Source organism: Rhodanobacter sp. LX-99 (genome assembly GCF_018599185.1).
In the GTDB taxonomy this organism is placed as follows: Bacteria; Pseudomonadota; Gammaproteobacteria; order Xanthomonadales; family Rhodanobacteraceae; genus Rhodanobacter.
Genome location: NZ_JAHFVL010000001.1, coordinates 386,321 through 496,076, shown reverse-complemented (window position 1 = coordinate 496,076; position 109,756 = coordinate 386,321). Strand labels below are relative to the sequence as shown.

Here is a 109,756-nt window from a genome sequence, read left to right as displayed (position 1 = left end):
TCCGTTTCGTAGAAGACGCGACGATGCCCGCGGGGCCATTCATCGCTGTATACCGCGACCCAGGGCCCGCCCCTGAGTGGTGCTGCGAGCACGGGGGGCTTGATCGACAGGACTGGCTCGCGAGGGCCCACGATGACAGACTGCGCGTCGCCCTGTTTCACGGTAACCCGGTGCTGGATGGCCGTCGGTGCTATGGCACCGAAATCGACGGTCAGATACACCACGGCGTGCGCACGTCCCGCCAGGACGCTTTTCCCTCCCATATCGGTGTGCTTGCTCAGCGCCTCATGGTCCAAATGCAGGAAGGACTTCCCGCCGGCGTCCACGGTATCGAGTGCGGTGAGCGTCACAGGCGCATCGGACATGTTGGTGACATGGAGTTCGTACACCAGGCGCTGCTGCCCCGTCACCTTGGCCAGACGAAGCGGGTTTCCGACATGCATCTCCACGGCGGGCACCCGCGCCGATGTTCGCCAGCCGACCAGGGAAAATCCCAGGATCAGGATGACGGCTGCGGCAGTATTTCGAAGGTTCATGCTGAAAGCGCCCGAGAGTCGCGTGACCGGCAAGGAAAGATACGCCGGGTTCTGTCATGTCGTTCCGGCAAGGACACGCAGGATGATCGCACGCATCTGCCGGCCTTCGGGCGTCGGCACCGCTCGGTATTGGGAATAGTGCCAAAGTGTGTGCTGTTTTGAATGCCCAAGTCTGTGTGACAGGACCGGGTCATGCACGCACTCTGCTTGTCGCCATAGCACAGAGTATGTGCGCCCGCCGCCGAATCAGTGGCTTATTCGGAGCGTGTTGATCATGCTGAAGACCCAGGCGCCTGCCCAAATCGATAAGTACGAGGCGGAGATGCCGGTTCGCGAAGCCATGGATTGGTTCATTGAAAACAGACGCTTTGCCTGACATAAGCGAGCGGTACGGCATTGGCGAAGATTGTTTTCGTACGACATATCGTTGCGTCAGATACCTAAATAGGAAAACTATTTATCGATTCTTGGCACTCCGAACCACCGTGCTAATCGATCCATCAATCTCACCTCGTCCTTAGTTTCGCATTCCCAGATTGTCAGCACACGCCATCCTAGTGACTTGAGTTCCTTCGCTTGTCCCCGATCACGTACACGATTGCGCTCTAACTTCGGAAGCCAGAACTGCACACGAGTTTGGGGTGGTTGGCCTCCAAAACAGGGTGCTACTCAAAGGTGGGGGGCGTCGGGGGACGTCGTGAGCCAGACTCATCGCGAGGGCCATGTGCAGTCTCCGGGCAGAAGAGTGCTAAGCGTAGGCTTTCGGCCAAATTTAGGTACTCAGCCCCACCTTCCATGACACTGGACATAGCCGGCAGGCAGATTGGAAGAAGTTCCCGGTTGCGGCAAATATTCACTGTGAGTGAATTTTATTGACAACGGCTTTTCTCGCGACTATCTTGGTTCCAGGCCGAGTGTTACCGCTCGGTTGAGCTGTATTTGGTAATTGGTTCCACTTCTTTTTCGATAGCAAAGAGCTAGCTAGTCGGCCCCAGTTGAACGGGGCGCTTCACGATCCATTGGTGAAGCTATGTCGCAGCACGTGTGTCGGGCTCCCTCGTACATCAGGCCCTCGGCACACCGTGCGAAGGATCACGTATGCAGCAGGCATGGGCTTGTTGTGACGGCGTGGTCCGGAGCGTCGGAATGGTGATTGGCTTGTGGTGTCGGGTTGGCTCCTTCCGGCTCATTGCTACTGACGGCGGGTAATGTTGCCCGGCGAAGGAGTTATCCATATGGATAGCCATACCAAAGAAAGCAGCATCCGTTTGCTCAAGCAGCTGCGCGATGCTTATCAAGGCCAACTCGACACTAGCGTTATTGAAGAAATCGAAGCAGTAGTTGCAGCACTAGAGCAGGACGGAACCCGCTCGAAACCTCTTTCCGCATTGTATTGGGGTGATCGTGTGCTGGAACTGATCGGTAAAGTGATACGGCTGGTGACGAACATCACTGATCTGATGAACTGATGGAGATGACGACGACAGACGCAGCAAGCCTTTCATGTTTTGGAGACACTTATGAACATTGGCGGCGCCATTCAAATGTGCCGTACAAGGCGTCAACTTAGTCAAGCCGATCTGGCTAAGCTGGCGGGTTGTTCGGTTTCCTACCTGTCAATGCTTGAAAACTCGAAGCGAGATCCCACGCTCTCTACCGTGCGAAAAATTGCCGCCGGTTTAAGGGTGCCGCTGGAGATCTTGTTCTTTTTAGGAGCGGACAGAGGAGAGCTTTCGGGTATCGACAAGGATCTTGCCGGTAGGTTGGCTATGACTGCGTTGAATTTGCTCAATGAGCCCCAAGGCAACCCAGCCTAAATACACTTTCAGCCCGGTCCGATCTCTGGCGAGTCTAAGCCGATCGCTTGGAGTGTCAGTTGTCGAGCTGCAGCGAATTACTGATGCAGCTAACGGCCTGTATCGGGACGCCAAGCCGATCATCAAGGCTGATGGCAGCATTCGGCGGACGTTCGATGCGCTTCCTTTGCTCAAAAGTGTACACCGACGGATACAGACGCAGTTCTTCCAGAGAGTCGTGTTTCCCGATTACCTTACGGGTAGCCTAAAGGGGCGTGATGCGCGAAGAAATGCGGCTTTGCATGCAGGCGCTGCTGTCGTTGTAACCGAGGACATCAAAAACTTCTTCCCGAGTACGGACGCGAAGGTTGTTTACTCAATATGGGTGAGCTTTTTCCGGTTTGCGCCAGAAGTGGCACAGCTGCTGACAATGTTGACCATAAAAGATGGTGCCCTGCCTCAGGGTGCAATCACTAGTTCGTATCTAGCAAATCTCGCGTTTTGGGATCGAGAGTGGCGGTTGTACGAGAGCCTACGAGATAGAGGGATCACGTATTCCCGCTATGTTGATGACGTGACATTTTCATGCAAAGAGCAGCTCAATAACGAGAAGATCGGCTGTTGCATTGCTGAAGTCTATGGGCTTATGGCTTCGAAGGGCTTCCAGGCCAAAAGATCAAAGCACGAGATCCGACGTGGAAACGGTCCCATGTTGACCACTAAGCTCATGATCAACGCGCGCCCTGCGCTGATGACAAGAGAGCGGCAGAACATACGCGCCGCCGTGCATCAGCTCGAAGTGCTCAGTAGGAATTCGACTGATCCAGTGAGCTTGAAATCTGAGATCAATCGAGTCTCAGGGCGCGTAGGGCGCTTGTCCCAGTTGCACCCGGTGGAGGGAGCAGCTCTCAGGGCTAGGCTTACGATGCTTCGAGTGGGCTTGGACCTCAACCAATAGTCTGGTTGGCAATTGTCTCAAGTTAGATCTGTTGAACGACTGAAACGGTCGACTGCGGTCGTTCCAGCTGAACTGGCCGCCCGCAAGGCCAGCTGATCGTCGATGGCAATTGCTCCGCAGAGGCCTGCATAGTTATCCCGGCGACGCTAAATCTCATTGTCAGCTTGGCCAGCGGAAACCAATGTCTGTACACACCTCCTGAAACCAATGTTTGTACAACGTGTACACACATTGGTTTCATGCCCAGTATGCCAGGACGGCCGAAGCATGACTTCAGGCCCATGCACTAGTGTCAAGTTCGCACTATGGTTTACTCAAGTCTAAGCGGCAGTGCGGGTGAGCGACGTGGACGACAGCGTCAGCCAGTTGAAGAAGTTCCAGAAGGAGCTGTCCAGCGGCACCGTGTCGCTGGTGCTGCTGGCCGTGCTGGGACAATCGCGCCAGCCGATGTACGGCTACCAGATCGCCAAGCGGCTGGAAGAAGTGGGCGAGGGCGTGCTGGCCGGCAAGCAGAGCGCGCTGTATCCGGTGCTGCGCAGCCTGGAGGCGGCCGGCCTGCTCGCCAGTGAGGTCGAGCCTTCCGTCAGCGGGCCGCCGCGCCGCTATTACCGCATCACCAAACCGGGGCGCGAGGCATTGCGCGCATGGGTCGCCGCATGGAACGCCACCCGCGATTCCGTCGATAACGTCTTGCAAGGAGGGGTGTAATGAACGCGCCACGCACCATCGTCGAATACCTTGAGCAACTGCGTGCCGCGTTGCGCGGCGCCGACCCGGCCCTGATCCAGGACGCGCTGTACGACGCCGAGGAACACCTGCGCGCCGAACTGGCCGAGCAGCCCGGCCGCGGCGAGGCAGAGATGCTGGAACACGTCGTCGGCAGCTATGGCGCGCCGGACGAAGTGGCCGAGATCTATCGCGACCAGGAGATCAAGATCCAGCGCGCGCTGCGTCCGCCGCCGCCGCCGAAACGTCGTTCGCTGGCCGGGCGCTTCTTCGGCGTTGCCGCCGATCCGCGCACCTATGGCGCGCTGTTCTACATGCTGCTGTCGCTGGCCACCGGCATCTTCTACTTCACCTGGGCGGTGACCGGGTTGTCGCTGTCGGTGGGGTTGTCGGTGCTGATCATCGGCCTGCCGTTCATCGTGCTGTTCTTCGGCAGCGTGCGCGTGCTGTCGCTGGTGGAAGGACGGATCGTGGAGGCGATGCTCGGCATGCGCATGCCGCGCCGGCCGGTGTATCCGACCCAGGGCATGGGCCTGATGAAGCGCATCGGCAGCATGTTCACCGACGTGCATACCTGGACGACGCTTTGCTACATGTGGCTGATGCTGCCGCTGGGCATCGTGTACTTCACGCTGGCCGTGACCTTGCTCAGCGTGTCGGTGGCCTTCATCGGCGCGCCGCTGGCGATGCTGTTCCAGAGCGACTGGCTGCCCGGGCTGTACGCGAACCACCGGGTCGTCGTGGACTGGGGCTTCGGTGCGCATGCACCGGGTTGGGGCGACGCGATCGCGATGTGCGTGATCGGCATCGTGCTGCTGTTCGCCACCCTGCACCTGGCGCGCGGGCTGGGCCGCCTGCACGGGCACGTCGCCAAGCACATGCTGGTGCCGCGTGCGGCGGACTGAGGGTCGCCCGGTTACCATGCAGCCTTTGCCGGACCGACCGCCGATGCCCAAGACCTACGACCGCGCCTATTTCGACAAGTGGTACCGCGATCCGCGGCATGCGGTGGGCTCGCCGGCGGAGCTCAAGCGCAAGGTGGCGATGGTGGTGGCGCAGGCGGAGTACTACCTCGGCCGGCCGGTGCGCAACGTGCTCGACGTGGGCTGCGGCGAGGCGACCTGGCGCGCGCCGCTGCGCGCGTTGCGGCCGGACATCGCGTATCGCGGGCTGGATGCCAGCGAGTACGCGGTGGCGCGCTACGGGCGCAGCCGCAACATCGGCCTGGCGCGTTTCGGCCAGCTGGAACAGCTGCGCTTCGACGCGCGCTTCGACCTGATCGTGTGCACCGACGTGCTGCATTACCTGAAGCCGGCGGAAATCCGCGCCGGGCTGCAGGGCATCGGCGAGATGCTCGAAGGGGTGGCGTTCCTGGAGGTGTTCACCAGCCGTGACGACGTGGCCGGCGACCACCACGGTTTCGTCTCTCGCGCGCCGGCCTGGTACCTGCGCGAATTCGGCAAGGTGGGCTTGCTGCCATGCGGCTCGCATTGCTACCTGGGGCCGCGGCTGGAGCGTCACATCGCTGCGCTGGAGCGCGCCCAGCTGCCGGCCTGAGGCAGCGGGACCAATCAGCGCAATCTCTCGGCGCCGCAGTCGCCCGAAACCGTTCGGGTTGAGCCCTTCGACGAACTCATGATCGGCGTGGCGCTGAAGGCGCGCAGTCGAGGCCCCACGCCAGGCCCCCTTCGACTTCGCCGCTGCGCGGCTACGCTCAGGGCGAACGGTGAGTGGAGGGAGTTGGGACAGCCATCGTCGGGTTTGCCTCCGACCCGTTCAGTCGGAGGGTGTCTTGTGCTTGTAGCGGCACAGGTCGCGGATTACGCAGTGCGGACAATCCGGCTTGCGCGCCTTGCACACGTAGCGGCCGTGCAGGATCAGCCAGTGGTGGGCGTCGTGCTTGAACTCGGCCGGGATCGTCTTCTCCAGCTTGTCCTCGACCGCGCGCACGTCCTTGCCCGGCGCGAGTCCGGTGCGGTTGGCGACGCGGAAGATGTGTGTGTCGACTGCGATGGTCGGTTCGCCGAACGCGGTGTTGAGCATCACGTTGGCGGTCTTGCGGCCCACGCCGGGCAGCGCTTCCAGCGCCTCGCGCGTGCGCGGCACTTCGCCGTCGTGTTTCTCGATCAGCAGCCGGCACAGCGCGATCACGTTCTTCGCCTTCGCGTTGAACAGGCCGATCGTGCTGATGTAGCGCTTCAGGCCGTCCTCGCCGAGGTCGAGGATCGCCTGCGGCGTGTTCGCCACCGGATAGAGTTTTTTCGTGGCCTTGTTGACGCCCACGTCGGTGGCCTGCGCCGACAGCACCACCGCGACCAGCAGCTCGAACGGCGTGCTGTAGACGAGTTCGGTGGTGGGGTGCGGGTCGAGCTCGCGCAGGCGCGAGAACAGTTCGATCACGTCGGCACGCTTCACGGTTTCGGTTCCTGCTGTTTCGCCCTGGCGCGGGCCAGCGCGGCCAGTACGGGATTGACCGGTCCGGCGGCGGTATCCACCGCGGCCTTGCGCGCGGCCAGCTCGGCCTCGCGTTCGTCGCGTTGATGTTGCAGGCGCGCTTCGCGACGCTGGAAATGCGCGCGTGCTGCATCGGCGTGCACCGCGTCGATCTGCGCGGGCGGCATCGGTTCGAGCACGATGCAGTCGACCGGGCAGGCCGGCACGCACAGCTCGCAGCCGGTGCAGTCGTCGGCGAGCACGGTGTGCATCAGCTTGGACGCGCCTACGATCGCGTCGACCGGGCAGGCCTGGATGCATTTGGTGCAGCCGATGCAGTCGGCCTCGACGATGCGCGCCAGCGTGCGCGGCTTCTCGACGCCGTGTGCGGGGTCCAGCGGCAGCACCGGCCGCTGCAGCAGCGCGGCGAGCTTTTCGATGCCGGCCGCGCCGCCGGGCGGACACTGGTTGATTTCCGCCTCGCCGCGCGCGATCGCCTCCGCATACGGCCGGCAGCCGTGGTAGCCGCATTGCTCGCATTGCGTCTGCGGCAGCACGGCGTCGATGCGGTCGGCCAGAACGGTGATGGGATCACTCATGCGCGGATGCCGGGCGGGCGATAATCAGCGCTCATTGTCCCGCAATTGATCATCGCCTGTTGGAGTGTTGCCATGAAATCGTCGTTTCTCGCCCCGCTGTTGCTGGCTGCCGTGCTTGGTGCCGGCGGCTCGATCCTGGTGGCTCACGCGGGCCCGGCGCAGGCCGAGACGGCCAGCGTCTCCGGCGATACGGTAACGGTGTTCGTCGACGCCACGCTCGGCTTCCGCAAGAAGCACATGGCGAACCAGCTCACCAAATCGCACGCCGAGTACGCGGCACGCGGCTATCGCTACGTGGACATGGCGCCGTACAACGAGAACGGCGACCTGGTCGGTTTCTTCGTGACCTATACACGGAACTGAGTGGTCCCGCCTCGCAGGGCGAGCAGTACCTGCCCTGCGAGGCTACGTCGACAAAAATGAAAACGCATGCCTCTGTCGACGGGCTGGGTGGATACTGTTCGATATGTAGGCCGGACCGGCAGCGGCCGCAAACCGGAGAGGTATCTATGCCGAAATGTTGCGTGATCACGTGCATGCTGTTCCTCGGGCTGTCTCTGACCTGGACAGCAGCCGTTGCTTCGCCGGCGAACCATCCAGCGGAGTTACCCTCACCCTGTCCGGTAAACGGCTTCGACAAAGCGACCTCATTGATACGGGCTGCCCGGGCGATTGCCTGTGATGTGGACCGACGGCAGTTGCTGATTGTCGGCGACTATCATGGCAGCAACGAAATTCCGGGTTTCGTGGCGCAGCTGATGGCCGATGCTGCTGCGAGTCGCCCGGTGAGGCTGGGCCTGGAAATGGAGTCGTTTGAGCAGAAGCCGATTCAGGGTTACATGGCATCAAAGGGCACGGCGGCCGATCGCGCCGCACTCTTGCATGACGATTTCTGGACTGTGGGGGACGGGCGCACGAGTCAAGCCATCGTACGGCTCATCGAGCGAGCAAGGGAACTCCGCGAAGAAGGGCGTGATGTGGAGGTTTTTACGACGGTCCCTGAATATCCCGGCGATGCGGCCATCAAGGAGGCAGGCGGTGTGAATGCCTATCGGAGCAAGGGGATGGCGCAGGCCATCCACAGCGAAGTTCAGCACGGAGCGGCGCATTCGCTGGTGATTGCATTCATGGGCAGCACACATAGTGCTTACGTAAATCTCGCCCGCGGCAGTGAGTCCACGGTGACGGAGCGCCTGCTGCTGGATTCCCCCTACGTCGTGAATCTGGATTTGCGTGGAGGTTCGGTATGGGGCTGTGCGTCCGATGGCTGCGGTCCGCGCGCGCTGGTGGATGAGGCCATGCCGACAGCAAAGGGCAGCGTACTTCGCAAAGCGCATGACAAATCCGGTCAGCCAACTCAGGTGTGGGTGCGGTTTCCTCCATTGACGTCGTCGCCGCCCGCAAAAGAGAAGAAATCAAATTCTCGGGCCGGGTAACAAGGGCGGCTTCTAACCTTGCAGCCTTGTAGGGTGGGCATGGCCCGCCGGCTTTGAGGTTCAGCGAGATCGGCGGGCAGTGCCCGCCCTGCGAAGTTCTTGAATCAGCGCACGGTGGCGCCGGGCTGCGCGCCCTGGTCGGCGTCGAGCAGGAACAGGTCGCTGCCGCCGTCGCCGGCCGAGAGGATCATGCCCTCGGACAGGCCGAAGCGCATCTTGCGCGGGGCCAGGTTGGCGATGAACACCACGTTGCGGCCCACCAGTTTCTCCGGCTCGGCGTAGGCGGCGCGGATGCCGGAGAAGATCTGCCGCGTGCCCAGCGCGCCGGCGTCAAGTTCGAAGCGCAGCAGCTTGTCGGAACCGTCCACGAACTCGCAGGCGGTGACCTTGCCGATGCGCAGGTCGAGCCGGGCGAAGTCGTCGATGCCGATGGTGGTGGGTGTGGTCGGGGTCGGGTCGGCGATCGCGGCGGCGGGTTTGGCGCTGTCGTTCATGGCTTTCTTCTTTTTCGGGGCGGAGGGAGCTTCGGCCGGGCCGCCGAGCGAATCCTTCGAGGCCTCGACCATGGCCTCGATGCGCTTGGGGTCGATGCGGCCGAGCAGCGGTTCGAATGCGTTGATGGCGTGGTTGCGCAGGCCGGCGCGGGCATCGTCGAAGTCGGCGATCGGCGCAGCCAGGAACTGCTCGGCAGCAGCCACGGTAATCGGCAGGATCGGCTTGAGCATGCCGGCCAGCAGGCGGAACGCGGTCAGCGCGAACGAGCACACCTGGTGCAGCTCATCGCGCCGGCTTTCGTCCTTGGCCATGCTCCATGGCGCCTTGGCGGCGATGTGGCCGTTGACCAGGTCGGCCATCAGCACGAAGCGGCGGGTGACTTCGGCGAAATCGCCGCTCTCGTACAGCGCGGCAATGTCGTCGTAGTGCTCCAGCAGGGTGTTCCACAGCGTGATCTCTTCCGCGCAGAACTGCGGCGCCAGGCGGCCGCCGAAATATTTGTGCACGAAGCCGGCGGTGCGGCTGGCGATGTTCACCCACTTGCCGACCAGGTGCGAGTTGACGCGCTCCTCGAACGCCTTGAGGTCGAGGTCGACGTCGACCGGCGCGTCGCTGAGCATGCTGGCGAAGTAGTAGCGCAGGAATCCCGGGTGCAGGCCGGCGTCCAGGTAGGTGCGCGCCTGGATGAAGGTGCCGCGCGACTTGGACATCTTCGCGCCGTTCACCGTGAGGTAGCCGTTGACGTGCAGCGCGGTCGGCGTGCGGAAGCCGGCGCCGTGCAGCATCGCCGGCCAGAACAGGCCGTGGAAGTTGATGATGTCCTTGCCGATGAAGTGGTGCATCTCCGCGCTGCTGTCGGGAGCAAGGAAATCGTCGAACTTCAGGCGGGTGCGGTCGCACAGCGCCTTGAAGCTGGCCAGGTAGCCGACCGGCGCATCCAGCCACACGTAGAAGAACTTGCCCGGCGCGTCGGGGATCGGGAAGCCGAAGTAGGGCGCATCGCGCGAGATGTCCCAGTCCTTCAGGCCACCGTCCAGCCACTCGCGCAGCTTCGCCGCCACGCCGCTGTTCGCCACTGGCTTGCCGCGAGTGAGCTTGCCGGCGAACCAGTCGCGCAGCAGCCCCTCGAACTTGCCCAGTTCGAAGAAATAGTGCTCCGAGTCGCGCAGCACCGGGGTGGCCCCGGACATCACCGAGTACGGGTTGATCAGGTCGGTCGGTGCATAGGTGGCGCCGCAGTGCTCGCAGTTGTCGCCGTACTGGTCCGGCGTGCCGCAGTTCGGGCATACGCCCTTGATGTAGCGGTCCGGCAGGAACATTTCTTTTTCGGGATCGAACAGCTGCTGGATGCTGCGCCTGGCGATGTAGCCGGCATCGCGCAGGCGCGTGTAGATCAGCGTCGCGAGCTCGCGGTTCTCTTCCGAATGGGTGGTGTGGTACTGGTCGAACGCCACGCCGAATGCGGCAAAGTCCGCCTCGTGGCCCTCGCGAATGCCGGCTATGAAGGCCTCGGGCGTGACGCCGGCCTTTTCCGCAGCCAGCATGATCGGCGTGCCGTGCGCGTCGTCGGCGCAGACGTAGACCACCTTGTTGCCGTTCATCCGCTGCGCGCGCACCCAGATGTCGGCCTGGATGTAGCCCAGCAGATGGCCCATGTGCAGCGGGCCATTGGCATAGGGCAGGGCGTTGGTGACGAGCAGGCGGCGACTCATGGGGCGTATTCCGGTAAGGACTGCGCATTATGCCATGCCCGTTTGCCGGGCCCGCCCGCGAACGGGGCCGCGGGCCTGCTTCGTGGTGTGCGGCGGCGCTGTCGCCGATCGCATGTTCAGGCCGGTTGGTATACGTTTTCACCCACTTAATTCTGTGGAATCGACGTGCCGACGAGCAGCTCCGCTCTGCTGGCGGGTGAGCGGAACGGACTTTCAGCGGCCGTCCGCGCCACTCGCCTGATCTTTCTGGTTTCCGGCATCGGCATGGCCGCCTGGGCGCCGATGGTGCCGTATGCGAAAGCGCGGCTTGGCCTCGACGAGGCTTCGCTTGGCTTGCTGCTGCTGGCCTTTGGCGGCGGCTCGATGGTGTCGATGCCGCTGGTCGGCTTTCTCATCCATCGCTTCGGCAGCCGCCGGGTGATCGGCGTCGGCGGGCTGATGCTGTGCCTGGCGCTCCCGCTGCTGGCGATTGCGCCCGGCGTGACGACACTGGCACTCGGTTTGCTCTACTTCGGCGTGGCGCTGGGTGCGGTGGACGTGGCGATGAACGCGCATGCGGTGGAGGTCGAGCGCCGGGACGGCCGCCCGTTGATGTCCGGGTTCCACGGCCTGTTCAGCGTCGGCGGATTGGGCGGGGCGGCGGGCATGAGCCTGCTGCTGGCGCTGGGCATGTCGCTGACCGCCGCGGCCGTCGCCATCTCCGTGCTGCTGGCCGCCGTGGTGGTGACGCAGTGGCCCCGCCTGATCGACGAGGTCGACGATGCCGGCGAGCGCGCGGCGGCCTTCGGCATGCCGCGCGGGATCGTGCTGGTGCTGGGCCTGCTGTGTTTCATCAGCTTCCTGGCCGAGGGCTCGATGCTGGACTGGAGCGCGGTGTTCCTGCGCGATTTCCGCGGCTTTTCGGCGGCCTCCGCCGGTATCGGCTATGCCGGCTTTTCGGTGGCGATGGCCCTGGGCCGGCTCACCGGCGACCGCGCCATTGCGCGCTTGGGTCCGGTGCTGACCGTGCGCATCGGCGCCTGTACCGCGGCGGCGGGTTTCCTGTTCGCGTCGCTGCTGGCGTGGCCGCCGGCGGCCTTGATCGGCTTCGTGCTGGTGGGACTGGGCGCGGCCAACATCGTGCCGGTGATGTATGGCGCGGCCGGTCGCCTGCCCGGCACCTCGCCCGGCATGTCGATCGCCACAGTGACCACCTTGGGTTACGCCGGCCTGCTCAGCGGCCCCGCGCTGATCGGTTTCCTGGCCCAGGCCAGCAGCCTGCCGGTGGCGCTGGCCGCGGTGGCCGGCCTGTTGCTGCTGACGGCCGCTTCGGCCGGGCTGGCAAAGGCATGAGTGTGCCGATGTGTCGTCTCGCATTTTCGCGGCGGGTGGGTGCCGCGCCAGGCGTGAAAACGCCCCGGACCGGCGGGCGGTGCGGGGCGTTCGGTCAAAGGCAGTGAGGGTGAGTCAGTTCTGCCGTTCCCAGATCTGCGAGCGGCCGAGCAGGGCGAAGCCGATGTAGCCGTGTACGTCGAGCTTCTGGCCGCCGTCCTTGAGGGAGAGTTTCACCTTGTAGACCTTGCCGTTCTTCGGGTCGAGGATCTTGCCGCCGCCCCACACGTCGTCGTCCTTGCTGACGCCCCACATGATGGTCATGCCCACGATCGGCTGGTTCTTGCGTTCGCCGTCGCACTTGGCGCAGACCGGGTGCTCGCCGTCGCGGGCCACGTCTTCCGGCGTGCGGTTCAGCAGCTCCACGATCTTCGCCTGGTACTCGCCGTTGTGCTCGGTGATCTCGACGATCGACTTCGGCTTGTGAGTCGCGTCGTCGATGGTCTTCCAGGTGCCGGCCGGCGTGTCGTTGGCGGCCAGCGCGGTGCCGGCGGCGAGCAGCAGGCCGGCGGCGAAGGTGAGGCGGAAAGCATGCTTCATGGGTGGTCCTCCCGTACGATTGCGTATGGATGTGAGACTGGCGAGGTTCCGCGGGGGCGTCAAGCTGCATTGCGCCATCGTGCCGGCAGCGCGATCGGGCCCCTGATCCAGGTCAGCGGGCGGGCCGCGGCGGGCTGGCATAATGGGCACTCCCGCACATACCCGAGCCGACATGACACAGGCGAATGAAGCCCTGGTCCGCCAGATCCTTGGCGGCCTCATCGACACCCATACCGGCGCGCCGCTGGGCGAGGCCGTGCGCGCAGTCGGCGTGGACGGGGCGAAGGTGTCGGTGGACCTGCAACTGGGCTACCCGGCCGCCGGCGCGATCGACGATCTCGCTGCACGCGTGCGCCAGGCGCTGGAAGCCGATCCGGCGATCGAGTCGGCCGCCGTGTCGGTCACCAGCCGCATCCACGTGCACAAGGTGCAGGGCACGCTGGGGCCGCTGCCGAATGTGAAGAACATCATTGTGGTGGCGTCCGGCAAGGGCGGCGTGGGCAAGTCCACGGTGTCGGCGAACCTGGCGCTGGCGCTCAAGGCCGAAGGCGCGAAGGTCGGCGTGATGGATGCGGACATCTACGGCCCCAGCCAGCCGACCATGCTGGGCGTGCACGGCAAGCCGGCCTCGCCGGACGGCAAGAGCATCATCCCGATGCAGGCGCACGGCATGCCGGTGATGTCGATCGGCTTCCTGGTGGAAGAAGACACGCCGATGATCTGGCGCGGCCCGATGGTCACCCAGGCGATGATGCAGCTGCTCACCGACACGCGCTGGGAACAGCTGGACTACCTGATCGTCGATCTGCCGCCGGGCACCGGCGACATCCAGCTCACGCTGTCGCAGAAGGTGCCGGTGGCCGGCGCGGTGATCGTCACCACGCCGCAGGACATCGCCCTGCTCGACGCGCGCAAGGCGCTGAAGATGTTCGAGAAGGTCGAGGTGCCGGTGCTGGGCGTGGTGGAGAACATGGCCACCCACGTCTGCTCGAACTGCGGCCACGAGGAACACATCTTCGGCGAGGGCGGCGGCGAGCGGATGTCGACGCAGTACGGCGTGCCGTACCTGGGTTCGCTGCCACTGGACATCCGCATCCGCGAGCAGGCCGATAGCGGCAATCCCACGGTGGCGGCAATGCCCGATTCCGACCTTGCCGCGCGCTATCGCGAGATCGCCCGCAACGCGGCCGGCCGGCTGTCGCGGCAGCCGCGCAACAAGTCGCTGGGGCTGGGCAAGATCGTGGTGCAGGGCGTGCCCGCGGCATGACGGCGCCGGCGCAGCGCGTGCTGTGCCTGTCCGGCAGCCTGCGCCGGGTATCGTCGAACACGGCGGCGCTGCAGGCGGCGAGGCAACTTGCGCCGCCGACGATCGGCCTCGAATTGTACGAAGGGCTCGGTGCCTTGCCGCTGTTCAATCCCGACGACGAGACGGTGGGCGTGCCCGCGTCGGTATTGGCCTTGCGCGAAGCCGTCGGTCGCGCGGATGCCTTGCTGATCGCCTGTCCCGAGTATGCGCATGGCGTGCCCGGAGCGTTCAAGAACCTGCTCGACTGGCTGGTCGGCAGCCTGGAATTCCCGGGCAAGCCGGTGCTGCTGCTGAACACGGCCGCGCGCGGTTCGTACCATGCGCAGGAAGCGCTGGCCGAGATCCTGGTCACCATGTCCGCGCAGTTGCTGGCGGCGCAGCCGGTGCTGGTGGCGTTGCCGGGGGCCGGCTGCAGCGCCGCGCAGGTGCTGGCCAGCGCGGAACGTTGTGCGGAATTGCGGGCTGCGCTGGATGTCCTGGCCGAGGCTTTGCCGGTGGCGTGAAGCCGCCCGGCTGGCGCGGCAGCGTCCCGACCATGTATTTTTGCCGCTTTGCGCCTGGCCGGACCGGGCGACATCGCTACCGACCGGAGTTCACGTGAGCATCAAACCCGACAAGTGGATTCGTCGCATGGCCGAGAGCCACGGCATGATTGAGCCGTTCGAGCCGGGCCAGGTGAAGTTGCGCGACGACACCAAGCTGATTTCCTACGGCACCTCCAGCTACGGCTACGACGTGCGCTGCGCGCGCGAGTTCAAGATCTTCACCAACATCAACTCGACCATCGTCGATCCGAAATCGTTCGACCCGACCAGCTTCGTCGACGTGGAGGCGGACGTGTGCATCATCCCGCCGAACTCGTTCGCGCTGGCGCGCACGGTCGAGTACTTCCGCATCCCGCGCAAGGTGCTCACCATCTGCCTCGGCAAGAGCACCTATGCGCGCTGCGGCATCATCGTCAACGTGACCCCGCTGGAGCCGGAGTGGGAAGGCCATGTGACGCTGGAGTTCTCCAACACCACGCCGCTGCCCGCAAAAATCTACGCCAACGAGGGCGTGGCGCAGATGCTGTTCCTCGAATCCGACGAGGAATGCGAAACCAGCTACAAGGACCGCGGCGGCAAGTACCAGGGCCAGCAGGGCGTGACGTTGCCGCGCACCTGATCGCGCCCCTGAACGGGTGGCGTCCAGTGCTGCTCATGATCACGGCCGGGCGCTACACTCCGCCTGGTGCACCGACATGTTTTCCAGGAGACACAGATGATCCGTTTTTCGCCCCTGCTTACCCGTGCGGCCGCGGCAGCCATGCTGGGCAGCCTGCTGGTGCTGGCCGGCTGCCATCGCGGCAGCACCAAGGATGAGATCAGCGCCGCCCAGGCCCAAGGCCAGTTCGACACGGTCATCAAGGCCTACAAGAGTGGCCAGTTCCTGGTGGATGGTGCCGTGCTGTCCGCGCTGGATACCGGCAGCCATTTCGCCTATCTGAAGGATCAGGGCAAGCTGCCGAAGACCGTGTTGCTGGAGCGCAGCGATGACTCGAAGGTGCGCAAGCAGCATCTGCAGTACATGGCGCGCATGCAGCTCGACTATGGCTTCACCGTGTACTACGACGATGATGGCACGCTGAAGAAGATCAATCCGGTAGCCACCAAGGCCCGCAGGCTGGAGGACTATCGCGCACCGGTGCAGATGAACGACGAGCAGAGAGGCAAGTCGGCGGCCGACAGCACTTACGGCGATCCGACACAGCAGCACTGATGGCGGGACGGTATGCATCGAAGGGCTCGCGAAGAAATTCGCGGGCCCTTTACGTATCGGACGCGCTCGGGGCGGCCAGTTGCCGTTGCAGCGCTGCGATCAGCTGCCTCGCCTGGCCGTCGCCATAGGCCGCGGCCTGGCCATGGCCCCATACCGGCCCCGGCCATGCCGCATCGCCCTCGACCCGTGCGACCACATGCACGTGCAGCTGGCGCACGATATTGCCCAGGGCGCCGAGGTTGAGTTTGTCGCAGGGAGCGACCGCGCGCAGGGCGGCGGCGGCGTGACCCACCTCTTGCCACAGCACGGCCTGTTCGTCGTCGTGCAGGTCGGCGATCTCGACCAGGCCGGCGCGGCGCGGCACCAGGATCAGCCACGGGTAGCGCGCGTCGTTCATCAGCAACACGTCGCACAGCGGCAGCGACGCGACCGGGCGGGTATCCGCCGCGAGTCGGGGATCGAGCGCGAAGCCGGCCGCGTTCATGCGCCGGCCAGGTGGCGGTCGAAGAAGGCCAGCGTGCGCTGCAGCGCCAGCTTTGCGCTGGCCTCGTGGTAGGGGGCGCTGCCGTCGCGGTTGAAGGCGTGGTCGGCCGGATAGGTGAACACATCCATCTGCGGTAGCGCCTCGCGATGCTTCGCCACCATCTCCGGCGTGATGCTGTGGTCCTTCTCGCCGAAGTGGAACATCACCGGTGCCTGCGGCGTCTCGTGCAGAAACGGCAGGTTGCGCGCGCCGTAATAACTCACCGAGGGCAGGCCCAGGCGCAGCGCCGCCAGCAGGGCCACCGTGCCGCCCCAGCAGTAGCCGACGGTGCCGATCTTTCCGGCCGAAGCGATCGACTCGGCGGCACTGGCGACGTCCTCCAGCGCCCGCTCCAGCCCCAGCTCGTTCACCAGCTGCTTGCCCTTGTTGGCGCCGACCTGGTCGTAACCCAGTTCCACGCCGCTTTCCAGGTGATCGAAGAACGCCGGCGCGATCGCGGTATAGCCGTGCTCGGCGAAGCGGTCGGCCACATGGCGGATGTGCGCGGTGACGCCGAAGATTTCCTGGATCACCACGATGCCACCTTTCGGCTTGCCCTGCGGCTGGGCAAGGTAGCCGCCGATGCACTGGGTGCGGGTAGTGGGAATGTTGATGTGCTGGCCCATGGCTGGCTCCGGCTTGGGGATGGCGTGAAGTCTAGCCGCGCCGGTGGCTGGGCCGCACTGCCGTATAATCGGCGGTTACTCCGCATGTTCCCGGCAGCGCCCTCCATGTCCCAGACCGCACACAAGATCGGCTTCGTCAGCCTCGGTTGCCCCAAGGCGCTGGTCGACTCCGAGCGCATCCTGACCCAGCTCAAGGTCGAGGGCTACGAGATCGTGCCCAGCTACGGCGCCGCCGATGCCGTGGTGGTGAATACCTGCGGCTTCATCGACGCGGCGGTGCAGGAGTCGCTGGACTCGATCGGCACCGCCCTGCACGAGAACGGCAAGGTTATCGTCACCGGCTGCCTGGGCAAGCGCGAGGCACTGATCCGCGAGGCCTATCCGGACGTGTTGTCGATCAGCGGCCCGCAGGACTACGCCAGCGTGATGGGCGCCGTGCACGCCGCGCTGCCGCCGCAGCGCAACCGCTTCCTGGACATCGTGCCGGACACGGGCGTCAAGCTGACCCCGAAGCACTACGCCTACCTGAAGATTTCCGAGGGCTGCAACCACCGCTGCAGCTTCTGCATCATCCCGTCGATGCGCGGCAACCTGGTGTCGCGCCCGGTCGACGAAGTGCTGCTGGAGGCCGAGCGGCTGGTCAAGGGCGGCGTGAAGGAGCTGCTGGTGATCTCGCAGGACACCAGCGCCTATGGCGTGGACCTGAAATATGCCGAGCGCGAGTGGCGCGGCAAGGCGTACCGCACGCGCATGACCGAGTTGTGCGAAGGCCTGTCCGAACTCGGCGTATGGACGCGGCTGCACTACGTCTACCCCTACCCGCACGTGGACGAGGTGATGCCATTGATGGCGGAAGGGAAAATTCTGCCGTACCTCGACATCCCGTTCCAGCACGCCAGCCCGCGCATCCTGAAGCTGATGAAGCGGCCGGGCAACATCGACAAGACCCTGGAGCGCATCCGGAACTGGCGCGCTCAAGTGCCGGACCTGACCATCCGCAGCACCTTCATCGTCGGCTTCCCCGGCGAGACGGATGCGGAGTTCGAGGAACTGCTGGATTTCCTGCGCGAGGCCGAGCTCGATCGCGTCGGCGCATTCGCCTATTCGCCGGTGGACGGCGCGAAGGCGAACGAGCTGCCCGACCCGGTCTCCGAGGAATTGAAGGAAGACCGCCTGGAGCAGTTCATGGCGGTGCAGGCGGAAATCTCCGCCGCGAAGCTGCGGCGCAAGATCGGTCGCGCGATCAAGGTGCTGGTGGACGAGGCCGGTGCCGACGGCGCGGTGGCGCGCTCGGCCGCCGATGCGCCGGAGATCGACGGCAGCGTGCTGATCGCCGACGGCCAGTCGCTGAAGCCGGGCCAGTTCGTCGAGGTGGTGGTCGAATCCGCCAGCGAGCATGACCTTACCGCGCGCCTGGCACATCCCGGGCTGAAGATCATTTGAGAGTGCGGCCGTGGATGGACGCTTCCGGCGTCGATGCGAAGCGCGGAGTGCATGCCATGATGATCTGCGGGTCGCCGCACTCAAGGACGAGCGCATGAAATACATTGCGCCGGCCCGAGGTACGGTCGACCCGGCGGTATTCGGCCGGCCGCCGCTGGCGGCGTGGCGCGAGTACGCCGACCTGCTCGAAGGCACGGCATGGCCGTCGATCGACGAGCTCAACCGCCGCCTGCCCGCAGGCATGATCCAGCGCTTCGTGGCGCAGACGCCGGTCCTGCTGGCCGATGGCCGGCACTATGAGCAGCGCATTGCCGAATGCGGCCAGATCGCCACTCGCGCAGGCAACTGGCACGACCTGCTGAATGCGCTGGCGTGGCTGCGCCATCCGGCGTTGAAGCAGGCACTGAACCGGCGCCAGATGGCCGAGATCGCCCGCATGGGGCCGAAGCTGCGCTCGCGCGCGCAGTACGCACTGACCCACTTCGACGAGGCCGGCGTGATCGTTGCCGTGCGCGACCCCGCGCTGCTGGCGCTGTGGGATGCGCACGACTGGCATGGACTGTTCTGGCGCCGGCGGCAGGCGTGGCTGGACGGCTCGATCCGGCTGGAACTGTTCGGCCATGCCCTGCTGGAGCTGGCGCTGAACCCGGGCAAGCTGCTGGTGGGCAAGGCGCTGGTGTTCCGGACAGGCGGCGACGCCGACCTGGCGGCGTGCTGTGCCGCCGCGATCGACGCAGGCCGCGTGCTGCTCGACCCGCTGGAACTGCGGCCGCTGCCGTTGTCGGGCATTCCGGGCTGGCATCCCGACAATGCCGACGAGGCCTTCCATCGCAGTGCCGTCTGCTACCAGCCACGCCGCGCCGGACGTGAATACCCGCCGCCATCCCCGGTTTCCTGAGCGGACAGGCCGGACCTTGCTCCGATCGGCGATCACGACTATATACGTGACATCGGCGCGAGTCAGGGAGCACAGACATTTGGGCATCGCAGGATCTCGGTGGCGCCATGGACATCGCAGTCGCTGCCTGGCGGTGATCGCCGTTGCGGCGTTGCTGTGCGCCGGCAGCGCGGCGGCGGGAAACAAGGGGGACGGCCAGGCGGCGCCAATCCGCTTCGGCATCCTGCCGATCGGCAGTGCGGCCGAATCGCTGGAGCAGTGGCGCCCGCTGCTGGACGACCTGCAGAAGCGACTGGGGCATCCGGTGACCACCGTATCGGTGGGCAGCTACGCCGGCCTTTCCAATGCGATCGGCGCGCAGCGGGTGGACATCGCTTTCCTCTCCGGCAAGCTGGCGGTCGAGGCGGTGACGCACCAGCACATGCAGGTGTTCGCCCAGTTCGTGCGCAACGACGGCGCCAAGGGCAACGTGGCCATGCTGGTAGTGCGCTCCGACAGCCCCATCCGCCATCTCGACGACCTGCTGGCCACGCCCGGTAGCGGTTGGCGTTACGCCCGCAGCGAACACCTGTCGGTCACCGGTTACACCGCGCCGGAGGCCTATGTGTTCGCGCCGCACGGCCTCAATTCCGACACGTTCTTCAACAGCGTGCGGGTGGGTGACCATCAGAGCAACCTGCTGGCGGTGGTCAACCGCGAGGCGGACGTGGCCAGCAGCAACAATCCGGACATGGACCTGTTCCGTCGCAACTTCCCGCGCGAGGCGGAGCAGCTTCGGGTGATCTGGCGTTCGCCGCTGATTCCTTCCGGGGTGCTGGTGATCCGCGACGGTATGCCCCGGTCGCTGCGCCAGAAGTTGACCGCGTTCCTGCTCGGCTACGGCAAGGCTCACGGTGAGGACGGCGTGCACGAGCGGGCGAAGCTGGCCCGCATCCCCGATCTCGGCGGATTCGCGCCGGAAGACAATCGCGTACTGGAGCCCTTCGTGGACATGCAGTACACGCTGCTGCGGCAGCAGGCGGAGCACGGCCAGTGGGTCACGCCGCAGGCGCGGCAGGCCCGGCTGGCACAAATCGAGCAGGACCGCCGGCGCGCCCTGCAGCTGCTGTCACCGCGTTAGCCGGGTGCTGAAAAAGGGCAGGACGGTCCTTTCAACGGCTTGTCAGTCCGCCTCGTAGTCCACCGCAAGCACGGCAAATTCCGCCGGCCCGCCCGGCAGTTCGGCAGTGAACTCGTCATCGATGCGCCGTTTCAGCACCGCCCGCGCCAGTGGCGAGTCGATGCTGATCCAGCCGCGTTTCGCGTCGGTCTCGTCCGGGCCGACGATGCGGTAGCGGCGGATCTCGCCGGTGTCCACGTTCTCCAGTTCTATGTGGGCGCCGAAGAACACCATGCTGCGGTCGCCCGGTGCGCCTTCGGCCACCTTCAGCGATGGAATCCGCTTGCTGAGATAACGCGCGCGCCGGTCGATTTCGCCGAGCTGCTTCTTGCGGTAGGTGTACTCGGCGTTTTCCGAGCGGTCGCCTTCGGCCGCCGCCGCGGCAAGCGCCTTCACCACCTCCGGACGCAGCACGTGCCAGAGGTGGTCGAGCTCGGCCTTCAGCCGCTCGAAACCCTCGCGGGTGATGATCGCGGTGGAACCGGGCGAGGGTGGACGCCAGCGACTCACGCGGGGTTGGCCGGCTGTCGCCGCTGCGCGTCGATCTCGGCGCGCAGCGGGTGGTCGGGCCAGGCCGCCGCGAGCCGATCCAGCAATGCCGTCGCCTCGGCGTGCTGGTCGGCGTGTGCGGCGAGCTGGCGTGCGGCCAGCAGGCCATAGTGCGGCGCCTGCGGATCGCGCGGCCAGTGCGCGAGATAGCCGTGGCACAGCTGGATCGCGAGCCGGTTCATGCCCAGCCGTGCGGCCAGATCGGCCAGCTCGCCGCAGGTGCGTGGGTCGTCCGGCACGAAGCCGCCGTCGAGGCCGCTGCATTCCTGCAGCACGCCGAGCGCGCGGCGCGGTTCCTTCTGCGCGATCAGCGCGGCGATCCAGATCTGGCCGTGCACCAGCAGGTCGTCGCGCAAGCCTTGCCGGTGCAGCAGTTCGCGATAAAGCTGGTGTACGGGTGCCGGTGCGGTGCGATCCCGTAGGCGAGCGGCCAGTTGCCGAAGTGCCGCCAGCGGGTCGTCGACGGCAAGCCGGCGCGCCTCGTCGAGCAGGCGGCTGTCGGCATCCTGGTTGGAGGCTGCGACGAGTTTCTCGGCCTCCAGTTCGATGCCGAAACGCTCGTGGCGCTGGTGGATCAGCGCGCCCATCAGGTGGAAGGCAAGCACGATCAGGTAGGTATACGCGAAGGCAAACAGCGGCAACGCGAGCAGCCGCGGCAGCAGCGCGGTGCTGATCGAGGCAAGCACGATCAGCACGCCCAGCAGCAGGTTGATCGCCACGGGAACCAGATAGGCCGCACCGAAGCTGCCGATCACGCGCTTCCAATTGAACGGGTTGAGTGCCAGCGTAAGGTTGCCGTCGAACGCCAGTGACATGTCGATCGCCGGCAGCGCCAGTGCAGACAGGATCAGCACCGGCCACAGCAGATGCGGAAAGAACACGATGGCGATCACGCAGAGCGCGACGAGCAGCAGATGGATCGCGGTCAGTCCCCAACCGCTGGCAGCGTTGCCGTCGCTGCCGACATCGGGCGGATCGGCGTAGCCATGGGCCGTATGCAGCAGGCAGTCGGCGGCGTAGCGCCAGGTGGCGGCCCACACCAGCGCACTGGCCAGGGCACCGAGGTACGAGGGCAACAAGCCGACGTAGTGCAGCAAGGCGATGACCACGCAGGTGGGCAGCGCCGCGCCGCGCAGCGGATAACCGAGGCCTGTTCTCAGGCGTTCCCCGAACGGCGTGTCGGCAGCGACGGTTTCAACGCGAGGCATGCCGTCGCGCGCTCAGCGCTTGCCGCCGAAGATGCCGCCCAGCACGCCGCGCAGGATCTGCCGGCCGAGCTGGCTGCCCGCCGTGCGCACCATCTGCTTGCCCATCGTCTCGATCATGCCCTGGCGCCGCTTGGTGCCGAACAGCGCGTCGTGCACGGCGCCGCTCCAGCCCGCCTCGGCGTCCTTGGCGGGGGCGTCGGCGGCCACGGTGGCCGCATCGGCGGCCTTGTCGCTGGCGCGCTTGGCCAGCATCTCGGCGGCCGATTCGCGGTTGACGGCGGTGTCGTACTTGCCGCCGATCGGCGAGCGCTGGCGGATGGTGGTGCGCTCGGCGTCGGTGATCGCGCCGATGCGGCAGCACGGCGCGGTCACCAGGACCTGTTCCACCGGCGTCGGCACGCCGCCGTTGGCAAGGGTGGAAGCCAGCGCCTCGCCCACGGCAAGCTTGGTGATCGCCTCGGTGACGTCGAGCTTCGGGTTGGTCACGAAGGTTTCCGCCGCCGCCTTCACCGCCTTCTGGTCGCGCGGGGTGAACGCGCGCAGCGCGTGCTGGATGCGGTTGCCGAGCTGGCCCAGGATCACGCCGGGCACGTCGTCCGGATTCTGCGAACAGAAATACACGCCGACGCCCTTGGAGCGGATCAGCCGCACCACCTGTTCGACCCGCTGCTGCAGTGCCGGCGAGGCGTCGTCGAACAGCAGGTGCGCCTCGTCGAAGAAGAACACCATCTTCGGCTGGTCGAGGTCGCCCACTTCGGGCAGTTGCTCGAACAGCTCGGACAGCAACCACAGCAGAAAAGTGGAGTACAGCCGCGGCTTCATGATCAACTGGTCCGCGGCGAGCACGTTGATGATGCCGCGCCCGCTCATGTCCTGGCGCATCAGGTCGGCCAGTTCCAGCGCCGGCTCGCCGAAGAACTGGTCGGCGCCGTCGCCTTCGAGTTTCAGGATCGCGCGCTGGATCGCCGCGATGCTGGTGGTACTGATCAGTCCGTACTGGGCCGAGATGGCCTTGGCGTTGTCGGCGGCGTAGGCGAGCAGCGCGCGCAGGTCGGCCAGGTCGAGCAGCAGCCAGCCCTGGTCGTCGGCGGCCTTGAACACCACCTCCAGCACGCCTTCCTGGGTGTCGTTCAATTCCAGCACGCGGCCGAGCAGGGTGGGGCCCATCTCGCTGATGGTGGCGCGCACCGGATGGCCGAGCTTGCCGTAGATGTCCCAGAACACCACCGGGTTGGCCTGTGCTTTCCAGTCGGCGAGCTTGAGCTTGGCCAGGCGCGCCTTGAGCTTGTCGCCCGGTTCGCCGGCGGCCATCGCGAGGCCCGCCAGGTCGCCCTTGGCGTCGGCCAGGAAGCACGGCACGCCCAGCCGCGAGAAGCCTTCGGCCAGCACCATCAGCGAAACCGATTTGCCGGTGCCGGTGGCGCCGGCGATCATGCCGTGGCGGTTGCCGTAATGCGGGTCGAGGTTGACGCTGGTGCTGTCGTTGCGGCCGATCAGGATCTCAGTCATGGCGTTCCGTCCGTTGCTGGTCGAGCGATTGTAGCCAAGACGGCGAGGCCGTCGTGGCGTGATGTGGCGCGTTGAGTCGAAACCCCGCGCCCGCTATGGTGGACGTTTTCCGCGGGTGAAGTTCGTGATGTCGTTGTGTCCGGTGGTTCGCTCCATGCGCCTGGTGCCGTTTGCCGTGGCGGTCAGCCTGCTCGGTGCCTGCGCCAGTACCGGCGGCAGCAAAACCCCGACCCCGGTGGATGCGCTGTACAGCCAGCTCGACCTGGCCAGCAAGGGTTACGAGACCGCCCTGCAGCAGTCGCGCGAAGGCGACCAGCAGGCTTCGCGGCTCACCCTGACCCAGTCGCTGGATCGCCTGAAGGAAGCCTCGGCGCGCTGTGGCACGACGCCCGGCTGCGATCCGCAGCGGTTCTTCTCGGTGTTCGATCGCCTGCTGCGCCTGAAGGACGGCGATTTCGGCGGCGGGCAGGACCTGGACAGCGATGTCGACCTGTCGCAGGCGGCGCTTGCCGCCGGCAACACCGGCGCGGCCAGCCTGCCGCAGGCGCAGCGCAGCGTGACCCTGCTGCATGGGCAGAAGCTGTCGCAGCTGATCGCGATGAACGGGCCGGTGAAGGCGGCGCTGGAGATGTGGCTGACCCAGTGGCGCCCGCAGTTGATGGACGCCTGGGTCAATTACCAGTACCTGCGCTACCAGATGTGGCCGCAGTACGAGAAAGCGGACCTGCCCGAGGCGCTGCTGTTCGGCATCCTGGCGAAGGAGTCCGGCGGCAAGGTGCACGCCGTCTCGCGCTCGGGCGCGTCGGGGCCGCTGCAGTTCATGTACGCCACCGGCATGCGCTTCGGCCTGGGCAGCGACAACGGTTTCGACCTGCGCTTCGATCCCGCGGCGTCGGCGCGGGCGAACGCCGAGTACATCAACGAGCAGCTGCGGATCTTCAACGACAACCTCGAACTCACGCTCGGCGCCTACAACGGCGGCGAAGGGCGCATGCGCCGCACGGTCGGCGACGATACCTCGGTGAGCTTCTACGATCCGCGCATCTACGACCAGTTGTCGCAGGAAACCCGTGATTACGTGCCGGCGGTACTTGCAGCGGCGTGGCTGTTCCAGCATCCGGACAGTTACAACCTGCGTTTCCCGAAGATCGACGGTGCGCCCGGCACGGTCACCCTGAAGCGGCCGGCCTCGCTGTCGGAGCTGACCGTGTGCCTGGGTTCGGCCGGCGGCATGAGGGATGGCTGGTTCCGCACCCTGCGCAACCTCAACCCGCGGCTGGACCCGCAGGTGACCCAGCCGGCAGGCGCGCAGCTGCAGTTGCCGAAGCTGCTGGAGCAGGCCTACGCAGCGCGCTGCGTCGATGGTCCGTGGCCGATTCTCGCCGGCGACCTGCATCGCGCCGTGGTGCCGGTGGTGCAGGCACCGGCGGCGCCTCCGCCCGCGGTGAGGGGAACCAGCCGCTACAAGGTACGCCGTGGCGATACGCTGATCAGCATCGTGCGCAAGCTGCACTGCTCCAGCGTGCAGGAAATTGCCGAGATGAACGGGCTGAAGCACCACCACATCAGCATCGGGCAGACGTTGAAACTGCCGGTCTGCCGCTGAGCGGCCATGGCGGTCGCCGGGCTTCAGGCGACCGCGCTTTCCCGCACCCAGCTGTTGGCGGTACTGCCTCCGCCGTGCACTTCCTTCAGTTCGCGCAGCAGCTGCATCAGCTGGCGGTGCTGCGGTTGCAGGCTGGCGTGCGGGGAGTTCTTGGTTTCGTGGTAGGCCACGGCCAGCCATAGCGCGATGCCGCGCAGCGCCACTTCGGCGTTGTTCGAGCAGGCGCGCTCGTAACCCGCCTCGGTGCCCTGGCCCCAGGGCAGGTAGCGCGCTTCCGGCGCGGTGCCGTACAAGTGCGGGAAGTCGCTGCGCGAGGCTTGTCCGATCTCGCGCAGGGTCAGCGTGCTCAGGCGTTCGCGGTTGCGCCTGGGCAAGGCCCGCACGCTGCGTTCGATGTCGCGGAATTGGCGGCCAAGCTGGCGCGCGCGCATCATCACAAGGAGTGGCGTCAGTATTTGCATGAGATCCCCTCGGCGCTGGAATTCGACGGCGCGCAAGACGCGCGGCGAAGCCACGAGCGTAGCGAAGCCATCAGTCGAATAGCGCCTAGGGCGTCACAAAATGACCCGCCGCGTCAGTTTCCCGGGTACGTGGGGTGCCCGCTCAGCCGCGCCCAAGCCGCTGGCCCACCTGCACGGCCTGCTGCGGCTGCAGGTCGTCCAGCTCGGCCGCGCCTTCGGGCAGCAGCAGGATCACGGTGGAGCCCATGTTGAAGCGCGCCATCTCGGCGAAGCGTTCCAGCATGATGTTCTGGCCGGCGAACGACTTGCGCCGGATCGACGACGCGTACGGCGGGATCACCAGGCCGTCCCACACCGTGGCCACCGACGAGACCAGGATCGCGCCCACCATCACCACCACGAACGGGCCGTGCTCGCCCTCGAAGTGGCAGACCAGCCGCTCGTTGCGCGCGAACAGCCGCGGGATCGCCTCGACCGCGAACGGCGCCACGCTGAAGATGCGCCCGGGCACGTGCACGGTTTCCTTCAGCGTGCCTTTCAGCGGCATGTGCACGCGGTGGTAGTCGCGCGGCGACAGGTAGACGGTGACGAAGCGGCCGTTGCGGTAGGGCGCGGCGGCAGCTTCATCGCCGCCGAGCAGTTCGGCGGCGGTGTATTCCTGTCCCTTCGCCTGGAAGATGCGCCCGTCGACGATCGTGCCGGCCTGGCTGATGCGGCCGTCGGCCGGCGAGAGCAGGGCGGTCGGGTCGGCATCGGCCTGGCGAGCACCGGGCTTCAGCTTGCGCGTAAAGAACGCATTGAAGTGCTGGTAGGCCAGCGGATCGGGCTGCGCCGCCTCGGCCATATTGACGTCGTAGTTGCGCACGATGGTGGCGATCAGCCAGTTCTTCCACGGCGCGAAGGTCCAGCGCGTGGCCCAGTAGACCACCCGCGACAAGGCGCGATGCGGCAGGATGTACTGCAGGAATACGTTGAAAGTCATCCGCCCAGTATACGGGGTGGGCGCCGCTGCAGGCCTTATAATGGCCGGCCAATCCGCCGCACCCCTGGATCGCCGTGACCGCCGAGCTTGCCACCATCATCGACTTCATCCGCTACGGTGCCAGCCGCTTCTCGGCGGCCGGGCTGACCTTCGGGCACAGCCACGACAACCCGATCGACGAAGCCACCCATCTGGTGCTGGCCAGCCTGCACCTGCCGCCGGACATCCCGCCGGCGTACGGCGCCGGCCGGCTCACCGCGGCCGAACGCGCGAACGTGCTGACGCTGATCGAGCGCCGGGTCAGCGAACGCCTGCCGGTGGCCTACCTGGTCGGCGAAACCTGGTTCGCCGGACTGAAGTTCAAGAGCGACCGCCGCGCGCTGGTGCCGCGCTCGCCGATCGCCGAGCTGATCGAGTCGGGTTTCGCGCCGTGGCTGGACGAGCGCCACATCGAGCGCGCGCTGGACCTGTGCACCGGTTCGGGCTGCATCGGCATCGCGATGGCCGAGTACAACCCCGAGTGGCAGGTCGACATCGTCGACATCAGCGGCGAGGCGCTGTCGCTGGCGCGCGAGAACATCGCGTTCCAGCACGTCGAGGGCCGCGTCGAGGCGATCCAGTCCGACCTGTTCGCCGGCGTGGCCGGACGCAAGTACGACCTGATCGTCTCCAACCCGCCGTACGTCACCGAGGACGAATACGCCGCGCTGCCGGGCGAGTACGCGCACGAGCCGAAGCTCGGCCTGACCTCCGGCGCCGACGGCCTGGACCTGTGCCTGCGCATGCTGGACGAGGCGGCCGCCCATCTCACCGACGACGGCCTGCTGATCGTCGAGGTGGGCGAGAGCGAGCACGCGCTGGCCGCGCTGCTGCCCGAAGTGCCGTTCGTGTGGATCGAGTTCAAGGTCGGCCCGATGGGCGTGTTCGCGCTGGAGCGGCGCGACCTGGTCGAGCACGCCGCAGCGATCCGCGCGGCGGCCGCTGCGCGTCGTCCGGGCTGAGCGATGGAGCTGGTCACGGCGCGGTTGCGGATCGACGCATTGCGACCTGACGATGCCGCGGCGCTGTTTGCCTGTCGCGCCGATCCCGCGGTGGCCCGCTACCAGGGCTGGCGTCCAGCCGACGTTGCCGCGGCGCGCGAGTTCATCGCCGCGCAGCCGCTGCAGCCCGCGCACGGCTGGTTCCAGCGTGCGATCCGCCTGCGTGAGGACGGCCGGCTGATCGGCGACCTCGGCGTGAACCTGCCGGAGGATGCCAGGGACTCGGTCGAGTTCGGCATCAGCATCGCGCCGGCCGGGCAGGGCCGTGGTTATGCCGGCGAGGCGGTGCGCGCCGTGTTCGAGCAAGTGTTCGGCCCGTGCGGCCGGCATCGCGTCCACGCCTCGGTCGACCCGCGCAACCTGGCCTGCATGGCGCTGCTGCGCGGACTCGGCATGCGCCAGGAGGCGCATCACCGCGAGAGCCTGTGGCTGCGAGGCGAGTGGGTCGACGACGTGATCTTCGCCCTGCTGGCGCGCGAATGGCAGGCAACCGAACGCCATCGCGGGTAAGCTGCCCCGATCATCTAATGGACGTCCAAATCCCGTGTCCAGCAATTCCTTCGGCAAACTGTTCACCGTCACCACCTTCGGCGAAAGCCACGGGCCGGCGATCGGCTGCGTGATCGACGGCTGCCCGCCGGGACTGGCGATCAGCGTGGAGGAATTCCGCAGCGATCTCGATCGCCGCGCCACCGGTCGCAGCCGCTACACCTCGCAGCGGCACGAGGCGGACGAGGTGGAAATTCTTTCCGGCGTGTACGAAGGCAAGACCACCGGCACGCCGATCGCGCTGCTGATCCGCAACACCGACCAGCGCAGCAAGGACTACGGCGACATCGCGTCGAGCTTCCGTCCCGGCCACGCCGACTACACCTACTGGCAGAAGTACGGCATCCGCGATCCGCGCGGCGGCGGGCGTTCCTCGGCGCGCGAGACCACCATGCGCGTGGCCGCGGCGGTGGTCGCCAAGAAGTGGCTGGACGAGCATTACGGCGTGCGCGTGCGCGGTTACCTGGCGCAGATCGGCGACGTCGTGCCGAATGCGTTCGACTGGGACGCGGTGGAGCAGAACCCGTTCTTCTGGCCCGACGCGGCGCAGGTGCCGGCGCTGGAGAACTACATCAACGCGCTGCGCAAGTCCGGCGACTCGGTCGGCGCGCGCGTCAACGTGGTCGCCGACGGCGTGCCGCCAGGCTGGGGCGAGCCGATCTACGGCAAGCTCGACGGCGATCTGGCCAGTGCGCTGATGTCGATCAACGCGGTCAAGGGCGTGGAGATCGGCGATGGCTTCGCCGCGGTCGCCCAGCGCGGCAGCGAGCATCGCGACGAAATGAGCATGGACGGCTTCGCGTCCAATCATGCCGGCGGCATCCTCGGCGGCATCAGCAGCGGCCAGCCGGTGATCGCCTCGATCGCGTTGAAGCCGACTTCCAGCATCCTGATCCCCGGCCGCAGCGTGAATCTGGCCGGAGAACCTGTGGAGGTGGTGACCAAGGGCCGCCACGATCCCTGCGTCGGCATCCGCGCCACCCCGATCGCCGAGGCGATGGTGGCGCTGGTGCTGATCGACCACGCGCTGCGCCATCGCGCCCAGTGCGGCGACGTGGGGGCGGTGGCGCCGCGCATTCCGTGATGAATCGACTATCGCAACCGGAACCGTGCCGATGACTGACAAGCCCCGCGTCTGGGTCTCGCGTCCCACCTTCCCGGGCATCGTCGCCCGGCTCGAACCGCACTTCGAGGTGACGGTCGAGCCGGAGGAACGCAAGTTCAGTCCGTCCGAGCTGGCGGCCAGGCTGGCGACGCAGGACGCCGCGATCGTGGGCCTGAAGGACCGCATCGGCGCGGCGGAAATCGCCGGTGCGCATCGGCTGCGCATCGTCGCCAATCTCGGCGTCGGCCACGACAACCTCGACCTGGACGCGCTCAGTGCCGCCGGCATCGCCGCCTCCAATACCGCCGACGTGCTCAACGAAAGCGTGGCCGACTACGCCTGGGCGCTGCTGCTCGGCTCCGCGCGGCGCATGAATGCGGCCGAGCGCTGGCTGCGTGCCGGGCACTGGAAGGCCACCGAGTTCAAGGCGTGGCTGGGCACCGACGTGCGCGGCCGCACGCTGGGCATCCTCGGCATGGGCCGGATCGGCCAGGCGATCGCGCACCGTGCGGTCGGCTTCGGCATGCCGGTGCTGTACCACAACCGCTCGCCGCTGCCCGAGGCGACCGAGCGGGCCTGCAACGCGCGCTTCGTCGACAAGCAGCAACTGCTGCGCGAATCCGATTTCCTGGTGCTGGTACTGCCGTTGACGCCGCAGACCCGGCACGCCATCGGCGCGCCCGAACTGGCGCTGATGAAACCGACCGCAGTGCTGGTGAACGTGGCCCGCGGCGGCATCGTGGATGACAAGGCGTTGACCGCGGCCCTGCGCGAGCGGCGACTGGCTGCGGCCGGGCTGGACGTGTTCGAAGGCGAGCCGGCGCTGTATCCGGGCCTGCTCGAACTGGACAACGTCGTGCTCAGCCCGCATATCGCCAGCGCCAGCACCGAAACGCGCCGTGCAATGACCGCCCTGGCCGTGGACAATGTGCTGGCGCTGTTCGGCCATGGCCCGCATGCCGGGCGGCCGCCCACGATCCTCAATCCCAACGTGCTGGCCTGACGGCCCGCGCGACATCCCACCCTGAGCGAAGAACACCACCCATGAGTCAGAAGAGCAGTTACAAGGTCGCCATGGTCGGCGCCACCGGCGCGGTCGGCGAGACCGTGCTGGCGATCCTCGCCGAGCGCGAGTTCCCGGTCAGCGAGCTGGTGCCGCTGGCGAGCGAGCGTTCGGCCGGCGGCAAGGTCAGCTTCGGCGGCAAGGACATCACCGTGCAGCTGCTGGATACCTACGATTTCGCCGGCGTCGACATCGCCTTCTTCTCGGCTGGCGGTTCGGTCAGTCGCGAGCACGCGCCGCGCGCGGCGGCGGCTGGCGCGGTGGTGATCGACAACACCTCGGAGTTCCGCTACCAGGACGACATCCCGCTGGTGATCAGCGAGGTCAATCCGCACGCGATCGCCCAGTACACCAGCCGCGGCATCATCGCCAACCCGAATTGCTCGACCATGCAGATGCTGGTGGCGCTGGCGCCGATCCACCGCGCGGTGCAGATCGAGCGGATCAACGTGGCCACCTACCAGTCGGTATCCGGTGCCGGCCGCAGCGGGATGGAGGAGCTGGGGCGGGAGACCGCGGCCTTGCTGAACTTCCAAAGCGTGGAGCCGGGCAAGAAATTCCCGGCCCAGATCGCGTTCAATGTGATTCCGCAGATCGACGATTTCCAGCCGAACGGCTACACCAAGGAGGAAATGAAGCTGGTGTGGGAGACCCGCAAGATCCTGGAAGACGAGTCGATCCAGGTGAACCCGACCGCGGTACGCGTGCCGGTGTTCTATGGCCATTCCGAGGCAGTGCATATCGAGACCAGCGACAAGATCACCGCCGAACAGGCCCGCGAACTGCTGCGGCAGGCGCCGGGCGTGGTGCTGGTGGACGAGCGCAAGCCGGGCGGCTATCCGACCCCGGTGGGCGAGGCGGCCGGCAACGACGCGGTGTTCGTGGGGCGCATCCGCGAGGACATTTCGCACGAGCGCGGGCTGGACCTGTGGATCGTCTCGGACAATATCCGCAAAGGCGCGGCGCTGAATGCGGTGCAGATCGCCGAATTGCTGATCGAGGATTATCTCTAAGATGCGTTTGACGCAACTCTTTGTCATCGTTGGATTTATGACCGTTTCAACGGCTTGGGCCGGTGGCCAGGCGAAGTCGTCGCCGGCCGCGCCGGCAGCGGTGAAGTCGCCATCGACAGCCCAGCAGCAGCTGGTCAGACGCCAGGCCGAGGTGAAGCGGCTGGAGCAGGACCTCGACCGGCAGGAATCGGACAGCAGGCAGGCCAGCGAGCGTCTGCAGCAGCAGGACCAGGCCATCGCCGAGCTGCAAAAGCAGCTGCATGAGCTGCAGGCCAGGCCGGCCTCGGACTCGCGTTAGAAAGCGTGGCTACGGTGAGAACACACCGTAGCAATGTCCTGCAAGTATTCGCCGCAGCTATTGTTGATTGGCCTGCATATAACTAAAGTGGCACCTCGTTTGGGGCCGTGGCCGCCATTGCGGCAACGCCATAAGTGAATTTAAGAGTTGCGCCAGGATCGTTCGGGGGAACACGCAATGAATTGTTCGTTGAAATTGTCGATGTTGATCGCGCTGGCACTGGGCGGCAGCCAGGCCATGGCCATGGATCTTGGCCAGATCCAGGTCAAGTCGGCGCTGGGACAGCCGCTGCTGGCCGAGATTCCCCTGCATCCCGACAGTCCGGCGGAGTTGCAGGGACTCACCGTCCAGCTGGCCTCCAGCGAGGAATTTGCCCGCGCGGGCATCGTCGGCGGGCGCACCACGATCCCGCTGCATTTCAGCGTGGCGAATGCCGGTGCCGGCCATCCGGTCATCCGCATCACCAGCAGCGCACCGGTGGACGATCCCTTCCTCGACCTGCTGATCGAAGTGAACGGCAAGGCCGGCAAGAGCGTGCGTGAGTACGCCATCCTGCTCGACCCGCCGAATGCGCAGGCGACAACGGCCGTCGCGGCCACGCCAGCGCCGAGCCAGCCCGTGCAGCGCCCGAAGGCTCCGGTCGCGGCGCCGGTGGCGGCCCGGCCCAAGCCGGTGGCACCGGCGCCAGCTCCGAAACCGGCGGCGCCGGTGGCCAGCAACGGCCAGTACGGTCCGGTCGAGCGCGGCCAGACGCTGTCGGGCATTGCGCGCAGCGTGGCACCCGCCGGCGTCGATGTGCAGCAGGTGATGCTGGCGCTGAAGCAGGCCAACCCGGACGCGTTCTACCGCGACAACATCAACGCGCTGAAGAGTGGTGCGGTGCTGCGCGTGCCGACGTCGGCCGAGGCGCAGGCCATGACGATCGCTGCCGCCGTCGCCGAAGTGCGCCGGCAGAACAGCGACTGGCGTGCCGGCGTGCCGGGCAAGCCCGCGGTCGTGGCGGATGCCGCGACCCGTGCCTCCCATTCCAGTGCGCCGGTCAGTGCACCGGATACCGGGGACCGGCTTGCGCTGGTGCCGGCGAAGGAAGGCAGCAGCACGGGAAACCGCGGCAGCGGGGCGGGCGACAAGGCCAGCGCCAGCCTTCGCCAGGACCTCCTGCGCACCCAGGAAAGCCTGGCCAGCCTGCAGCAGCAGAGCACCGACCTGAAGACCCGCCTGAAGGACCTGGCGGACATCAACAGCAAGAACGAGCGCCTGCTGTCGCTGAAGGACAACGAGATCGCCGAACTGCAGGCCAAGCTGGCCGCTGCGCGCAAGGCCGCCGGCATGCCGCCGGCGGCGGCCAGCACGGCGAAGGCCATCGCGGCGACGACGCCAGCGGAAGCCGACCTGGAAACCGCCACCGCCAGCACCGCCGCCAACGCAGCCGCGGCTCCGGTCGCCGCGGGTTCGACCGCGGCGGCGGTAACCACGCCGGCCGGCGCATCCAGCGTGGCCAGCACGCCGGCCAGCGGTGCGTCCGTGGTCACCACGCCGATCGCGACGCCGGCGCCGGTCAAGCCGGTGGAGAAGCCGGCCAGTCAACCGGCTGCCGCAGAGCAGCCGTGGTACATGCAGACCTGGGCCTGGGCGGCCGGGGCCGGCGCGATCGTGCTGCTGATCCTGCTGGCGATGCTGGGCCGTCGGCGCAAGCCGGGTGCCGCCGCCTCGAAGTCCGCGCCGTCGCTGGCGGACCGTTTCGGTTCGACGTCCGCCGCCGACCAGGACCTCCTCGGCGACGACGTCGACCAGGACGAGTTGCTCGACCAGCTGGCCGAACACCCGGACGACATCGGGCTGCACCTGGAGCTGGTCACCCTGTACTACTCGCGCCGCGACGTCGAGCATTTCGAGGCGGCGGCCGAGGCGATGCACGCCCATATCACCGACCCGCAGCAGGACGAGTGGCAGGACGTGCTGCACATGGGCGAGGACCTGGTGCCCGGTCATCCGCTGTTCGACCATCACGTCGAGCCGGTGGCGCATGACGACGCGGAGGCGCGCGGCGAGTTCGACATCGACGACTATGCGGACGAGAGCGATGCGCCCACGGTCGTCTCCTCGATGCCGCCGTTGCCGTCGAACGGGCCGAAACGGGTCAGCGAGTACAATTTCAATTTCGATCTGACCCAGGCCGCCGCCGAATCGGCGTCCCGTCCGGCGCCGGCATCGGACGATGCCACCGTGGTCGCGCCGCTGGCAGCGGATCGGCCGGCCCCTGCCGAGCCGGCCGCAAGCTGGCATTTCGACGATGCGGACAGCACGCACCAGGCGGCCGACGAAGGCCACGACCTGGGTGAGTTCAACGACGATCCGGTGGACACCAAGCTCGACCTGGCCCGCGCCTATATCGACATGGGTGACGCCGAAGGCGCCCGCGCCATGCTCGGCGAGGTGGTCAAGGAAGGCAGCCAGATGCAGAGGGACGTCGCCAAGCGCCTGCTCGACAGCCTGCACTGAGTCGCCAGGTACGACCTGCGGGATGAATCGGGCCGGCTTCTGCCGGCCCGATGCCGTTGCGGCCTGCTAATCTTTCTTCTTCTCTCGGCGGATTCCTGCACGACCCCATGCGCATCGCTCTCGGCATCGAATACGACGGCACCGATTTCAACGGCTGGCAGCGCCTGAAGACGGACGTCAGCGTGCAGGGAGTGCTGGAGCAGGCCTTGTCGAAAGTCGCCGATCACCCGGTCGAGGTCAGCTGCGCAGGACGCACCGACGCCGGCGTGCATGGTCGCTGCCAGGTCGTGCACTTCGATACCGGGGCACGCCGCGACATGCGCGGCTGGGTGCTGGGTGCCTGCTCCAATCTGCCGGCCAGCGTGGCGGTGCTGTGGGCGCAGCCGGTGCTGGACAGTTTCCACGCGCGTTACGCGGCGCGCAGCCGGCGTTACCGCTACCACATCCTCAACCGGCCGGTGCGTGCGGCGCTGGACGCGCGCTACGTCACCTGGGAACGCCTGCCGCTGGATGCGCAGCGCATGCACGCCGCCGCCCAGGCCTTGCTCGGCGAGCACGATTTCAGCGCGTTCCGCGCCTTGTCCTGCCAGGCCGCGCATCCGCGCCGCCGCGTGCTGGCGGTGAGCGTGCGGCGCGAGGGCGAGCAGTTGTTCGTCGACATCGAGGCGAACGCGTTCCTGCATCACATGGTGCGCAACATCGTCGGCTCGCTGCTGCTGATCGGCCGCGGCGAGCAACCGGTGGAATGGCTGGCCGAACTGCTGGCCGGCCGCGACCGCCAGGTGGCCGGCCCGACGGCGCTGGCTTCGGGGCTGACCTTCGTCGGCCCGCGTTACGAGGCGCACTGGGGCCTGCCGCCGGAAGTCTGCCTGATGGGAGCCGGCCAGTGACCCGCATCAAGTGCTGCGGCATGACCCGGGTCGGGGATGCGCTGCTCGCCGCACGCCTCGGCGCCGACGCGATCGGACTGGTGTTCAGTGCGCGCAGCAAGCGGCAGGTGACGCTGGCGCAGGCGCGCGAGATCGTCGCGGCGTTGCCGCCGTTCGTCGCCACCGTCGCGCTGTTCATGGACGACGAAGCGAGCCTGGTACGGCAGGTGCTCGATGAAGTGCGGCCCACGTTGCTGCAGTTCCACGGCGACGAGAGCGATGGCTGGTGCGCACAGTTCGGCCATCCGTTCCTGAAGGCCATCGCGATGGGCGAGGGCGCGGCGGCATTGCCGCGCCTGCACGACTATCCGCATGCCACCGGACTGTTGCTGGACGGCCACGCCGCCGGCGAAGCCGGCGGCAGCGGCAAGGCCTTCGACTGGTCGTTGCTGCCGGGCGAGCTGGCACAGCCGCTGATCCTGGCCGGTGGCCTGCATGCAGGCAACGTGGGCGATGCCGTGCGCACGGCGCGCCCGTGGGCAGTGGACGTGGCCAGCGGGGTGGAATCGGCGCCGGGGATCAAGGATCCGTTGCGGCTGGAAGCCTTCATCCGTGCGGTGCGCACGGCCGACGCGGAGTGAATGGCGTGCCCGCGGCGATCGAGGAACATCACGATACCGGCCGGCCGATCGCACTCGCCGACCTGGTCGGCCGCGCGCGCCCGCTGGTCATCCGCGGCCTGTGCCGCGACTGGCCGATGGTGGCCTGGGCGCGGCAGTCGGACACGGCGTTTGCCCAGGGCCTGGCCGCGCTGGACAACGGCAGCGAGGTCGATGCGCTGCTGCTGCCGCCGGGCGAGGGAGTGATCGGCTACAACGCGGCGTTCGACGGCTTCAACTACGCGCATCACCGCGTCTCGGTCACCCAGGGCCTGCAGCGGCTGGCGCAGTACAGCCGACAGCCGGACGCGCCGGGCCTGGCGATGCAGAGCGCGCTGATCTCCGCCTGCCTGCCGGGGTTGCTGGACGATCACGCGATTCCGTTTCTCGAACGCAGCATCCAGCCGCGCATCTGGATCGGCAACCGGGTCACCACGCCCGCGCATTTCGACGAGTACCACAACGTCGCCTGCGTCGTTTGCGGCGCCCGGCGCTTCACCCTGTTCGCGCCGGAACAGGCGCGCAACCTGTATGTCGGACCGCTGGATTTCGCGCCCACCGGCGCGGCGATCGGCATCGCCCGGCTCGATCGCCCGGACGATCCGCGCTACCCCCGCCTGAAGCTGGCCCTGGCCGAGGCGCAGGTGGCGGATCTTCACCCCGGCGACGCGATCTACATCCCGCCGATGTGGTGGCATCACGTCGAGTCGCTGGAGCGGATCAATGCACTGGTGAATTACTGGTGGAAACCCGTGCCTGCCAGCGGCTATGCACCGAACACCGCACTGGGCTGCCTGATGCATTGCATCCTCACCTTCCGCTCGCTGCCGCCCGCGGAGCGGGCCGCGTGGAAGACGTTGCTGGACCATTACGTGTTCGACGACGAGGATTCCGCCGCGCATATCCCTGCCGGCCGGCGCGGAATACTCGGTCCGCTGACACCCGAACAACTGGCCGAGTTGCGCGAAACCATCCGGCGCTATCTGTGAACCCTTCGGCCGGGCTTGCCGCTAAGATGACCGCTTGCCGCAGTGCGGCATGCCAACGAGTGAGGACATGAGCAAGATCGTGGATTACAACGCCTACCCCGACGCGCACGGCCGCTTCGGCAACTACGGCGGCAGTTACGTCGCCGAGACCCTGATGGCGCCGCTGGCCGAACTGACCGAAGCCTACCTGCGCCTGCGCGACGATCCGGCGTTCATCGCCGAACTCGACCGCGACCTCAAGCACTACGTCGGCCGGCCCAGCCCGATCTACCACGCCGAACGGCTGTCGCAGCACGTCGGTGGTGCGCGCATCCTGTTCAAGCGCGAGGATCTGAACCACACCGGCGCGCACAAGATCAACAACACGGTCGGCCAGGCGCTGGTCGCGCGCAACATGGGCAAGACCCGCATCATCGCCGAGACCGGCGCCGGCCAGCACGGCGTGGCCAGCGCCACGGTGGCGGCGCGGCTGGGCCTGAAGTGCGTGGTCTACATGGGCGCGGTGGACATCGAGCGGCAGAAGATCAACGTCTACCGCATGAAGCTGCTCGGCGCCGAGGTGGTGCCGGTGACGTCCGGCTCGAAGACGCTGAAGGATGCGCTGAACGAGGCGATGCGCGACTGGGTCACCAACGTGGCCGACACCTTCTACATCATCGGCACGGTGGCCGGGCCGCATCCGTACCCGCTGATGGTGCGCGATTTCAACGCGATCGTCGGTCGCGAGGCGCGCGCGCAGGTGCTGGAGCAATACGGCTGCCTGCCGGACGTGCTGACTGCCTGCGTCGGTGGCGGTTCCAACGCGATCGGCCTGTTCCATGCGTTCCTCAACGATGCCGGCGTGCGCATCGTCGGCGCCGAGGCGGCCGGCGAGGGCATCGCCACCGGGCATCACGCGGCCTCGCTGGCGGCCGGCCGGCCCGGCGTGCTGCACGGCAACCGCACCTACGTGCTGTGCGACGACAACGGCCAGATCACCGAAACGCATTCGATCTCGGCTGGCCTCGACTATCCCGGCGTCGGTCCCGAGCATGCGTTCCTGAAGGACGCCGGCCGCGCCGAGTACGTCGGCGTGACCGACGACGAGGCGATGGAGGCATTCCATCTGCTTGCGCGCACCGAGGGCATCCTGGCCGCGCTGGAATCCAGCCACGCGGTGGCGCAGGCAATCAAGCTGGCGCGTGAATTGCCGAAGGACGGCATCGTGCTGTGCAACCTGTCCGGCCGCGGCGACAAGGACGTGCACACGATCGCGGCGCGCGAAGGAGTCGAGGTATGAGTCGCATCGACCGTCGCTTCGCCGCCCTGAAATCGGCCGGCCGCACCGGCCTGGTTCCGTTCGTCACCGCCGGCGATCCGTCGCCGCAGCACATGGTGGCGCTGATGCACGCACTGGTCGACGCCGGCGCCGACCTGATCGAGCTGGGCGTGCCGTTCTCCGACCCGATGGCCGACGGCCCGGTTATCCAGCACGCCAGCGAGCGGGCGATCGCGAAAGGCGTGGGCCTGGCCGAGGTGCTGGGCTGGGTCGCTGCGTTCCGACAGCGCGATGCGGACACGCCGATCGTGCTGATGGGCTACCTCAACCCGGTCGAGATCCACGGCTACGCGCGCTTCGCGCAGGAGGCCGTGCAGGCCGGCGTCGATGGCGTGCTGCTGGTCGATTGCCCGCTGGAGGAATCCGCCGTGCTGCAGCCGTTGCGCGACGCCGGGCTGCAGCAGATCCTGCTCGCCGCACCGACCACCGCACCCTCGCGTATGGCGCAGTTGTGCGGTTCGGCCGAGGGTTTCCTGTACTATGTCTCGTTTGCCGGCACCACTGGTGCGGCACACTTGAGCACCGGCGACATCGCGGCGCGCGTGGCGGATATCCGGGCCCATGCGAAGGCGCCGGTGGCGGTGGGCTTCGGCATCCGCGATGCGGCGAGCGCGCAGGCGATCGCCGGTTTCGCCGATGCGGTGGTGATCGGCAGTGCGCTGGTCGAGCGGCTGGCCGGGGCGACGGATGCCGCGGAAATCGCCACGCGCGCGCAAGCGTTCCTGGCGCCGATCCGCACCGCGCTCGATACGCATTGAGGACGCGCACCGCCTGATCGCGGCGCGCTCACGAACAGTCAGGGTGATGCAATGAATTGGCTGCAGAAAATCATGAACCCGCGCACCCGCCCGCAGAGTCCGAATGGCGGCAAGGGTTCGGTGCCCGAGGGCGTGTGGGAAAAGTGCGGCGGTTGCGGCACCGTGCTGTACCGGCCGGAGCTCGAGCGCAACCTGATGGTCTGCCCGAAGTGCGGCCATCATCACTACATCAGTGCGCGCGTGCGACTGGGCGCGCTGCTCGACGAGGGCTCGGCGCAGGAACTGTGGTCTGGCCTGGAGCCGACCGATCCGCTGAAGTTCCGCGACTCCAAGAAGTATCGCGACCGCATTGCCGCCACCCAGAAGAAGGTCGGCGAGAAGGATGCGATGGTCGCGATGAGCGGCAGGCTCAAGGGCCGTCCACTGATGGCGACGGCATTCGAGTTCGCCTACATGGGTGGCTCGATGGGTTCGGTGGTCGGCGAGAAGTTCGCGCGCGCCGCCGAACGCGCGCTGGCCGACAGGAGCGCGCTGGTGTGCTTCTCCGCTACCGGCGGCGCGCGCATGCAGGAAGCGCTGTTCTCGCTGATGCAGATGGCGAAGACCTCGGCCGCGCTGGCGCGCCTGCGCGACGCCGGCGTGCCGTACATCAGCGTGCTGACCAACCCGACCACCGGCGGCGTTTCGGCCAGCCTGGCGATGCTTGGCGACATCAATATCGGCGAGCCGAAGGCGCTGATCGGTTTCGCCGGTCCGCGCGTGATCGAGCAGACCGTGCGCGAGACCTTGCCGGAGGGCTTCCAGCGTTCGGAGTTCCTGCTCGACCATGGCGCGATCGACCTGATCGTCGATCGCCGCGAGATGCGCGACAAGCTGGCCGACCTGCTCGGCATCCTGATGAAGGCGCCGCGCGCGGCTTGATCCGGGATTGGCACAACGATGCGATGCCGCCTTCGGGCGGCATCGTCGTTTGCGCGATCGGGTTTTCCACAGCCGCTGTGGAGGTGTCGCGGTAAAGCCTGTGGACAAGCGATATTCGCCACTTGTCCATCAAGCACTTGCTACGCGTTGCCGAGATGTTGCGCAGTCGGGCGAAGTTCTCCACAGCGATTGTGGAGCGTGCGCGGTAAAGCCTGTGGACAAGTGCGCTATCTGTCTGAGCGCAAAGGCACTGCCGACGGCGTGCGCATATTCTGTGCAGCGCAACGCTCAGCCGAGTGACGACAGCAGCCACAGCGACACGCCGCCAAGACCGCTGCCGATGACGATCGCGGCCAGCACGTCGCTGGGATAGTGCAGCCCGAGGATCACCCGCGAGACGGCGACCAGTACAGTGAAGCCCAGCAGCAGCGGCGCCAGCGACGGATACCAGGCCAGCGCCACGACGCTGAAGCCCACCGCCTGCAAGGTATGCCCGGACGGGAAGCTGAACTCGTCCAGCGGCGGCACGTGCGCGATCACGCCGGGGCAGGCGCGGTAGGGACGCGGGCGGCGCGTCCAGCGCTTCAGCAGGCGATACAGCAGCAACGCGGCGAGTCCGGTCGCCGCCATGTGCGTGGCGGCGGCGATGCCGCGCTGGCCGCCGAGCACGGCCAGCGCGGCCATCAGTGCATACCAGAACACCCCGTCGCCGAGCCGGCTGACCATGCCGAAGAACAGGCCCACCAGGCGCCGGGCGCCCCAGTGGTTGGCGATCACGCAGACGCGTCGGTCCAGCGCGAAACGCGGCCCGGGCAGAAGCTCAGACGTGGGCGGCGATGGAGGCGTGTTCATGCAGGTTCTCCTCGGCCATCTCGCGCAGCAGGGTTTCGAAATCGCGGATCACCGCGTCCGGCGAAAGCCCGGCCATGCCGGCGTGGCCGGCGCGGCCCATGTGCCGGATCAGCGCCGGGTTGCCGGCAAGTTTCGCCGCCGCCCCGATGAAGGCCGCTGCGTTGCCCGATGCGATGCAGTAGCCGTTGACGCCGTCGACGAGATGCTCGCGCGCGGCGCCTTCGGCGTAGGCCACCACCGGCAGGCCGGCGGCCAGCGCCTCGATGATCACGTTGCCGAAGGTCTCGCTGAGGCTGGGGAAGGGGAACAGGTCCGCGCTGGCGTAGTGCCGTGCCAGCGCCTCGCCGCGCTGCACGCCGGCGAAGATGAAATCCGGATGCGCGGCCTGCAGCGCGTCGCGGGCCGGGCCGTCGCCGACCCATACGTAACGCGCCTGCGGCACCTGCTGGCGGATCGCGCGAAAGGCCTGTACCGCCAGGTCGAGATTCTTCTCCGGCGCGATGCGTCCGACGTACAGCACCACCGGCGTGGCGGCGTCCACGCCCCAGCTGGCGCGCAAGGCTTCATCGCGCCGGTTCGGGTGGAACAGCTGCGTGTCCACCGCGCGGCGCAGCAGGCGTGCGTTGGCGATACCCATGGCATGCAGCTCCCGTGCGAGTGCGTCGGTCGGCACCAGCGTGGCGGCGGCACGCTGGTGGAAGCGGCGCAGGTAGCCGCGCACCAGCGGCGTGAGCAGGCCCAGGCCGTAGTGGCTGGCGTAGCTGTCGAAGCGGGTATGGAAGCCGCTGCTGAGCGGGATGCCCAGTCGTCTGGCGGCACGCATGGCCGACCAGCCGAGCGGTCCCTCGGTAGCTACGTACACCGCGTCGGGACGCTGCTTCGACCAGTGCTGGCGCAGCGTGCGTCCGGCTGGCAGGCCGAAGCGCAGGCCGGGGTAACGGGGCAGGGCGCCGCCGCGCAGTTCGAGCGCGTCGATGCCGGCTTCATCGCCATGTGGCTGCGGCTGGCGCGGGCGGATCAGGTCGATGTCGTGGCCCCGCGCGGCAAGTCCGGCGGCGAGGCTGTGCACGGTCAGCGCGACGCCGTTGATTTCCGGTGGATAGGTTTCGCTGACGATGCCGATGCGCATGACGCTACCCGTGCTGGCTGGGCACAGCTTCGCCGGCCGGCGTTGCGGCGACGTGGCGGGTACATGACGCCGCGGTGACGTGCGGGTGCCTTGAGGACACCACAGCGCTTACACTGGGCCATCCTTCACCGCTGGAGACCGACGATGAAACGCATCCTGCTCGCACTTGCCCTGACCGGACTGGCCAGTGCCGCACTGGCCGCCGACGCTGGCCTGCCGATCACCCCGGCACCCGGCGGCGCCGAGGTCTACATCATTTCGCCCAGCAATGGCGCCACCGTGGGCCAGGACGTCACCGTGCGCTTCGGCCTCAAGGGCATGGGCGTGGCGCCGGCCGGGGTGACCAAGGAGCACACCGGCCACCATCACCTGCTGGTCGACGTGAAGGAACTGCCTGCTGCCGGCCAGCCGATCCCGAACGACGCCAACCACATCCACTTCGGTGGCGGCCAGACCGAGACCACGCTGAAGCTGAAGCCCGGCACGCACACCCTGCAACTGGAACTGGGCGACCAGAACCATGTGCCGTTCGATCCGGCGGTGGTGTCGAAGAAGATCACCATCCACGTGAAGTAATCCTGTGTGAAGCGGGCGATTCGCGGGCTGCCGTTGGCAGATCGGCTAAAATCGGCAGCTTCGCTCTCACGCTGCCGATATTCCGATGACCGTCCGCACCCGCTTCGCCCCCAGCCCCACCGGTTTCCTGCATATCGGCGGCGCGCGCACCGCGCTGTATTGCTGGCTGGAGTCGCGCCGTCGCGGCGGCGAATTCATCCTGCGCATCGAGGACACCGACCGCGAGCGCTCCACCGACGCGGCGGTGCAGGCGATACTCGACGCGATGCACTGGCTCGGCCTCGACGCCGACGAAGGCCCGTTCTACCAGACCCAGCGGCTTGCGCGGTACAAGCAGGTCGCCGACGAGCTGGTCGCCGCCGGCAAGGCGTACTACGCCTACGAGAGCAAGGAAGAGATCGAGGCGATGCGCGAGGCCGCGATGGCGAAGGGCGAGAAGCCGCGCTACAACGGCCATTACCGCGACCGCAACGAACCCGGCTTTCATGAAGCCCGTCGTGACGATCCCAATCGCGTGATCCGTTTCCGCAATCCGACTGAAGGCTCGGTGGTGTTCGACGACAAGGTGAAGGGTCGCATCGAGTGGGCCAACAGCGAGCTGGACGACCTGGTGATCTTCCGCTCCGACGGCTGGCCCACCTACAACTTCGCCGTGGTGGTCGACGACATCGACATGGGCATCACCGAGGTGATCCGCGGCGACGACCACGTCAACAACACGCCGCGGCAGATCAACATCTACCACGCGCTGGGCGCGAAGGTGCCGGAGTTCGCGCACCTGCCGATGATCCTCGACAAGGAAGGCAAGAAGCTGTCCAAGCGCACCAACTCGGTCAGCGTGATGGAGTACCGCGCCGACGGCTTCCTGCCGCACGCGATCCTGAACTACCTGGTGCGGCTGGGCTGGTCGCACGGCGACCAGGAGATCTTCTCGCGCGAGGAGATGATCGCGCTGTTCGACATCGCCGACGTCAACAAGGCCGCTTCGCGCTTCGACACCGAGAAGCTGGCCTGGCTCAACCAGCACTACCTGAAGACGGATGCCCCGCAGTCGCTGGCCGCCGAATTTGAGTGGCACCTGCAGCGCGCCGGGATCGACACGTCGCACGGCCCGGCACCGGTCGACGTGATCGTGGCGTTGCGCGACCGCGTGCACACGCTGAAGGAAATGGCCGAGCGCGCGAAGATCTGGTACGCGCCGATCGCCGAATGGGACGACAAGGCGGTCGCCAAGCATCTGAAGAACGACAGCGCGGTTGCCGTGCTCGACGCGGCCAAGTCGCTGCTGGCCGGGTGCGAATGGCAGCCGGAACCGATCCACCAGGTGATCGAGCAGGTTGCCGCGAAGCTGGAACTGGGCATGGGCAAGATCGCGCAGCCGCTGCGGGTGGCGATGACCGGTACCCAGGTCTCGCCGTCGATCGAGCACACGATCTACCTGGCCGGCTGCGACGAAGCGCTCAAGCGCATCGACGCCGCGATCGCCATCGCGCGGGGATGAGCTTCCCGCCATGTCGATGACGCGCTGAACCCGCCGTGGACGAACTGCTGGCCAGGGCCACCCAGGGCGTCGACCCCGACGCACCGGGTGCGTTCTGGCACATCTTCTTCAACCTGTTGAATATGCTGCCGTGGGCAGCCATGTTCTGGTGGAGCCTGCTGTTCGTCGCGGTGGGCGCGCTGCTCGGCTGGTGGCGCGGCCGCCTGTTCGAGGGCATCGTATGGGCGTGGGTGCTGGGGCCGATCGGCTGGATCGTGATCCTGTCCAGGCCCCGCCCCGCGCCGCACCCGCAGCCGCCGCCACTGCGGCGCTGAGCCTTGTCTGGAGTGATGCGGTTGCCAGTGTATGATCCGTCTTGAGGTGAAACGCGTGAGCCATGAAGTCGCCCACAACCCGCACGCGCACCATCCGCATCATCATCATGAGGATGCGAAGGGGTTCGTGCGTGCGGTGGAGCATGCCAGCGAGGAGCGCGGCTTGCGCCTGACCCCGCTGCGCAAGGAAGTGCTCGAACTGGTCGCGACCGCGCACAAGCCGGTCAAGGCCTACGACCTGCTTGACCAGCTGCGCGAGAAGCACGGCAACGCCGCGCCGCCGACGGTCTACCGCGCGCTCGACTTCCTGCTCGAGAACGGCTTCATCCACAAGCTGGAATCGATCAATGCGTTCGTCTCCTGCCACCACCCGGCCGAAGCGCACCAGGTACCGTTCCTGATCTGCGACATCTGCTCCAGTGCCCAGGAAGTCTGCGACGAGCGGGTTGCCGAGCTGATCGAGGCACAGGCCAAGGCACTCGGCTTCCGTCCGCAGGCGCAAACCCTGGAAGTGCACGGCACCTGCAGGAACTGCCGCAAGGCCTGAGCCCGGGTTCCCCGGGTATGGCGGTCGATAGTGTTATAAAGTAACATATCGTCGGCCGGATATAGAGTCGCCACGTCTGGCGACGCCGGGGCAGGTCGATGGATTCCGAGCAGGCGAACAAATCCCGTTGGTGGCATGCCGCCGATCGCGTTGGCGCGATGGCTTCTTTCCTGTGCGCGATCCACTGCGCGCTGTTGCCCTTCGTGCTCGCGCTGCTGCCGCTGCTGGGCCTGGAATTCCTGGCCGACCACCGCTTCGAGCGTGTTTTCGTGCTGTGTGCCTGCGTGCTGGCCTCGTTCGTGCTGGTCCGCGGTTATCGCCGGCACCGGCAGTCGCTGCCATTGCGGCTGGCCGCGCCGGCGCTGGCCCTGCTGCTGCTCGGCGTCATCTACATCGATGGCTCCTTGCTGATCCTGCACAGCGTGCTGGTGACCTGCGGCGGCCTGCTGCTGGCCGCCGCGCATTTCGTCAACCTGCGACTGGACAGCCGCAACGGCGACGCCCACGTGCATGGCCCGCAGTGCGCGCACTGAACGTGGTGATTGTGTAACGGCGGCGGCCGTTCCTAGCATGCACGCATGAGCACGCCCCACGCCCACTTGCACGACCACGCACACGACCATGCGCATGGCCACGCCCTTGCATCCGGCGGGCGCAGTCGCAAGCTGCTGTTTGCTTTCGTCTTGACCGCCGTGATGATGATGGTCGAGGTGGTTGGCGGCGCGTGGTCCGGCTCGCTGGCCTTGCTGGCCGATGCCGGCCACATGATGGTCGATGCGCTGGCCCTGCTGCTGGCGGTGGTCGGCGCGTGGGTGGCAACCAGGCCGGCCGATGCGCGGCGCAGTTACGGCTATGGCCGGATGGAAGTGCTGGCGGGTTTCGTCAATGCAATGGGCCAGTTCGTGCTGGTCGGCTGGATCGTCTACGAGGCCGTCGTGCGGCTGCTGCACCCCGGGGAGATCCTGTCCGGGATGATGCTGGCCGTGGCGGTCGCGGGGTTGCTGGTGAATGCGCTGGTGCTGCGCACCCTGCACGGGCATGCGCACGACGACGTCAACCTGGCCGGCGCCAGCCTGCATGTGCTGGGCGACCTGCTCGGTTCGCTGGCGGCGGTGCTGGCGGCGCTGGCGATCCGCTGGCTCGGCTGGCTGTGGGCCGATCCGGTGCTGTCGCTGCTGGTCTCGCTGCTGATCCTGGGCAGCGCATGGCGCTTGTTGCGGATGTCCGCGCACATCCTGCTGGAAGGCGTGCCCGACGGCATGGACAGCGCACTGGTGGAGGCGTCGCTGCGCACGGCCGATCCCGCCATCCGCGACATTCACCACCTGCACGTGTGGCAACTGGCGTCGGGTTCGCGCATGGCCACCGTGCATGCCGAACTGGATGAGCATGCCGACGGCGCGCGGGCCTTGCAGGCGATCAAGCGAATGTTGCTGGAGCGCTTCGGGATCCAGCATGTGACCGTGCAGATCGACCCCGGCAAGTGTCTCGATGCCGGCGGGGACTGCGCCGGGCACGGCCAGCCCTGACTATCCCGCACGGCTCCGACACTGCTATGATGGCAGGCCGTTCATCCAATAAATCAAGGAGTTCCCCATGGGTAAGGGCGATCGCAAGACCCGTCGCGGCAAGACCTATCGCGGCAGCTACGGCAATACCCGTGCGCACGGCGTGCTGCCGGCCGTGGTGGGCGCCAAGCCGACCGTGACCAAGCCGGCTGCCGCCAAGAAGGCCGCGCCGAAGAAGAAGTCGGCCTGAGCCGACTCCGGCCTGCACCAGGTTCGCACGACCCCCGCTTCGGCGGGGGTCTTTGTTTTTGGAGAGGGGAGGCTGTCGAAGCTGTGCTAGGCGCTTCGGACAACCGCCGCTGAACCCGGATTGATACCGGCGAAAAACGGGTTTGCCGCGGTGCCGCATGCCGTGTATGATGCGCACCACTGTGTTAATGCGTTAGTACATTATGAAACGTCGATCGCTCGATCCGGAAACCCCCGCCGAATCCGCCGAGCAGAGCCTTTACGAGGCGCTGCTGTCGTTGAAGAACAGCGGGGAGATGGGCGCCTTCCTGAGCGACCTGTGCACGCCGGCCGAGCTTGAGGTGCTGGTGGATCGCTGGCGGGTGGTTCCGTACCTGCTGGAAGGCGTGTCGTACCGCGAGATCCACGAGCGCACCGCAGTCAGCATCACCACGATCGGACGGGTGGCGCGCTACCTCAACCAGGGCAGCGGCGGCTATCTGGCGGCCGCGGCCCGCGCTGCGCGGCGACAGTCGCAGGCAGCGAAAAAGGCGAAGGCATGAAAACGCGCGACCGCTTGCGCATCGCGATGCAGAAGTCCGGCCGGCTGACCGAGCCGGCGCTGGAGCTGCTGACCCGTTGCGGGCTCACCTTCCGGCAAAGCCGCGACAAGCTGTTCTGCTTCGGCGAGGGCGAACCGGTCGACCTGCTGCTGGTGCGCGACGACGATATTCCCGGCCTGATCGCGCAGGGCGTGTGCGACCTCGGCATCGTCGGGCGCAACGTGCTGAGCGAGTTCCAGCTCACCACGGGGCGCGATGCCGAACCGCTCAGCGAACTGCGCCCGCTCGGCTTTGGACGCTGCCGGTTGTCGATCGCGGTACCGCAGGAACTGGACTACCAGGGGCCGCAACAACTGCAGGGCCGGCGCATCGCCACTTCGTATCCGGGCCTGCTCGGCGAATGGCTGCGCACGCAGGGGATCGACGCCGGCGTGGTGACCCTGGCCGGTTCGGTCGAGATTGCGCCGAAGCTGGGCACCGCCGATGCGATCTGCGACCTGGTGCAGAGCGGCGGCACCCTGGTGGCGAACCAGTTGCGCGAGACCGACGTGCTGTTGCAGAGCGAGGCCGTACTGGCCGGGCCGCTGGCCTTGCCGGCAGACGAGCGCGGCGACCTGCTGGAGTTGCTGCTGAAGCGACTGGACGGGGTGATCCAGGTGCGTGAATCGCGCCTGTTGCTGTTGCAGACCTCGCGCCACACGCTGGAAGCGGTCACCCGGTTGTTGCCGGGCGGCCCGCAGCCGACCCTGCTGCCGGTCGCCGGCCAGCCAGACCAGCTGATGCTGCAAGCGTTGTGCGCCGGCGAAGTGAGCTGGCGGCAACTGGAAGAAATCAAGAGGGCCGGCGCGCGCGAGATGTTCGTGCTGCCGGTGGAGAAAATGCTCGCATGAAGAACTGGCTCGCATGAAACGTCTGGACTGGAACGCACTGGATGAAGCGGCACGCCGCGATGCGCTGGCGCGGCCCGCGCAGTCGCGCGCGGATGAACTGCGCCGCGGTGTCGAGCGGATCATCGCTGCCGTGCGCGAGCACGGCGACACGGCATTGCGTGAGCTCAGCGCAAAATACGACCGCTGCACACTGGACACGATCGCGGTGGATGAGGCCGAGTTCGCCGCGGCCGAGGCCTTTCTCGATCCGGCCCTGAAGGCGGCGATCCGAGAAGCGGCCGCGCGCATCGAGTTGTTCCATCGCGCGGCGGCGCCGCAGCCGGTGGCGGTGGATACCGCGCCCGGCGTGCGGGTGGAGCGCATGCTGCGTCCGGTCAGCCGGGTCGGCCTGTACGTGCCGGCCGGCAGTGCGCCGCTGCCGTCGACCGCCTTGATGCTGGGCGTGCCGGCGCATGTCGCCGGTTGCCGCGAGGTGGTGTTGTGCTCGCCGGCGCGCGCGGATGGCCGTTGCGACGAGGCGGTGTTGTATGCCGCGCGCCTCACCGGCGTGCACAAAGTGTTCAAGCTGGGCGGCGCGCAGGCGATCGCCGCGATGGCTTACGGCAGCGCCAGCGTGCCGAAGTGCGACAAGCTGTTCGGCCCCGGCAACGCCTGGGTCACCGAAGCGAAGCTGCAGGTGTCGTCCGACCCGGACGGCGCCGCGATCGACATGCCGGCCGGCCCGTCGGAAGTGCTGGTGATCGCCGATGCCGGCGCGAACCCGGTGTTCGTCGCCGCCGACCTGCTGTCTCAGGCCGAGCACGGGCCGGATTCGCAGGTGATCCTGCTGAGCCCGTCCGCCGACCTGCTGGACAAGGCAGCCGCCGAGGTCGAGCGCCAATGCGCCGAATTGCCGCGCGGCGCGATCGCCCGCCAGGCGCTGGCGCAGAGCCGGTTGATCGGCGTCGACTCGCTGGCGCAGGCGGTCGAGGTGAGCAACCGCTACGCGCCCGAGCACCTGATCCTGCAGGTGGCCGCGCCGCGCGCCTTGCTCGACGGCATCGACAGCGCCGGCTCGATCTTCCTCGGCCAGTGGACGCCCGAATCGGTGGGCGACTATTGCAGCGGCAGCAACCATGTGCTGCCGACCTACGGCTACGCGCGCAGCTACAGCGGCGTGTCGGTGGCCAGCTACCAGAAGCAGATCAGCGTGCAGGAAGTCAGCGAAGAAGGCTTGCGCAGCATCGGCCCGTGCACGGCGACGCTGGCGGCGGCCGAACAACTGGAGGCGCACCGCCGCGCGGTGACCTTGCGCCTGGAGGCATTGGCATGAGCGTACTCGACCTGGCGCGGCCGGAGATCCGCGCGATGCAGCCGTACTCATCGGCGCGGATGGAAGCCAGCGGCGGCGAAGTCCTGCTCAACGCGAACGAATCGGCGTGGGCGCCGATGGGCGACCACAACCTTGGCTGCAACCGCTATCCCGAGCCGCAGCCTGCCGCCCTGGTCGATGCGCTGGCGGCGCTCTATGGCGTGCGGCGCGAACAGCTGCTGGTTGGCCGCGGCAGCGACGAGGCGATCGACCTGCTGGTGCGCGCGTTCTGCCGCGCCGGCCGCGACGCGATCCTGATCCAGCCGCCGACGTTCGGCATGTACGCGGTATGCGCCCGGGTGCAGGATGCGGGCATCGTCGAGGTGCCGCTGGAGGCGGGTTTCAGCCTGGACGCGGATGCCGTACTGGCCGCCGTGAGCCCGGCAGTGAAGCTGGTCTTCATCTGCACGCCGAACAATCCCACCGGGCAGCCGGTGCCGCGCGCCGTGGTCGAGCGGCTGGCGCAGGCGCTGAGCGGTCGCGCCTTGCTGGTGGTGGACGAGGCCTACGCGGAGTTCGGCGACGCGGGCAGCGTGGCGGACCTGATCGGCCGCTATGACAACCTAGCCGTGTTGCGCACCTTGTCCAAGGCCTGGGCGCTGGCCGGCGCACGCGTCGGCAGTTTGCTGGCGAATGCCGAGGTGATCGCGCTGTTGCGCCGGATCATGGCGCCGTATCCGTTGCCGTTGCCGTGTGTGGACGCCGCGTTGTTGGCGTTGTCCGGCTGGGGCCAGGCGAATGCACGAGGGCATGTCGCCATCGTGCGCGAACAGCGCGCGCGGATGCAGGCCGAGCTGCGCCGGTTGCCCGGCGTGCGCGAGGTGTTGCCGTCGCAGGCGAACTTTCTCGCCGTGCGCTTCGATGACGCCGGCGCCGCTTACCAGCGTCTGCTCGCGGCCGGCATCGTGGTGCGCGACGTGCGTCGCTATCCGAACCTCGGCGATGCGCTGCGCATCACCATCGGCACTCCCGCGGAGAATGATCGGGTGCTGGCTGTGCTGGCTTCCGGTCAAGGCGTCGCCGATGGAGCGGCTCTTCTGAAGAGTCCGGCCATGGATGGCCGGGATCTTGCCGAGGGACCGGCATGAACAGTCGCAAGCTGCTTTTCGTCGACCGCGACGGCTGCCTGATCGAGGAGCCGGCCGACGAGCAGATCGACAGCTACGAAAAGCTGGCCCTGCTGCCGGGCGTGATCGCCGCGTTGCAGCGTTTCGTCGCGGCCGGCTACGAACTGGTGATGGTGACCAACCAGGATGGCCTGGGCACCGACAGTTTCCCCGAACCGGATTTCACCGGGCCGCACGAACTGCTGCTGCGCATCCTCGACTCGCAGGGCATTCGCTTCCGCGAGGTGTTGATCGATCGCAGCTTCCCGCACGAGGGCAAGGACACGCGCAAGCCCGGCATCGGCATGCTGCGGCACTACCTCGCCGACGACGGCTGGAGCCGCGCAGCATCGGCCATGGTGGGCGATCGCGAGACCGACCTGCAGTTTGCCGCGAATCTTGGTGTGCGCGGCTTCCGCGTGGGGCCGCGCGGGCTCGACTGGGAGGCGCTGGCGCACCAGCTATTGGACGCGCCGCGTACGGCCACGGTGGCACGCAACACCAGGGAAACCCGCATCACGGTCAGCGTCGATCTGGACCGGGTAGCCGAGCCGAAGGCGCGCACCGGGCTGGGTTTCTTCGACCACATGCTGGAGCAGATCGGCAAGCACGGCGGCTTCGCGCTGGAGCTGCAATGCGACGGCGACATCCGCATCGACGAGCACCACACCATCGAGGACTGCGCGCTGGCATTGGGCGGGGCCTTGAAGCAGGCGCTCGGCGACAAGCGCGGCATCGGCCGCTACGGCTTCACCCTGCCGATGGACGAAGCGCAGGCCAGCGCGGCGCTGGACCTGTCCGGCCGGCCGTACTTCGTGTTCGAGGGCAGCTTCCCGCGCGAGCGCGTGGGCGAGGTGCCGACCGAACTGGTGCCGCACTTCTTCCGCTCGCTGTGCGAGAGCCTGGGCGCGAACCTGCACCTGTCCGTGCGCGGCGACAACGCGCATCACATGGTCGAGGCCTGCTTCAAGGTCGTCGCGCGCACGCTGCGCCAGGCGATCCGCCGCGAGGGCAGCGAACTGCCCAGCACCAAGGGCGCGCTGTGATGAGCGTGGTCCTGGTCGATGCCGGCGGTACCAATATCGGCTCGGTGCGTTACGCGCTGCAGCGGCTGGGCGTGGATGCCGCGCTGACCGCGGACGCGGCGACGATCCGCGCCGCCGACAAGGTGATCCTGCCCGGCGTGGGCGCTGCCGGCCCCGGCATGGCACGGCTGCGCGAGCTGGGCCTGGTCGAGCTGCTGCGCTCGCTGAAGCAGCCCGTGCTGGGTGTCTGCCTGGGCATGCAGCTGTTGTGCGCGCATTCGGAGGAGGGCGATACCGAATGCCTCGGGCTGATCCCGGTACCGGTGCGCCGCTTCGCCGAAGCTCCCGGTCTGCGCGTGCCGCACATGGGCTGGAACTGCTTGAGCGCGAAGCAGGCGCATCCCCTGCTGGCCGGGCTGGGCGACGATGAGCAGGCGTACTTCGTGCACAGCTATGCGGTGCCGGTGAGCGACTGGACCCTCGCCAGCAGCGACTATGGCGAGGCATTTTCCGCCGTGATCGCACGCGACAACTACTACGGCATGCAATTCCATCCCGAGCGCTCCGCTGCCGTCGGCGCGAGGCTCCTCAGGAATTTCCTCGGACTATGAACTTCGACGCGATCCCCGCGATCGACCTGCGCGGCGGCCAGGTGGTGCGCCTGAAGCAGGGAGACTACGCGCAGCAGACCACGTATGCGGCCGATCCGCGCGAACTGGCGCGGCGCTACGCCGACGCCGGCGCACGCCGGTTGCACCTGGTCGATCTGGATGGCGCGCGCTCGGGTCGGCTCGACAATCTCGCGGTGATCCGCTCGATCGCGGCAGATGGCATGCAGGTCCAGGCCGGCGGTGGAGTGCGGGACGAAATGGACCTGCAACGTTTGTTCGACGCCGGCGTGCAGCGTGTGGTGCTGGGCAGCGTGGCGATCCGCGATCCCGAACTCGTCGCCGGCTGGCTGGACAAATACGGTGCCGAACGTTTGATCCTTGCGCTCGACACCCGCTGCGTCAATGGCCGCTGGGCCTTGCCCAGCGCCGGCTGGACCGAAACCGAGGCGCGCACGCTGGACGAACTGGCGCCGTGGTACGCCGCGCGCGGCGCGCGCCACCTGCTGTGCACCGACATCGACCGCGACGGCATGCTGGCCGGCTTCAACCTCGATCTCTATCGCCACCTCGCCGCCGCGGTGCCGTCACTGGCCGTGCAGGCGTCCGGTGGCGTGCGCTCGCTGGACGACATCCGCGCCGCGCGCGAGGCGGGTGCGCAGGGCGTGATCCTCGGCCGTGCGCTGCTGGAAGGGCGCTTCACCGTCGAGGAGGCATTGGCATGCTGAGCCGCCGCATCATTCCCTGCCTGGACGTGCGCGACGGCAAGGTGGTCAAGGGCGTGCGCTTCCGCGATCACGTGGTGATGGGCGAGATCGTCGATCTCGCACTGCGTTATCGCGACGAAGGCGCCGACGAGCTGGTGTTCTACGACATCACCGCCAGCCCGGAGGGGCGCAGCGTGGATCGCGGCTGGGTCGAGAAGGTTGCCTGCGTGATCGACATTCCGTTCTGCGTGGCTGGCGGCATCCGCTCGGTCGACGAGGCGCGCGCGGTGCTGCATGCCGGCGCGGACAAGATCTCGGTGAACTCGCCGGCGCTGGAGCGGCCCGGGTTGATCGACGAGCTGGCCGCCGCGTTCGGCGTGCAATGCGTGGTGGTCGGCATCGACTCGCTGCGCGATGCCGATGGCGAGTGGCGCGTGCGCCAGTACACCGGCGATCCCGCGAAGACGCAGGCTCTGCCGCGCCGCACGCTGGACTGGATGGTCGAGGCGCAGCAGCGTGGTGCCGGTGAGATCGTGTTGAACTGCATGGGCAGCGACGGCGTACGCCGCGGCTACGACCTGGAGCAATTGTCGGTGGCGCGCGCAGTGTGCCATGTGCCGTTGGTTGCTTCCGGCGGCGCCGGCACGCTGCAGCATTTCCGCGATGCCTTCGTCGAGGTTGACGTAGACGGCGCGCTGGCGGCCAGCGTGTTCCACTCCGGAGCGATCGCGATTCCCGAACTCAAGCAGTATCTGCACGGGCAAGGTGTAGCGGTGCGCCTGTGAACGGTCGGGAAAACAGCGGCCTGTCTGCCGCCGAAGTCTGGTTGGCCGGAAACCCACCGTTCCCCCAGGGCGTGGGCCGCAGGGCCGAAGTCGAGGGGCTGCCGCCGCGCCGGCACTTCGACTTCACTCGCTGACGCGAGTTACGCTCGGTGCGAACGGAAGTTGGCTCAATTGGCACTGCCAATCAGGAACAACGATGAACAAAGATTCCAATACCGATGTCAGCCGCCTCGACTGGGCCAAGGGCAACGGCCTGCTGCCGGCGATCGTGCAGCACTGGCTGAGCGGCGAGGTGCTGATGCTCGGCTACATGAATGCCGACGCGCTGGCGCAGACGCAGGCCCGCGGCCTGGTGACGTTCTATAGCCGCAGCAGGCAGCGGTTGTGGACCAAGGGCGAGAGCTCCGGCCACGTGCTGGCGTTGAAGTCGATCCGCGCCGACTGCGACGCCGACACTTTGCTGATCCAGGCCGAGCCGCATGGCCCGACCTGTCACCTCGGCACGTCCAGCTGCTTCGGCAAAACCGTGCGGCCGCCGCTGGGTTTCCTTGCCGAACTCGACGCGCTGGTCGCGCAGCGCCATGCCGAGCGGCCGGCAGGCAGCTATACCACCAGGCTGTTCGAGGGCGGCATGCGCCGGATCGCACAGAAAGTGGGCGAGGAAGGTGTCGAGACGGCGTTGGCTGCCGTAGCGCAGGGCGATGCCGAACTGCTCGGCGAGGCGGCGGACCTGGTTTTCCATCTCACCGTGGCGCTGCGCGCGCGCGGGCTCGACTTGGCTGATGTCGCCCGCGTGCTGGCCGACCGGCACGCGGGACGCGGCTGAGTCGATTTACCGTGAAGTGGCGACGGAGGCGCTGCCGGCCGGTGTCGCGGGTTTGAATGGCAGCATCGGTCCCGGGGTGACCCCTTTGCGCCACAAGGCGAGCTGCTCCGCAATGCCGCCGCCGATGTCGATCTGCGGTTCCGACGGCGTCAGCTTGTCCTTCTGCTCCCACTGGCTGATCTCGCCGCTGGCCCGCTTGAAGGCTTCGATGAAATCCGGGGTGTGGTTCAGCGCGTCGACCAGCCAGGCCTTGCCGAAATAGGTGATGTCCGAATCGCTGCCGCAGCCGAACGAGCTGCGGTCGGCGCGGGCGGCGGTGAGCACCAGGGTGCCGGGGCCGCGCAGCGGCGGCACGAAGCCGCCGGAATAGCAGGCGTTGACCACGACCACCTTCCACTTGAACGGATGCATGGACAGGATGCCGGCCAGGTCGCTGGCGCCGAGCTGGTCCAGCGGCAGCGGGTCCATGTCGACCAGCAGGCTGTGATCCTCGCTGCCGTGGCTGGTGAGGTACAGCAGCAGGATGTCCTGGTCCGGCTGCATCACCTTGCCCAGGCCTTCGAGCGCAGTTTCCAGGTTGCTCCAGCTGGCCAGCGGACGGGTGGTCAGGCTGGCCGGGTTGTTCTCCAGCACCAGGCTGTGGGTGGTGGCGCCGAAGCGCTGCGCGAACAGCCGCGCGGCGTATTCGGCTTCATTGCGGAATACGTCCTCGCTGCCGTCGCCGGCGAAGACGAGCAGGTACAAGTTGGGTTTGCCGGGTATGCGAGGGCCGAGTTCCGCCAGCGCGTCGCGCATCATTCGCGGCTGCGCATACAGCACCTGTTCCGGCGTCGGAGCCTGGCCGGGCCAGTTGTCGACATCGGTGTCGCCGTCCAGTGCGGTGTCCGGCTCGACGTCGACGGACGCAGCTGGCGCAGGATGGCCGATGGTCGAGTGCATCGCCGTTTGGCCAGGCCACCACGTCGCCAGCAGCACCCCGGCGGCGAACGCAAGCAGGACGGTCAGGGCGCTACGCATGGCGGGCTCGCGCGGCAGGTTCAGGGCGTGATCGCTTTGAAATCGCGATAAACCGGGTGGCGCGGCGATTCGGGCAGGGCCTGTGGCTCGCGGATCAGCCAGCCGGTATGGAAGCCGGCGGCTCGCGCGGCGTCGAGTTCCTCCACGATATCGGACAGGAACAGCAGGTGCCGGGGCTGCTCCCCGATCGCCTCGGCGATGCGCCGGTAGGATTCGGTTTCGCGCTTCGGGCCGGTTTCTGTATCGAAGTAGCCGGCAAACAGCGCGCTCAGGTCGCCCGCCTCGCTGTGCTGGAAGAACAACCGCTGCGCCGGCACCGAGCCGGAGGAGTAGATGTACAGCCGCAGTCCGTCGGCGCGCCAGTCGCGCAATCGTGCGGCGACTTCCGGATAGATGTGGGCGCGGTAGTCGCCGGCCTCGTAGCCATCCTTCCAGATCATCCCCTGCAGCGCCTTCAGCGCAGTGGACTTGCGGTCCTGGTCGATCCACTGCAGCAGCAGTTCGATGATGTCCTGGCGCCGGGCTTCCACCAATCCGGCTTCCATGGCCGCCTCGTGCAGCCAGTGCTGCACCTCGGGCTTGGTGCCGTGGGTTTCGACGAAGGCCGGCAGCCGCTTGCGCGCGTACGGAAACAGCACGTCGCGGACGAAGTCGATCGAGCTGGTGGTGCCTTCGATGTCGGTGACGATGGCGCGGATTTCGATCATGGCGGCGGTGGCTTGGGTGGGTAGGCCAGCATAAACGAATGGCGCGCAGGCGGCCGTTATCAGCCCGGCGTAGCCTGGTGCGGCTGCATCCGCGGGAACCGCTGCGCGATGTCGTCGCCGGTGAAGTTGGCTACCCAGCCTTCCTTGTTGGTGAACAGCCGGATCGCCACGAAGCAGGGCGATTCGCTCATGTCGAACCAGTGGCGGGTGCCGTCCGGCACGCCGATCAGGTCGCCCTGTTCGCACAGCACGTCGTAGACCTTGCCGCCGATGTGCAGGGTGAACTGGCCGGCGCCGGCGACGAAGAAGCGCACTTCGTCCTCGCTGTGGGTGTGCTCGCTGAGGAACTTCTGGCGCAGCACGGCGCGGTCGGGATGATCGGGGGCGAGACTGATCACGTCGACGGACTGGTAACCCTTCTCGCCCATCAGGCGGTCGATGTCGCCGCGATAGGCCGCGATCACCTCGTCCTGGCTGGCGCCCGGCGCGATCGGCTGGCTGGCGTCCCACCGTTCGAAGCGGACGCCGACCTTGCCCAGCTCGGCGGCAATCGCGGCGTGCTCGTCGATCGTTGCCTGCGGCGATTGCGGTCGGGTTTCGTCGAAGATGCGCAGTCGGCTCATGATGCCCTCAGCTTTTTCAGGTCAAGTTCGCAGCCGAGCAGGAACTCCAGCGCCTCCAGATGGCGCTGGGTCTCGGCCATGTCGCGGCCCCAGGTGTAGATGCCGTGGCCGTCGATCAGGTAGGCGTGCAGCGGCTTGCCCGCGTCCAGCCAGGCGTCGACCCGGGCCACCAGTTCGGGCATGTGCTGGGTGTTCGGGAACACCGGGATCTCCAGCACGCTCTCATGGGTGTGGTAGCCGGTGATCGCCTTCTGCAGCTCCCAGCCCTGCAGGCGCACGGCGCCCTCGGCGGCGAACAGCCGCGACGCCACGCTTTGCGTGCGCGAGTGGGTATGCAGCACGGCGTTCATCTCCGGCCAGCGCCGGTAGATCTGGGTATGCAGCGCCGTCTCGGCGCTGGGGCGGGCATCGGTGCCGACGGCATTCCCGTCCAGGTCGATCAGCATGATGTCGTCGCGGCCGAGCCTGCCCTTGTGCCGGCCGGAGATGGTGATCGCCGCGTGGTCTGCATCGACCCGCATCGAGAAGTTGCTGCTGGTCGCCGGCGTCCAGCCGAGCATGGACAGCTCGCGCGCGGCGTCGGCAATGGTGGCGGCGCACTGCTCGAACGCTCTGGCGGGGATCGTGGCTGGAAGGATCTGGCTCATGCGGTTTGGACGTCCAAATGAGCGTCGACTATACCATGCGCCCGGCCGCCGCCCGGTTGGAATGAGAGCCATTCTCGCAAGTCAGGAAAAATTGGGGCGGTGGGCGTAACATCGGCGCGAATCCGGCGCAGGGTGTGCCGGACAGATCCCGACGGAGGCTTGCCCATGTCGAAAGAACAAGATCTCGAATCGCGTCGTCGATTCCTCAAGGTGGCTGCCGGCACGACGGCGGCAGCGGTGGTGTTCGGTGGCTTGCCGCGCTTTGCGCGTGCGGCGGACCTGCCGCCGGTGAGCGAGTCGGACCCGACCGCGAAGGCATTGGGCTACGTGGAGGACGCCAGCAAGACCACCAACGCCAAGTACAAGGCAGGCGACGATTGCGCGAACTGCCAGTTCTACACCGGTGGCGCCACCGGTCGCGGGCCGTGTCAGCTGTTCCCCGGCAAATCGGTGAACGCGAAAGGCTGGTGCGTGTCGCACACGCCGAAGAAGGCCTGATCGCCTGCCGATCACATCGGGAATTCCGCCATGCAAAAGGCCGGCTGATCGCCGGCCTTTTTGTTTTCGCTGACGGAGAAGGGGACGAAAAGGCCATCGTGCGGGCAAAAGTGCGGCCCGGACACATCAGGCTGAGGAGCTTACCCACCTGACGCGCCGAGCCGCGATCCGGGGCCCACTGCCAAGTGATCAACCCGCGGACTGAGGATGATACTCCCGAGTTCGGCGAAAGGGCGACCGGTCCCTCGATTTCTCTTGAAAAGTTCTCGTTAAACCTTGCAAAAACAATAACTTGCCATCGAGTCCATAAGATTTATAAAGAACTTTACCATTCTGCGACAATGGGCGAATATCGCTTTCATTTAGTGAAAATAAGCGATTTTTGGCGACGTTCACCGAGATTGACGAATCAAGGCTTCGGAGCTTCGGCCGTGGAGCGGCGCAGGTGGCTGTGCCGGTTGCCGTAACCGAAATAGATCACCAGCCCGAGGATGGTCCAGACAACCATCAGCGACCAGTTGTACCAGGCCATCGTGGACAGCAGGGCGAGGCAGCTGAGGATGCCGAGCGTGCAGATCACCGGTGCGAACGGCACGCGGAAGGTGCGCGGCAGTTCCGGCCGGGTATGCCGCAGGATCCACACGCCGGCGCAAACCGCCATGAACGCGATCAGCGTGCCCATCGACACCAGGTCGCCCAGCACGTCCAGCGGAAAGATCGCCGCGAGCAGGGCGATGCCGGCGCCGGTGATCAGCGTATTCAGGTGCGGGGTGCGATAGCGCGGGTGGATTCGCGTGAACACCTTCGGCAGCATGCCGTCGCGGCCCATGATCATGAAGATGCGCGGCTGCGCGATGACCATCACCAGCACCACCGACGACAGGCCCAGCAGCGCGCCGACCTCCACCAGCCAGCGCAGCCATTCCAGTTGCGGGTGCCCGTGCAGGGCGGTCACCACCGGCTCGTCGGTGCCGAGCAGGGTGTAAGAACTGAGGCCGGTCATCACCGCGGCCATCGCGATGTACAGCACGGTGCAGATCGCCAGCGAAGCGAGGATGCCGATCGGCAGGTCGCGCTGCGGATTGCGTGATTCCTGCGCCGCCACCGAGGTTGCCTCGAAGCCGATGTAGGCGAAGAACACCATCGCCGCGCCGCGCAGCACGCCGCCCCAGCCGTATTTGTAGTGGCCCTGCGATTCCGGCACGAACGGGGTCCAGTTGGACGGGTCGACATAGCGCCAGCCGACCACGATCACCAGGGTGATCAGGCCGACCTTGAGCGCCACCATCGCGGCGTTCGCCAGGCTCGACTCGCGGATGCCCACGTAGCAGATCCAGGTCAGCAGCAGGATGAGCACCACCGCCGGCAGGTTGAACAGTGCGCCGGTGGCGACCAGGTGATGGTCGGCCGTGAATGCCAGCGGCGCACTGGTCAGCGCCGCAGGGATGCTCAGATCCATCTGGAAGACCGTGCCGATGTGCTCCAGCAGGCTGAGGAAATAACCGGTCCAGCTCACCGCCACCGCCGAGGCGGATACGCCGTATTCCAGCACCAGGTTCCAGCCGATGAACCATGCCATCAGTTCGCCGAGCGTCGCATAGGCGTAGGAATAGGCGCTGCCGGAGACCGGGATAAGCGTGGCGAACTCGGCGTAGCACAGCGCGGTGAACGTGCTGCAGATCGCCGCCAGGATGAAGGACAGGATCACCGCCGGGCCGGCATGGTCGGCCGCGGCCTGTCCGGTGATCACGAAGATGCCGCCGCCGATCACCGCCCCGATGCCCAATGCGGTCAGCCCCCACGGTCCGAGGGTGCGGCGCAGGGTGGGGCCGTGGGTGTCGTCGGGTTCGTTGAAATCGGTCTTGCGTGCGAGCAACTGCTTGAGCATGGGAAGTCGTCTTCGAAAGCGGGGCGTCCGGTTCTATCCGGTGGGCATCACAAGCGCGGCAGCCGGCGCTATGGGCGCCGGCTGCCGGTGGCTTGTCAGTGGGCGTTCTGGCGCAACTTGCTGTTGCGATAGCCGTAGAAGACGTAGATCAGGAAGCCGATCGCGATCCAGCCAAGCATCAGCGGCCAGCGCTCCTTGAAAGCCTGCCAGAACAGGAACAGGCAGGCAGCAGCACCCAGCGGGCAGACGATCCACGGCAGCGGCACGCGGAACGCGCGCGGCAGATCCGGTCGCGTGCGACGCAGCACCAGCACGCCGATGCAGACGGTGGCGAAGGCCAGCAAGGTGCCCATCGAGACCAGGTCGCCGAGCACGTCCACCGGGAACAGGCCGGCAAGGATGCAGGCGATCACGCCCACCAGGATGGTGCCGATATAGGGCGTGCGGTGTTTCGGATGCACGCGCCCCAGTGCCGGCGGCAGCAGGCCGTCGCGCGACATCGAATAGAAGATGCGCGGCTGGCCCATCAGCATCACCAGCACCACCGAACTCAAACCCGCGAGGGCGGCGAACACCACCAGGATCTTCAGCGCGCCCAGGAGATAGCTGGATGCGCTGCCGGCAGCGACGGTGCCGAGCACATAGTTGATCGCGGTAGCGACCGGCTCAGGCGTATTGAGCATGCGGAACGGCGTCGTGCCGGTCATGACCGCGGCCATCGCCACATACAGCACGGTGCAGATCAGCAGCGAGCCGAGAATGCCGATCGGCATGTCGCGCTGCGGGTTCCTGGCCTCACCGGCTGCGGTGGAGACCGCGTCGAATCCGATGTAGGCAAAGAACACCAGGGTGGCGCCGCGGTAGATGCCGCTCCAGCCGAACTTCGAGCCGCCTTCGTTGGCCGGAATGAACGGGTGCCACAGGTCGGCGTTGATGTAGTTGAACATCACCACCAGGAACAGCAGGATCACACTCACCTTGATGGCCACGATGATCGCGTTGACCGCCGCCGACTGCGTGATGCCGAGATAGCAAAGCCAGCTGATCGCACCGACGATCAGGACGGCTGGCAGGTTGACCAGGGCGCCGGTGAACACCAGCTTGTGGCCTCCTGTGGCGAAGGTAAGCGGGGCCGAGGAGAGTGCCGCCGGCAAGTTGAAATTCAGCCCCGTCATCGAACTGAGCATGCGCAGCATTTCGCCGAAGTAGCCCGACCAGGCCACCGCCACGGTCGAGGCGGCGAACAGGTATTCGAGTACCAGCGCCCAGCCGACGAACCAGGCGACCACTTCGCCCAGGGTGGCGTAGGAATAAGAGTAGGCGCTGCCGGACACCGGCAGCATCGCGGCGAATTCCGCGTAACACATGCCGGCCAGGCCACAAGCGACGGCGGCAATCAGGAAGCTGAGAATCAAGGCGGGGCCAGCGAATTGTGCGGCCGCCGTGCCGGTGATGGCGAAGATGCCGGCGCCGATCACCGCACCGATGCCAAGCATCACCAGGTGGCGTGCGGTCAGTGCCCGCTTCAGCGTGACCTCGCCGGCAGAGCTGCCTTCGACGGGTTCGCCGGCGTCCACATGAGGCATCGCCTCAATGGCGTGAGTGGCAAATAGACCTTTTATCATCAAGCTCCCCTCAAGTGATTTTTGCCCGCTTCCGCTCTGCGGCGGATCGGCGTTACGGGCAGGCAATGGCGGGCCAACATAGCCCAGCGATAGATGATGTACAAGCTTCGTTCATGTTGCGGCGAAACATGCCGCGACGAGTTTCAACCCACGCCAACGGATGCCCATGCAACAGCCAGCCATCATCATGATCGACGCAATCCGGCGCTACCGTGACCAATGGCAGGGGGAGGCGGCGATAGCCGCGCAGTTCGAGACATTCCTGCATACGCACGCGAATGCATTCGAGCGCAGCAACGCGACTGGCCATTTCACCGGTTCGAGCTGGCTGGTGAGTGCGGACGGCGCACGCGTGTTGTTGATGCATCACCGCAAGCTGGATCGTTGGCTGCAACCGGGCGGCCATGCCGATGGCGATGCCGACCTGGCGCGCGTGGCGTTGCGCGAGGCGCAGGAGGAAACCGGCGTCGCCGGCCTGCGCGTCGAAGGCGGCATCTTCGATATCGACAGGCATCGCATTCCGGCGCGCGCCGATGAGCCGGAGCACTGGCATTACGACGTGCGTTACGTGGTGCGTGCGGGGGCTGAAGATCGCTTCGCGGTGAATCCCGAATCGCGCGCGCTGGCGTGGCGAGCGGTGGCGGATGTGGCCGCTGATGCCAGCCTCGATGCTTCGCTGCGGCGGATGGCGCACAAGTGGCTGGGCCGTTCATCGGCTCCGTAGGCTGACGATGCCGGCCATTGTTTCCTAGGCGTATTTCGCAGGCGCCGGGTTGAGGTGGCCGCAGGCGTCGCAGGTGCGCGCTTCGGGCGAGCCGTAGAAGCGCTCGAACACCGGCGGGAAGTCGCGCTCGATGCTGTCGAGCACGAAGTATTCCTCGTACAGCTTGTGGTTGCACCGTTCGCAGAACCACATCAGGCCGTCCTTTTCGCCCGCGACGCGGCGGCGCTCGATCACCAGCCCGATGGAGCCGGCGGCGCGGTTCGGCGAGTGCGGCACGCGTGGCGGCAGGTAGAAGATCTCCCCGGCGCGCAGCGGGATGTCGCGTGCCGCGCCGTCGACCTGCACTTTCAGCGTGATTTCGCCCTCGAGCTGGTAGAAAAACTCGGGGCCTTCGTCGTAGTGATAGTCGGTGCGCGCGTTCGGCCCGCCCACGACCATGATGATGAAGTCGCCGTCGACGATGCACTTGTTGCCCACCGGCGGCTTCAGCAGGTGACGGTGTTCGTCGATCCAGCGCTCGAGGTTGATGGGCGGCAGCAAGGCCATGGCGGTGGTTCCTGGAGAAGTAACGGACACCTTAGCGCCGCCGTGGCGGCAAAAAAAGCCGCGGCGGCTCAGACCTCCAGCGTCGCCAGGTCGCCCTTTTCCTCCAGCCAGGACTTGCGGTCGCCGGCGCGTTTCTTGGCCAGCAGCATGTCCATCAGCTTGGCGGTGCCGTCGCCGTCGCCGACGGTGAGCTGCACCAGGCGACGCGTGTCCGGGTGGATCGTCGACTCGCGCAACTGCGGCGGGTTCATCTCGCCCAGGCCCTTGAAGCGGGTGGTGCTGACCGCGCCCTTCATCTTCTCGCGCGCGATCCGCTGCAGCATCGCTTCCTTCTCGCTCTCGTCCAGGCAATAAAACACCTGCTTGCCCACGTCGACGCGGAACAGTGGCGGCATCGCCACGAACACGTGGCCCTCGCTGACCAGCCGCGGGAAATGCCGCAGGAACAGCGCCGACAGCAGGGTGGCGATGTGCAGGCCGTCGGAGTCGGCGTCGGCGAGGATGATCACCTTGCCGTAGCGCAGGCTGGACAGGTCGTCCTTGCCCGGATCGCAACCGATCGCCACCGCCAGGTTGTGCACTTCCTCCGACGCCAGCACCGAAGTGGATTCGACTTCCCAGGTGTTGAGGATCTTGCCGCGCAGCGGCAGGATCGCCTGGAACTCCTTGTCGCGCGCCTGCTTGGCGCTGCCGCCGGCGGAGTCGCCCTCGACCAGGAACAGTTCCGTGCGGGTGAGATCGGTGGCGGTGCAGTCGGCCAGCTTGCCGGGCAGTTGCGGGCCCTGGGTGATCTTCTTGCGCACGATCTGCTTGGCCGCCTTCAGGCGCGCGCTGGCGCGCTCGATCGCCAGCTGGGCGATGCGCTCGCCCATCTCCACGTTCTGGTTGAGCCACAGGCTGAAGGCATCGTGGATGACGTTCTCGACCATGCCGGCGGTCTGCCGCGAGGACAGCCGCTCCTTGGTCTGGCCGGCGAACTGCGGGTCCTGCAACCGCGCGGACAGCACGAACGCGAGGCGCTCCCACACGTCTTCCGGCGCCAGTTTCACGCCGCGCGGCAGCAGGTTGCGGATGTCGCAGAACTCGCGGACCGCGGTGGTGAGGCCCGAGCGCAGGCCGTTGACGTGGGTGCCGCCCTGAGCGGTGGGGATCAGGTTGACGTAGCTCTCCTGCACCAGTTCGCCTTCCGGCAACCAGGCCAGCGCCACCTCCAGGCCCTCCACGTCGCGCGCCATGCGGTGCACGAACAGCTCGTTCGGCAACGCCTCGATGCCGTCGAGTTCGCCGCGCAGGTAATCGCGCAGGCCATCCTCGTAATGCCATTCGACGACTTCGCCGCTGGCGACATCGGTGAGCTTGACGTTGAGGCCGGCGCACAGCACCGCCTTGGCGCGCAGCAGGTGCTTGAGCTTGCCCAGCGAAATTTTCGGCGAGTCGAAATACTTCGCCTCCGGCCAGAAGCGCAACGTGGTGCCGCTGCGCTTCTTCGGCACCGTGCCGATCACTTCCAGCGGGCTGACCTTGTCGCCGTGGGCGAATACCATCTGGTATTCGGAGCCGTCGCGGCGGATGGTCACCTCGACCCGATCGGACAGCGCGTTGACCACCGACACGCCGACGCCGTGCAGGCCGCCGGAGAAGTTGTAGTTCTTGCCGCTGAACTTGCCGCCGGCGTGCAGCCGGGTCATGATCAGCTCGACGCCGGACACGCCTTCCTCCGGGTGAATATCCACCGGCATGCCGCGGCCGTCGTCGCTCACTTCCACCGAACCGTCGTCGTGCAGCACCACTTCGATGGTCTTCGCGTGGCCGGCCAGCGCCTCGTCCACCGAGTTGTCCACCACCTCCTGCACCAGATGGTTCGGGCGGGTGGTGTCGGTATACATGCCGGGGCGGCGTTTGACCGGATCCAGGCCGGAGAGGACTTCGATGTCGGCGGCGTTGTAGCGACTGCTCATGCGTGTGTTTCGATCCGGTAAAGACGACAAAGCATGGGGCGCGCGGGCGGGCAGGGTCAAGCCGGCCAGGGCGGATCAGCGATAGCCTTGCGCCTGCAGCGAGAACAGGTGGGCATAGTGGCCGCCCAGCGCCATCAGCTGTTCGTGGCTGCCGTGTTCCACGGTGCGGCCGTCCTGGATCACGATGATCTGGTCGGCCATGCGCACGGTGGAGAAGCGGTGCGAGATCAGGATGGCGATACGGTTGCCGGCCAGTTCGCGGAAGTGCTCGAAGATGGTCGCCTCGGCGGCGGCGTCCATCGCCGCGGTGGGTTCGTCCAGCACCAGGATGTCGGCACGCGAACGCATGAAGGCGCGCGCCAGCGCGATCTTCTGCCATTGCCCGCCGGACAGCTCGCGGCCGTCGCGGAACCACTTGCCGAGCTGGGTCTCGAAGCCAGCCGGCAGGCTGTCGATGAAGTCGCTGGCCATGCCCTTGTCGCTGGCCTCGCGCCAGCGCGCTTCGTCCTCGAAGTGGCTGACGTCGCCGGCGCCCACGTTCTCGCCCACGCGCATCTGGTAGCGCGCGAAGTCCTGGAAGATCACGCCGATGCGTTGCAACAGGGTGCTTTCGTCCCAGTCGCGCAGGTCGGTGCCGTCGAGCAGGATGCGGCCGCTGTCAGGCGCATACAGTCGCGTCAGCAGCTTGATCAGGGTGGTCTTGCCCGAACCGTTCTGTCCGACCAGGGCCAGCGATTCGCCGGGGCGGATGTGCAGGTTGATGTCGTGCAGCGTCGGTTCGCCGGCGCCGGGGTAGGTGAAGCCGACGTGCTCGAAGCGGATGCCGTCGTCGGGCTTCGCGCCGCGTTGCGCGACGCCCAACGAAGGCGGCACCGGGGTTTCCAGGTATTCGTACAGGGTGGACAGGTACAGGTTGTCCTCGTACATGCCGCCGATCGCCGACAACATCGCCGACACCGCCGACTGGCCCTGGCGGAACAGCATCAGGTACATCGTCATCTGGCCCAGCGTAATGCGCGCGACCACGGTGCTGGCGGCGATCCACGCGTACGCGCCGTACAGCGTGAGCGTGCCGAGCAGGCCCAGCCCGAAGCCCCAGCTCTCGCGGCGCACGGTGAGGTCGCGGTCGTCGCTGTAGAGCTTGTCGAAGATGTCGCGGTAGCGGCCCAGCAGCAGCGGGCCGAGGCCGAACAACTTCACTTCCTTGGCGTGGTCCTCGCGCGCCAGCACGGTTTCCAGGTACAGCTGCATGCGCGTTTCCGGCGAGCGCCAGCGGAACAGCCGGAACGCGTCGCCGGAGAACTTCGTCTCGGCAAAGAACGACGGCAGCCCGGCCAGCAGCAGCAGCAGCACCGCCCACGGCGAGAACTGGAACAGCAGGCTGCCGTAGCTGAGCAGCGAGATCGCGTTCTGGCCCAGCCCGAACGTGCGCGTCACCAGTGACAGCGGCCGGCTCGACGCCTCGCGGCGGGCGCGGGTAAGCTTGTCGTAGAACTCCGAATCCTCGAAGTGCGCCAGCTGCAGGGTCAGCGCCTTCTCCAGGATCATCACGTTGACGCGCTGCCCCAGTTGCGCGCGCAGCAGCGACTGGCACATCGACAGTCCGCGCTGCGCGCCGGCCAGCGCCGCCACCAGCACGCCTTCCAGCGCCACCCATTCGAATACCGGCCGCAGCGAGGCATGGCCGCTGGCGGTCCATGACCGGCTGGCGTTGACCACCGCGTCGACGATGTGCGCACCGACGTAGGCCACGCCGGCCGGCAGCAGGCCGGCGACCAGGGTCAGCAGCGCCAATGCGATGGTCAGCGGCCGACTGGTGCTCCACACCAGCTCCAGCGCGCGCCCGCTGTAGCGGAACACGCCCAGGAAACTGCGCGTGAGTTCGGTCGATTCGGCGGGTTCGGTGGAATGGTGGGGCGGCACGTGGGGAAGTCGTCAGGCCGTGGGCGCCGTTTGCGCGGAACTCCCGAGATGGGGGCCGTGCCGCTTCACGCAAGATGGGAGGCGTGCCGCCTCGCGCCAGTCAGTGCAGCTGAACTTCCACGACCTGCCGGTCCGGCTGGTACAGCGCCGGGAACAGCCGCTTCAGCCGCGCCACCTTCGGCGCGTCGTTGTAGACGATGTACGGGTTGTTCGGGTGCAGGCGGAAATAGTTCTGGTGGTACGCCTCGGCCGGGTAGAACGCCTTCAGCGGCACCACCTGGGTCACGATCGGTGCCGGGAAGGATTTGGCCGCGGTCAGTTGCGCGATGTAGCTGCTGGCGATCCGCTTCTGCTCGGCGTTGCCGTAGAAGATCGCCGAGCGGTACTGGCTGCCGACATCCGGGCCCTGCCGGTTCAGCTCGGTCGGATCGAGCGCAACCGAGAAGAACACCTGCAGCAAGGTGCCGTAGCTGACCTCGGCCGGGTCGTAGTGCACCTGCACCGATTCGGCGTGGCCGGTGTCGCCCTCGCTGACCTCGTCGTAGTGGGCAGTGGCGGCGTCGCCGCCGGAGTAGCCGGCGATCACCTGGTGCACGCCCTTGACGTGCTCGAACACCGCCTCGATGCCCCAGAAGCAGCCGCCGGCCAGCACCGCGACCTGTTCGCCGCGGGCGGTGGTTTTCGGCGCATCGACGGTCGGCGCCGGGAGCGCGCCGCTGGCGGCGGACACCGGCTGGCACGCGCTCACGGCCAGCATCAGCAGGGCGGCCAGCGGGATGACATGGAGTGGGCTGCGACGGATCATGTTGCGCCTCGCCGGAATGGCCATAAGGTGGCCCGTACCTGTTCTTCGTCGAGCATGGGCCATCGGTTACCTTTACCGCGTCGGCCGGCCGGGTACCATCACCGGCGGTCGGTCTTCATGGGGTACGGGATGCACGGTTCCATCGATCTGGACGCCTATCTGCGGCGCATCGGCTGGCACGGCGGCGTTGCCGCCGACGAGGCCACCTTGCGCGGCCTGGCGGTGGCGCATGTGGCCGCGATCCCGTTCGAGAACCTCAACCCGCTGCTCGGCCTGCCGGTCGAACTGGATACGCCGGCACTGGAGCGAAAACTCGTGCACGACGGCCGCGGCGGCTACTGCTTCGAGCAGAACCTGCTGTTCGCCGCGGTGTTGCGGGCGATCGGATTCGAGGTGTCGGGGCTGATCGCGCGCGTGCTGTGGCAGCACCCGGAAGATGCCGTCACCGCGCAGACGCACATGCTGCTGCGCGTCGAACTGGACGGCGGCAGTTGGTTGACGGATGTCGGTTTCGGCGGCCAGGTGCTGACCGGGGCGTTGCGGCTGCAGGCCGACGTCGAACAACCGACCGGCCACGAGCCGTTCCGGCTGGTCGTGCGCGACGGCGACTGGCGCATGCAGTCGCTGGTGCGCGGGCAATGGCTGTCGCTGTACCGCTTCGACCTGCGGCCCAGCCAGTTGGTCGATTACGTGGTGGCCAACCACTACGTATCCACGCATCCGGCGTCGCGCTTCCCGAGCAACCTGATCGCAGCGCGCACCACCGCCGACCGGCGCATGAGCCTGCTCAACCATGAGTACACCGTGCGTCGGCTCGGTCGCGAACCCGAGCGGCACAGCTTGCGCGACAGCGCTGCGATACGGCGCGTGCTGGAGGATGAATTCCTGTTGCGCCTGCCCGTGCACGCCGACCTCGATCGGCGGCTGGACAGCCTGCCGGGTTAGGAATGCGGATCGGCCAGCACGCGGATCTCCACGTCGTCGATGCCGACCACCTGGCCCGCGTGGATCTTGCAGGTCTTGCGCAGCTCCATCGCGCCGTCGACACGCACCGCGCCGCTGGCCACGATCGCCTTGCCGGCGCCGCCGCTGTCGCACAGGCCGACCAGCTTCAGCAGCAGGTTGAGCTCGACGTAGTCGCCTTCCAGTTCAAAGTCGATGGTTTGCATGGTTTTCCACGGTGAAGGGAGCGGCCCGCTTTCAGGCGGACGGATGATGGTCGTCGAACGCGCTGTCGGGCAGCGCCAGGAACGCGAACCACGGCATGTCGTGGTCGCTGCCGAAGGTGGCCGCGTCATCGAGGATGCCGAGCAGGATGTCGTAGTCCGCTGCGGCGGACTGGCGCAGTTCGTCGGCGTGCTCGAACAGCAGCACGTAGCCCCAGGCCGGCATCCAGCCGAGATCGCGCAGGCAGTCGGCCAGGGCGTCCCAGTTGTGGCCGAACGTGGCCGGCAGCTGCAGCGACACGGCGAGCCGGCGCAGCAGTTCGCCCTTGTCGTGGCAGCCGGCGAGGTCGGTGCGGCAGACGCACAGCTCGTCGCGGGCGGCGGCGCGCGCGAGCCGGTCGAGATCGTTGACGCCGACGAAGTACACCCCGCTCTGGGTGGGCTTGGTCAGGTCCAGGTCGAAACCGTGCGGACTCATCGGTCCACCTCGAAACGGCGGAAGCTGCGGTAATGATCGTCGGTGTAGTACCAGGCTACCGGCGGCGTGCCGCCGGTGATGATGCGCCGCGCGCCGCGGTTGCGCGCGCCGGGCGTTTCCACCGTGTATTCGTGGTAGTAGCCGCGCGGCTGCTGCGGCAGCAGGCCCTCGTAGTTGCCGAACACGCTACCGTCCTGGCTGTGTTCGAACGGGCCGCCGCGAGCGATCCGATCCAGCGTGGCGTGTGCCTCCGCCGGCAGGAATGCGGGTACGTCGGTGCCGGCGGGGCGGTCCGGCGCGCGGGGCGATGCGCTGCTGTCCGCGCTGGCAGCCGGGCCGGTGGCGATCTGCGGCGTGCCGGCATGGCGGTTCCACAGCGTCACCGCAAGGACGATGAATGCCAGCAGGATCAGAGGCTTGAGTTGGCGCATGCGGATGGGCTGGCGGTGGATGCGCCGCGAGCTTAACAGGGCGGGGCGACGGGCTACGTGAGAGACGTTGCCCGCAGGGTTTCGTGATCGCAGGAAATTGCGCACACTCCGGCGGACCCGTGGATACGGCGCTGCGCGCCGCCCACCCGATCCTTAGGAGTATGGATGAGCACCACCCCCGACCACGCCGGCGGGCGCCTGCCGCGGCAGATTGCCTACATCATCGGCAACGAAGGCTGCGAGCGCTTCTCGTTCTACGGGATGCGCAACATCCTCACCCCGTTCCTGATCACCACCTTGCTGCTGTACATGCCCGAGGGGCAACGCACGCTGGCGGCGAAGGACGTGTTCCACACCTTCGTGATCGGCGTGTACTTCTTCCCGCTGCTCGGCGGCTGGCTGGCCGACCGTTTCTTCGGCAAGTACAACACCGTGCTGTGGATGAGCCTGGTGTACTGCCTCGGCCACGCCTGCCTGGCGTTCTTCGAGAACAACCGCCTTGGCTTCTTCACCGGCCTGGGCCTGATCGCGCTGGGCGCGGGCGGCATCAAGCCGCTGGTGGCGTCGTTCATGGGCGACCAGTTCGACCGGTCGAACAAGCACCTGGCGAAAGTGGTGTTCGACGCGTTCTACTGGATCATCAACTTCGGCTCGTTCTTCGCCTCGCTGCTGATGCCGCTGTTCCTGCATCACTTCGGCGCGGCGGTGGCGTTCGGCATTCCCGGCGGCCTGATGTTCATCGCCACCGTGGTGTTCTGGCTGGGCCGCCGGCAGTACGTGATGCTGCCGCCGACGCCGCCCGATCCCAACGCGTTCTCGCGAGTATTGCGCACGGCACTGCTGGCGCACCGGCCCGGGCAGGCGCGGCCCGGTTTGTGGATCGCGGCCGCCGGCGTGCTGGTGGCACTGGGCGGCTTCGGCCTGATCGGCTCGCTCGGCTTCGTGATCGTCGCCTGCTTCGCGCTGGTGGCGCTGATCGGCGGCGTCGGCGGCGGCGCGTGGCTGCAGATGGAGCGCGCCCGCGGCCTGCATCCGGATGCGGCGGTGGACGGCGCGCGCAACGTGCTGCGCGTGCTGGTGATCTTCGCGCTGACCACGCCGTTCTTCTCGCTGTTCGACCAGAAGGCCTCGACCTGGGTGGTGCAGGGCCACGAGATGACCATGCCGTCGTGGTTCCATGCCGCGCAGATGCAGGCGCTGAACCCGATGCTGGTGATGCTGCTGATCCCGTTCAACAACCTGGTGCTGTATCCGCTGCTGCGCCGCCTCGGCTACGAGCCCACCGCGCTGCGCCGGATGACCGCCGGCATCGGGTTCAGCGGCCTGGCGTGGATCGTGGTGGGCGGACTGCAGGTGGTGATCGACGGCGGCGATCCGCTGTCGATCGTGTGGCAGGTGCTGCCGTACGCGCTGCTGACCTTCGGCGAGGTGCTGGTCTCGGCGACCGGACTGGAGTTCGCCTACAGCCAGGCGCCGGCATCGATGAAAGGCGTGGTGATGAGCTTCTGGAACCTCACCACGACCATCGGCAACCTGTGGGTGCTGCTGGCCAACGCGGCGGTGCGCAACGAAACCGTCACGGGTTCCATTGCCGGCACGGGGCTCAGCGTCACCGCGTTCCAGATGTTCTTCTTCGCCGCGTTCGCGCTGCTCGCCGCGCTGGCGTTCGGCCTGTATGCGCGACGCTATCGCGAAGTGGACAACTATCGTTCCGGTTGATCAGGCCAACGCATCGACGCGCGCCTGCAGCGCCATCGCCGCGGCCGGGTTGCGGTGCTTGGCGGCGCTGATGAAGAACACGAACACGTCGCGCGGCGGGCCTGGCGGTTGCAGCGCGGCGGCGTGCGGCAGGTCGGCGATGTCGTTGCCCGCGGCCCAGGTGTGCGCGTATCCGGCCCAGCGGTCCAGTTCGGCGGGCGTGTAGCCGGTGGGGTTGCCGTCTTCGCTGCGCATCAATCGTGCGTAGCTGAAGTCACCGGTGAGGTCGGCCAGCGAAGGGTAGTCGGGCGAGTCGGTGAATACGGTGGGCACGCGCTGCGCGCGCGCCAGTTCCACGTAGCGTGCGTCGAGGAAACTGGGGTGGCGTACCTCCAGCACGTGGCGCAGCGGCTGGCCGTCCAGTTCGCGCGGCAGCTTGTCGAGGAAGGCGGAGAGGTCGCTGGCATCGAACGGCCGTGACGGCGGCAGCTGCCACAGGATCGGCCCCAGCCGGTCGCCCATCTCGGCCAGGCCGCCGTGCACGAAGCCGCGGATGCCGTTGCCGGTGTCGGCCAGTCGTTTGCCTTCGGCGATGTAGCGCGGCGCCTTCAGCGAGAACACGAAACCGGCCGGCGTCTCCGCGGCCCACTTGGCGTAGGTCGCCGGCTTCTGCGCGCCGTAGAACGTGCCGTTGATCTCGATCGCACGCAGCTGGCGGCTGGCGTATTCCAGCTCGCGCCGTTGCACCAGCTTGGCCGGATAGAAGTTGTCGCGCCACGGCGCGTAGTTCCAGCCGCCGATGCCGACGCGGATGCGCGGGCCGACCGGGCTGGCGGGGGCGAACAGGTCGTTCATGGCTGCACTCCTGCGGCAGGCTTGCCCAGGTGCTCGGCGGCGCCGATGCACAGCACCAGCCACGCCGCGCCCGCGGCGTAGCCGGCCATCACGTCGCTGAAATAGTGCACCTGCAGCAGCACGCGGCTGATCCCGACCACGCCGACCAGCAGCACCGCGGCGGCGATCACCGCGCGATGGAATCGTTGCGGCAGCAGGCGCAGCAGCACGTAGGCGAGCATGCCGTAGAACACGATGGAGCCGAAGGCATGGCCGCTGGGGAAACTCCAGCCGCGCTCGACGATGAAGCCGTGGTCGTGCAGCGGCCGCACCCGCTGGAACAGCGCCTTGAGGCTGCCGTTGATCGGCAGGATGCCGAACAGTGCCACCACCCAGACGCCCGCCAGCTGTCGGTGCCGGCGCAGCAGCAGGAGCACTGCCACCACGGCGGCCGCCGGCGCCACCCACAGCAGGTCGCCGAGATGGGTGACCATCGCGATGCCTTGCAATATCGGCAATGGCAATTGCGTACGCAGATTCGCGGCCAGGCCGGTGTCGAAGCGCGCCAGCTCGCCTGCCTGCTGGCCGGCTACCGCGGAGGCGATGGCGAGGAACAGCAGGGCAAGCGCCAGCAGCAGGATCAGCCCGATCTGCCAGCGCAGCGCGGTCGGCGTATCGCCGCGCGCGAGCGCATGGCGCCGCCGGCGCGCGTTGTGCCGCCAGGCGAGGTCCCCGGCCAGCAGGGCCAGCAACAGCAGCAGTGCCCACAGCCGCAGGGCATGGGCGGCGATCCATTCCACGGGGTCCATCGCGTTCCTCGGTTCGACGTGGCCGCACTGCGCGGCACGATGGCGCCATGATCGGCGTTGCCGCGTGCTGCGTCGAGGCCGTGACTTCCAGCGCTGGCCTTGCCTGCGGTTTGCCGCGATAGTGGCGACCTTGCCACCCGCGGAGCCCCCGATGTCCCAGCGACCCCTTTCCCTGCGCCTGGCGCTGTGCTGCGCGCTGCTCGTTTCCGCCACCGCCTCGTGGGCGCAGGCCCCGGCCGCGAAGTCGCCGCCGCCGGTTTCGACCGGCGACCTCGTGCGGCCGATGCTGCCGGCGCAGCTGCAGGACTTCTCTGCCTACGTCGACAGTGCGCGCAAGACCTTCGACGTGCCGGGCATCGCCGTGGCGATCGTCAAGGACGGCAAGGTGGTGCTGGAGCAGGGCTTCGGCCTGCGCGAGATCGGCAAGCCGGACCCGGTGGACGCGAACACGCTGTTCGCGATCGCCTCCAACACCAAGGCATTCACCGCCGCCGCGCTGCAGCAGCTGGCCGGGCAAGGCAAGCTGAAGATGGACGACCGCGTGATCGACCACCTGCCGTGGTTCCGCATGTCCGACCCGTACGTCACCCACGAGATGCGCATCCGCGACCTGCTCGCGCATCGCAGCGGCCTCAGCCTCGGCGCGGGCGACCTCCTGTACTGGCCGCCGACTTCGTACAGCACGAAGGAGGTGGTCGAGCGGCTGGCCCACGTGCCGATCAAGAACGGCTTCCGCAGCGGCTACGCCTACGACAACATCCTGTTCGCGGTGGCCACCCTGGTGATCGAACAGGCCTCCGGCCAGAGCTACGCCGACTACGTGCGCCAGCATCTGTTCAAGCCGGTCGGCATGGACGATTCGCTGGTGGACATGACGTATCTGAAGCCCGGCATGGACGTGGCCACCGGCCACGCCAAGGCCGACTTCAAGGACCTCAAGCCGGTGCCGCCGATGGCTTGGCTCAACGACCCCGGCGCCGGCGGCATCTATTCCAGCGTGCACGACCTGGCCAAGTGGATGAACGTGCAGCTGGCCGGCGGCGTGCTGCCGACGACGGGCGCCGACGGCAAGCCGGCGCGGCTGTTCTCCGAGGACAGCCAGCGCGAGATGTGGAGCGTGCTGACCCCGATCAAGGTCGGCAAGCCGCCGGTTCCCGAACTGGCGCCGCTGGTGCCGAATTTTTCCGGCTACGGCGAAAGCTGGTTCCTGTCCGACTACCTCGGCAGGAAGCTGGTCTGGCACACCGGCGGCTGGCCCGGCATGGTCTCGCGGGTGACCCTGGTGCCGGAGCTGAAGCTCGGCGTGGTGGTGCTGACCAATGCCGAGTCCGGCGCTGCGTTCAACGCGGTGACCTACCGCGTGCTCGATGCGTACCTGAACCCGGAGCACAAGACCGACTGGGTCGCCGCGTACGACAAGGCCGTAAAGAAATCCGAGGCGAAGGCCGACGACAGCCTGGCCAAGCATGAAGCGGCGCGCGACAAGCGCAGCAAGCCCTCGCTGGCGCTGGCGAAATACGCCGGCACGTATCGCGACCCCTGGTATGGCGACGTCATCGTCAGCCAGGAGGACGGCAAGTTGCGCCTGCGTTTCTCGAAGACCGCGCAGCTGGTCGGCACGATGACGCCGTGGCAGCACGACACCTTCACCGTGCGCTGGGACGACCGCACGCTCAACGCCGACGCCTTCGTCACCTTCAGCCTGGACGTGGACGGCCATGTCAGCGAAGTGCGCATGCAGCCGATCTCGCCGCTGACCGACTTCAGCTTCGACTTCCAGGATCTGCGCATGGTGCCGGTCGCGGACAAGCCGGATACCGACAAGCATTGAACAGGCGCCGGGGTCGATCGCGGCCCCGGCTTTTCCACCGCCGTGATACCGGGGAATCGACATGCGTGACTTGCATCGTGCAGTAGCGATCGTGCTGGGCTGCGGCCTGTTCGCCGGCGTGGCGCTGGCGCGCACCGACGCGCCGGTGGCGCACAGCCAGTTCCATGTCCAACTGGGCAGTACGCTGACCCAGCCGGCGTCGGGCCGGCTGCTGCTGTTCGCCGCCGATGCCAGGGCGGCCATCGCCGCGGCGAAGGACGGCAAGGTCGACGAGGTGGACGCCAATCCGTTCGGCGCCACCCAGGCCTCGGTGGCCGGGCGCGAAGTGAGTCGGCTGGCGCCGGGACAGGGCGTGGACATCGACGCCGATGCGCTGGCGTACCCGGCCGGCTGGTCGCAACTGCCGCCCGGCGACTACTTCGTGCAGGCGGTGCTCGACGTCAACCACGACTACAACTACGGCGGGCGCGGTGCGGGCGATCTGGTCAGCGAGGTGCTGAAGGTGCACCTGCCGGCCAAGGCGATACCCAGCCTTAGCCTGGACCGCGTGCTGCCCGCGCGCGAGCCGTGGGACCTGCCCATGCGCTACTTCAGCGAGACCACCCGCAAGCACCTCGACGAGGCGCGCCGCGCCGCGCAGCCGCTCGACTTCGTCAGCCCGGCGCTGAGCGCGTTCTGGGGGCGCCCCATCCACATGCGCGGCTGGGTGCTGTTGCCGCCGGGCTATGAGCCAGGCGCGAAGCAGACCTGGCCGGTGGTGTATTCCACCCACGGCTACGGCGGCGGCGCGGCATCGCTCGCCGGCAGCGCCGCGATGGTCTATGGCGCGATGGCCGAGCGCCAGATGCCGCCGATGATCTGGGTATTCCTGGACCAGTCCAGCGCCACCGGCACGCACGAATTCGCCGACTCGGTGAACAACGGCCCGTGGGGCCAGGCGCTGACCACCGAGCTGATCCCGCAGCTGGAATCGCGTTACCGCATGGATGCGCGGCCGTCCGGCCGCTTCCTCACCGGCCATTCCTCCGGCGGCTGGGCCACGCTGTGGCTGCAGACGCGCTACCCGAAAATCTTCGGCGGCACCTGGTCGACCTCGCCCGACCCCAGCGACTTCCACGATTTCACCGGCGTGGACCTGTACGCGCCGAACGCGAACGTCTATCGCCGGGCGGACGGTTCCGCCTACCCGCTGGTGCGCGACAAGGGCAAGGTGCAGGCCAGCTACGAGGCATTCGCGAAGCTCGAGCGCGTGCTGGGCGAGTACGGCGGCCAGATGGCCTCGTTCGAGTGGGTGTTCTCGCCGCGCGGTGCGGACGGCCGGCCGATGCCGATGTTCGACCGCGACACCGGCGCGGTCGATCCGGCGGTGGTGGCGTACTGGCGCGAGCACTACGACATCGCCCACCTCGTGCAGGCGAACTGGCCGCGGCTGAGGGCCGACCTGGACGGCAGGATCCACGTGGTCGTGGGCACCGCCGACACGTTCTATCTCGACGGCGCCGCGCACAAGTTCAAGGCGGTGCTGGATGGCCTGGGGGCGAAGTCGGACTTCCGCTTCCTGCCGGGCAAGACCCACTTCGACCTGTACGCGCAGGGCGACGACCGTCAGGGGCTGCTCAAGCAGATGGCGTGGGAGATGTATGCGGTGGCGCGGCCGGACTCGGAGCGGAAGCGGGCCGCGGCGGCGCCGTAATCCGGCAACTGCGCAAGATCCGGACCGCCGGGCGCGGAGCGTTCACGCAGACTGCTTCCAGCCCCCACGGAGACTTGCCATGAAAAGCCGCACCCGCAACGACTACCTGCGCCGCATCGATCGCGCGATCGCCCTGCTGCAGCAGGCGGTGGCGAACGATGCCGAACTGCCGGACCTGGCCGAACTGGGCCAGGCCGCGCAGCTTTCGCCGTTCCATTTCCATCGCGTGTACCGCGCGCTGACCGGCGAGACGATCGGCCGCACGGTGGCGCGGCTGCGCCTGCTGCGCGCCCTGCAGTTGCTGTCCGATCCCGCGCAGGCGGTGACCGACGCCGCGCTGGCGGTCGGCTACGAAACGCCGCAGGCCTTCGCACGGGCGTTTCGCCAGGCCTTCGGCGCCAGCCCGAGCGAACTGCGCGCGCAGCCGGCACGCGTGGCGGGCGAACTCGCGCGTCTCAGCCGGGCGCCCGTGGACGAGGCCGTGCCGATGTCGCTGCTGCAGGTCGAAGTGGTCTCGCTGGAGCCGTTCGCGCTGGTGGCCACGCGCAACGCGGGCGACTTCGCCGACCTCGCCGTGGCCTACGAGGCGCTGTTCGGCTGGGCTGCGCAGCATGGCCTGATCGAGTGCATTGCCGGCATCTACGGCGTGCCGCAGCAGGATCGTCGCGACACGCCGCCGGCCGAATGCGAGTTCGATTGCGCGCTGGCGTTCAGCGCTGAAGCCACGGCCGGCGACGGCACCGTGCCGCTCACCCTGGGCGGCGGCCAGTGGGCTCGCCTGCGCCACGTGGGGCCCTATGCCGGGCTGGAGCCGGCGACCGACGCACTGCTGGCCGAGTGGCTGCCGCACAGCGGCTACGCATTGCGCGACGAACCGCTGTTCCACCATTACCTCGATGACCCGGAGCAGACCCCGGAAGCGGTGTTGCGTACGGACGTCTACCTGCCGGTGTCGGCATTGCCATAGGCGGCCGGCATCATCCGGGCTGCCACGGGTCGTAGCTGCCGAAGTACCACAGGTGGCCTTCCGGGTCGTGGCAGCTGTAGCCGGCGCCGCCGTAGTCCTTCTCGGCGTAGTCGTCGACGATCACCGCGCCGGCGGCTTTCGCCTGCTGGTAGTGCGACTTGCAGTTGCTGACGATCACGCAGGCGCATTGCGTTTCGCGGCCGCCGATTTCGTCGGGCTGGGCGATGTGCCGGCCGAACTCGTTGTCGCGCACTTCGCCGAGCATGACCATGCCGTTGCCGAAGGTGAGCTGGGCGTGCTCCACGCCGCCGTCCTCGTTCTCGTAGACGGCCTGCTTCTCGAAACCGAACGCCTTGCACAGCCACTCGATCGCGGCGTGCGCGTCGCGGTAGCGCAGGCAGGGGATGATGGTGCTGCCGTGGGGATGGGGTGTCGGCATGACGGGACTCCGTTGGCGGAAACCGCACACAGGCTAGCGCGCCCGCCGTTTCCTGTCTCGCCGGCTTCGATCGTGCGCGGCGGACCGTTGCCGCCTCAGCCGGTGTGCTCGTCTTCCTCGGGCAGCGGCGGCAACGTGCGCACCAGCATGCTTTGCGGGCTGGTCATCGGCAGCCGCTCGCTGCGCAGGCGTTCGAGGATCTCGAACAGCAGCTCGCTCTTCACGCCGCCGACCTCGCGCGGGCTGCCGACGTAGGCGACGCAGTTGAAGGTCATCACGCCGGTGGCGACGCTTTCCAGTTGCACGTACGGCGCCGGCGTGGACAGCGTGCCGTGATGCGCGCGCAGGACCCCCAGCACCAGCTCGCGCACCTTGCCGGCGTCGGTATCCAGCGGCATCGGCAGCTTGATCTGCACGCGGCCCTGCGCGTTGGCCAGGGTGACGTTGCGCACGTTCTGGGTGATCAGCTGCGAGTTCGGCACGATCACGGTGGAGCGGTCCCACATCTGGATCTCGGTGGCGCGCACGTTGATGCGGCGGATGTCGCCCTCGACGTCGCTGCTCAGGCTGACCCAGTCGCCCACCTTCACCGGCCGCTCGACCAGCAGGATCAGGCCGGAGATGAAGTTCTGCACGATCGCCTGCAGGCCGAAGCCGATGCCCACCGACAGCGCGCTGACGATCCAGGCGATGCTCTTCAGGTCCACGTGCAGCGCGGCCAGCGTCAGCACGAACACCAGCATGCCGCCGAGGTAGCCGAGCAGGGTGGCGATGGAGTCCTGCATGCCCGGTTCCATCGTGGACTTCGGCAGCAGTTGCTCGCGCAGCCAGCGCTTGAGCGTGCGCAGCACGAACAGTCCCCCCACCAGCACCAGCGCGGCGCCGAAGATGCTGCCCGGGTTGATCGCCAGGTCGCCGAGCCTGAAGTTGCCGAGGGTCTGTTCGGCGCTGGCCAGCAGGTCCTTCGGGCCGGCGCCGAACGGGGTCAGCACGGTCGCCAGTGCCAGCAGCACCAGCCCGACGCGACAGACGCCGGCGAGCAGGATGGCGGTCTGTTCCAGCGTGTGCGGAGCCAACTGGAAGGTGGCCTGCAGCCGCTGGCCGCTGCGCCCGCGCGGCGACAGCAAGGTGTCGATCAGGTCGGTGAGCAGGTGGATCAGCAGGTACACCGTGGCCACGATCACGCCGACCCACAGCATCTGCACGGCGACGAAGAACGCCATCGCGATGAAGCCGGTAGCCACGCCCAGCCAGCTGACCGCCACGCCGAGCGTGGCGGCCGCGGTCAGCAGGCCGAGCCAGACCGGCCGGTGCTCCGGCTCGGCGCCGCTGGCGGCCAGTTCCCGGCGGGTGCGGCGCAGGCGCAGCAGCGCCAGGCCGATCAGGCCGCTGATGACCAGCGCGAACAGGCCGCGCGTGGCGACAGTGGCCGGCAGGCTGGTGCCGATCGCGCGGCTGGTGCGGTCGAGCAGGCCGAACAGCAGCGCCGCCGCGGCCAGCAGCCACGGGAACAGGTGCAGCCGTTGCGCCGCCAGGTCGGACAGCGCCGGCAGGCGCCACGATGGCCGCGGTACCGACAACAGCGCCCGACCCAGCCCGGTCACGTAGGCGGCGAAGCACACCAGCCCGACCACGCTGGTGGCCAGCGCGGCGAGGTCATCGTCCAGGATGTCGTTCCAGTTCAATCCCAGGTAGACCAGTTGCGCCGCCAACCCGGTGGTGAGGACCGCGGTCAGCGCCACGGCGGCGGCCATCGCGCTGCGCCGCAGGTGGCCGTCCGGCACGTGGCGCGTGGCCAGCAGCAACAACAGCCGTTCCAGCACCCAGCGGCCACCGCCCAGCAGCAGCGCGGCGGCGATCAGGCACCACGCGAAAGGTTGCCGGTTCGACGGTTGCCATGCCTGCCCCACGGCGCCGGCGAAGCGCGAGCCGAGGCGCTTGAGGCGCACCATGTCGTCCGGGAACGTGCGTACCGGATCGGCCCAGAACGTGCGGCTGAACGGCGTGGCCGTGCGCGAGGCCAGCCGCGCCTGGAACTCGTCGTTGCGCAGGCCGGAAATCTGCGCCGCCAGTTGCGTCGCGTTCTGGCCGAGCAGCTGCGCCTGCTTGATCTGCGCATCCAGGTCGGCCTGCGCCTTGTCGAGTTTGCGGCGCTGCGCGGCGACTTCCGGTGCCTCCGCCGGCGTTCCCTTCGCCGGCGCCGGACCCAGCACGGCAAGCTGCGCCTGCAAGGCGGTCATCTGTGGCGCGAGGTTGGCGGCCAACTGGCGCGCCTGGTCCTGCACGCCGAGCGCGGTGGTGCGCAGGTCGGCCAGCGGCACGTCGGATTTGTTGTCCTTCAGCGCGGCCTTGACGGTGTCGAGCTGGCTGCCCAGCTGGTCCAGCGTCTGCGCGGGTGTCGCCGCCGGCGCGGTCGCCGACGGCTCGGCGTTCTGGGCAAGCGACGCGGTGCTGCCGAGAGTCAGCAGCAGGAGCAGGAGGCAGCGGAGCAGGGTAGGCATCCGCCCATGATCGGAGCGCCGCCGCAGGCGGTCAATCGCGCCGGCCGGATGAGCGGCCGCCTTCGCGGCTGGCGTTCAGATTACGAACGGCGCGCCGCCTGCAGTGCTGCGCGCCGTTCCAGGCTGGCCGGCGACCAGGCCTGGTCGATGTCGTAGAACTCCTGCATGGCGGGAACGCCTGGTGGCAGCGTCACCCAGGGCTGTCTGGTCGTCGTGTAGATGTGGATGTCCGGCGGCAATCGCCACGGCTCCTTCAGCGTGCCCACGCGCACGAACGCGACCGCCTTGCCGCCGCCGGGGTAGTGGCTCCACAGCGCCACATGACATCGTGCGCAGCGTGCGATCTGCTGGCCCTTGCCGCTCTCCGACGGCGTGTTCACCATGATCGGCTCGCCTTGCAGCAGTTCCAACCGGTCGGTCTCGATCATCGCGTTCAAGGCGAACGCGCTGCCGGTCTCGCGCTGGCACCAGCTGCAGTGGCAGCAGTGCACGATCATCGGCGCGCTGGTCAGTCGATAGCGGATCGCGCCGCAGGTGCAGGCGCCTTCGAAGGTTTCGGTGGCCATGCTGCCGATCCCGTGTGTCACGGTGGAGAGGCCGCATCGTCACACCGCATCGTGCGGGCTTCAAGCACAATAGACGGCTCCCGCAGGTCCGGAATGCCCATGATCTTCCGCTGGTTCGAATCCCTCATCGACGCGTTCAAGGAACCGGCCGACGGCATGCCGCCGACGTCGGTGTGGCGCTTCTACGCGTTCTACCTGCGCCAGGCGTGGCCGGTGTTCGCCGTCGCGATCGCGGTGGGCTTCGTGGTGGCGATCGTCGAGGTGTCGCTGTTCGGCTTCATCGGCAGCATCGTGGACATGGCCAAGGGTGCGCCGGCGGCGGACTTCTTCCAGCGGCACGGCAACGAGCTGCTGTGGATGGGCTTCGTGGCGCTGATCGTGCGGCCGCTGGCGATCGGCACGCACGACCTGCTGGTGAACCAGGCGATCGTGCCCAGCCTGACCAACCGCATCCGCTGGCAGAACCATCGCTACGTGATCCGCCAGAGCCTGGGCTTCTTCCAGAACGACTACGCCGGGCGCATCGCCAACCGCATCATGCAGACCGGCGGTGCGCTGCGCGAGTCGGCGGTGCAGATCGTCGATGCGATCTGGTACGTCACCATCTACACCGGCAGCGCGGTGGTGCTGTTCGCGCAGGCGGATGTCTGGCTGGCGGCGCCGCTGGTCGCGTGGGTGTTCGCGTATGTCGGGCTGCTGGCGTTCTTCATCCCGCGCATCAAGCAGCGCTCGTGGCTGGCCTCGGAAGCGCGCTCGAAGCTGATGGGGCGCATCGTCGACGGCTACAGCAACGTGCTGACGCTGAAGCTGTTCGCGCATACGCGGCGCGAGGAAGCCTACGTCGCCGACGCGATGGCCGAGCAGACCGGCAAGCTGCGCCGGATGACCCGCGTCACCACCGCGCTGGATGCCAGCATCACCACGCTCAACGGCTTCCTGATCGTGGGCACCTCGGCGCTGGCGCTGTGGCTGTGGAGCGAGGGCCGGGTGACGGTGGGCGCGATCGCGCTGTCGACCGGGCTGGTGATCCGCATCAACAACATGTCCGGCTGGATCATGTGGGTGATCAACGGCATCTTCGAAAATGTCGGCACGGTGCAGGACGGCATCACCACGATCTCTCGGCCGCGCGCGGTGCAGGACCGCGAGGGCGCGATGCCGCTGGAGGTCACCAACGGCGGCGTGCATTTCGAGCACATCCACTTCCACTACGGCAAGCAGGGCGGGGTGATCGCCGGGCTCGACCTCACCGTGCGCGCGGGCGAGAAGATCGGCCTGGTCGGTCCGTCCGGCGCCGGCAAGTCCACCCTGGTCAACGTGCTGCTGCGGCTGTACGACCTCGAGGCCGGGCGCATCCTGATCGACGGCCAGGACATCGCCCGCGTCACCCAGGAAAGCCTGCGCTCGCAGATCGGCGTGGTCACCCAGGACACCTCGCTGCTGCACCGTTCGATCCGCGACAACCTGCTGTACGGCCGCCCCGACGCCAGCGAGGCGCAGATCATGGAAGCCGTGCGCAAGGCGCGCGCCGACGAATTCATTCCGAACCTCAGCGACGGCGAAGGCCGTCGCGGCTACGACGCGCTGGTCGGCGAACGCGGCGTGAAACTCTCGGGCGGCCAGCGCCAGCGCATCGCGATCGCCCGCGTGCTGCTGAAGGACGCGCCGATCCTGGTGCTCGACGAGGCCACCTCCGCGCTCGACTCCGAAGCGGAAGCGGCGATCCAGGACAGCCTGGACGTCCTGATGCAGGGCAAGACGGTGATCGCGATCGCACACCGCCTGTCGACCATCGCGCGGATGGACCGGCTGGTGGTGCTGGACAATGGGCAGATCGTCGAGACCGGCACGCATGCGCAGCTGATCGCGCACGAGGGTTTGTACGCGCGGCTGTGGAAGCGGCAGACCGGCGGTTTCGTGGCGGCGGAGGATGCGCCGGTTTAGCCAGCGGCGCAGGCACTGGAGCGTCGTTCCATGGTGGGTATGGCGTGACCCGGCTGGCAGCCATGTCGGGTCATTTCAGCCCCGGTTCCGTGCGTGGCTGTTCGTCTTGCGCGCGCCGCAGCGCGCTCCTGCCGTTGCCGGGTGCTGGCACGTCGCTTGCTGAGACTGGGCACGGGCCGATCGGCGCCGGGCGGCAGGCAGGCCGCCGGGTTCCGCTGGCGTCGATCCCCGTCATCGTCCGGACAACCGGCAATCCAGCGCAGGAGGCTTTTCCTCATGGCCACGACCCGCAAGACCGCAAGCAGCGCGAGCAGAGGCTCGGCCAAACTGTTCACGCTCAAGCCGCACGACCACGCCGGCATCGCCAAGGCTCTCGGCATGGCGCGCAGCGATTACGAAGTGAAGTGGTGGTGGAAGTACGGGCAGCCGGCGATCGACCTGATCCAGGCACAGCTGGAGGTCAACACCAAGCAACTCGGCCCGGTGGTCAGCCAGCTGATGCGGCTGAACGGCCCCGCGATGCAGGTCACCGCGTATTGCTTCCCGTATGGCATCCCCGTGCCGGAGTGGTACCGGGTCGAAGTCGACATCCGCAACGCCGGCCGCTGAGGCCGGTCAGCGCAATCCACGGCCGGGCGGGATCGTCCGGCCGCCGTCCTGTCTTGCTGCGAGAACGCCATGGGCCCGACCGGCGACGTCGTCAACGTCATCCAGATCCATCCCACGCTGCGCTGCAATCTGCGTTGCCGGCACTGCTACTCGACCTCCGGGCCGGAACAGAAGGGCGAGTTGACGGTGGAAGTGCTGGAACGCTTCCTGGCCGACGCGGCCGACGAAGGCTACAACGCGATCGGCCTGTCCGGCGGCGAGCCGCTGACCTGGAAGCCGCTGCCGCGACTGCTGGCGTCGGCGCGCGCGCTGGGCTTCGCCACCTCGGTCACCAGCAACGGCCTGCTGCTCAGCGCCAGTCGGCTGGCGCAGCTGGCGCCGCACCTGGGCCTGCTGGCGATCAGCCTGGATGGCGTGCCCGAAAGCCACAACCGCATGCGCAACCGCGCGCATGCGTTCGAGCAGATGCGCGCGAAGCTCGACCTGGTCCGCGCGGCGGGCCTGCCGTTCGGTTTCATCTTCACGCTGACCCTGGACAACCTGCCCGAACTGGACTGGGTCGCCGGCTTTGCCTGTGCCGAGGGCGCGCGCCTGCTGCAGATCCATCCGCTTGAACAGGTCGGCCGCGCCCGCGATTACGAACCGCAGCCGCCGGACGACCTGGAGTTGTCGTATGGCTTTCTCGAGGTGGCGCGGCTGCAGCGGCAGTACCAGGGTCGGCTGACGCTGCAGTACGACGTAGCCGATCGCCAGCTGATCGCCCGCGAACCTTGCCGCGCCTTTGCTGGCCCCGCGCCCGCAGCGGACGTGGCGGGCGGCAGCCCGCTCGCTGCGCTGGTCTCGCCGCTGGTGGTGCAGGAGGACGGCTGGGTGGTGCCGATCCAGCATGGCTTCGGCGCCGGCCACGCGATTGCCCACCTCGATCTCGGCCCCTTCCGCGAGCAGGCGGCTCGCTGGAAACGCGAACGCTACCCGCGCTTCCTCGATCTTGCCGGACAGGTCTGGGCGGACATCAGCGAGGCTCCCGAGCACCTGCCGTTCACCAACTGGTACGCCGCGATCACCACCGCCAGTGCGCGCCGGCCGGCACGGCCGCTGGGCACGCCGGTGCGGCTGACCGCGTAGGGTGCAACCACGCGGCCTGATTCGTCAGGGTCGGTGCAGGTGGCGGTCGCGCCTCAGCACGCTGCGCCGGCGCAGCAGCCGGACTTGCCCGCGGCGGCCGTGGTTTTCGCGATGCCTTTCGCCGCGGCCGGCATGTCTTCCGTCACTCCGGCCGCGGCCGCCAGTGCGCGCGCCGCGGCGGCGCCCTTGCGCTCGCTGTAGCGGTCGACCAGGTAGTCGCTGCGGCCGCGCACCAGCAGGGTGAACTTGAACAGTTCCTCCATCACGTCCACCACGCGGTCGTAGAACGGCGACGGCTTCATCCGGCCGTCGTCGTCGAATTCCTGCCAGGCCTTGGCCACCGAAGACTGGTTCGGGATGGTCACCATGCGCATCCAGCGGCCCAGCACGCGCAGCGCGTTCACCACGTTGAACGACTGCGATCCGCCGCTGACCTGCATCACGGCGAGCGTGCGTCCCTGCGTGGGACGCACGCTGCCGTCTTCCAGCGGCAGCCAGTCGATCTGGTTCTTGAATACGCCGGTCACCGCGCCGTGCCGCTCGGGGCTGACCCAGACCTGGCCTTCGGACCACAGCGACAGCGCGCGCAGCTCCTGCACCTTGGGATGGCTGGCCGGCACGCTGTCCAGCATGGGCAGCTCGTGGGGGTCGAACACCCGCGTCTCGGCGCCGAACTGGCGCAGGACGCGCTCGGCTTCCAGCGCCAGCTTGCGGCTGAACGATTGCGCGCGCAGCGAGCCGTACAGGATCAGGATGCGCGGCGGGTGGTCGGCATCGGCCGGCAAGGCCAGCTTGGTCAGGCTGGGGATGTCCAATATATCGGCGGCGATATGCGGCAGGTCGTGGATCGGCACGGGCACGTTTCCTGTTGCTTTGGTTTTATGATTCTATCATTATGGAAATATAGAAACCAATCCGGAACCGCCGCCATGCATCCGTGTCGCGTCCTGTTCATCTGCACCGGCAACTCGGCCCGCAGCATCCTGTCCGAGGCCACCCTCAACCACCTGGGCAAGGGGCGCTTCGAGGCGTTCAGCGCCGGCAGCCAGCCGACCGGGCGCGTCAATCCCTACGCGATCGAGGAGCTCAAGGCCCTGGGCATCGCCACCGAGGGACTCAGCAGCAAGTCGTGGGACCGCTTCACCGAAGCGGGCGCACCGCCGCTGGATATCGTGATCACGGTTTGCGACAACGCCGTGAACGAGACCTGCCCGGTGCTGTTCGGCGACTTCGTGAAAAGCCACTGGGGCCTGCCGGATCCTGCGGCTGCCCAGGATGCGGGCGCCGCGATCGCGGCGTTCCGGCGTGCCCACACGCTGATTCTTTATCGGATCGCGGCGTTGCTGAAGCTGCCGGTGGAAACGATGGGGCGCGACGAGCTGAAGCAGGCGCTCGACCGCATCGGCAGCATCACCGACGAAGAAGCGGACGCATGAACCAGGCATCGGCAGAACTGACCGCTTGTCCGGTTCCCGCGGAGGGCACCCGCATCGGCTTCTTCGAGCGCTGGCTCACCCTCTGGGTACTGCTGTGCATCGTGGCCGGCACGCTGCTGGGCCACCTGCTGCCCGGCCGCTTTGCGGCGCTGGGCGGCATGCAGGTGGCCCAGGTGAACCTGCCGGTCGCCGTGCTGATCTGGCTGATGATCATCCCGATGCTGCTGAAGATCGACTTCGGCGCGCTCGGCGGCGTGCGCCGCCAGTGGAAGGGCATCGGCGTCACGCTGTTCATCAACTGGGCGGTGAAGCCCTTCTCGATGGCGCTGCTGGGATGGATCTTCATCCGCCACCTCTTCGCCGGCCAGCTGCCGGCCGCGCAGCTCGACTCCTATATCGCCGGCCTGATCCTGCTGGCCGCCGCGCCGTGCACGGCGATGGTGTTCGTGTGGAGCAACCTGTGCAACGGCGAGCCGGCGTTCACGCTGAGCCAGGTCGCCCTGAACGACGCCATCATGGTGGTGGCGTTCGCGCCGATCGTGGCGCTGTTGCTGGGCATCTCCTCGATCACGGTACCGTGGGACACGCTGCTGCTGTCGGTGCTGCTGTACATCGTGGTGCCGGTGGTGCTCAGCGTGCTGCTGCGGCGCCGGGTGCTTGCCAGCGGGGGCGAGGCGCGGTTGCAGAAACTGCTGCAGCGGCTGGGGCCGGCGTCGCTGTTCGCGCTGCTGGCCACCCTCGTGCTGCTGTTCGGTTTCCAGGGTCGGCAGATCATTGCGCAGCCGGCGATCATCGCGCTGCTGGCGGTGCCGATCCTGATCCAGGTGTATTTCAATGCCGGCCTGGCCTACTGGCTCAACCGCCGATTCGGCGTGCCGCACTGCGTGGCCGGCCCTTCGGCGCTGATCGGTGCCAGCAACTTCTTCGAGCTGGCCGTAGCCACCGCGGTGGGCCTGTTCGGCGTGCATTCCGGTGCGGCGCTGGCGACCGTGGTGGGCGTGCTGATCGAGGTGCCGGTGATGCTTTCGGTCGTGCGCATCGTCAACCGCAGCAAACGCTGGTATGAATCACCGTAAGCCATCGGGAGCCGTCGCCACGCCATGCAGGACAAGCAAGCCATCACGATTCTCGCCGCGCTCGCCCAGGAGTCGCGGCTGGCGGTCTACCGGCTGCTGATCGAGCATGCGCCGGAAGGACTGGCGGCCAGCGCGATCGCGGAGAAGCTGGGCCTGCCCAACGCCACGCTGTCCTTCCACTTGAAGGAGCTGTCGCATGCGGGCCTGGTGAGCAGCCGGCAGAGCGGGCGTTTCATCTACTACGCGCCGGTGATCGAGGCGATGAACGACCTGATCGGCTACCTGACCGATCACTGCTGCAGCCAGTCCGCCGGCACGTGCTCGACCGCCACGGCCAAGTGCGCCCCGGGCAAGCGGCCGGCCGCGGCCACCAGGCGCCGGCCGACACCCGTCTGAGCCGCCCGACGCCGCTGCGATCAGTCCACCAGGTCCTGGATCGCCAGCCCATGCTCGCGGCAGTAGCGCTCGTATTCCGCCAGCTGGGTGCTGGCCGATGCACGGCCGGTCACCACGCCGCCGGGGCCGAGGAATTCGACCGTGCCCATCACGACCACCAGCGCCAGCATCGTTTCGTCGCCGACGATCTTCCACCAGTCGGTGTTGCCCGGCGGCTCGTACACATAACCGCCCGGACCGATCAGTTCGCCGGTGCACAGCTTGCGCGTGCCGCTGAGGTTGTACGCGTGGATCTCGCCGCTGTGGCGGTGCAGCGGCATCACCACGCCGGGCTCCATGCGCAGCAGCTCCACGAAGCCGCGATCGTCGGCGAAGAAGCGCAGCGGACTGGACGACTTGCCCGGTGTCGCGGACGGGATCCATTGTCGTTCGGCCGCGGTGTTGAAGCGGGCGGGCAGGTAGTCGTGCAGGCGGGAGGAGGGCGTGGTCATCGGCATGACTCCGTGGCTCAGGCGGCAATGGCGGACAGGTAGCGTTCGAACGAGGCGTCGACGGCGGCGCGGCCGCCACCGATGATGTTGCGGCCCCAGGTGTAGCCGTAGACATCCTCGAACGCGTAGCCCGCGAGGCGCTCCTGCATGTCGCGCACGGCATCGGGCCGCATCGGCATGTAGTTGGGATAGCTGTACATGAAGCCGACGTGGCGCCGGTCGCTCGCCACTTGCGGCGTGTCGCCCGAGAACAGCGCGCCGCCGGCGCGCGGGCCGTCCTTCCAGTGCAGCGCGGTGCTGCCGGGGAAATGGCCGCCGGTGCGGATCAGCGTCACCCCGCCGGACAAGCGGTGCGTGTCGCCGCGCCAGAACCGGATGTTCGGCGACGGTCGACGCACCCAGTCGCGGTCCGCCTCGTGCAGCAGGATCGGTACGTTGCCGAGTGCCTCGCTCCACGCCAGCATCGACGCATAGAAATGCGGGTGCGAGATGGCGATCAGGTCCACGCCGCCGCGCGCCTGCAGCGCTTCGACCGCCTCGTCGGTGACCAGGCTCAAGGCTTCCCACAGGATGTTGCCCGCGTCCGTCGGCAGGTACAGCGCGCGCTGGTTGATCGCGAAGTCGGGTGCCAGCCCGATGCCGAGCACGCCGGCCTCGTCCTGCATGCGCAGCGTGTGCGTGGCTTTCAGCGCTTCGTGCGTCGTCCAGGTCTGGCCGTTCGCGCCGACGTACTGGCGCTCGTCTTCGCATACGGGGCAGTGGCTGGGCGTATCCGGGTATTGGGTGCCGCAGGTCCCGCAGATCGACATCGTCATGGCCTGGTCTCCTTGGAATCGAGCGTCGCTTCGAGGTCCACTCTAGGAGTAATCTGGATCCTTGATTGATCCATTCGCGAGATATTCGATGGAGCCAGTTTTTCCGTTTCCAGTGAGCCTGCCGCGCCACCACGGCAAGCTCGCCCACGAACTGCACCAGCAGTTGCGCACGGCCATCCTCGACGGCCGCCTGCCGGCCCATTCGTCCTTGCCTGCGACCCGGAAAGTCGCCGAGGCATTGGGCGTGGCGCGCAACACCGTGGTCACCGTCTACGACCTGCTGATCGCCGAGGGCTACCTGATTCCACGCAAGGGCGCCAAGCCGCAAGTCGCCGAATTCGCCCGACGCCGGACGTCGAAACCGCCGAGGACCGGTATCGACGAGTCGCGCTTCGCGCCGGTCTGGCGCACGCCGTTCATGGCGCCGTCGCCAGCGCGCGTGCTGCCCGAGCGCAATTTCCGCCTCGGCATTCCCGACCATCGCCATTTCCCGCACGACATCTGGCGCCGGTTGATGGCGCAGACGCTGCGCAAAAGCTCGCGCGAACAGTTCGCCTATGCGCCATCGCAAGGCATCTCCGCGTTGCGCGAGGCGATCGCGCAGCACGTCGCGTTCGCCCGCGCGGTGGCCTGCACGGCCGACGACGTGATCGTCACCTCCGGCGCGCAGCAGGCGTTCGACCTGATCGCCCGTCTGCTGGTCACGCCGGGACAGACGAAGGTGGCGGTGGAGGAACCAGGCTATCCGCCGGTACGCGCCGCGTTCGCCGTCGCCGGCGCGCAACTGTTGCCGCTGCCGGTGGACGACGAGGGCTTGTGCGTCGAGCGCCTGCCCGACGACGTGCGCATCATCAGCGTCACCCCGTCGCACCAGTCGCCCACCGGCGTGGCGATGTCGCTGCGCCGGCGCACGGCCTTGCTCGACTTCGCACGCAGGCATCATGCGGTGATCGTCGAGGACGACTACGACGGCGAGTTCCGCTTCGGCGGCCGCCCGCTCGACGCCTTGCAGACGCTGGACCGCGACGCCCTGGTGTTCTACGTGGGCACCTTCTCCAAGAGCATGTTTCCTTCGCTGCGCAAGGGCTTCGTGGTCGCGCCAGCGTGGGCCCGCGACGGCCTGGTCACCGTCAAGCATTGCGTGGACTCCCACTGCGACACCATCACCCAGTCCGCTCTTGCCGCCTTCATCCGCGACGGCCACCTTGCCCGCCACGTGCGCCACATGCGGCCGATCTACGCCGAACGCCGCGAAGCCCTGCTCGACGGACTGCACCGCGCACTCGGCGAATGGCTGCAACCGATCCCCTCCGAAGCCGGCCTGCACCTCGCCGCACGCATTCGCGACCCGACGCTGGCGCCGAAGATCATGCCGACGATCCTGCGCTTCGCCGCCGGCGCGGAATCGACCGCGGACTACGCGATGGCGCGCGGCATCGAGCCCGCGGTGACGTTCGGGTATGGAGTGATCGACGCGGGGGAGATCGCGGCGGCGCTGGGAAAGATGCGGCGGGCGCTGGAGAAGGGTTCGGAAAATGAGCGAGGAGGGCCGTGACTCCGCAGGCGTCTTCCTGGCTTTCTGACGCTGTGCCGCCATTGCCATAAAGTTCTTGACTCTTGACTCTTGACCTTGATCAAAGGTCTAGACTATGGGCATGAACACACAAAACCCCTCCCTGACCATCGGTGCCGTCGCCAAGCGCGTCGGCGTGGCGATCGACACGATCCGTTATTACGAGCGCGAGGGCCTGCTGCCCGAGCCGCAGCGGCGCGCCTCCGGCTATCGCAGTTACGGCGACAGCACGGTGGCGCAGCTGCGCTTTATCCGTCGCGCCAAGGACCTCGGCTTCACGTTGGAGGAGATCCGCGAGCTGTTGGCGTTGTCGGCGGATCGGCAACGCGGAGTGAAAGCGGTGAAGCAGCGCGCGGAAAAACGGCTGGCGGCGATCGAGCAGCGCATCGTCGAACTGCAGCGCGTGCGCGACGGGTTGGCGCAGTTGGTGGCGTCGTGTCCGGGGCACGGCAGGCCGGAGGAGTGTCCGATCCTGCGCGCACTCGGCGACGGGCAGGTGTCGGCATGAACGCCCATGCGTGCTGCCACGGCGGCGACGGGACACCGGCAATGACGACCGATCCGGTCTGCGGCATGTCGGTGGATCCGGCCACCTCGAAGCATCAATCAACGCATGATGGGCGGACGTTCCATTTCTGCTGCGGCGGCTGCAAGGCGAAGTTCGACGCCGCGCCGTCGGCGCATCTGGGTGGCGGCCACGGAGGGGCAGGCGACTGCTGCACAGCGAAGCCGGTGCCGCAGGTGCCTGCTGCCCACGAACATCACGGCCATGCCCATCATGATCACCATGATCACGCGCATGCCCGCACGGTGAAGGACCCGGTTTGCGGCATGGACGTCGACCCGCTTACCGCGAAGCATCGCGCCGAGCATGACGGTCACGCGTATCACTTCTGCTCCGCACGCTGCCGGGAGAAATTCGTGGCGAATCCGCCAGCTTATCTGGGGGATCGCCCGGCGCCGCCGGCGGCGCCGCCCGGCACGATCTACACCTGTCCGATGCACCCCGAGATCCGGCAGGTCGGCCCCGGTCATTGCCCGATCTGCGGCATGGCGCTGGAACCGATGATGCCGACGCTGGACGCGGACGACGGGGGCGAACTGTCTTCGATGACGCGGCGCTTCTGGCTGCTGGCTGCGTTGACCGTGCCGGTGTTCGCGCTGGCGATGGGGCCGCACCTGTTCGGCTGGCATCTGCTCGCGCCGTGGGATGGCGTGGCCGCATGGGTGGAGGCCGTGCTGGGCAGCATCGTTGTGCTGTGGGGTGGCGCGCCGTTCTTCGCGCGTGGCTGGCGTTCGTTGAAGCCCTGGTCGCCGAACATGTACACGCTGATCGCGCTGGGTACTGGCGTGGCGTGGCTGTACAGCGCGGTGGCGTTCGTGCTGCCGGAGGTCTTCCCGGACGGTTTTCGCGACATGCACGGTCGGGTCGCGCTGTATTTCGAATCGGCGGCGGTGATCGTCACCCTGGTCATGCTGGGCGATTTCCTGGAGCTGCGTGCGCGCCGGCGCACCGGCGCGGCGCTGAAGGCGCTGCTCGGGTTGGTGCCGAAGACCGCGCGGCGGATCGCCGCCGACGGCAGCGAGCGCGACGTGCCGCTGGACGAGGTGCATGCCGGCGACGTGCTGCGCGTGCGTCCCGGCGAGAAGGTGCCGGTCGATGGCGTGGTGCTGGACGGCGAAAGCCACGTCGACGAGTCGATGCTCACCGGCGAGCCGATGCCGGTGGCCAAGGCGTCGGGCGACCCGGTGACGGGCGCCACGGTGAACCAGGACGGTGCGTTGACCATGCGCGCGCAGAAGGTCGGCGGCGAGACGATGCTGGCGCAGATCGTGGCGCTGGTGGCGGCCGCGCAGCGCAGCCGGGCGCCGCTGCAGCGCGTGGCCGATCGGGTGGCGGCGTGGTTCGTGCCGGCGGTGGTGGTGGTCGCGCTGCTGGCGTTCGCGGCGTGGGCGCTGCTGGGTCCCGAGCCGCGGCTGGCGCATGCGCTGATCGCCGCGGTGTCGGTGCTGATCATCGCCTGTCCGTGCGCGCTTGGCCTGGCCACGCCGATCTCGATCATGGTGGCCAGCGGCCGCGGCGCGCAGCACGGCGTGCTGTTCAAGGACGCCAGCGCGATCGAAGGCATGCGCGACATCGACACCCTGGTGGTCGACAAGACCGGCACGCTGACCATGGGCAAGCCGGCGCTGACCGAACTGGTGATCCTGGGCGACCAGGCGCACGACCGGCTGCTGGGGCTGGCCGCCGCGCTGGAACGGCCGAGCGAGCATCCGCTGGCACGGGCGATCGTGGCGGCGGCGGATGCCGAAGGCGTGCCGATGCCGGCGGCGACGGATTTCCGTTCGCTCACGGGCCGCGGCGTCAGCGCGGAGGTGGATGGCAGCACGGTGGCACTGGGCAACGCGAAGCTGATGGCCGAGTCGCGCATCGCGATCGGCGACGACGCCAGCGCCCGCGCCGAGCGGTTGCGCGGGCAGGGCGCCACGGTGATGTTCCTGGCCGTCGACGGCGCGCTGGCCGCCTTGCTGGCGGTGGCCGACCGGATCAAGCCGGACACCCCGGCGGCGATCGCGGCGCTGCACGCGGCCGGCCTGCGCATCGTGATGCTCACCGGCGACAACGCCACCACCGCGCAGGCGGTGGCGCGCACGCTGGGCATCGACGAGGTGCATGCCGACGTGTCGCCGGCCGACAAGGCCGCGGTGGTGAACCGGCTCAAGGCCGAGGGCCGCCGCGTGGCGATGGCCGGCGACGGCATCAACGATGCGCCCGCGCTCGCCGCGTCCGATATCGGCATCGCCATGGGCAGCGGCACCGACGTGGCGATGGAGAGCGCGCAGGTGACCCTGGTGAAGGGCGAGCTGGGCGCCATCGTGCGGGCGCGCAGGCTGTCCCGGGCAACGGTGCGCAACATCCACCAGAACCTGTTCTTCGCCTTCATCTACAACGCGGTCGGCGTGCCGCTGGCGGCGGGCGTGCTGTATCCGTGGTTCGGCATCACGCTGTCGCCGATGATCGCCGCGCTGGCGATGAGCCTGAGTTCGGTGTCGGTGGTGAGCAACGCGCTGCGGTTGCGCAAGGCGGCGTTGTGACGCCGTGTCCGCGATGAGCATGGCGTGCGCTGCAGCGGCATGCATTCGTTCGTTCGTTTGAGACGATGCTTTAAGCTTTGCGCTTTCCATATGCACGAAGTCACCGCATGAGCCGCACTCTCGCCGAATGGCTGGCGTACCAGGAACGCGTCAACGTCCATACCATCGAGCTGGGACTCGACCGGGTACGCGAGGTGTGGCAGCGGATGGGTGCGCCGGCGCCGGCGAAACAGGTGATTACGGTCGGCGGCACCAACGGCAAGGGTTCCACCGTCGCCTTGCTGGAGGCGATGCTCAGTGCCGCCGGCCTGCGCGTGGGCGCGTTCACCTCGCCGCACCTGCTGGAATACAACGAGCGCGTGCGCATCGACGGCGCGAATGCCGATGACGCCGCGTTGGTCGCCTCGTTCGAGCGGATCGAGGCGGCGCGCACTGCGGCACCGGGCGATGCCGTTCCGCTGACCTATTTCGAATTCGGCACGCTGGCCGCGCTGGACCTGTTCGCCCGCGCCGGCGTCGACGTGGCGGTGCTGGAAGTGGGATTGGGCGGGCGGCTGGACGCGGTCAACATCATCGACGCCGACGTGGCGATCATCGTCACGGTGGACCTGGACCACATGGACTGGCTGGGCCCGGACCGCGACAGCATCGGCCGCGAGAAGGCCGGCATCGCGCGGGCCGGGCGGCCGGCGATCGTGGGCGAACTGGACCCGCCGGCCGGCCTGCTCGATGCGCTGGCCGCCCGCGGCGCACGGGTCGAGCGCGCCGGAGTCGATTTCTGCGTCGAACGGCACGAGGATGGCTGGCGCTGGCGCCACCGCGACGGCAGCGCGATGGAACTGCCCGATCCCGCGCTGGCGGCGCCGGTGCAGTACGCGAACGCGGCGGCGGCGATCGCCGCGCTGCATGCGCTCGACCTGGGTGCGCTCACGCCCAGCGCATTCTTCGCGGCGGTCAGCGCCGGCCTGCATGAGGTACGCGCACCGGCGCGGTTGCAGTCGATCGGCGGCGAGCCACCGGTGATAGTGGACGTGGGCCACAACCCGCAGGCCGCCCGCGCGCTGGCCGAGTGGCTGGATGCGCAGCCGCCGACGCGGGTGCATGCGGTGTACGGCGCGCTGGCGGACAAGGACGTGGCCGGGGTGATCGATGCGCTCGGCACGCGCATCGACCACTGGCACCTGGCCGGACTGGATCGGGCCACCCCGCGCGGCATGGCGGTGGCGGCACTGGCCGCGACTCTGCAGCAGACCTTGCCGCAGGCTTCGTTCGATACGCATGCCGACGTGGCCGCCGCGCTGGCGGCGGCGCGCGCGACGGCGCAGCCGGGCGAACGCATCCTGGCGTTCGGCTCGTTTTTCGTGGCCAGCGCGGTGCTCGCTGAACGCATCGGCTGAGGGCGATTCATGGCGTCCGGCGCAGGCAGGTATAATCGCGCCGTTGCGCACCGCGTTTGCCGCCCTGGAGCGAAAACTTGAAAACACGCCTGCTGGGAGCCGCCGTCCTGATTGCCTTGGCGGTTCTGTTCGTGCCGATGTTCTTTTCCAGTACCCCGCCGGCTCCGGGTGGCGATCAGGCGGTCAGCCTGGCGATCCCGCCGGCGCCGGATCGCGACCTGCAAACCCGCACCATGAGCCTGACTCCGGATGCCGCCGCCAGCGGGTCGAGCGCCGCCACGGCATCGGTGCAGTCGGCGACGCCGGCATCCAGTGATCGTTTGGCCACGGTGGACATCGGTTCCAGCCGCCCGCGCGACGTCGAGACCGACCCCGAAGCCGGCAAGCCGCCGCAACCGACCACGGTGACCACCGGTTCGGGCACGTCGCCGAGCCAGCCGGTGATCCCGCAACAGGCCACTCCGCAGCAGGCGGCGGCGAACACCCATGCGCCCGCGGCGACGAAGCCGGCGGTCGCCACGCCGACCAGGCCGGCTGCCGCAGCGCCGGCCGCACCCGCGCCGGTGACGCCAGCCGCAGGGCGCGGCAGCTACACGCTCAACCTCAGCGCCTACGCCAGTGCGGCCGGCGCAGCCAACCTGGAGCGCCGCGTGCGTGAGCTGGGTTATCCGGTCAGCGGCCATGCCATCACCCAGGCCGGCAAGTCGCGCACCCTGGTCATCGCCGGGCCGTTCGAAACGCGCGCCGCGGCCGAGGCCGCGCGGCTGAAGATCACTCAGTCGATCCCCGGCGTGCCGGCCCGGCTCGAGCAGGACGCCAGCCGCGAAAGCAGCACGGCGGCGACACCGACGCCTGCGGCCACGACCATCGCCAGGGCGGGTGGCTGGGCCGTGCAGCTGGCGGCGATGAGCAACCAGGCCGATGCGAATGCGTTGCGGGACAAGCTGCGCGCGAACGGTTTCGACGGCTTCGTCGATTCGGTGCAGTCCGGCGGCAAGCGGTTGTGGCGCGTGCGTGCCGGCCCGCAGACCCAGCGCAGCGACGCGCAGCGCGTGCACGACCAGATCAAGGCGAAGCTGGGCATCGACGGCAACGTCGTGTCGGTGCCCTGAGCATGCCGGTACCGGCGCGCGGACCAGGCGGATGAACGGATGAACTGGACCGACTACATCATCATCGGCGTGCTGGCCCTGTCGGTATTCGTGGGGTTGTGGCGCGGCCTGATCTCCGAGGTGATGGCGCTGGCGATCTGGATCGCCGCGTTCTGGGTGGCGTGGACGTTCGGTCCGATGGTGGCGGAGCGTTTCAGGCAGGTGATCGAGCTGCCGTCGGCGCGGATCATCGTGGGCTACGGGCTGTGCTTCGTCGCCGTGCTGATCCTCGGCGCGCTGCTGCGCTTCGTGATCGGCAAGCTGATCGAGAGCACCGGGCTGTCCGGCACCGACCGGCTGCTGGGCATGCTGTTCGGTTTCGTGCGCGGCGTGCTGCTGGTGACCCTGCTGGTGTTCCTGATCGGCTTCACCGCGTTCACGCGCGATCCGTGGTGGCAGCAGTCGGTGCTGCTGCCGCGCTTCCAGCACGTGGCGGCCTGGCTGGGCCAGCAGGTGCCGCCCAGCGTCCGCGAGTACCTCCATCCGCCGGCGGTGCTCGGTCGCCTGCACGGCTTGCCGGCTGCGTTGCCGGCCCCCATATCGGGCACGACGCCCGCGCCCGCGGCGAGCGTGATGCGCCCGGCGATGGCGGCCAGCACGGCCGGCCCATCCCCAACTTTCTGAACATACCCTCTGAAGCAGGCAACAAACCATGTGCGGAATCATCGGCATTGTCGGTACCACCGAAGTGGCATCGGCGCTCTATGACGGCTTGACGGTGCTGCAGCACCGCGGCCAGGACGCGGCCGGCATCGCCACGGTGGACGGCGCGCGGCTGCGCCTGCACAAGGGCAACGGACTGGTGCGCGACGTGTTCGGGCAGAGCGCGATGAGCGGCCTGCGCGGGCGCATCGGCATCGGCCATTGCCGCTACCCCACCGCCGGCTCGGAGGGCTCGGCCGAGGCGCAGCCGTTCTACGTCAACTCGCCGTACGGCATCGCGTTCGCGCACAACGGCAACCTGGTCAACACCGACGCGCTGCGCCGCGAGATGTTCCAGGACGACCGCCGCCACATCAACACCGATTCCGACTCCGAGGTGCTGCTGAACGTGCTGGCGCACGAGCTGCAGATCCAGGACCGGATGGAGCTGACCCCGGACCACATCTTCAAGGCGGTGGCCGGCGTGCACGCGCGCGCGCGCGGCGGCTACGCCTGCATCGCCCTGCTGCTGGGCTACGGCCTGATCGCGTTCCGCGATCCGAACGGCATCCGCCCGCTGGTGCTGGGCGAGCGCATCACCGCGGAAGGTCACGAGTACGCGGTGGCGTCCGAGTCGGTGGCGCTGGACATCCTGGGTTTCAAGCGCATCCGCGACGTGGCGCCCGGCGAGGCGGTGATCATCACCGACGCCGGCCAGCTTTATACCCGCCGCTGCGCCGAGGGCGCGCCGCACACGCCGTGCATCTTCGAATACGTCTACCTGGCCCGGCCGGATTCGATGATCGAGGACGTCTCGGTGTACAAGGCGCGCCTGCGCATGGGCGAGAAACTGGCCGAGAAGATCCTGCGCGAGCGGCCCGACCACGGCATCGACGCGGTGATCCCGATTCCCGACACCGCGCGCACTGCCGCCAGCGCGCTGGCCGGCGCGCTCGGCGTGCCGTTCCGCGAGGGCTTCGTCAAGAACCGCTACATCGGCCGCACCTTCATCATGCCGGGACAGGGCGAGCGGGTGAAATCGGTGCGCCGCAAACTCAACGCGATCGACCTGGAGTTCCGCAAGAAGAACGTGCTGCTGGTCGACGATTCGATCGTGCGCGGCACCACCTCGAAGCAGATCATCCAGATGGCCCGCGACGCCGGCGCGAAGAACGTCTACTTCGCCTCCGCCGCGCCGCCGGTGCGCTACCCGAACGTCTACGGCATCGACATGCCGTCGGCCTCGGAGCTGGTCGCCGCGGGGCGCACCGAAAAGGAGATCGAGAAGACGCTCGGCGCCGACTGGCTGATCTACCAGGACCTGAAGGACCTGATCTGGGCGGTGCAGGACGGCAACGAGGAGCTGAAGCGGTTCGACACCTCGTGCTTCTCCGGCGAATACGTCACCGGCCTCGACCAGAGCTATCTGGAGCAGATCGAGATGCTGCGCTCGGACGACGCCAAGGCCGCGCGGCGAGTGGTTTGAGAGCACAGGCGAGGGACGACAGCTCGCCTCTGTCTTGCCGCATGAACGATCTCCATGCCGCCGCCAGACGCTGCCTGGACGCCACCGAGCCGGCCGAGAAGCTGCGCCTCACCCACGAGACGTGGCAGGCCTTCCTGGCCGGCGATCTGCATGCCGACCCGGCAGCGTCGCCGCCCGAACCGATCGGCCCGCCCGGCCGTCCGGCGAAGCCGCGGCTGGTCAACGCCCGCCAGCTTCCGCAGCGCGGACTGGGCAGCGACGAAGGCCGTGCGGCCCTGGTGCATGCCGTGGCGCACATCGAATTCAACGCGATCAACCTGGCCTGGGACGCGGTCTACCGCTACCGCGGCAAGCCTGCGGCGTACTACCGCGACTGGGCCAGCTGCGCCCGCGACGAGGCGCGCCACTTCGCGCTGCTGTCCGATCGGCTGGCCGAACTGGGCCACGCCTACGGCGACTTCGACGCACACAACGGCTTGTGGGAAATGGCCGAGAAAACCGCCGGCAGCGACACCGCACGCATGGCGCTGGTGCCGCGCGTGCTGGAGGCGCGCGGGCTGGACGTCACCCCCGGCATGATCGAGCGGCTGCGCGGACTCGGCGACGAGCGCACGGTGGCGATCCTGGAAGTGATCCTGCGCGAGGAAGTGGCCCATGTCGCCGCCGGCACCCGCTGGTACCGCCACTGCTGCGAGCGCGACGGCATCGACCCGATCGAGACGTTCTTCACCCTGCTGCGCGACTACATGGGAGTGAACCTGCGCGGCCCGTTCAACCGCCCGGCGCGGCTGCAGGCGGGCTTCGTCGAGGAGGAGCTCGACCGGCTCGCCGCGTTGGCCTTGGTCAGCTGACGAACTCGCGTCGAACGCACAAAAAAGCCGGCGCGAGGCCGGCTTCTTCGTCGAATTTGGTCGGGGTGACAGGATTCGAACCTGCGACTTCTACGTCCCGAACGTAGCGCTCTACCAGGCTGAGCTACACCCCGTGGGAAGCCGCGTATCTTAATCGTCGACCGGGGGCTTGGCAACAGGTTCGATGCATCCGGTTGACGATCCGCTGGGGAAGGGCGACGGCGTTCTGTTAATCTTGACGGCTGCCGTCGTGCGGCCTGCCGCGCGACGGAATGTCCCCATCGTCAGTAGAGGATTCCATGGCGCTTACCCCGGCCCGCACCATGCCCGGCGTGCTCGAGCTGCTGCCGCTCGACCAGATCGCGTTCCAGCGCATGCTCGACGTGATCCGCCGCAACTACGAGCGCTTCGGCTTCCTGGCGGTGGAGACGCCGGTGATCGAATACGCCGACGTGCTGCTGACCAAGACCGGCGGCGAGACCGAGCGGCAGGTGTACTTCGTGCAGTCCACCGGCGCGCTGGAGCAGGGCGAGAAGCCCGACCTGGCGCTGCGCTTCGACCTCACCGTGCCGCTGGCGCGCTACGTGGCCGAGCACGAGCGCGACCTCAGCTTCCCGTTCCGCCGCTACCAGATGCAGAAGGTGTACCGCGGCGAACGCGCGCAGCGCGGGCGCTTCCGCGAGTTCTACCAGTGCGACATCGACGTGATCGGCAAGGACGCGCTGTCGGTGCGCTACGACGCCGAGATCCCGGCGGTGATCTACAGCGTGTTCCGCGAACTGGACATCGGCCCGTTCACCATCCAGCTCAACAACCGCAAGCTGATGCGCGGCTACTTCGAAAGCTTAGGGATCGTCGACGGCGAGCAGCAGATGCTGGTGCTGCGCGAGGTGGACAAGCTGGACAAGCGCGGTGCCGACTACGTGCGCGATACGCTGACCGGCGAAGCGTTCGGCTTGAGCGCCGAGGTGGCCGCCAAGATCCTCGCCTTCGTGCAGGTGCGCTCGACCTCGCTGCAGGACGCGCTGGACAAGCTCGACGCACTCGGCGCCGGCCCGGAGGCGATGGAGCAGGGGCGCAGCGAACTGAAGGAAGTGCTGGGCCTGATCCACGCCTTCGGCGTGCCGCAGACGCACTACGCGCTGAACCTGTCGATCGCCCGCGGCCTCGACTACTACACCGGCACGGTCTACGAGACCACGCTGAACGACCACCCGCAGATCGGTTCGATCTGCTCCGGCGGCCGCTACGAGAACCTGGCCGGCCAGTACACCAAGTCGCACCTGCCCGGCGTCGGCATCTCGATCGGCCTGACCCGGCTGTACTGGCAACTGCGCGACGCCGGCCTGATCGATACGGCGAAGAGCACCGTCGACGTGCTGGTGACCCAGATGGACGAGGCGCAGCTTCCGGCCTACCTGGCGCTGGCCAGCGAGCTGCGCGGCGCCGGCATCGCCACCGAGGTGGTGCTGGAAGGCGGCAAGCTGGGCAAGCAGTTCAAGTACGCCGACCGCGCCGGCATCCGCTTCGTGGTGGTGCTGGGCGAGGAAGAGATCGCCAAGGGCGTGGTCACGGTGAAAGACCTGCGCCGCGAGGACCAGTTCGAGGTGGCGCGCGGCGAACTGGTCAAGACGCTGCGGGTGGAACTGGAGCAGGCCGCGGCGATGGGGTGAGTGCCACCTTTCCGGTGATCCATGACAGACGACGCAATCCATCCATGAGGCAGCAGTGAGCACAACCGACATCATCGTCCTCGACGGCAACAGCCTCACCCGCGCCCAGCTGGTGGCCGTGGCACGCCACGGCCACCAGGTTTCACTGGCCCCGGCCGGGCTCGCGCGCGTGCAGCGCGCCGCCGATTTCCTCGCCGAGAAGGTCAGCTGCGGCGAGCCGACCTACGGCGTCACCACCGGCTTCGGCAGCAACGCCGACAAGCTGCTCGGCGCGCATCGCGTGCGCGACGAGTTGCCGGGCGGGAATCCGCACGCGCCCGAAGGCACGCTGCTGGAGGAGCTGCAGCACAACCTGATCATCACCCACGCGGTGTGCGTGGGCAAACCGTTCGGCGAGGACGTGGTGCGGGCGATGCTGCTGATCCGCATCAACACGCTGATGCGCGGGCACTCCGGCATTCGCGTGAGCACGCTCGAAGCGCTGGCGGCGATGCTCAACGCCGGCGTGGTGCCGGTGGTGCCGGAGAAGGGCTCGGTCGGCGCCAGTGGGGACCTGGCACCGCTGTCGCACCTGGCGATCGTGCTGCTCGGCGGCGGCGAGGCGTTCTACCAGGGCGAGCGGACGAGCGGCGCCGAGGCGCTGAAGCGCGCCGGGCTCGCGCCGATCCGGCTGTCGTTCAAGGAAGGCCTGGCGCTCAACAACGGCACCGCGCAGATGCTGGCCACCGCCGCGCTGGCGCTCGATGCGCTGGAACACTTGCTGGATACCGCCGACCTCGCCGCGGCCATGACGCTGGATGCCTTCGCCGGCCGCAGCGGCGCCTTGCGGCCCGAGGTGCATGCGCTGCGGCCGCACCCGGGCCAGGTGGAAACCGCCGCGCACGTGCGCGAACTGCTGGCCGGGTCCACCCTGCTCGACATTCCGTACCACCTGGTGCCGCGCTTCAAGCCGTGGCGGGCCGAGGCGTGGAACGAAGCGGACGACCAGGCGCTCAGCTTCGACATCGGCTGGGACTGGGTGCCGGCGAACCAGCGCCACGGTCGCGAGACGTTCTACCGCCGCTTCCTGCCGTTCAAGGGCGGCAAGAAACACCAGCCGCAGGACGCCTACAGCCTGCGCTGCATGCCGCAGGTGCACGGCGCGGTGCGCGATGCCTGGGCGCAGGCGTGCCGGGTGATCGACATCGAACTGAATTCGGTCACCGACAATCCGCTGATCTTCCCGGACAATGCCGACGCGCAGTTCATCGAAGAGCAGGTGATCTCGGCCGGCCACTTCCACGGCATGCCGCTGGCGCTGGCGATGAGCTACGTGAAGGCGGCGATTCCGGTGCTCGCCTCGATCTCCGAGCGCCGGCTCAACAAGCTGGTCGATCCGGCCACGAATGACGGCCTGCCGGCCTTCCTCACCGGCAACGAGGACGGCACCGATTCCGGCTTCATGATCGTGCAGTACACCGCTGCCGCGCTGGTCAACGACCTGGCCACGCGCGCGCATCCGGCCAGCGTGTACTCGGTGCCGACCAGCGCGAACGCCGAGGACCACGTCTCGATGGGGGCCAACGAGGCGCGCCACGTGCTGGAGATGATGGAGGACCTCGGCCACGTGCTGGCGCTGGAGCTGTATACCGCCGCGCAGGCGCTGGACTACCGCCAGGAGATGCTGAACGCCGCACGCCGGCTGGCCAGCCGCGGCGGCTGGCAGGCGCTGGCGGCGAAGATCGCCAACGCACCGCGCGAGGGCCAGCCGCACTACGCACAGTTCGTCGCCGAAGTGCAGCAGCTCGCCGCGGCGCTGGCCGGTGCCGGCGATTTCCATGCCGGCGCCGCCGTGCGCGACGCGCATGCGATCCTGCGCCGGCACATCGATTTCATGCACCGCGATCGCGCGATGGATGGCGACGTGCGCACGGTCTGCGCGCTGGTGCAGCAGGGCGCGCTTCGCCCGGCGGCGTGACTCATCCTTTTTGACGGAAGCCAAGACCATGAGCCTGATCCAGACCCCGGTGTCCTACGGCGAATTGATCGACAAGATCACCATCCTGGAAATCAAGTCGCGGCGGATCGCCGACGCGGCCAAGCTGGCCAACGTGCGCAACGAGCTGGACCTGCTCAACGCGACCTGGGCCAATGACGCTGCCTCGCGCACCGACATTTCCGGCGAGCGTGCGCACTTGCTGGCGGTGAACGAGCTGCTGTGGGACATCGAGGACCGCATCCGCCTGAAGGAGAAGGCGCAGGCGTTCGATGCCGAGTTCATCGAGCTGGCGCGTTCGGTGTATTTCCGCAACGACGAACGCGCGGCGTTCAAGCGCGAGATCAATCTGAAACTGGGCTCGCAGCTGGTGGAAGAGAAGTCGTACCAGGATTACCGGGCGGTCTGATGCGCATCTACGGCGACCGCATGTCGCGCGCGGCGGCTTCGTAGCGTTCGATCACCTCGTCGACGCCGATCAGGTCCATCACGCCTGGCTTCTCGATCTTGCTGCCCCACGGGATTTCGCTGGCTGGCCTGCCCAGGTATTTGCGCGCTGCCTCGTCGTATTTGTCCACGCACCAGCGGCGGTCGGAATACGGGCCGGAACGGTCCGGGTTGCTGGCCGCGTGCAGGCCGAGTACGCGGGTGCCCGCCGCGTTGGCCATGTGCATCGGGCCGGAGTCCGGCGTCAGCAGCAGTTGGGCGCGGCCGAGCAAGGCCAGCAGTTTCTTCAGCGTGTCCTTGCCGGTGAGGTCCAGCGGCGGCGACTTGCATGCCGCCAGCACGGCGTCGGCCATTTCGCGCTCGAAGGCGGACGGGCCGCCGACCAGCGCCACGCGCCAGCCGCGGGAGGCGGCGTGGTCGATCACCGCGGCGTAACGCTCCGGCCGCCAGTTGCGCAGCGCATGGCTGGAGGTGGGGCTGACCAGCAGGGTCGGCGCATCGCCGGGCAGTTGTTCGGCGGCCCAGGCGTGTGCCTCGTCGGGAACCGGGATGTCCCAGCGCACCTGGGTCTGCTGCAGCCCCAGCGGTTCGCAGAAGCTGCCGATCGCATCCAGCACGTGCTCGCCGGTGCGTGCCGGGATGCGCTCGTTGATCACCAGGCCGTGCAGGTCCTTCGCGCGGTCGCGGTCGTAGCCGATGCGCCGCTCGGCACTGATGCCCAGGCTGAGCAGGTTCGAGCGCAGCGCCACCTGCATCTGCAGCAACGCGTCGAAACGCCGCCCGCGCAACGCCGCATGCACGGCGCGCATGCCGGCCCAGCCGGCGGCCTTGTCGAAGGTGACGAATTCCACGCCGGGCAGGTCGTCGACCAGCTTGCGTTCCAGCTTGCCCACGATCCAGGTCAGCGAGGTCCGTGGCCACGCCTGCTGCAGGGTGCGCACCAGCGGTACCACGTGGGTGACGTCGCCGATGGCGGAGGTGCGCAGCAGGCAGATCGAGGGGGCGGCAGTGATCGGGTTCGGGGTCATAAGGCCTGGGTTAGAATCGTGGACGGTCACTGGGCATGATGATGCAGGAACGAACCCACATGGATGCCGAAGGCGCGATTCTGTTCGACGCCGAGGTATCGCCACAAGTCGGGCACGACTGGTTCGCGCCCGACTATTGGCGCGAGCGCGGCGCATTGCGCACGCAGGTCGGTGGTCGCGGCGGCGTCGCGATCGTTGCCGCGCCGGTGGGCGAGTGCGTGCTGCGGCACTACCGTCGCGGCGGCCTGGTCGCCGCGCTGATGGGGGATCGGTATCTGTGGACCGGTGCCGATCGCACGCGTCCGTTCGCGGAGTTTCGCCTGCTCGCCGAGATCGCCCGGCTGGAGTTGCCCGGCCCGGTGGTGGTGGCCGCGCGTTATTGCCGGCATGGCCTGTACTACGCCGCCGACCTGATCACCCGCCGCATCGCCGACGCACAGACCCTGGCCGAATGCCTGGCGGCAGGGCGGTTGGATGGCGAGCTGGCGGAGGAGGTCGGGGCGTTGGTGGCGCGCTTCCATCGCGATGGCGTCTGGCATGCCGACTTGAACGCGCATAACGTGCTGGTGACGCCGGGCGCGCTGTATCTGATCGACTTCGACCGTGGCCGCATGCGCATCCCGGCCACCGCCTGGCAGCGGGCGAACCTGCAGCGTCTGCGTCGGTCGCTGCTCAAGCTTGGCGCGGCCGCCGACGGCGAGGCGGCATTCGAGAAGAACGTCTGGCAACCATTGCTGTATCGCTACGGGCGTACGCTGGCCCCATGAACTGGCATCTGCATTTTCTTGGCGTGGGCGCCGCGCACGCGGTGGAGCTGGGCTCGTCGGCCATGGTGCTGGAACGCGCTGGCGTGCCGCTGCTGCTGATCGACTGCGGCCCCGACACGCTCGATCGCTACATGGCGGTGTATGACGCGTTGCCGCCGGCCGTGTTCATCACGCATACCCACATGGACCACGTGGCCGGACTGGAGCAATTGTTCATCCGCCTGTGGTTCGACCCGCACCTGCGCGGCACCACCCGGGTGTTCGTCCACGCCGCGCTGATGCCGTGGTTGCAGACGCGCGTTGCCGATTACCCGGGGGCGCTGGCCGAGGGCGGCGCCAACTTCTGGGAGGCGTTCCGCCTGGTGCCGTGCACCCGCGGCTTCTGGCTGGATGGCCTGTGGTTCGACGTGTTCGCCACCCGCCACCATATGCCGGGCACTTCGTACGGGCTGGCGCTGGACGGCAGTTTCGTCTTCACCGGCGACACCCGACCGATACCCGAAGTGCTGGCCAGCCGTGCGGGCGGTGGCGAAGTCATCGCCCACGACTGCGGCTTGGTCGGCAACCCCTCGCATACCGGCGTCGACGACGTGGAGCGGGAGTATCCGGAGGCGTTGCGCACCCGGTTGCTGCTTTACCACTACGGCAGCGAAGCCGACGGCACCGCGCTGGTTTCACTCGGCTACCGCATCGCCATTCCCGGCGGGCGCGTCGCCTTGCCCGCACCGCCGGAACCCAGGGCCGGCGCCGGCTGAATCGGCGCGTGCTCGCTTGCCTGTGTGGGGACCTCCCGCTATTCTTACCGACTCTTCGAAGGGCTGGATTGCCGGCGAAGGGAGTTTCGTGCGGAGAGATGTCCACGCCTGGAAAGTGTGTATACGGCTTAACCCCGTATCGAGGGTTCGACAAATTCGTCGGGAACGAATTTGGACAGCCGCCAGGCTGGCCCGAACAATCCCGCCCGTGGTCGTGGTGCGAAAGGGTTTATGCGGAGAGGTGTCCGAGTGGTTGAAGGAGCACGCCTGGAAAGTGTGTATACGGCTTATCCCCGTATCGCGGGTTCGAATCCCGCCCTCTCCGCCAGTTTCTGAACAAGGTGCGACAGCGTGAGGCTGGCGCAACAGCAAGAGCAGCAAGCGTAATCGTTTGACGTCCATGGTGGCCCCGTCGGTCCCCCCGCGACGATAGTTCGCAAACTCCGCCAGGTCCGGAAGGAAGCAACGGTAGCGAATGATTCGGGTGCCGGGGTGTGGCTGGCGGGGCCGCCGCCCTTTTGGGGCGTGCTTTACTGACTTACCTCCCGCGACTTGGCACAATCAACCTTTGCCCCAACGTTGATAGTCATGTCTTATCAGGTACTCGCCCGCAAGTGGCGTCCGCGCAAGTTCGCCGAACTGGTCGGGCAGGAACACGTGGTGCGCGCGCTTACCAATGCGCTCGATACCGGGCGCATGCATCATGCCTACCTGTTCACCGGCACCCGCGGCGTGGGCAAGACCACCATTGCGCGCATCTTCGCCAAGTCGCTGAATTGCGAGCGCGGGCAGTCGGCCGATCCCTGCGGCGAGTGTTCGGTGTGCACGGCGGTGGACGAGGGGCGCTTCGTCGACCTGCTGGAAATCGACGCGGCCAGCAACACCGGCGTGGACGACGTGCGCGAGGTGATCGAGAACGCGCAGTACGCGCCGTCGCGCGGCCGTTTCAAGGTGTACCTGGTCGACGAGGTGCACATGCTGTCGAAGAACGCGTTCAACGCGCTGCTGAAGACGCTGGAAGAGCCGCCGCCGCACGTGAAGTTCCTGCTCGCCACCACCGATCCGCAGAAGCTGCCGGTGACGGTGCTGTCGCGCTGCCTGAAGTTCAACCTGAAGCGGCTGCTGCCGGAACAGATCTCCGGTCAGATGCGGCACATCCTGGGCGCCGAGAACATCGTCTACGAAGAAAGCGCGATCGGCGAGCTGGCGCGCGCCGCGGACGGCTCGCTGCGCGACGGCCTGTCGCTGCTGGACCAGGCAATCGCCTACGGCGGCGGCGCGCTGCATGCCGACGACGTGCGCACGATGCTCGGCAGCGTGGCGCGTGGACAAGTGCTGGGCGTGCTCGACGCGCTGGCCGCCGGCGACGGCGAACGGCTGCTTGCCGAGTGCACGCAGATCGCTTCGTATTCGCCGGATTTCGGCGGCGTGCTGGACGACATCGCCAGCGTGCTGCACCGGCTGCAGCTGATCCAGCTGATTCCCGGTTATCGGCCGGAGGAAGACAGTGACGACGATGGCGCGCTGGCTGCCTTGGCCGAGCGGATGACGCCGGAAGACGTGCAGTTGTATTACCAGATCGCCACCTCGGGCCGGCGCGATCTGGCGCTCGCGCCGGACGCGCGCACCGGCTTCGAGATGGCGCTGCTGCGCATGCTGGCGTTCCAGCCGGGCGGTGGCACGCCGACGGCGGCAAGGGTCGAAAGGCCGGCCGCGAGCAGCGCGCCGGCATCGACGTCGGCGGTACCGCCACGATCGGCGGCAGCACGCCCCGCCGCCGTATCCGAACGCCCGAAGGATTACCCCTCGCCGCCGGCAGCGCGCACGGAGCCGGATGTGCGTCCGGCACCTGCTCCCGCGGCAGCCGCCGTGGCAGCTCCGCTGGCGCGGGATGCCAGCGGCCTGCCGAACTGGGAAGCCTTGATCGAGCGCGCCGGTTTGCGCGGCCCGTTCGGGTTGCTGGCGCAGAACGCGGTATTGCGCGAGCGCGACGGGCAGACCCTGGTGCTGGCGCTGCAGCCGGCGCACATGAGCCTGGCGGTGGAGCCGATGGTCAGCCAGATGGAGGAGCGCATCGGCCAGGCGCTGGGCGAACGCATCCGCCTGCGCTTCGTCAACAGCAGTCAGACTGCCGCCGCGCAGACCCCGGCGGCGCGTGCCGCGCAGGCGCGCGATGCGGCCCAGGCCGCGGCCGAGCAGGCGATCGAGGGCGATCCGCTGGTGCAGTCGCTGAAGCGCGAATTCGGCGCGCGCGTGGTGCCGCAGTCCATCAAACCTTTTGACAGCGAATCCGGAGCAGTGTGATGAGAGGACAGATCGGCCAGCTGATGCAGCAGGCCCAGCGCATGCAGGAAGACATGAAGCGTGCGCAGGAGGAAATCGCGAAACTCGAAGTCACCGGCAGTGCCGGTGGCGGCCTGGTCAGCGTGGTGATGACCGGAGCGCACGAGGTGCGCCGCGTGCAGATCGACCGGCAGACGTTTGCCGACGACCCCGAGATGGCCGAGGACCTGGTCGCCGCCGCGATCAACGACGCGGTGAACAAGGTGGCCGAAGTCAGCAAGGACAAGCTCGGCGGCGTCACCGCCGGGATGAATCTGCCGGCCGGCTTCAAGATGCCGTTTTGAGGTCGGGATTCGGGATTGGTAAAAGCGGAGCGCGGTGCCTCATGTTCTTGATCTTGCGATTCCCGATTCTCGATTCCCGATTCCCGGACGTCCAATGACCGGTTCCCCTCTCCTCGCCGACCTGATCGAAGCCCTGCGCTGCCTGCCCGGCGTGGGCGGCAAGAGTGCGCAGCGGATGGCCTTCCATCTGCTGGAGCGCGAGCGCGAGCGCGGCTTGAAGCTGGCCGCAGTGATGGAGCAGGCGATGCGGCGCATCGGCCATTGCGAGCGCTGCCGCAACTTCAGCGAGGAGCCGCTGTGTTCGCTGTGTTCCAGTTCCAGCCGCGACCGCCAGGTGCTGTGCGTGGTGGAGTCGCCGACCGACCTGGCGGCGATCGAACAGGCCACCGGCTACCGCGGCCAGTACTTCGTGCTGATGGGTCGGTTGTCGCCGCTGGACGGGCTGGGCCCGGAAGAGCTGGGGCTGGCGCAGTTGACCCAGCGCCTGGGTGAGGGCGAGATCGAGGAGCTGATCATCGCCACCAACCCCACCGTGGAAGGCGAGGCCACTGCGCATTACCTGGCCCAGCTGGCCCGCGCCGGCGGCGTGCGGCCGACTCGGCTGGCGCACGGCGTACCGCTGGGCGGCGAACTGGAATACGTCGATCGCAGCACGCTGGCGCATGCGTTCGGCGGTCGGCAGCTGCTCGATTGAGCCATCACCTTCAGGAAACCGATCATGAGCGACACGATTTTCAGCAAGATTGTCCGCCGCGAGATTCCGGCCGACATCGTCTACGAGGACGACGAGGTGCTGGCGTTCCGCGACCTGAATCCGCAGGCGCCGGTGCACGTGCTGTTCATTCCGAAGCGGCCGCTGGCCACGCTCAACGACGCGACGGCGGGTGATGCCGAGCTGCTCGGCAAGTTGCTGCTGGCCACGGCGGCATACGCGAAGCAGGAAGGTTTTGCCGAGCAGGGTTACCGCGCGGTGATCAACACCAACGAGGATGGCGGGCAGACCGTGTACCACCTGCACGTCCACCTGCTGGCCGGGCGGCGCATGCACTGGCCGCCGGGCTGAGCGCGGTGGCCCGCATCCCGCACATGAGAACGCCGGCTTCGAGCCGGCGTTTTCATGTGCGCTTACTTCTTCGGCGGGGGCGGCGGGGGTGGCCGCACCACGATCACCCGGCGGGGATAGTAGCCGCCGTAGTAGGGGTAGCCGCCCCAGTACGGGCCGAAGCCCGGGCCCCAGAACGGGTCATAGAAGCCCGGCGGGTAATTCACCATGATCGGGCGCTTCGGCCACAGGTAGACCACGTCGGCCTCCACGCGCGGGTAGGCGTAGTCGAACTCGCCCACCTTCTGCGACACCGTGCCGTGCAGCGTGCCGGTGACGGTCAGCTCGCGGCCGCGGACGAACACTTCCGGATCGTAGAAGCCGTCGCGGCAGGCGACGAAGCGGCCCAGGTTCTCGCCGGTATTGCCGGCCTTCGGGCGCGCCTGGCTGTCCAGCGGACGCGACAGCAGGTAGAAGCAGGTCTGCTGCGGGCCCGGTTCGGTCTTGATGATCTCGCCACCCCAGCGCACGCGGGTGCCACCCGCACCGCCTTGCTGGGCGCTGGCGGTGGAGACGTCGGTATAGGTGCCTTCCAGCGGTTTCGGAATCGTCGCGCACCCGGCCAGCAGGGCGAGCGCGGCGGCGAGGGTCAGTGGGCGGTACAGGGACATGGGGATCTCTCCATACATGGGCGACGGCCTGCGCCGTCGTGTCGGCTCTTATTTGACCACGTTGACGATACGGAAATCC

The 109,756-nt window shown here is 67.7% G+C and carries 114 protein-coding genes, 2 tRNA genes and 1 other RNA gene (2 of these 117 cut by a window edge); 78 read left to right on the top strand and 39 right to left on the bottom strand.

All coding sequences use genetic code 11. The annotated features are described in order from the left end of the window. Positions 1-536, bottom strand: partial view of a M23 family metallopeptidase gene (locus KK131_RS02520; protein WP_214555062.1) — the start only. It extends 565 nt beyond the left edge of the window; the window shows 536 of its 1,101 coding nt (coding positions 1-536); the start codon lies at positions 534-536; its stop codon lies off the left edge, out of view. Positions 537-1,771: 1,235 nt separating this feature from the next. Between KK131_RS02520 and KK131_RS02515 the strand changes: the two genes are divergently transcribed. The 6 genes from KK131_RS02515 to KK131_RS02490 all read left to right on the top strand — a co-directional run bounded on the left by KK131_RS02515 (position 1,772) and on the right by KK131_RS02490 (position 5,573). After that, positions 1,772-2,005, top strand: coding sequence for a hypothetical protein (locus KK131_RS02515; protein ID WP_214555061.1), 234 nt, complete (start codon positions 1,772-1,774; stop codon positions 2,003-2,005). Positions 2,006-2,056: 51 nt separating this feature from the next. Then, positions 2,057-2,353, top strand: a complete 297-nt coding sequence (locus KK131_RS02510; RefSeq protein WP_214555060.1) for a helix-turn-helix transcriptional regulator — start codon at positions 2,057-2,059, stop codon at positions 2,351-2,353. 52 nt (positions 2,354-2,405) lie between these two features. Beyond that, entirely contained in the window at positions 2,406-3,290 is an 885-nt protein-coding gene (locus tag KK131_RS02505; protein WP_214555059.1) for a reverse transcriptase family protein, read from the top strand. A 345-nt stretch (positions 3,291-3,635) separates the two neighbouring features. Next, the gene (locus KK131_RS02500) at positions 3,636-3,998 is read left to right on the top strand and encodes a PadR family transcriptional regulator (RefSeq protein ID WP_214556626.1); all 363 of its coding nucleotides are present in this window, start codon (positions 3,636-3,638) and stop codon (positions 3,996-3,998) included. Further along, positions 3,998-4,921, top strand: a complete 924-nt coding sequence (locus tag KK131_RS02495) for a sensor domain-containing protein (RefSeq protein ID WP_214555058.1) — start codon at positions 3,998-4,000, stop codon at positions 4,919-4,921. The genes KK131_RS02500 and KK131_RS02495 overlap by 1 nt, the downstream gene beginning before the upstream one ends. Positions 4,922-4,964: 43 nt before the next feature. Then, positions 4,965-5,573 (top strand): class I SAM-dependent methyltransferase, encoded by a 609-nt coding sequence (locus KK131_RS02490; protein WP_214555056.1) that lies wholly within the window; start codon positions 4,965-4,967, stop codon positions 5,571-5,573. 219 nt (positions 5,574-5,792) lie between these two features. On the opposite strand, the gene nth is transcribed toward KK131_RS02490, so the two are convergent. Further along, the gene (nth, locus tag KK131_RS02485) at positions 5,793-6,431 is read right to left on the bottom strand and encodes an endonuclease III (RefSeq protein WP_214555054.1); all 639 of its coding nucleotides are present in this window, start codon (positions 6,429-6,431) and stop codon (positions 5,793-5,795) included. Beyond that, positions 6,428-7,048 carry an RnfABCDGE type electron transport complex subunit B gene (locus KK131_RS02480; RefSeq protein ID WP_214555052.1) on the bottom strand — a complete coding sequence of 207 codons (621 nt, stop codon included), beginning with the start codon at positions 7,046-7,048 and terminating at the stop codon, positions 6,428-6,430. The genes nth and KK131_RS02480 overlap by 4 nt, the downstream gene beginning before the upstream one ends. Before the next feature lie 72 nt (positions 7,049-7,120). On the opposite strand from KK131_RS02480, the gene KK131_RS02475 reads away from it, so the two are divergent. Both KK131_RS02475 and KK131_RS02470 read left to right on the top strand, forming a co-directional pair. Next, entirely contained in the window at positions 7,121-7,411 is a 291-nt protein-coding gene (locus KK131_RS02475; protein WP_214555050.1) for a hypothetical protein, read from the top strand. 173 nt (positions 7,412-7,584) lie between these two features. Next, positions 7,585-8,484 (top strand): hypothetical protein, encoded by a 900-nt coding sequence (locus KK131_RS02470; RefSeq protein WP_214555048.1) that lies wholly within the window; start codon positions 7,585-7,587, stop codon positions 8,482-8,484. 104 nt (positions 8,485-8,588) lie between these two features. Here KK131_RS02470 and metG read toward each other — a convergent pair whose 3' ends face one another. Continuing rightward, complete coding sequence (gene metG / locus KK131_RS02465) at positions 8,589-10,691, bottom strand: methionine--tRNA ligase (RefSeq protein ID WP_214555046.1); 2,103 nt, start codon at positions 10,689-10,691, stop codon at positions 8,589-8,591. Positions 10,692-10,856: 165 nt separating this feature from the next. On the opposite strand from metG, the gene KK131_RS02460 reads away from it, so the two are divergent. Then, positions 10,857-12,023, top strand: a complete 1,167-nt coding sequence (locus KK131_RS02460) for an MFS transporter (RefSeq protein WP_214555044.1) — start codon at positions 10,857-10,859, stop codon at positions 12,021-12,023. Between the two features lie 114 nt (positions 12,024-12,137). Here the strand turns inward: KK131_RS02460 and KK131_RS02455 are convergent, their stop codons facing one another. Beyond that, positions 12,138-12,602: a DUF2147 domain-containing protein gene (locus tag KK131_RS02455; protein WP_214555042.1), complete on the bottom strand. Its 465-nt coding sequence runs from the start codon at positions 12,600-12,602 to the stop codon at positions 12,138-12,140. 172 nt (positions 12,603-12,774) lie between these two features. Between KK131_RS02455 and apbC the strand changes: the two genes are divergently transcribed. From apbC to KK131_RS02435, 4 genes are all read left to right on the top strand, one after another. Beyond that, positions 12,775-13,869 (top strand): iron-sulfur cluster carrier protein ApbC, encoded by a 1,095-nt coding sequence (apbC, locus tag KK131_RS02450; RefSeq protein WP_214555040.1) that lies wholly within the window; start codon positions 12,775-12,777, stop codon positions 13,867-13,869. Then, a complete protein-coding gene (locus KK131_RS02445) occupies positions 13,866-14,411 on the top strand; it encodes an NADPH-dependent FMN reductase (RefSeq protein WP_214555039.1) in 546 nt (181 codons plus the stop codon). Before apbC ends, KK131_RS02445 begins: the two co-directional genes overlap by 4 nt. A gap of 94 nt (positions 14,412-14,505) precedes the next feature. Then, positions 14,506-15,072: a dCTP deaminase gene (gene dcd / locus KK131_RS02440; protein ID WP_056386241.1), complete on the top strand. Its 567-nt coding sequence runs from the start codon at positions 14,506-14,508 to the stop codon at positions 15,070-15,072. Between the two features lie 96 nt (positions 15,073-15,168). Beyond that, positions 15,169-15,666, top strand: a complete 498-nt coding sequence (locus KK131_RS02435; protein WP_214555037.1) for a hypothetical protein — start codon at positions 15,169-15,171, stop codon at positions 15,664-15,666. Between the two features lie 49 nt (positions 15,667-15,715). On the opposite strand, the gene KK131_RS02430 is transcribed toward KK131_RS02435, so the two are convergent. After that, positions 15,716-16,150 carry an HIT family protein gene (locus tag KK131_RS02430; RefSeq protein ID WP_214555035.1) on the bottom strand — a complete coding sequence of 145 codons (435 nt, stop codon included), beginning with the start codon at positions 16,148-16,150 and terminating at the stop codon, positions 15,716-15,718. Then, positions 16,147-16,815: a dienelactone hydrolase family protein gene (locus KK131_RS02425; protein WP_214555033.1), complete on the bottom strand. Its 669-nt coding sequence runs from the start codon at positions 16,813-16,815 to the stop codon at positions 16,147-16,149. The genes KK131_RS02430 and KK131_RS02425 overlap by 4 nt, the downstream gene beginning before the upstream one ends. Positions 16,816-16,920: 105 nt before the next feature. Here KK131_RS02425 and rimO point away from each other — a divergent pair, with 105 nt between their 5' ends. The 3 genes from rimO to phnD all read left to right on the top strand — a co-directional run bounded on the left by rimO (position 16,921) and on the right by phnD (position 20,276). Then, the gene (rimO, locus tag KK131_RS02420) at positions 16,921-18,258 is read left to right on the top strand and encodes a 30S ribosomal protein S12 methylthiotransferase RimO (protein ID WP_214555031.1); all 1,338 of its coding nucleotides are present in this window, start codon (positions 16,921-16,923) and stop codon (positions 18,256-18,258) included. Between the two features lie 94 nt (positions 18,259-18,352). Further along, complete coding sequence (locus tag KK131_RS02415) at positions 18,353-19,156, top strand: DUF3025 domain-containing protein (RefSeq protein ID WP_214555029.1); 804 nt, start codon at positions 18,353-18,355, stop codon at positions 19,154-19,156. Positions 19,157-19,289: 133 nt separating this feature from the next. Then, a complete protein-coding gene (gene phnD / locus KK131_RS02410; RefSeq protein WP_345777226.1) occupies positions 19,290-20,276 on the top strand; it encodes a phosphate/phosphite/phosphonate ABC transporter substrate-binding protein in 987 nt (328 codons plus the stop codon). Between the two features lie 42 nt (positions 20,277-20,318). Here phnD and greB read toward each other — a convergent pair whose 3' ends face one another. From greB to KK131_RS02395, 3 genes are read right to left on the bottom strand one after another with little or no spacing between them, the layout of a single operon-like run. Further along, complete coding sequence (gene greB / locus KK131_RS02405) at positions 20,319-20,825, bottom strand: transcription elongation factor GreB (RefSeq protein WP_214555026.1); 507 nt, start codon at positions 20,823-20,825, stop codon at positions 20,319-20,321. Continuing rightward, on the bottom strand, positions 20,822-22,072 hold the full coding sequence (locus tag KK131_RS02400) for a hypothetical protein (RefSeq protein ID WP_214555024.1): 1,251 nt from the start codon (positions 22,070-22,072) through the stop codon (positions 20,822-20,824). Before KK131_RS02400 ends, greB begins: the two co-directional genes overlap by 4 nt. Before the next feature lie 12 nt (positions 22,073-22,084). Beyond that, complete coding sequence (locus tag KK131_RS02395) at positions 22,085-23,581, bottom strand: helicase HerA-like domain-containing protein (protein ID WP_214555022.1); 1,497 nt, start codon at positions 23,579-23,581, stop codon at positions 22,085-22,087. Positions 23,582-23,708: 127 nt separating this feature from the next. Here KK131_RS02395 and KK131_RS02390 point away from each other — a divergent pair, with 127 nt between their 5' ends. Continuing rightward, positions 23,709-25,187, top strand: coding sequence for a transglycosylase SLT domain-containing protein (locus KK131_RS02390; protein WP_214555020.1), 1,479 nt, complete (start codon positions 23,709-23,711; stop codon positions 25,185-25,187). Positions 25,188-25,210: 23 nt separating this feature from the next. Here KK131_RS02390 and KK131_RS02385 read toward each other — a convergent pair whose 3' ends face one another. Continuing rightward, complete coding sequence (locus KK131_RS02385) at positions 25,211-25,648, bottom strand: hypothetical protein (RefSeq protein WP_250887143.1); 438 nt, start codon at positions 25,646-25,648, stop codon at positions 25,211-25,213. Between the two features lie 142 nt (positions 25,649-25,790). Continuing rightward, positions 25,791-26,630, bottom strand: a complete 840-nt coding sequence (gene asd, locus KK131_RS02380) for an archaetidylserine decarboxylase (RefSeq protein WP_214555018.1) — start codon at positions 26,628-26,630, stop codon at positions 25,791-25,793. Positions 26,631-26,704: 74 nt separating this feature from the next. Here asd and prmB point away from each other — a divergent pair, with 74 nt between their 5' ends. The 13 genes from prmB (at position 26,705) to accD (ending at position 39,714) form a co-directional block, all read left to right on the top strand. Next, positions 26,705-27,631, top strand: a complete 927-nt coding sequence (gene prmB, locus KK131_RS02375; protein WP_214555016.1) for a 50S ribosomal protein L3 N(5)-glutamine methyltransferase — start codon at positions 26,705-26,707, stop codon at positions 27,629-27,631. Between the two features lie 3 nt (positions 27,632-27,634). After that, positions 27,635-28,180, top strand: coding sequence for a GNAT family protein (locus KK131_RS02370; protein WP_214555014.1), 546 nt, complete (start codon positions 27,635-27,637; stop codon positions 28,178-28,180). A 34-nt stretch (positions 28,181-28,214) separates the two neighbouring features. Beyond that, positions 28,215-29,303 (top strand): chorismate synthase, encoded by a 1,089-nt coding sequence (gene aroC / locus KK131_RS02365; RefSeq protein WP_214555012.1) that lies wholly within the window; start codon positions 28,215-28,217, stop codon positions 29,301-29,303. A gap of 31 nt (positions 29,304-29,334) precedes the next feature. Further along, complete coding sequence (locus KK131_RS02360) at positions 29,335-30,327, top strand: D-glycerate dehydrogenase (RefSeq protein ID WP_214555010.1); 993 nt, start codon at positions 29,335-29,337, stop codon at positions 30,325-30,327. Between the two features lie 41 nt (positions 30,328-30,368). Next, complete coding sequence (locus KK131_RS02355; protein WP_214555008.1) at positions 30,369-31,400, top strand: aspartate-semialdehyde dehydrogenase; 1,032 nt, start codon at positions 30,369-30,371, stop codon at positions 31,398-31,400. A gap of 37 nt (positions 31,401-31,437) precedes the next feature. Then, on the top strand, positions 31,438-31,698 hold the full coding sequence (locus KK131_RS02350) for a BREX-1 system adenine-specific DNA-methyltransferase PglX (protein WP_250887144.1): 261 nt from the start codon (positions 31,438-31,440) through the stop codon (positions 31,696-31,698). Positions 31,699-31,875: 177 nt separating this feature from the next. Continuing rightward, entirely contained in the window at positions 31,876-34,200 is a 2,325-nt protein-coding gene (locus tag KK131_RS02345) for a FimV/HubP family polar landmark protein (protein ID WP_214555005.1), read from the top strand. Between the two features lie 107 nt (positions 34,201-34,307). After that, positions 34,308-35,090 (top strand): tRNA pseudouridine(38-40) synthase TruA, encoded by a 783-nt coding sequence (gene truA, locus KK131_RS02340; RefSeq protein WP_214555003.1) that lies wholly within the window; start codon positions 34,308-34,310, stop codon positions 35,088-35,090. Continuing rightward, positions 35,087-35,710 carry a phosphoribosylanthranilate isomerase gene (locus KK131_RS02335; RefSeq protein WP_214555002.1) on the top strand — a complete coding sequence of 208 codons (624 nt, stop codon included), beginning with the start codon at positions 35,087-35,089 and terminating at the stop codon, positions 35,708-35,710. The genes truA and KK131_RS02335 overlap by 4 nt, the downstream gene beginning before the upstream one ends. A 5-nt stretch (positions 35,711-35,715) precedes the next feature. After that, positions 35,716-36,717, top strand: a complete 1,002-nt coding sequence (locus KK131_RS02330; RefSeq protein WP_345777227.1) for a cupin-like domain-containing protein — start codon at positions 35,716-35,718, stop codon at positions 36,715-36,717. A 67-nt stretch (positions 36,718-36,784) separates the two neighbouring features. Further along, positions 36,785-37,996, top strand: coding sequence for a tryptophan synthase subunit beta (trpB, locus tag KK131_RS02325; RefSeq protein WP_214555000.1), 1,212 nt, complete (start codon positions 36,785-36,787; stop codon positions 37,994-37,996). Next, positions 37,993-38,793: a tryptophan synthase subunit alpha gene (gene trpA, locus KK131_RS02320; RefSeq protein WP_214554999.1), complete on the top strand. Its 801-nt coding sequence runs from the start codon at positions 37,993-37,995 to the stop codon at positions 38,791-38,793. The genes trpB and trpA overlap by 4 nt, the downstream gene beginning before the upstream one ends. A 51-nt stretch (positions 38,794-38,844) precedes the next feature. After that, a complete protein-coding gene (accD, locus tag KK131_RS02315) occupies positions 38,845-39,714 on the top strand; it encodes an acetyl-CoA carboxylase, carboxyltransferase subunit beta (protein WP_214554998.1) in 870 nt (289 codons plus the stop codon). A 288-nt stretch (positions 39,715-40,002) separates the two neighbouring features. Here the strand turns inward: accD and KK131_RS02310 are convergent, their stop codons facing one another. Together KK131_RS02310 and KK131_RS02305 are read right to left on the bottom strand one after the other, a co-directional pair. Next, a complete protein-coding gene (locus tag KK131_RS02310; RefSeq protein ID WP_214554996.1) occupies positions 40,003-40,566 on the bottom strand; it encodes a phosphatase PAP2 family protein in 564 nt (187 codons plus the stop codon). After that, positions 40,535-41,695 (bottom strand): glycosyltransferase family 1 protein, encoded by a 1,161-nt coding sequence (locus KK131_RS02305; RefSeq protein ID WP_214554995.1) that lies wholly within the window; start codon positions 41,693-41,695, stop codon positions 40,535-40,537. Before KK131_RS02305 ends, KK131_RS02310 begins: the two co-directional genes overlap by 32 nt. A gap of 144 nt (positions 41,696-41,839) precedes the next feature. Here KK131_RS02305 and KK131_RS02300 point away from each other — a divergent pair, with 144 nt between their 5' ends. From KK131_RS02300 to hisIE, 16 genes are all read left to right on the top strand, one after another. Further along, on the top strand, positions 41,840-42,271 hold the full coding sequence (locus KK131_RS02300; protein ID WP_214554994.1) for a DUF4399 domain-containing protein: 432 nt from the start codon (positions 41,840-41,842) through the stop codon (positions 42,269-42,271). A gap of 85 nt (positions 42,272-42,356) precedes the next feature. Further along, complete coding sequence (gltX, locus tag KK131_RS02295; protein WP_214554993.1) at positions 42,357-43,772, top strand: glutamate--tRNA ligase; 1,416 nt, start codon at positions 42,357-42,359, stop codon at positions 43,770-43,772. Between the two features lie 35 nt (positions 43,773-43,807). Next, complete coding sequence (locus tag KK131_RS02290) at positions 43,808-44,086, top strand: hypothetical protein (protein WP_214554991.1); 279 nt, start codon at positions 43,808-43,810, stop codon at positions 44,084-44,086. Positions 44,087-44,117: 31 nt separating this feature from the next. Beyond that, positions 44,118-44,633 (top strand): transcriptional repressor, encoded by a 516-nt coding sequence (locus KK131_RS02285; protein ID WP_214554989.1) that lies wholly within the window; start codon positions 44,118-44,120, stop codon positions 44,631-44,633. Positions 44,634-44,731: 98 nt separating this feature from the next. Next, positions 44,732-45,166: a MerC domain-containing protein gene (locus KK131_RS02280; protein ID WP_214554987.1), complete on the top strand. Its 435-nt coding sequence runs from the start codon at positions 44,732-44,734 to the stop codon at positions 45,164-45,166. A 45-nt stretch (positions 45,167-45,211) separates the two neighbouring features. After that, on the top strand, positions 45,212-46,162 hold the full coding sequence (locus KK131_RS02275) for a cation diffusion facilitator family transporter (RefSeq protein WP_214554986.1): 951 nt from the start codon (positions 45,212-45,214) through the stop codon (positions 46,160-46,162). A 67-nt stretch (positions 46,163-46,229) separates the two neighbouring features. Next, on the top strand, positions 46,230-46,391 hold the full coding sequence (locus tag KK131_RS02270) for a 30S ribosomal protein THX (RefSeq protein ID WP_015447337.1): 162 nt from the start codon (positions 46,230-46,232) through the stop codon (positions 46,389-46,391). Between the two features lie 202 nt (positions 46,392-46,593). Continuing rightward, entirely contained in the window at positions 46,594-46,932 is a 339-nt protein-coding gene (locus tag KK131_RS02265; protein WP_214554985.1) for a YerC/YecD family TrpR-related protein, read from the top strand. Further along, positions 46,929-47,822 carry an ATP phosphoribosyltransferase gene (gene hisG / locus KK131_RS02260; RefSeq protein WP_214554984.1) on the top strand — a complete coding sequence of 298 codons (894 nt, stop codon included), beginning with the start codon at positions 46,929-46,931 and terminating at the stop codon, positions 47,820-47,822. The genes KK131_RS02265 and hisG overlap by 4 nt, the downstream gene beginning before the upstream one ends. Positions 47,823-47,835: 13 nt before the next feature. Continuing rightward, positions 47,836-49,134 (top strand): histidinol dehydrogenase, encoded by a 1,299-nt coding sequence (gene hisD / locus KK131_RS02255; protein ID WP_214554983.1) that lies wholly within the window; start codon positions 47,836-47,838, stop codon positions 49,132-49,134. After that, entirely contained in the window at positions 49,131-50,261 is a 1,131-nt protein-coding gene (gene hisC / locus KK131_RS02250; protein ID WP_214554981.1) for a histidinol-phosphate transaminase, read from the top strand. The genes hisD and hisC overlap by 4 nt, the downstream gene beginning before the upstream one ends. Further along, a complete protein-coding gene (hisB, locus tag KK131_RS02245; protein ID WP_214554979.1) occupies positions 50,258-51,325 on the top strand; it encodes a bifunctional histidinol-phosphatase/imidazoleglycerol-phosphate dehydratase HisB in 1,068 nt (355 codons plus the stop codon). The genes hisC and hisB overlap by 4 nt, the downstream gene beginning before the upstream one ends. Then, positions 51,325-51,915 (top strand): imidazole glycerol phosphate synthase subunit HisH, encoded by a 591-nt coding sequence (gene hisH / locus KK131_RS02240; RefSeq protein ID WP_214554977.1) that lies wholly within the window; start codon positions 51,325-51,327, stop codon positions 51,913-51,915. Before hisB ends, hisH begins: the two co-directional genes overlap by 1 nt. After that, positions 51,912-52,640, top strand: coding sequence for a 1-(5-phosphoribosyl)-5-[(5-phosphoribosylamino)methylideneamino]imidazole-4-carboxamide isomerase (gene hisA, locus KK131_RS02235; RefSeq protein ID WP_214554975.1), 729 nt, complete (start codon positions 51,912-51,914; stop codon positions 52,638-52,640). Before hisH ends, hisA begins: the two co-directional genes overlap by 4 nt. Next, positions 52,634-53,404 carry an imidazole glycerol phosphate synthase subunit HisF gene (gene hisF, locus KK131_RS02230; protein WP_214554973.1) on the top strand — a complete coding sequence of 257 codons (771 nt, stop codon included), beginning with the start codon at positions 52,634-52,636 and terminating at the stop codon, positions 53,402-53,404. Before hisA ends, hisF begins: the two co-directional genes overlap by 7 nt. 196 nt (positions 53,405-53,600) lie before the next feature. Next, on the top strand, positions 53,601-54,230 hold the full coding sequence (hisIE, locus tag KK131_RS02225; protein WP_214554971.1) for a bifunctional phosphoribosyl-AMP cyclohydrolase/phosphoribosyl-ATP diphosphatase HisIE: 630 nt from the start codon (positions 53,601-53,603) through the stop codon (positions 54,228-54,230). A gap of 6 nt (positions 54,231-54,236) precedes the next feature. Here the strand turns inward: hisIE and KK131_RS02220 are convergent, their stop codons facing one another. Genes KK131_RS02220 through KK131_RS02205 form a run of 4 tightly spaced genes read right to left on the bottom strand, consistent with a single transcriptional unit; the run spans position 54,237 to position 57,224 of the window. After that, positions 54,237-55,247, bottom strand: a complete 1,011-nt coding sequence (locus KK131_RS02220; protein ID WP_214554969.1) for a C13 family peptidase — start codon at positions 55,245-55,247, stop codon at positions 54,237-54,239. Positions 55,248-55,267: 20 nt separating this feature from the next. After that, on the bottom strand, positions 55,268-55,954 hold the full coding sequence (gene mtnC / locus KK131_RS02215; RefSeq protein WP_214554967.1) for an acireductone synthase: 687 nt from the start codon (positions 55,952-55,954) through the stop codon (positions 55,268-55,270). Positions 55,955-56,013: 59 nt separating this feature from the next. Continuing rightward, a complete protein-coding gene (locus tag KK131_RS02210) occupies positions 56,014-56,577 on the bottom strand; it encodes an acireductone dioxygenase (RefSeq protein WP_214554965.1) in 564 nt (187 codons plus the stop codon). Next, on the bottom strand, positions 56,574-57,224 hold the full coding sequence (locus KK131_RS02205; protein WP_214554963.1) for a methylthioribulose 1-phosphate dehydratase: 651 nt from the start codon (positions 57,222-57,224) through the stop codon (positions 56,574-56,576). Before KK131_RS02205 ends, KK131_RS02210 begins: the two co-directional genes overlap by 4 nt. 165 nt (positions 57,225-57,389) lie before the next feature. Between KK131_RS02205 and KK131_RS02200 the strand changes: the two genes are divergently transcribed. After that, a complete protein-coding gene (locus KK131_RS02200) occupies positions 57,390-57,722 on the top strand; it encodes a high-potential iron-sulfur protein (protein WP_214554961.1) in 333 nt (110 codons plus the stop codon). A gap of 409 nt (positions 57,723-58,131) precedes the next feature. On the opposite strand, the gene KK131_RS02195 is transcribed toward KK131_RS02200, so the two are convergent. After that, positions 58,132-59,610 (bottom strand): amino acid permease, encoded by a 1,479-nt coding sequence (locus tag KK131_RS02195; RefSeq protein WP_214554959.1) that lies wholly within the window; start codon positions 59,608-59,610, stop codon positions 58,132-58,134. A gap of 95 nt (positions 59,611-59,705) precedes the next feature. Beyond that, entirely contained in the window at positions 59,706-61,235 is a 1,530-nt protein-coding gene (locus KK131_RS02190; RefSeq protein ID WP_214554957.1) for an amino acid permease, read from the bottom strand. A gap of 166 nt (positions 61,236-61,401) precedes the next feature. Here KK131_RS02190 and KK131_RS02185 point away from each other — a divergent pair, with 166 nt between their 5' ends. Continuing rightward, the gene (locus tag KK131_RS02185; protein ID WP_214554955.1) at positions 61,402-61,959 is read left to right on the top strand and encodes an NUDIX hydrolase; all 558 of its coding nucleotides are present in this window, start codon (positions 61,402-61,404) and stop codon (positions 61,957-61,959) included. Between the two features lie 24 nt (positions 61,960-61,983). Here KK131_RS02185 and KK131_RS02180 read toward each other — a convergent pair whose 3' ends face one another. From KK131_RS02180 to msrA, 4 genes are all read right to left on the bottom strand, one after another. Further along, complete coding sequence (locus tag KK131_RS02180; RefSeq protein ID WP_214554953.1) at positions 61,984-62,505, bottom strand: 3-hydroxyanthranilate 3,4-dioxygenase; 522 nt, start codon at positions 62,503-62,505, stop codon at positions 61,984-61,986. A 68-nt stretch (positions 62,506-62,573) separates the two neighbouring features. Further along, positions 62,574-64,463 (bottom strand): DNA topoisomerase IV subunit B, encoded by a 1,890-nt coding sequence (parE, locus tag KK131_RS02175; RefSeq protein ID WP_214554950.1) that lies wholly within the window; start codon positions 64,461-64,463, stop codon positions 62,574-62,576. A gap of 75 nt (positions 64,464-64,538) precedes the next feature. Next, a complete protein-coding gene (locus KK131_RS02170; RefSeq protein ID WP_345777228.1) occupies positions 64,539-66,386 on the bottom strand; it encodes an ABC transporter ATP-binding protein in 1,848 nt (615 codons plus the stop codon). 100 nt (positions 66,387-66,486) lie between these two features. After that, positions 66,487-67,191 (bottom strand): peptide-methionine (S)-S-oxide reductase MsrA, encoded by a 705-nt coding sequence (gene msrA / locus KK131_RS02165; RefSeq protein ID WP_214554948.1) that lies wholly within the window; start codon positions 67,189-67,191, stop codon positions 66,487-66,489. Positions 67,192-67,320: 129 nt separating this feature from the next. Between msrA and KK131_RS02160 the strand changes: the two genes are divergently transcribed. Beyond that, positions 67,321-68,136, top strand: a complete 816-nt coding sequence (locus KK131_RS02160) for an arylamine N-acetyltransferase (RefSeq protein ID WP_214554947.1) — start codon at positions 67,321-67,323, stop codon at positions 68,134-68,136. Here KK131_RS02160 and KK131_RS02155 read toward each other — a convergent pair. From KK131_RS02155 to KK131_RS02145, 3 genes are read right to left on the bottom strand one after another with little or no spacing between them, the layout of a single operon-like run. Next, complete coding sequence (locus tag KK131_RS02155) at positions 68,133-68,360, bottom strand: RNA-binding S4 domain-containing protein (protein WP_214554945.1); 228 nt, start codon at positions 68,358-68,360, stop codon at positions 68,133-68,135. The genes KK131_RS02160 and KK131_RS02155 overlap by 4 nt on opposite strands. A gap of 31 nt (positions 68,361-68,391) precedes the next feature. Next, a complete protein-coding gene (locus tag KK131_RS02150) occupies positions 68,392-68,835 on the bottom strand; it encodes a barstar family protein (protein ID WP_214554944.1) in 444 nt (147 codons plus the stop codon). After that, positions 68,832-69,266 carry a ribonuclease domain-containing protein gene (locus tag KK131_RS02145; protein ID WP_214554943.1) on the bottom strand — a complete coding sequence of 145 codons (435 nt, stop codon included), beginning with the start codon at positions 69,264-69,266 and terminating at the stop codon, positions 68,832-68,834. Before KK131_RS02145 ends, KK131_RS02150 begins: the two co-directional genes overlap by 4 nt. A gap of 165 nt (positions 69,267-69,431) precedes the next feature. Here KK131_RS02145 and KK131_RS02140 point away from each other — a divergent pair, with 165 nt between their 5' ends. After that, positions 69,432-70,985, top strand: a complete 1,554-nt coding sequence (locus KK131_RS02140; RefSeq protein WP_214554942.1) for an oligopeptide:H+ symporter — start codon at positions 69,432-69,434, stop codon at positions 70,983-70,985. Here the strand turns inward: KK131_RS02140 and KK131_RS02135 are convergent, their stop codons facing one another. Next, positions 70,986-71,819, bottom strand: coding sequence for a DUF72 domain-containing protein (locus KK131_RS02135; RefSeq protein WP_214554941.1), 834 nt, complete (start codon positions 71,817-71,819; stop codon positions 70,986-70,988). Continuing rightward, on the bottom strand, positions 71,816-72,607 hold the full coding sequence (locus KK131_RS02130; protein ID WP_214554939.1) for a phosphatase PAP2 family protein: 792 nt from the start codon (positions 72,605-72,607) through the stop codon (positions 71,816-71,818). The genes KK131_RS02135 and KK131_RS02130 overlap by 4 nt, the downstream gene beginning before the upstream one ends. A gap of 151 nt (positions 72,608-72,758) precedes the next feature. Here KK131_RS02130 and KK131_RS02125 point away from each other — a divergent pair, with 151 nt between their 5' ends. The 3 genes from KK131_RS02125 (at position 72,759) to KK131_RS02115 (ending at position 77,098) form a co-directional block, all read left to right on the top strand. Further along, positions 72,759-74,438 carry a serine hydrolase gene (locus tag KK131_RS02125; protein ID WP_214554938.1) on the top strand — a complete coding sequence of 560 codons (1,680 nt, stop codon included), beginning with the start codon at positions 72,759-72,761 and terminating at the stop codon, positions 74,436-74,438. Positions 74,439-74,499: 61 nt separating this feature from the next. Next, a complete protein-coding gene (locus tag KK131_RS02120) occupies positions 74,500-76,131 on the top strand; it encodes an alpha/beta hydrolase-fold protein (RefSeq protein WP_214554937.1) in 1,632 nt (543 codons plus the stop codon). 79 nt (positions 76,132-76,210) lie between these two features. Beyond that, positions 76,211-77,098 (top strand): AraC family transcriptional regulator, encoded by an 888-nt coding sequence (locus KK131_RS02115; RefSeq protein ID WP_214554936.1) that lies wholly within the window; start codon positions 76,211-76,213, stop codon positions 77,096-77,098. 10 nt (positions 77,099-77,108) lie between these two features. Here the strand turns inward: KK131_RS02115 and KK131_RS02110 are convergent, their stop codons facing one another. The 3 genes from KK131_RS02110 to KK131_RS02100 form a co-directional block, all read right to left on the bottom strand. Continuing rightward, positions 77,109-77,537, bottom strand: a complete 429-nt coding sequence (locus KK131_RS02110; RefSeq protein ID WP_214554935.1) for a VOC family protein — start codon at positions 77,535-77,537, stop codon at positions 77,109-77,111. A gap of 95 nt (positions 77,538-77,632) precedes the next feature. After that, a complete protein-coding gene (locus KK131_RS02105) occupies positions 77,633-80,038 on the bottom strand; it encodes a DUF3772 domain-containing protein (protein ID WP_214554934.1) in 2,406 nt (801 codons plus the stop codon). An 80-nt stretch (positions 80,039-80,118) separates the two neighbouring features. Continuing rightward, positions 80,119-80,604 (bottom strand): GFA family protein, encoded by a 486-nt coding sequence (locus tag KK131_RS02100; protein WP_214554933.1) that lies wholly within the window; start codon positions 80,602-80,604, stop codon positions 80,119-80,121. Positions 80,605-80,706: 102 nt separating this feature from the next. Between KK131_RS02100 and KK131_RS02095 the strand changes: the two genes are divergently transcribed. The 3 genes from KK131_RS02095 to KK131_RS02085 all read left to right on the top strand — a co-directional run bounded on the left by KK131_RS02095 (position 80,707) and on the right by KK131_RS02085 (position 84,282). Beyond that, positions 80,707-82,548 carry an ABC transporter ATP-binding protein gene (locus KK131_RS02095; RefSeq protein ID WP_214556623.1) on the top strand — a complete coding sequence of 614 codons (1,842 nt, stop codon included), beginning with the start codon at positions 80,707-80,709 and terminating at the stop codon, positions 82,546-82,548. A gap of 276 nt (positions 82,549-82,824) precedes the next feature. Further along, a complete protein-coding gene (locus tag KK131_RS02090; RefSeq protein WP_214554931.1) occupies positions 82,825-83,157 on the top strand; it encodes a hypothetical protein in 333 nt (110 codons plus the stop codon). A 69-nt stretch (positions 83,158-83,226) separates the two neighbouring features. Then, entirely contained in the window at positions 83,227-84,282 is a 1,056-nt protein-coding gene (locus tag KK131_RS02085) for a radical SAM protein (protein WP_214554929.1), read from the top strand. Between the two features lie 53 nt (positions 84,283-84,335). Here KK131_RS02085 and arsH read toward each other — a convergent pair whose 3' ends face one another. Continuing rightward, positions 84,336-85,136 carry an arsenical resistance protein ArsH gene (gene arsH / locus KK131_RS02080; protein ID WP_214554928.1) on the bottom strand — a complete coding sequence of 267 codons (801 nt, stop codon included), beginning with the start codon at positions 85,134-85,136 and terminating at the stop codon, positions 84,336-84,338. A gap of 75 nt (positions 85,137-85,211) precedes the next feature. Here arsH and KK131_RS02075 point away from each other — a divergent pair, with 75 nt between their 5' ends. Genes KK131_RS02075 through KK131_RS02065 form a run of 3 tightly spaced genes read left to right on the top strand, consistent with a single transcriptional unit; the run spans position 85,212 to position 87,190 of the window. After that, the gene (locus KK131_RS02075) at positions 85,212-85,718 is read left to right on the top strand and encodes an arsenate reductase ArsC (RefSeq protein WP_214554927.1); all 507 of its coding nucleotides are present in this window, start codon (positions 85,212-85,214) and stop codon (positions 85,716-85,718) included. After that, on the top strand, positions 85,715-86,794 hold the full coding sequence (arsB, locus tag KK131_RS02070; RefSeq protein WP_214554926.1) for an ACR3 family arsenite efflux transporter: 1,080 nt from the start codon (positions 85,715-85,717) through the stop codon (positions 86,792-86,794). Before KK131_RS02075 ends, arsB begins: the two co-directional genes overlap by 4 nt. 24 nt (positions 86,795-86,818) lie before the next feature. After that, positions 86,819-87,190 (top strand): metalloregulator ArsR/SmtB family transcription factor, encoded by a 372-nt coding sequence (locus tag KK131_RS02065; protein ID WP_214554924.1) that lies wholly within the window; start codon positions 86,819-86,821, stop codon positions 87,188-87,190. A 20-nt stretch (positions 87,191-87,210) separates the two neighbouring features. Here KK131_RS02065 and KK131_RS02060 read toward each other — a convergent pair whose 3' ends face one another. Further along, positions 87,211-87,681: a cupin domain-containing protein gene (locus tag KK131_RS02060; protein WP_214554922.1), complete on the bottom strand. Its 471-nt coding sequence runs from the start codon at positions 87,679-87,681 to the stop codon at positions 87,211-87,213. Positions 87,682-87,698: 17 nt separating this feature from the next. After that, positions 87,699-88,496 (bottom strand): MBL fold metallo-hydrolase, encoded by a 798-nt coding sequence (locus KK131_RS02055; protein WP_214554920.1) that lies wholly within the window; start codon positions 88,494-88,496, stop codon positions 87,699-87,701. 88 nt (positions 88,497-88,584) lie between these two features. Here KK131_RS02055 and KK131_RS02050 point away from each other — a divergent pair, with 88 nt between their 5' ends. The 8 genes from KK131_RS02050 (at position 88,585) to KK131_RS02015 (ending at position 98,692) form a co-directional block, all read left to right on the top strand. Then, on the top strand, positions 88,585-90,051 hold the full coding sequence (locus KK131_RS02050) for a PLP-dependent aminotransferase family protein (protein ID WP_214554919.1): 1,467 nt from the start codon (positions 88,585-88,587) through the stop codon (positions 90,049-90,051). A gap of 100 nt (positions 90,052-90,151) precedes the next feature. Further along, on the top strand, positions 90,152-90,577 hold the full coding sequence (locus KK131_RS02045) for a heavy metal-responsive transcriptional regulator (RefSeq protein ID WP_214554918.1): 426 nt from the start codon (positions 90,152-90,154) through the stop codon (positions 90,575-90,577). Further along, positions 90,574-93,165 (top strand): heavy metal translocating P-type ATPase, encoded by a 2,592-nt coding sequence (locus KK131_RS02040; RefSeq protein WP_214554917.1) that lies wholly within the window; start codon positions 90,574-90,576, stop codon positions 93,163-93,165. Before KK131_RS02045 ends, KK131_RS02040 begins: the two co-directional genes overlap by 4 nt. A gap of 107 nt (positions 93,166-93,272) precedes the next feature. Further along, positions 93,273-94,562, top strand: a complete 1,290-nt coding sequence (gene folC / locus KK131_RS02035) for a bifunctional tetrahydrofolate synthase/dihydrofolate synthase (protein ID WP_214554916.1) — start codon at positions 93,273-93,275, stop codon at positions 94,560-94,562. Positions 94,563-94,639: 77 nt separating this feature from the next. Beyond that, complete coding sequence (locus KK131_RS02030) at positions 94,640-95,674, top strand: SPOR domain-containing protein (protein ID WP_214554915.1); 1,035 nt, start codon at positions 94,640-94,642, stop codon at positions 95,672-95,674. Positions 95,675-95,713: 39 nt separating this feature from the next. Beyond that, positions 95,714-96,337 (top strand): CvpA family protein, encoded by a 624-nt coding sequence (locus tag KK131_RS02025; RefSeq protein ID WP_214554914.1) that lies wholly within the window; start codon positions 95,714-95,716, stop codon positions 96,335-96,337. Between the two features lie 28 nt (positions 96,338-96,365). Beyond that, positions 96,366-97,841 (top strand): amidophosphoribosyltransferase, encoded by a 1,476-nt coding sequence (purF, locus tag KK131_RS02020; protein WP_214554913.1) that lies wholly within the window; start codon positions 96,366-96,368, stop codon positions 97,839-97,841. Between the two features lie 41 nt (positions 97,842-97,882). Next, positions 97,883-98,692, top strand: coding sequence for a ferritin-like domain-containing protein (locus tag KK131_RS02015; protein ID WP_214554911.1), 810 nt, complete (start codon positions 97,883-97,885; stop codon positions 98,690-98,692). A gap of 57 nt (positions 98,693-98,749) precedes the next feature. On the opposite strand, the gene KK131_RS02010 is transcribed toward KK131_RS02015, so the two are convergent. Then, positions 98,750-98,826 (bottom strand) — tRNA-Pro (locus KK131_RS02010). Positions 98,827-98,991: 165 nt separating this feature from the next. Between KK131_RS02010 and hisS the strand changes: the two genes are divergently transcribed. Genes hisS through KK131_RS01995 form a run of 3 tightly spaced genes read left to right on the top strand, consistent with a single transcriptional unit; the run spans position 98,992 to position 102,749 of the window. After that, positions 98,992-100,365: a histidine--tRNA ligase gene (gene hisS / locus KK131_RS02005; RefSeq protein WP_214554909.1), complete on the top strand. Its 1,374-nt coding sequence runs from the start codon at positions 98,992-98,994 to the stop codon at positions 100,363-100,365. Positions 100,366-100,420: 55 nt separating this feature from the next. Further along, positions 100,421-102,322, top strand: coding sequence for an aromatic amino acid ammonia-lyase (locus KK131_RS02000; protein WP_214554907.1), 1,902 nt, complete (start codon positions 100,421-100,423; stop codon positions 102,320-102,322). Between the two features lie 28 nt (positions 102,323-102,350). After that, entirely contained in the window at positions 102,351-102,749 is a 399-nt protein-coding gene (locus tag KK131_RS01995; RefSeq protein WP_027490236.1) for a DUF6165 family protein, read from the top strand. 7 nt (positions 102,750-102,756) lie between these two features. Here KK131_RS01995 and KK131_RS01990 read toward each other — a convergent pair whose 3' ends face one another. Beyond that, on the bottom strand, positions 102,757-103,800 hold the full coding sequence (locus KK131_RS01990) for a glycosyltransferase family 9 protein (RefSeq protein WP_214556622.1): 1,044 nt from the start codon (positions 103,798-103,800) through the stop codon (positions 102,757-102,759). A 50-nt stretch (positions 103,801-103,850) separates the two neighbouring features. On the opposite strand from KK131_RS01990, the gene KK131_RS01985 reads away from it, so the two are divergent. The 8 genes from KK131_RS01985 to KK131_RS01950 all read left to right on the top strand — a co-directional run bounded on the left by KK131_RS01985 (position 103,851) and on the right by KK131_RS01950 (position 109,027). Continuing rightward, entirely contained in the window at positions 103,851-104,582 is a 732-nt protein-coding gene (locus KK131_RS01985) for a 3-deoxy-D-manno-octulosonic acid kinase (protein ID WP_214554905.1), read from the top strand. Then, positions 104,579-105,337 (top strand): MBL fold metallo-hydrolase, encoded by a 759-nt coding sequence (locus KK131_RS01980; protein ID WP_214554904.1) that lies wholly within the window; start codon positions 104,579-104,581, stop codon positions 105,335-105,337. Before KK131_RS01985 ends, KK131_RS01980 begins: the two co-directional genes overlap by 4 nt. A gap of 235 nt (positions 105,338-105,572) precedes the next feature. Beyond that, positions 105,573-105,665 (top strand) — tRNA-Ser (locus KK131_RS01975). Positions 105,666-105,747: 82 nt separating this feature from the next. Continuing rightward, an RNA gene (ffs, locus tag KK131_RS01970) (signal recognition particle sRNA small type) lies at positions 105,748-105,844 on the top strand. Positions 105,845-105,925: 81 nt separating this feature from the next. Further along, a complete protein-coding gene (gene dnaX / locus KK131_RS01965) occupies positions 105,926-107,641 on the top strand; it encodes a DNA polymerase III subunit gamma/tau (RefSeq protein WP_214554903.1) in 1,716 nt (571 codons plus the stop codon). Then, a complete protein-coding gene (locus KK131_RS01960; protein ID WP_214554902.1) occupies positions 107,641-107,964 on the top strand; it encodes a YbaB/EbfC family nucleoid-associated protein in 324 nt (107 codons plus the stop codon). Before dnaX ends, KK131_RS01960 begins: the two co-directional genes overlap by 1 nt. Before the next feature lie 94 nt (positions 107,965-108,058). Further along, positions 108,059-108,658: a recombination mediator RecR gene (gene recR / locus KK131_RS01955; protein ID WP_214554900.1), complete on the top strand. Its 600-nt coding sequence runs from the start codon at positions 108,059-108,061 to the stop codon at positions 108,656-108,658. A gap of 24 nt (positions 108,659-108,682) precedes the next feature. After that, a complete protein-coding gene (locus KK131_RS01950) occupies positions 108,683-109,027 on the top strand; it encodes a histidine triad nucleotide-binding protein (protein ID WP_214554898.1) in 345 nt (114 codons plus the stop codon). A 62-nt stretch (positions 109,028-109,089) separates the two neighbouring features. On the opposite strand, the gene KK131_RS01945 is transcribed toward KK131_RS01950, so the two are convergent. Next, the gene (locus KK131_RS01945; protein WP_214554896.1) at positions 109,090-109,677 is read right to left on the bottom strand and encodes a Slp family lipoprotein; all 588 of its coding nucleotides are present in this window, start codon (positions 109,675-109,677) and stop codon (positions 109,090-109,092) included. Between the two features lie 48 nt (positions 109,678-109,725). Further along, on the bottom strand, positions 109,726-109,756 hold the 3' end of the coding sequence (locus KK131_RS01940) for a DUF3488 and transglutaminase-like domain-containing protein (RefSeq protein ID WP_214554894.1). Its footprint extends 1,949 nt past the window's final position; the window shows 31 of its 1,980 coding nt (coding positions 1,950-1,980); the start codon falls outside the window, past its right edge; its stop codon occupies positions 109,726-109,728.

What these genes read in the sequence shown, in the direction of transcription:
- KK131_RS02515 (WP_214555061.1), top strand. Translation starts at nt 1,772, where the DNA reads ATGGATAGCCATACCAAAGAAAGCAGCATCCGTTTGCTCAAGCAGCTG.
- KK131_RS02510 (WP_214555060.1), top strand. Translation starts at nt 2,057, where the DNA reads ATGAACATTGGCGGCGCCATTCAAATGTGCCGTACAAGGCGTCAACTT.
- KK131_RS02495 (WP_214555058.1), top strand. Translation starts at nt 3,998, where the DNA reads ATGAACGCGCCACGCACCATCGTCGAATACCTTGAGCAACTGCGTGCC.
- KK131_RS02490 (WP_214555056.1), top strand. Translation starts at nt 4,965, where the DNA reads ATGCCCAAGACCTACGACCGCGCCTATTTCGACAAGTGGTACCGCGAT.
- KK131_RS02480 (WP_214555052.1), bottom strand. Translation starts at nt 7,048, where the DNA reads ATGAGTGATCCCATCACCGTTCTGGCCGACCGCATCGACGCCGTGCTG.
- KK131_RS02475 (WP_214555050.1), top strand. Translation starts at nt 7,121, where the DNA reads ATGAAATCGTCGTTTCTCGCCCCGCTGTTGCTGGCTGCCGTGCTTGGT.
- KK131_RS02470 (WP_214555048.1), top strand. Translation starts at nt 7,585, where the DNA reads ATGCTGTTCCTCGGGCTGTCTCTGACCTGGACAGCAGCCGTTGCTTCG.
- metG (WP_214555046.1), bottom strand. Translation starts at nt 10,691, where the DNA reads ATGAGTCGCCGCCTGCTCGTCACCAACGCCCTGCCCTATGCCAATGGC.
- KK131_RS02455 (WP_214555042.1), bottom strand. Translation starts at nt 12,602, where the DNA reads ATGAAGCATGCTTTCCGCCTCACCTTCGCCGCCGGCCTGCTGCTCGCC.
- apbC (WP_214555040.1), top strand. Translation starts at nt 12,775, where the DNA reads ATGACACAGGCGAATGAAGCCCTGGTCCGCCAGATCCTTGGCGGCCTC.
- KK131_RS02445 (WP_214555039.1), top strand. Translation starts at nt 13,866, where the DNA reads ATGACGGCGCCGGCGCAGCGCGTGCTGTGCCTGTCCGGCAGCCTGCGC.
- KK131_RS02435 (WP_214555037.1), top strand. Translation starts at nt 15,169, where the DNA reads ATGATCCGTTTTTCGCCCCTGCTTACCCGTGCGGCCGCGGCAGCCATG.
- KK131_RS02430 (WP_214555035.1), bottom strand. Translation starts at nt 16,150, where the DNA reads ATGAACGCGGCCGGCTTCGCGCTCGATCCCCGACTCGCGGCGGATACC.
- KK131_RS02425 (WP_214555033.1), bottom strand. Translation starts at nt 16,815, where the DNA reads ATGGGCCAGCACATCAACATTCCCACTACCCGCACCCAGTGCATCGGC.
- rimO (WP_214555031.1), top strand. Translation starts at nt 16,921, where the DNA reads ATGTCCCAGACCGCACACAAGATCGGCTTCGTCAGCCTCGGTTGCCCC.
- KK131_RS02415 (WP_214555029.1), top strand. Translation starts at nt 18,353, where the DNA reads ATGAAATACATTGCGCCGGCCCGAGGTACGGTCGACCCGGCGGTATTC.
- KK131_RS02400 (WP_214555024.1), bottom strand. Translation starts at nt 22,072, where the DNA reads ATGCCTCGCGTTGAAACCGTCGCTGCCGACACGCCGTTCGGGGAACGC.
- KK131_RS02395 (WP_214555022.1), bottom strand. Translation starts at nt 23,581, where the DNA reads ATGACTGAGATCCTGATCGGCCGCAACGACAGCACCAGCGTCAACCTC.
- KK131_RS02390 (WP_214555020.1), top strand. Translation starts at nt 23,709, where the DNA reads ATGTCGTTGTGTCCGGTGGTTCGCTCCATGCGCCTGGTGCCGTTTGCC.
- KK131_RS02385 (WP_250887143.1), bottom strand. Translation starts at nt 25,648, where the DNA reads ATGCAAATACTGACGCCACTCCTTGTGATGATGCGCGCGCGCCAGCTT.
- asd (WP_214555018.1), bottom strand. Translation starts at nt 26,630, where the DNA reads ATGACTTTCAACGTATTCCTGCAGTACATCCTGCCGCATCGCGCCTTG.
- KK131_RS02370 (WP_214555014.1), top strand. Translation starts at nt 27,635, where the DNA reads ATGGAGCTGGTCACGGCGCGGTTGCGGATCGACGCATTGCGACCTGAC.
- KK131_RS02360 (WP_214555010.1), top strand. Translation starts at nt 29,335, where the DNA reads ATGACTGACAAGCCCCGCGTCTGGGTCTCGCGTCCCACCTTCCCGGGC.
- KK131_RS02355 (WP_214555008.1), top strand. Translation starts at nt 30,369, where the DNA reads ATGAGTCAGAAGAGCAGTTACAAGGTCGCCATGGTCGGCGCCACCGGC.
- KK131_RS02350 (WP_250887144.1), top strand. Translation starts at nt 31,438, where the DNA reads ATGACCGTTTCAACGGCTTGGGCCGGTGGCCAGGCGAAGTCGTCGCCG.
- KK131_RS02345 (WP_214555005.1), top strand. Translation starts at nt 31,876, where the DNA reads ATGAATTGTTCGTTGAAATTGTCGATGTTGATCGCGCTGGCACTGGGC.
- truA (WP_214555003.1), top strand. Translation starts at nt 34,308, where the DNA reads ATGCGCATCGCTCTCGGCATCGAATACGACGGCACCGATTTCAACGGC.
- trpB (WP_214555000.1), top strand. Translation starts at nt 36,785, where the DNA reads ATGAGCAAGATCGTGGATTACAACGCCTACCCCGACGCGCACGGCCGC.
- trpA (WP_214554999.1), top strand. Translation starts at nt 37,993, where the DNA reads ATGAGTCGCATCGACCGTCGCTTCGCCGCCCTGAAATCGGCCGGCCGC.
- accD (WP_214554998.1), top strand. Translation starts at nt 38,845, where the DNA reads ATGAATTGGCTGCAGAAAATCATGAACCCGCGCACCCGCCCGCAGAGT.
- KK131_RS02310 (WP_214554996.1), bottom strand. Translation starts at nt 40,566, where the DNA reads ATGAACACGCCTCCATCGCCGCCCACGTCTGAGCTTCTGCCCGGGCCG.
- KK131_RS02305 (WP_214554995.1), bottom strand. Translation starts at nt 41,695, where the DNA reads ATGCGCATCGGCATCGTCAGCGAAACCTATCCACCGGAAATCAACGGC.
- KK131_RS02300 (WP_214554994.1), top strand. Translation starts at nt 41,840, where the DNA reads ATGAAACGCATCCTGCTCGCACTTGCCCTGACCGGACTGGCCAGTGCC.
- gltX (WP_214554993.1), top strand. Translation starts at nt 42,357, where the DNA reads ATGACCGTCCGCACCCGCTTCGCCCCCAGCCCCACCGGTTTCCTGCAT.
- KK131_RS02285 (WP_214554989.1), top strand. Translation starts at nt 44,118, where the DNA reads ATGATCCGTCTTGAGGTGAAACGCGTGAGCCATGAAGTCGCCCACAAC.
- KK131_RS02280 (WP_214554987.1), top strand. Translation starts at nt 44,732, where the DNA reads ATGGATTCCGAGCAGGCGAACAAATCCCGTTGGTGGCATGCCGCCGAT.
- KK131_RS02275 (WP_214554986.1), top strand. Translation starts at nt 45,212, where the DNA reads ATGAGCACGCCCCACGCCCACTTGCACGACCACGCACACGACCATGCG.
- KK131_RS02270 (WP_015447337.1), top strand. Translation starts at nt 46,230, where the DNA reads ATGGGTAAGGGCGATCGCAAGACCCGTCGCGGCAAGACCTATCGCGGC.
- KK131_RS02265 (WP_214554985.1), top strand. Translation starts at nt 46,594, where the DNA reads ATGAAACGTCGATCGCTCGATCCGGAAACCCCCGCCGAATCCGCCGAG.
- hisG (WP_214554984.1), top strand. Translation starts at nt 46,929, where the DNA reads ATGAAAACGCGCGACCGCTTGCGCATCGCGATGCAGAAGTCCGGCCGG.
- hisD (WP_214554983.1), top strand. Translation starts at nt 47,836, where the DNA reads ATGAAACGTCTGGACTGGAACGCACTGGATGAAGCGGCACGCCGCGAT.
- hisC (WP_214554981.1), top strand. Translation starts at nt 49,131, where the DNA reads ATGAGCGTACTCGACCTGGCGCGGCCGGAGATCCGCGCGATGCAGCCG.
- hisB (WP_214554979.1), top strand. Translation starts at nt 50,258, where the DNA reads ATGAACAGTCGCAAGCTGCTTTTCGTCGACCGCGACGGCTGCCTGATC.
- hisH (WP_214554977.1), top strand. Translation starts at nt 51,325, where the DNA reads ATGAGCGTGGTCCTGGTCGATGCCGGCGGTACCAATATCGGCTCGGTG.
- hisA (WP_214554975.1), top strand. Translation starts at nt 51,912, where the DNA reads ATGAACTTCGACGCGATCCCCGCGATCGACCTGCGCGGCGGCCAGGTG.
- hisF (WP_214554973.1), top strand. Translation starts at nt 52,634, where the DNA reads ATGCTGAGCCGCCGCATCATTCCCTGCCTGGACGTGCGCGACGGCAAG.
- hisIE (WP_214554971.1), top strand. Translation starts at nt 53,601, where the DNA reads ATGAACAAAGATTCCAATACCGATGTCAGCCGCCTCGACTGGGCCAAG.
- KK131_RS02220 (WP_214554969.1), bottom strand. Translation starts at nt 55,247, where the DNA reads ATGCGTAGCGCCCTGACCGTCCTGCTTGCGTTCGCCGCCGGGGTGCTG.
- mtnC (WP_214554967.1), bottom strand. Translation starts at nt 55,954, where the DNA reads ATGATCGAAATCCGCGCCATCGTCACCGACATCGAAGGCACCACCAGC.
- KK131_RS02210 (WP_214554965.1), bottom strand. Translation starts at nt 56,577, where the DNA reads ATGAGCCGACTGCGCATCTTCGACGAAACCCGACCGCAATCGCCGCAG.
- KK131_RS02205 (WP_214554963.1), bottom strand. Translation starts at nt 57,224, where the DNA reads ATGAGCCAGATCCTTCCAGCCACGATCCCCGCCAGAGCGTTCGAGCAG.
- KK131_RS02200 (WP_214554961.1), top strand. Translation starts at nt 57,390, where the DNA reads ATGTCGAAAGAACAAGATCTCGAATCGCGTCGTCGATTCCTCAAGGTG.
- KK131_RS02195 (WP_214554959.1), bottom strand. Translation starts at nt 59,610, where the DNA reads ATGCTCAAGCAGTTGCTCGCACGCAAGACCGATTTCAACGAACCCGAC.
- KK131_RS02190 (WP_214554957.1), bottom strand. Translation starts at nt 61,235, where the DNA reads ATGATAAAAGGTCTATTTGCCACTCACGCCATTGAGGCGATGCCTCAT.
- KK131_RS02185 (WP_214554955.1), top strand. Translation starts at nt 61,402, where the DNA reads ATGCAACAGCCAGCCATCATCATGATCGACGCAATCCGGCGCTACCGT.
- KK131_RS02180 (WP_214554953.1), bottom strand. Translation starts at nt 62,505, where the DNA reads ATGGCCTTGCTGCCGCCCATCAACCTCGAGCGCTGGATCGACGAACAC.
- parE (WP_214554950.1), bottom strand. Translation starts at nt 64,463, where the DNA reads ATGAGCAGTCGCTACAACGCCGCCGACATCGAAGTCCTCTCCGGCCTG.
- msrA (WP_214554948.1), bottom strand. Translation starts at nt 67,191, where the DNA reads ATGATCCGTCGCAGCCCACTCCATGTCATCCCGCTGGCCGCCCTGCTG.
- KK131_RS02160 (WP_214554947.1), top strand. Translation starts at nt 67,321, where the DNA reads ATGCACGGTTCCATCGATCTGGACGCCTATCTGCGGCGCATCGGCTGG.
- KK131_RS02155 (WP_214554945.1), bottom strand. Translation starts at nt 68,360, where the DNA reads ATGCAAACCATCGACTTTGAACTGGAAGGCGACTACGTCGAGCTCAAC.
- KK131_RS02150 (WP_214554944.1), bottom strand. Translation starts at nt 68,835, where the DNA reads ATGAGTCCGCACGGTTTCGACCTGGACCTGACCAAGCCCACCCAGAGC.
- KK131_RS02145 (WP_214554943.1), bottom strand. Translation starts at nt 69,266, where the DNA reads ATGCGCCAACTCAAGCCTCTGATCCTGCTGGCATTCATCGTCCTTGCG.
- KK131_RS02140 (WP_214554942.1), top strand. Translation starts at nt 69,432, where the DNA reads ATGAGCACCACCCCCGACCACGCCGGCGGGCGCCTGCCGCGGCAGATT.
- KK131_RS02135 (WP_214554941.1), bottom strand. Translation starts at nt 71,819, where the DNA reads ATGAACGACCTGTTCGCCCCCGCCAGCCCGGTCGGCCCGCGCATCCGC.
- KK131_RS02130 (WP_214554939.1), bottom strand. Translation starts at nt 72,607, where the DNA reads ATGGACCCCGTGGAATGGATCGCCGCCCATGCCCTGCGGCTGTGGGCA.
- KK131_RS02125 (WP_214554938.1), top strand. Translation starts at nt 72,759, where the DNA reads ATGTCCCAGCGACCCCTTTCCCTGCGCCTGGCGCTGTGCTGCGCGCTG.
- KK131_RS02120 (WP_214554937.1), top strand. Translation starts at nt 74,500, where the DNA reads ATGCGTGACTTGCATCGTGCAGTAGCGATCGTGCTGGGCTGCGGCCTG.
- KK131_RS02115 (WP_214554936.1), top strand. Translation starts at nt 76,211, where the DNA reads ATGAAAAGCCGCACCCGCAACGACTACCTGCGCCGCATCGATCGCGCG.
- KK131_RS02110 (WP_214554935.1), bottom strand. Translation starts at nt 77,537, where the DNA reads ATGCCGACACCCCATCCCCACGGCAGCACCATCATCCCCTGCCTGCGC.
- KK131_RS02105 (WP_214554934.1), bottom strand. Translation starts at nt 80,038, where the DNA reads ATGCCTACCCTGCTCCGCTGCCTCCTGCTCCTGCTGCTGACTCTCGGC.
- KK131_RS02100 (WP_214554933.1), bottom strand. Translation starts at nt 80,604, where the DNA reads ATGGCCACCGAAACCTTCGAAGGCGCCTGCACCTGCGGCGCGATCCGC.
- KK131_RS02090 (WP_214554931.1), top strand. Translation starts at nt 82,825, where the DNA reads ATGGCCACGACCCGCAAGACCGCAAGCAGCGCGAGCAGAGGCTCGGCC.
- KK131_RS02085 (WP_214554929.1), top strand. Translation starts at nt 83,227, where the DNA reads ATGGGCCCGACCGGCGACGTCGTCAACGTCATCCAGATCCATCCCACG.
- KK131_RS02075 (WP_214554927.1), top strand. Translation starts at nt 85,212, where the DNA reads ATGCATCCGTGTCGCGTCCTGTTCATCTGCACCGGCAACTCGGCCCGC.
- arsB (WP_214554926.1), top strand. Translation starts at nt 85,715, where the DNA reads ATGAACCAGGCATCGGCAGAACTGACCGCTTGTCCGGTTCCCGCGGAG.
- KK131_RS02065 (WP_214554924.1), top strand. Translation starts at nt 86,819, where the DNA reads ATGCAGGACAAGCAAGCCATCACGATTCTCGCCGCGCTCGCCCAGGAG.
- KK131_RS02060 (WP_214554922.1), bottom strand. Translation starts at nt 87,681, where the DNA reads ATGACCACGCCCTCCTCCCGCCTGCACGACTACCTGCCCGCCCGCTTC.
- KK131_RS02055 (WP_214554920.1), bottom strand. Translation starts at nt 88,496, where the DNA reads ATGACGATGTCGATCTGCGGGACCTGCGGCACCCAATACCCGGATACG.
- KK131_RS02050 (WP_214554919.1), top strand. Translation starts at nt 88,585, where the DNA reads ATGGAGCCAGTTTTTCCGTTTCCAGTGAGCCTGCCGCGCCACCACGGC.
- KK131_RS02045 (WP_214554918.1), top strand. Translation starts at nt 90,152, where the DNA reads ATGAACACACAAAACCCCTCCCTGACCATCGGTGCCGTCGCCAAGCGC.
- KK131_RS02040 (WP_214554917.1), top strand. Translation starts at nt 90,574, where the DNA reads ATGAACGCCCATGCGTGCTGCCACGGCGGCGACGGGACACCGGCAATG.
- folC (WP_214554916.1), top strand. Translation starts at nt 93,273, where the DNA reads ATGAGCCGCACTCTCGCCGAATGGCTGGCGTACCAGGAACGCGTCAAC.
- KK131_RS02025 (WP_214554914.1), top strand. Translation starts at nt 95,714, where the DNA reads ATGAACTGGACCGACTACATCATCATCGGCGTGCTGGCCCTGTCGGTA.
- purF (WP_214554913.1), top strand. Translation starts at nt 96,366, where the DNA reads ATGTGCGGAATCATCGGCATTGTCGGTACCACCGAAGTGGCATCGGCG.
- KK131_RS02015 (WP_214554911.1), top strand. Translation starts at nt 97,883, where the DNA reads ATGAACGATCTCCATGCCGCCGCCAGACGCTGCCTGGACGCCACCGAG.
- hisS (WP_214554909.1), top strand. Translation starts at nt 98,992, where the DNA reads ATGGCGCTTACCCCGGCCCGCACCATGCCCGGCGTGCTCGAGCTGCTG.
- KK131_RS01995 (WP_027490236.1), top strand. Translation starts at nt 102,351, where the DNA reads ATGAGCCTGATCCAGACCCCGGTGTCCTACGGCGAATTGATCGACAAG.
- KK131_RS01985 (WP_214554905.1), top strand. Translation starts at nt 103,851, where the DNA reads ATGATGATGCAGGAACGAACCCACATGGATGCCGAAGGCGCGATTCTG.
- KK131_RS01980 (WP_214554904.1), top strand. Translation starts at nt 104,579, where the DNA reads ATGAACTGGCATCTGCATTTTCTTGGCGTGGGCGCCGCGCACGCGGTG.
- dnaX (WP_214554903.1), top strand. Translation starts at nt 105,926, where the DNA reads ATGTCTTATCAGGTACTCGCCCGCAAGTGGCGTCCGCGCAAGTTCGCC.
- KK131_RS01960 (WP_214554902.1), top strand. Translation starts at nt 107,641, where the DNA reads ATGAGAGGACAGATCGGCCAGCTGATGCAGCAGGCCCAGCGCATGCAG.
- recR (WP_214554900.1), top strand. Translation starts at nt 108,059, where the DNA reads ATGACCGGTTCCCCTCTCCTCGCCGACCTGATCGAAGCCCTGCGCTGC.
- KK131_RS01950 (WP_214554898.1), top strand. Translation starts at nt 108,683, where the DNA reads ATGAGCGACACGATTTTCAGCAAGATTGTCCGCCGCGAGATTCCGGCC.
- KK131_RS01945 (WP_214554896.1), bottom strand. Translation starts at nt 109,677, where the DNA reads ATGTCCCTGTACCGCCCACTGACCCTCGCCGCCGCGCTCGCCCTGCTG.